Source organism: Oryzihumus sp. JJN4-3R (assembly GCF_057747915.1).
On sequence record NZ_CM173229.1, the window covers coordinates 3940768 to 4052713 of the forward strand.

Genomic DNA, 111946 nt, shown 5'->3' on the forward strand with positions numbered 1-111946 from the left:
CCTGGTCGACGGGGATGGCGGAGAGCGAGCCGTCGATGATCTTCGACAGCGGCGCCTGCGCGCCCGTGACCGTCCCCTCGAGGCGGTCCAGGCCGAGGTCGCCGATGCGCACCGGGCCGGCCGTGTCGACGTCCACGTGGGTGTAGCGGCCCTGGACCACCTGGGTCAGGAACGGGAAGCCCCCGATCGTCACGGTGGGGGCCGTCTGCAGGTGCGCCGACTGCTGCACCTGGGCCGCTACTGCGCGCCCGGCCAGCCAGGCGCCCCCGCGGTCCAGACCCAGCAGGATCGCCACCAGGACGATGACGCCGAACAGCTTCCTCATGCCTGCGCTCCCATGCCCGCAGAGGCTGTCACACGATCCCCGGCGCGGGCGCAGCGGGGGACGGGACGCGCGCAGACGGGGAGGTGCGAGCGAGGCGGGCGCCCGGAAAGGAGCGAGGCGACCGGGTAGGAAGGTCGCCCCGGGAGCCGACGAACCGGGCAGCCCCGCGAGGGACGCCCGGTTCGTGGTCTCCGCCCGCGGGTCGCGGTGCCGGAGCAGGTGGTGCGGGAGGTGCGGTCAGCCGGCCTGGCCCGGCGCGGTCGGCGCCGCCGGGGCGCTGGTGTGTCCCCGCCGGCGCATCCGGCTCTCGAAGTGGCCCGCCAGCACCGTCAGCAGGTAGTTGAGCAGGATGAACATGACGGCGACGACGATCAACGCGGGCACGACGTTGGCCCGGGCCGTGCCGAGCGTCTGCCCCTGGGCCAGCAGCTCCACGTAGGTGATGATCGAGCCCAGCGCCGAGTCCTTGAGGACGACGACGAGCTGGCCCACGATCGCCGGCAGCATCGCGGTGAGCGCCTGCGGCAGCAGGACCGTCCGCAGCGTCTGCGGGGCGCTGAGGCCGATCGACAGGCCGGCCTCGCGCTGGCCGGCGGGCAGCGAGCCGACGCCGGCCCGGACGAGCTCAGCCACCACGGCGCCGTTGTAGAGCGTCAGCCCCGTGACCACCCCGGCCAGGGCCAGGTAGTCGGCCTGGAAGGTGTGGTTCACGGCATACATGTTGAAGGCGAAGATCATCATCAACAGGACCGGCACGGCGCGGAAGAACTCCACGAACACCGAGCAGAACCAGCGCAGCCCGCGGTTCTCCGAGAGCCGGCCCATGCCGAGGGCGAGGCCGAGGGCCATCGCCAGGACGATCGAGATCGCCGCGGCCTCGAGCGTGCCGACCAGTCCCGGCAGGAGGTACTCGGTCCACGTGTCGGCCCGGCCGAACGGCGACCACTTGGCGCCGGTCAGGTTGCCCTTGTCGGCCAGGCGCAGCAGCACCCACGCCAGCACGGCCAGGAGGACCACGCCGCCGCCGGCAGCGATGAGGGCGTGCCTGCGGCGGGCCCGGGGGCCTGGGGCGTCGAACAGGATGGTCTGCGCGCTCATCGCCGCACCGCCAGACGACGCGACATCGCCGTGACCGCCAGGCCCATCGGCAGGGTCAGGACCACGAAGCCGAGGGCGAACACGAGGAACACCATGACGAGCTGGTCAGGGCTGAACTCGATCATCTCCTTCATCAGGCCCGAGGCCTCGCTGACGCCGATGGCCGAGGCGACCGTGGTGTTCTTGGTCAGGGCGATCAGCGTGTTGCCCAACGGGGTGATCGCCCCGCGGAACGCCTGGGGCAGCACGACGTAGCGCAGGTTCTGCCCGAAGCCCAGGCCGATCGAGCGGGCCGCCTCGGCCTGCCCGGCCGGCACCGTGTTGATGCCCGAGCGCAGCGCCTCGCAGACGAACGCCGCGTGGTAGACCGACAGGCCGAGGACGGCCAGCCGGATGTTGTTGTCGACCAGGAAGGTCGAGGAGGACTTGTCCGCCAGGCGCAGGCCGAGGTTGACGAACAGGCCGAGGTTGCAGAAGACGATGATCAGCGTCAGCGGGGTGCTGCGCACGATGTTGACGTAGCCCGCCCCCATCGTCCGCAGGACGGCGACGGGGGAGACCCGCATCACCGCGACGAGGGTCCCGATGACCAGCGCCCCCACCGCGGAGAGCGCCGTCAGGACGATCGTCATCCAGAACGCCCCGAGGACGTCGTACTGCTTGAGCAGGTCAGCCATGTGCCGCCCTTCGTTCAGTGCAGGTCACCGCCGGTATGCCGCCCGCACAGGGGAGCGGGCGGCATACCGGCCGGTGGTGGTGCGTCAGGAGCAGGCGTCGGGCTTGGGCGGGTTCTTGGAGGTGTCGACGCTGAACCCGGCGGGGCCGAGGTTCTTGTCGATCGCCTTCTGCCAGGCACCGGAGTCCTGCATCTTCTTCAGGGCGGCGTCGATCTTCTGGCAGAGGGCCTTGTCGCCCTTCTTGATGCCGATGCCGTAGCGCTCCTCGGAGAACGTCTTGCCGACGACCTTGAGCTTGCCCTTGTACTGCGGCTGGCTGGCGTAGCCGGCGAGGATCGTGTTGTCCGTGGTGAGGGCGTCGACCGCGCCGGCCGAGAGGGCCTCGACGCACTTGGAGTACGTGTCGTACTCCTGCAGCTGCACGCCCGGGTAGTTGTCCTTGACCTTGGCCGCGGACGTGGAGCCCTTGACCGAGCACAGTTTCTTGCCGGTCAGCGAGTCGGGACCGGTGATCGAGCTGTCGTCGGCGCGGACCAGCAGGTCCTGGCCGGCGACGAAGTACGGCCCGGCGAAGGAGACCTTCTGCTTGCGGGCGTCGGTGATCGAGTAGGTGCCGACGATGTAGTCGACCTGCCCGGTGGAGATGAGCGTCTCGCGCTGCGGCGTGGGCGCCTGCACGAAGATGATCTCGTCCTCGGAGTGGCCGAGCTCCTTGGCGACGTACTTGGCGACGTCGATGTCGAAGCCGGTGTACTTGGCCCCGTCCTTCAGGCCCATGCCGGGCTGGTCGTACTTGACGCCGATCTTGAACTCGCCGGCGCTTCCGCCCCCGCAGGCGGCAAGACCCAGCATGGCGACGGCGGCAACCGCGACCACGCCGAAACGACGAACCTTCATGCGTTTTCCTCCCTGTTGGACGCACTCAGTGCGTCAGGATCTTGGCGAGGAAGTCCCTCGCCCGCGCGGACTGCGCGTTGGTGAAGAACTCCTCGGGCGTGCCGGACTCGACGACCTGCCCGTCGGCCATGAACACGACCCGGTCCGCCGCCCGGCGCGCGAACCCCATCTCGTGCGTGACGACGACCATCGTCATGCCGGACTTCGCCAGCCCGGTCATCACGTCGAGGACCTCGTTGATCATCTCCGGGTCAAGGGCCGAGGTGGGCTCGTCGAAGAGGATCACCTTGGGCTCCATCGCCAGCGAACGCGCGATGGCCACGCGCTGCTGCTGCCCACCGGAGAGCTGGGCGGGGTACTTGTCGGCCTGCGCGGCGACGCCGACGCGCTCGAGCAGCTCCATGGCCCGCTTGTCCGCCTCGGCCTTGTCCATGCCACGGACCTTGATCGGGCCGAGCGTGACGTTCTCGAGGATCGTCTTGTGGGCGAAGAGGTTGAACGACTGGAACACCATGCCGACGTCGGCCCGCAGCCGGGCCAGGGCCTTGCCCTCGCTGGGCAGCTCCTGCCCGTCGATGCTGATCGTCCCGGACTCGATGGTCTCGAGGCGGTTGATGGTGCGGCACAGCGTCGACTTGCCCGACCCGGACGGGCCGATCACCACGACGACCTCGCCCTCGCCGATCGTCAGCTCGATGTCCTGGAGGACGTGCAGGTCGCCGTAGTGCTTGTTGACCTTGTCGAGCACGACGAGGGGGCGTCGGCCGGCGTTGGTGGCGTCAGACATGCGGGCAAACCTACCCACAGGCCCCACCCGTGCCACACGTGACCTAGGTGCCGGCCATGTTCTTCCTGTGTGGTCCAGGCCCGGTCAGCACGATCCGGGAGGCCCCGACCCCGCCGCCGGCGGGCTCGCCGGTCAGCCCCACGGTCAGCCCCCGGCGGTCAGCCCGGCGGTCGGTCCGGCCGTCGGTCCGGCCCTCAGCCGACCGTCGCCGCCGCGCCGGACTCCAGGTACCTCTTCAGCCGGAGCAGGACCTGCTCGTTCTGCGGTCCCTCGAAGCGGTCCACCAGCGCGTCGAGCGGGCGCAGCCGCCAGATCGACCGCCGCCGCCGTTGCAGCGTCAGCCGCGTCCCGGGGCCCACGCGCTCGAACAGGTAGGTCTCGGTGCCCTCGAGGGCCATCGACCACCGGTCCACGATGCGCTCGTTCGGGACGACCTCGGTGAACACGCCGAAGTACTCGTAGCGGACGCCGGGCATGGGCTTGAGCGTCCAGACGTGGAACGTGCCCGGGCCCTCCGGGGTCACGTGCACCTCGGTGATCTCCTCCCGCCGCGCTGCGGCAGGGTTGAGCGACATCCAGTTGCGGGGGTTCTTGAACCAGTCGAAGACCTTCTCCACAGGGGCGTCGATGTAGATGCTCTGCGAGGCGGACATGGGGTGGCCCTCCTGTCGGACGCGGTTGACAGCGTGGTGACGCGGTCGGACAGACCGACCCGGCCACGGCGCCGATCCCTCTTCGAGGGTCGAGCGGCAGCCCGTCGGAGGGCAGAGGCGCAGGTCCCGGAGCCTCAGGGTCCGGTGTGTCAGGTGCGTCGGGGACGAGGCATTCAGAGTCGGCCGAGGACCAGCCTGGTCGGGGCCGGCCCGGCGTCGGGGAGGCGAAGCGGCCCGTCGCCGGGGGTGATGCTCCCGAGCAGCCGCGCCCCGCCCGCGCCGGTGGCCGACGGCACCGAGGCCGGGTGCCCGGCCCACGTCATCCAGCCCAGGACCGCGAACGCGACGGCCTCCTTGGCCTGGTCCGGCAGCCCGAGGTCGGAGGCCAGGGTGAGCCTCGTGGGTCCGAGCTCGCGGACGAGGTCGCGCAGCAGGGTCGGGTTGCGCACGCCGCCACCGGCGACGACGACCTCGGTCGCGTCGTGGCCTCCCACCGCGTCGGCCACGGTCCGTGCCGTGAGCGCGGTCAGGGTCGCGAGCACGTCGTCCCCGCCGAGGTGGGCGTGGCCGCGCCACACCCGCTCCAGGTATGCCGTGTTGAAGTGCTCCTTCCCCGTGGACTTGGGTGCCGGGCGGGCGTAGTAGGGGTCGGAGAGCAGCTCGGCCAGCAGCGCCTGGTCGACCCGGCCACGGGCGGCACGGGCCCCGTCGGCGTCGAAGGTCTCCGCCCGCCGGTGAGGTGCACGACGGCGGCGTCGAGCAGGGCGTTGGCCGGGCCGGTGTCGTAGGCGACGGGGGTGGTGCCCCCGATCCCGGCGGTGATGTTCGCGATGCCACCGAGGTTGAGGGCCACCGGCCGGCCGGGCCGTCCCCGCAGCCACAGGGCGTCGAACTGAGCCACCAGTGGGGCGCCCTGGCCGCCCGCGGCCACGTCGCGTGACCGCAGGTCGGAGACGACCGGGAGCCCGGTGGCCTCGGCGACCCAGGCGGGCTGCCCAACCTGCAGGGTGCCGCGCACCAGCCCGTGCTCGACCCAGTGGAACAGGGTCTGGCCGTGGGAGACGACCAGGTCGGCCCGCCCGCCGCCGAGCTCGGCGATGGCACGCCGGGCCACCCCAGCAAAGGCCTGCCCGATCCCGCCGTCCAGACGGCACCAGTCCCCGACCGTGGCCGCGGCCGGAGGCAGGGCCGCGAGGATCGCCGACCGGAGGCCGGTGGGGTAGGGCTCGCTGAGGTGCCCGAGCAGGTCCACGTGAAGGGTCTCGCCGTCTGCGCGCAGGTCGACCACCGCTGCGTCGATGCCGTCGTGGGAGGTGCCCGACATCAGCCCGACGACGCGCTGCCCCCGGGTCATGCCGGCGACCTCCCGCCCGGGTCCCGTGTCGCGCGGGTCAGCGGGGGAGGGCACGCCGGTGGTCGTCGGCCCGCAGGGTGAGCAGCGCGAGCGCGCTCAGCGCGCAGGTGGCGATGACGTAGTAGGCGGGGATGTCCTTGTTGCCACTGCTCTTGATCAGCTCGGTGATGATCAGCCCCGCGCTGCCGGCGAAGACGGCGTTGGACAAGGCGTAGCTGACGCCGAGGCCGGTGTAGCGCACGCTCGTGTGGAACATCTCCGAGAGCATCGCCGGGCCAGGGCCGGCCATGAGGCCGACGATGACGCCGGCGACGAAGACGACGAGGAACTTCACGCCGGTGGAGGTGCCCGGAGCCTGCAGCACGTTGAGCATCGGCAGGGCGAGCACGGCGATGAGCACGGCGCCGGTGACCATCAGCGGCTTGCGGCCGATCCGGTCGCTGAGCGCGCCGGCGGGCAGGATCGAGGCGGCGAATCCGGCGTTGGCCACCACGCCCGCGATGAGCGACTCCCGGAACGAGGTGCCGAGGGAGACCTGCAGGTAGGAGGGCATGACCACGAGGAAGGTGTAGCCGGCGGCGGCCCAGCCCATGAGGCGCACGACGCCCAGGCCGATGGCGGCACCGGTGCCGGTCGCGGCCCGGGGGACGTCGGCGTCGCTGGCCGCGGCGGCGGACTCCTCCGCGGTGACGGCTCGGAAGACCGGGGTCTCCTCGACCTTGAGCCGCACCCACAGGGCCGCCGCACCGAGCGGGACCGCCAGCAGGAACGGCACTCGCCAGCCCCACGACTTCAGGTCGGCCTCGCTGAGCAGGCCGGCCAGGACGGCGGCCGTTCCGGCGCCGCCGAGCAGGCCCAGGGCCACGGTGAACGACTGCCACGACCCGTAGAGGCCGCGCTTGCGGGGCGGCGCGTGCTCGGTCATCAGGGACACCGCGCCGCCGAACTCGCCGCCGGCCGACAGGCCCTGGATCACCCGGACCAGGGTCAGCAGCCATGGGGCCGCCGCGCCGACCGCTGCGCGAGTGGGCAGCAGGCCGATCAGCGCCGTGCCCAGGGCCATGACCACCAACACCACGATCAGCGTGGGGCGACGGCCGATCCGGTCACCGACCCGGCCGAAGAGCCAGGCGCCCACCGGGCGGAAGAAGAACGCGATCGCGAAGGAGGCGTAGGTCTTGACCAGTGCCTCGAGGTCGGAGGCGCCGTCGGCGGCGAAGAAGTTCGCCGCGATGATCGTCGCGAAGTAGCCGTAGACGCCGAAGTCGAACCACTCGATGAAGTTGCCGACGCAGCCGCCGACGAGGGAGCGTCGCGAGGCCCGGACGTCGATGACGGATCCGGTGGGGGGTGCGGTGGTGGTGGTCATGCGGTCCTCGTCTCGCCCGGGGCAGGTCGTGAAGAACTTTCGTGACCTGCATCACGGGTGTCAAGGATTGACGCCCTGATTTCTCCGGTCGTGACCGGACCGTAGCGCCGGCCGGCGCCCCGCAGGGCGCCGGCCGGACACCTCAGTGAGCCCTCGAGGGTGCCGCGCGCTCGAGGCGCCCTCAGTGCTCGAGGAACGTCGCCGCCATGTCCTTGGCGCCGTGGCCGGCGTCGAGGGCCCGGGCGAGGTGGGAGCGCACGGCCTCGAGGACGGCGAGGTCGACACCGGCTGCGCGGGCCGCCGTGACGATGAGGTCGGCGTCCTTGGCGGCCCCGTCGAGGCCGAACGAGGGGGAGAAGTCCCCCTCGATCATGGCCGAGCCCTTGAGCTGGACATAGGGGGCGTCCATCGCCCCACCCGCGATCGCCTCGAGGAAGAGGCGCTCGTCGAGGCCGAGCGCCCGGGTCAGTGCCAGGGACTCGGCGATGCCCTCGACGACGGTGAGCACCCAGGCGTTGGCCGCCAGCTTCAGCCGGGAGCCGGCACCGGCCGGGCCCACCCACATGGTGCGCGACCCGATCGCGGCGAAGACGGGCTCGAGGGTCTCGCGCGCCAACTCCGGCCCGGAGGCGAGCAGCACGAGGGTGCCGTCCTCGGCCGGCTTGCGGGTGCCGAGCACGGGAGCGTCGACGAACACGACGCCGAGGTCCTCGGCCAGGGCCGCGAGCCGGGCGCAGCCGGCGACCCCGACCGTCGTCTGCTGCAGCCACAGGGTGCCGGGGGCCAGCGCGCCGCGGGCCTGCTCCATGGTCGCGGCCACGCTGTCGGCGTCGAACAGCATGGTGATGACCACGTCCGCGCCGGTGGCGGCCTCCGCCACGGTGTCGGCCACGGTCGCCCCGGCCTCGGCCAGCGGCGCCGCCTTGTCGCGGCTGCGGTTCCACACCCGCACCGGCAGGCCGGCGGCTGCAAGGTTGCGGGCCATGCCGGCGCCCATGGTGCCGGTGCCGAGCAGGGCGATGGTGGGGCGTGCGGTCATGGTTCCTCCTGCGTCTGGTGCATGCGGGTCTGTGTGCGGTCTGGGTGTGCTGAGTCTGTGTCTGCCGGGTGTGGTGCGTGTGGAGTCTGGTGTGGGCGGAGCCTGGTGTGGGCGGGTCCGGTGCTGCGGAATCTGGTGTGGGCGGGACTGGTGGGCGGGCGCCGCGTCAGGATCCGTCGCGGCGGGGAGTCGGCGGCTCGACGACGCGGCGACGCGGCGACGTCTACACGTCGCCCGACGACGCCTGTGCGGCGACGGCGGCACGGCGGCGGGTGAGCACGAGGTCGCCGATCCCGATCACCAGGGAGACGGTGGTGAGCACGACGGCGGCGCGCAGGCCGTGGCTGGCGGCGAGCCCGAAGTCGCCCCGGGAGGAGGCCAGGGTGGCGAAGTAGATCGAGCCGACCAGGGCGATGCCGGCGGCCGTCCCGAGCCGCTGCCCGGTCTGGAGCACCCCGCCGGCCGAGCCGGCCCGGCGCACCGGGACCTCGCTGAGGGTGAGGGTGACGTTGGGGGAGATGACCAGTCCGCTGCCGATCCCGGCCAGCAGCAACGGCAGCGCCGTGGCCCACCCGGTGCTCGAGGACTGCCCGCCGCGGGTGACCACTAGATCGGTCAGCGCCAGCCCCAGGACGACGGTGCCGAGGCCGCCGACGACCAGAGGGCGCCCGGCCCGCATGACCAGCCGGCCACCGACCGCGGCCGCGACGGCGGACCCGGCGGCGAACGGCGTCACCGCCAGACCGGCCGCCAGCGGGGTGTAGTGCAGCCCGCCCTGGAAGTAGAGGGTGAGGACGAAGAAGATGCCGGTGAAGCCGGAGAAGTAGGCCAGCGCCAGCGCCGAACCCGTGCTGTAGCTGCCCAGATGGAACAGCGTGAGGTCCACCAGCGGCGTGCGGCCGCGCGACGCATACGCCCTCTCCCACAGGATGAAGGTGACCAGCAGGACCGCCCCGACCACGAGCAGCCACCACTTCGCGCCGCCCTGCCACTGCTGCTCCTGCACCATCGGCAGGAGCAGGGCGAGCACGGCGGTCCCGAGCAGGGTCACGCCGAGCGGGTCCAGGTCGCGCCGGCTGGCGGCGGCCTCGCGGTGACCCGCGGGGATCAGCCGCAGGGCGAGCAGGATCGCGGCCACGCCGATGGGGATGTTGACGAAGAAGATCCACCGCCACCCGGCGTCGACGCCGAGCAGCCGGATGATCAGGCCGCCCAGGATGGGCCCGACGGCGGTGGAGATGCCGATGACGGTGCCGAGCATGCCGAAAGCGCGGCCGCGCTCGCGCCCGGAGAACAGCTCCTGGATCAGGCCCGTGACCTGCGGGTTGAGGATGCCGCCGCCCACGCCCTGCACGAGGCGGGCCACCACGAGCAGCAGGGCCGTCGGCGCGAGCCCGGCGAGCAGGCTGCTCAGCGTGAACACGGCCACCCCGACGATGAACATGGTGCGCCGGCCGCGGGCGTCGCCGAGGCGGCCGGAGGGCACGAGGACCAGGCCGAAGGTCAGCGCGTAGCCGGACACGACCCACTGCAGGTCGCTGGGGGAGGCGCCGATGCCCTCGCGGATGGACGGCAGCGCGACGTTGACGATGCTGATGTCGAGCAACGTCATGAAGCCGGCCACGAGGCAGACGGCCAGGGCCTTCCAGCGCCGGGGGTCCGGGCTCGGCTCAGGGGTGTGCGCGGGGGTCGACTCGAGGGTCGGCTCGGGGGGCGGCGCAGCGGAGTCCGTCACCCCGGGGGCAACCGCGCGCGGTGCGCGGTTCATTCCCCGGTATGCCGGGTGGCCCCCTGGATCGGCGGCACGTGCCTGGCTCCCGGTGACGGGGTGACCGCAGCCGTGACCCCGGCGGGGCCGGCGTCGTTGGGCGGTCGAGGAGGCGACATGAGACTGCCCCACCGGCGCCCGCAGGACTCTGGCGACCCGTCCGCCACGAAGCCGTACCCGCACGACCCCGAGCACCCCGACCGTCCGTACGAGCAGGTGCAGCGCGATATCGGCACCAGCCTGGCGCTGGGGGCCGTGGTGCTGGTGGTGCTGCTGCTGCTCCTGGCCATCGGTCTGTGGTGACCCGCGGGCCCTGTCAGGAGGCAGGGCCCGGGCACGGACAGGGGCGCAGACAGGGGGCATGGTTCGGTGACGCACGGCAGCCGGTGCGATCCCCTTTCCGTTCAGTGCATTTGGCTCACCGGGGACGAAACGGGCATGCTGGGAGACGATGTCCGAGAACCAGCCTGAGACGCCTGACGCGAACCGGTCGAGTGACGAGACGCTCTTCGATGCCTCGTCCCTGCGCCGGCCGGTGAGCACCGACCGAGACGACGCCGCCGCCCGGATCGCCGAGCTGGTGCGTCGCTCCAACGAGCGTCAGTCCGGCGGCGCCGCCCCGGACGACGCGCCGTCGCAGCAGCAGGCCCCGGCGACGCCGCCGGCGGCACCTGCCGCGCCGACCCCCGCTGCGGGTCCGGCCCCCGCCCAGGCGGATCCCCACACGGACCCCCAGGCGACCCAGGCGATGCGGCCGGTGACCGGGGCGGCAGCCGCTTCCGGTCCCGCCGACCCGCAGGCGACCCAGGCGATGACGCCGGTCACCGGTTCATCGGGTGGCCGGCCCGTCGACCCCGACGCCACGCACACCATGGCGCCGGTGAGCGGCGAGGCCACCCAGTTCGTCCCCTCGGTGGCGCCCTCCGCGGCCTGGGCGGCGGCTTCCGCCCGCGCGGCGCAGGCCACCCAGGCGCTGCGGCCGGCCAGCCCCCCGGTGAATCCCGACCTGCCGCAGTCCAGCAGCGGCGCTCCCGAGGTGACCCCGGTCGCCCCGCTCGACTACGACCCCACGGCGCAGATGGCGATGCCGGCTGCTGCTGCCTCGGCATCGTCGGCGGCGCACACGATGCAGTTCCAGCGCCCCGAGATCCCCCCGACCCCCGACGACTACGCCCCGGCCTCCCGGTCGGAGGGCGCCCGCCCGCGCCGGTCGGTGCCGAGCTGGGCGATCGTCGCCGGCGCTCTGGTGGTCATCCTCCTCGCCGTGTGGGCCTTCGCCGGTGGCGGCTCCTCCACCCCCTCGGGCACCGCTGCAGGCAAGGCCGGCAGCAGCGCGGCGGCCGGTGCGGCCGCGCCGTACGGCTTCCAGGTGCGCCTCAGCGACACCATCACCGACTGTGCGCAGCACTCGCGCGGCAAGGTCAAGGCCTCGTTCCGTGGCGAGAACTGCGTGAAGGCCACCCGCTCGGTCGGGACCGGCACGGTCAAGGGCCGCAAGGTGCTCTTCGTCGTCTCCCGCATCGAGATGCCCTCGCCCGACGCCGCGGCGCGGATCAAGGCGGTCCTCGACGGTGACGGCACGGGCAACATCAACGACCTGCTCCGCGAGGGGCGTCGTTTCGCCGGCGGCCCGCGTCACATGCCGTCCTCGGGCTATGCCTCCGTGCAGGCCGACGAGATCGTGGGCGTGGCCGAGGCCGGCTACCTCGACGGCACGTCCGCCGACAGCGACCCGGTCCTGCGCGAGGCGGCCTCCGCCGTGGCCGAGTCCGTCGGCACGCACTGAGCCGCCCGCTGCCGCAGCAGCGCCTGTTCGCGGGCGTTGCGGGTCAGGGCCGCCGCCCGCTCGAGCTCGTCCCTGGCCTCCCGCGGCCGGTCGAGCCGGAGCAGCAGGTCGGCTCGGACGGCCGGGAGAAGGTGGTAGCGCGCCAGGCTGCCCTCGGCGACCAGCGCGTCAACCAGCACGAGCGCGGCCTCGGGTCCGGCGCCGGGGCCTTCGGCCATCGAGACGGCGACGGCCCGGTTGAGCTCGACCACGGGTGAGGGCGAGACGCGGGCCAGCACGGCATACAGGGCGGCGATCCGCGACCAGTCGGTCGCGGCTGACGTGCGGGCGCGCGCGTGGCAGGCGGCGATGGCCGCCTGGAGCGTGTAGGGGCCCGGCACGCCGGGGGAGAGGGCCTCGGCCCGGGCGAGGGCCGCGAGGCCGCGCCGGACCAGCAGCTGGTCCCAGCGGCCGCGGTCCTGGTCGAGCAGGAGCACCGGTGCCCCGTCGGGTCCGGTGCGGGCGCGGGTGCGGGAGGCCTGGATCTCCATGAGGGCGACCAGGCCGTGCACCTCCGGCTCCTGCGGCAGCAGCCCCGTGAGCACCCGCCCCAGCCGCATGGCGTCGGCGCACAGCTCGGGACGCAGCCAGTCCTGGCCCGCCGTCGCCGAGTAGCCCTCGTTGAAGACGAGGTAGACGACCTCCAGGACCGACGCGAGCCGTCCCGGCAGCTCGGCCGGCTGGGGCACCTCGAAGCGGACCGCCTTGGCGGTGAGGGTGCGCTTGGCCCGCACCAGGCGCTGCGCCATCGTCGGCTCCGGGACGAGGAACGCCCGGGCGATCTCGTCGGTGCTCAGGCCGCCCAGCACCCGCAGGGTGAGTGCGACCCGGGCATCGGTGGACAGCACCGGGTGGCAGGCGGTGAAGACCAGCCGCAGCAGGTCGTCCTCGATCTCCTCCTCGGCCCGGGCCAGGGCCGGGTCCTCCGCGTGCTGCTCGAGCTCGTGCGCGAGCTGCTCGTGCCGGCGGTCACGGCGCTCCTCGCGGCGGAAGTGGTCGACCGCCCGGCGCTTGCCAACGGTCATCAGCCAGGCGCCGGGGTTGCGGGGGACGCCCTCATCGGGCCACTGCTCCAGCGCGGCCAGCAGGGCGTCCTGGGCGAGCTCCTCGGCCAGGCCCACGTCCCGGGTGACGTGCGCGAGGCCGGCGATGAGCCTGGCCGACTCGATCCGCCAGACCGCCTCGATGGCCCGGTGGGTGCTCTGGGGGTCGCTCACAACACCCATCCCACAAGCCGGGCACCCCGGGCGCAAGGAGGGCCCCACTGGCTCCGGATAACGGGCCCAGCGGCAGTGCGAGGGACAGCGGGAACGGTTGGCAGCCCGCGCGGGCAACCCGCGCGGGCAACCTGCGCGGGCAACCTGCGTGGACAACCTGCGCGCGCAACCCTGCGCACGCCGGCGAGGGCGGGCCGCGGCGCCGGGGCCGCCGGCACGCACGGCGGGGCGGGCCACCAGGCCCGCCCCGCGCGATACGCCTGCTGTCAGTCCTGCCGGGCCGCCACCTGCTCGCGCAGGCGCTCCTCCTGCTCGCGCAGCTCCGGGGTGAAGGCGTCGCCGAAGTCCTCGGCCTCGAAGACCTGGCGGACCTCGATCTCGTCCCCGGGCTCGAAGGGGGCGCGGCGCACCCACTCGAGGGCCTCCTCGCGGGACCGGACCTGCCAGAGCCAGAACCCGGCGACGAGCTCCTTGGACTCGGTGAACGGTCCGTCCACCACCGTGCTGCTCCCGCCCTCGCCGAAGCGGACCCGGGCGCCTGTGGAGGAGTCGTGCAGGCCCTCGCCGGCCAGCATGATGCCGGCCTTGACCAACTCCTCGTTGAACCGGCCCATCGCGGCCAGCTGCTCCTCGGTGGGCAGGACGCCCGCCTCGGTCTTGTCGTTGCCCTTCACCATCACCATGAACCGCATCGATCTGCCTCTTCCCACTCGCTGTGTCGGTCCGGGCTGTGCTTCCCTGAGCCAGCCTCCACCCATGCGTCGCCCTGGCAGGGCTCAGATCGACATTCCCGAGGCATCGTTCTTCGGCGGCGCCGCCAGCGACGGTCCGCCGCCCCCGGCAGGGCCGGCGGGATCGGGGACGACGAAGCGCTCGAGCCGTCCGGCCCGGCTCATCCGCCGCCACTGGTTGAAGCCGTGCACGTCGCGCCGGACGACCAGGAAGTACCAGACGTATCGCGCGGCGTCCGGTGCCCGGCGCCAGCGCAGCCCGGGCTGGGAGGTGAGGTAGCCCAGGTTGCGGAAGGTGAGGTCCCGGCGCGCGGGGTCCTGCGGCACGAGCACGGAGAGCCGGCCGCCCAGCAGCGGCGCCCAGTCGTCGCGCCCCTGCGGGTGCAGGTAGCCGGCCGCCGAGCAGGTGCCGAAGCGCAGCCCGCTGCGGCGCAGCCGCCGGTGGATCTCCACCTCGTCGCCGCGGACGAACAGCCGCGGGTCCGGCACGCCCACGGCCTCCAGGGCGCGGACGGAGAACAGCGCGCCGTTGAACAGGTTCGCGACGTTCGGCAGCAGCACCTCCATGCCGAGGTCGGCCCGGCGGCGCACCCAGGTCAGGCCCCGGCGCAGCGGGAAGGCCAGCTGCTCCGGGTCGGCCTCGTCGAGCACGAGCGGGGAGACCACGTCGAGGTCGTGGTCGGCCGCGGTGACCAGGAGGCGGCCCAGCACCCACGGGTCGGCGGGGCGGCCGTCGTCGTCGGCGAGCCAGACCCAGTCGGCCCCCAGCGCCCGGGCGTGGAGGATGCCGTAGGCGAAGCCGCCCGCGCCGCCGAGGTTGGCGGCCGAGCTCAGGTAGGTGTGGGGCACGCCGGCCCGGCGCACGATCGACTCGGTCTCGGCGTCGGCTCCGTTGTCCACCACCACGAGGTGGTCCGGCGGGCGGGTCTGGCGGGCCACGGCGTCCAGGCAGCGGCGAAGCAGCGTCGCGCGGTCACGCGTGACGATGACGCAGACGACCTTGGGGTCTCTGATGCTCACGAAGTCACCGTAGGAGCGCATTCTGAGTGAAATCTGACGCACAGGTGAACGCCGTGGGCCGTCCATATGGCCGAGCCCATCTGCGCCTCCGGGGGAGTACGGTCGTGTCATGAGGGACCTCGCGCCAACCTGCGTCGTCAGGGGGACAGGCGGGGGTTAGGAGCCTGTCATGTTTTGTTCAAGTTTCCCTCAGGTGGGGCTTTTACCGTGCCTACGGTGAGCACCCCCTTCTCCTTGCTGCTGCCCGTGTACCGGGGCGATGACCCGGCGCACGTCGAACGGGCGTTCCGCAGCACCGTCCAGGAGCAGCTGCGTCCCCCGGCCGAGGTGGTGATCGTCCAGGACGGGCAGATCACCCCGGGGCTGGCCTCCGCGCTGGAGCGGATCGAGTCCGAGAGCCCCGTGCCGGTGCGCCGGCTGCGCCTGACCCACAACGTCGGCCTGGCGCAGGCCCTGCAGTGCGGCCTGTCCGCCTGCCGCTACGAGGTCATCGCCCGTATGGATGCCGACGACGTGAGCCTGCCGCACCGGTTCGCCGTGCAGCTCCCGGTCATCGAGGCCGGCGCGGACCTCGTCGGCTCGGCCCTGGTGGAGTTCTCCGACACCGACCCGGACGGCGACGGGACCCTGCGCGTGCCGCCGCTGGAGCCCGATGACATCGCCGCCGCAGCCCGCCTGCGCAGCCCGTTCAACCACCCCACCGTGGTGTACCGCCGCTCGGCGGTGCTCGAGGCCGGCGGCTACCGCGAGCTGCCGCTGCTGGAGGACTACTGGCTGTTCACGCGGATGATCGACGGGGGTGCCCGCGTGGCCAACGTCGCCGAGCCGCTGGTGCAGTACCGCGTCGACGCCGGCGCCTACCACCGGCGCGGGGGCCTGCGCCTGCTCCGCTCGGAGATCGCCCTGCAGCGCCACCTGCGCGCCGAGGGCTTCACGACCCCGGGTCAGCTGACCCGAAACCTGCTCGTGCGCGGCGGCTACCGGGTCATCCCCGTGGTCGTGCGCCGGGCGCTGTACCGCCGTACCTTCACGACCCCATCGGAGGGATCACCATCAGTGGATTCACTGCCCGTGACGCATCGACGCCTGCTGTCCCGACGGGCGGCTCGCCGATGAGGGCCGACCTCGTCGTCGTCGGCTCGGGCCTGTTCGGCCTGACCGTCGCCGAGCGCGCAGCCGAGCGAGGCCTCGACGTCGTCGTGGTGGACCGCCGCGACCACGTCGGCGGCAACGCCTGGAGCGACATCGAGCCCACGACCGGGATCGAGGTGCACCGTTACGGCGCGCACCTGTTCCACACCTCCAACGAGCGGGTGTGGGACTACGTCAACCGCTTCACCGCTTTCACGCCGTACCAGCACCGCGTCTGGACCGTGCACGCCGGCGAGGTGTTCCCGCTGCCGATCAACCTCGGCACGATCAACCAGTTCTTCCGCGCCAACCTCGGCCCGGCGGCCGCGGCCGACCTCGTCGCCGAGCAGGCGCGGGAGGTCAGCGGCGAGCCGGCCAACCTCGAGGAGAAGGCCATCTCGCTGATCGGCCGTCCGCTCTACGAGGCGTTCATCAAGGGCTACACCGCCAAGCAGTGGCAGACCGACCCCACCGACCTGCCGGCCGAGGTCATCAGCCGGCTCCCGGTGCGGCTCACCTACGACAACCGCTACTTCAACGACACCTGGGAGGGCCTGCCCGTCGACGGGTATGCCGCGTGGCTGAGCCGGATGGCCGACCACCCGAAGGTGGACGTGCGGCTCGGGGTGGACTTCCTCGAGGAGGGCCACGAGCTGTCCCGGTCGGCCGTCGTCGGGCAGGTGCCGGTGGTCTACACCGGGCCGCTGGACCGCTACTTCGCCGACGCCCACGGGCCGCTGGGCTGGCGCACGCTGGACTTCGAGCAGGAGGTGCTGCCGGTGGGCGACTTCCAGGGGGCGCCGGTGATGAACTACGCCGACCAGGACGTCGACTTCACCCGGATCCTGGAGTTCCGCCACTTCCACCCCGAGCGCACCTACCCCGATGACAAGACCGTCATCGTGCGGGAGCGCTCCCGTTTCGCCGACGCCGGCGACGAGCCCTACTACCCGGTCAACACCGCCGAGGACCGCAACCGGCTGCTGGGCTACCGCGAGCTGGCCCAGGTCGAGCGGGACGAGCGGCAGGTGGTGTTCGGCGGACGGCTCGGGTCCTACCAGTACCTCGACATGCACATGGCCATCGCCTCGGCGCTGCGCCTGGCCGACAATGACCTGGACGACCTGATGCGGGGTCGCCGCGCGATGGTGGAGGCGGCCCGATGAGCGACTCCGACCAGCTGTCCCCGGAGAACCCCGTCGCGCTCGGCGACCTGCGGGTCGTCGCCCGCGTCGTCCTGCCCACCGAGGGCGACCTGGACGTCCTTCCCCTCTACGTCGACGGCGAGCACGTCCCGCTGCCCGTGGAGAGCGAGAGCGGCGCCACGGTGTTCGCCCCGGCACCCTCCACCCAGCAGCCGGACCAGATCCAGGGCCGGTACTCCTACCGGGTCGGCGCCGGGCAACGCACGTCCTTCGCCACCTACTTCAACGCCTTCCCCGCCGCCTACTGGCGGCGGTGGACGGTGGTCGACACGGTGGTCCTGCGCGTGCGCACCCAGGGCGCCGGAACCCTGCTGGTCTACCGCTCCTCCGCCCGTGGTGCCACGGCCCGCGTGGCCTCCCGGCAGCTGGAGGGCTCGGACGAGCAGGTCGTCGAGCTGCCCCTGAAGGCGTTCGGCGACGGCGGCTGGTACTGGTTCGACCTCGTCGCCGGGCAGGAGGACCTGAGACTCGAGGAGGCCCAGTGGCTGGTGCCCGAGACCGGGCGCCATGCCTCGACGGTGACGGTGGGCATCACGACCTTCAACCGCCCGTCCTACTGCACCGCCCTGCTGCGCCAGCTCGGCGAGGCCGAGGAGCTGCGCGACGTCGTCGACCAGGTCCTCGTGGTCGACCAGGGCAACCAGCACGTGCGCGACGACCAGGGGTTCGCGGCCGCCAAGGGGCTGCTCGGCGACCGGCTGCGGATCATCGAGCAGGCCAACCTGGGTGGCTCCGGCGGCTTCTCCCGCGCCATGATGGAGACGCTGGACGGCGGGCGCAGCGACCACGTGCTGCTGCTGGACGATGACGTCGTCTGCGAGCCCGAGGGCATCGCGCGGGCCGTGGCCTTCGCCGACTTCACCCGGCAGCCCACCGTGGTCGGCGGGCACATGTTCAGCATGCACGAGCGCTCGGTGCTGCACGCCTTCGCCGAGGTCGTCCTGCCGTGGCAGTTCCGGTGGGCACCCGCCGCTCCCACCGAGCACGACCACGACCTGTCCCGGTCGAACCTGCGCTCGACGCCGTGGCTGCACCGGCGCGTCGACGTCGACTACAACGGCTGGTGGATGTGCCTCATCCCGACGGCCGTGCTGCGCGAGGTCGGGCTGTCCCTGCCGCTGTTCATCAAGTGGGACGACGCGGAGTACGGGCTGCGCGCCGCCGCCCACGGCTTCCCCACGGTGTCCCTGCCCGGCGCGGCCGTGTGGCACGTGCCGTGGACCGACAAGGACGACAGCGTCGACTGGCAGGCCTACTTCCACGCCCGCAACCGCCTCGTCGCGGCCCTGCTGCACTCGCAGTTCGAGCACGGCGGCCGGATGGTGCGGGAGAGCCTGGCCATCCAGCTCAAGCACCTCATGGCGATGCAGTACTCCGCGGCGCAGCTGCGTCAGCAGGCCCTGATGGACGTGCTGGCCGGACCCGAGCTGCTGCACGCCCAGCTGCCCACCAAGCTCGGCCAGGTCCGGGCCCTGCGGTCCGCCCACACCGACGCCATGGTCAAGCCGGACCCGGACGAGTTCGCCCCCGTGCACTCGCCCCGCCCCCGCAAGCGCGACGTGGTGACCCGCAAGCCCGGCTCCACCCTGGCCACGATGGCCACGGCGGCCGCCGGCCTGGTCCGCCAGGTCAAGCCGGTGCCCGCGTCCGCCAAGGACCACCCCGAGCGGGTGGTGGCCGCGGTCGACGCCGGGTGGTGGACCCTGTCCCGGCTCGACTCCGCGCTGGTCTCCACGACCGACGGCACCGGCGTCTCGTGGCACCGCCGCGACCGCGCCGAGACGGCGCGCGCGGTGCGGGAGGCCGTGGCGACCCACCAGCGACTGCTGCGTGAGTGGCCGGCGTTGGCCCGCCGCTACAAGGCCGCGCTCGCCGAGCTCGCCGGCGAGGACGCCTGGCGCAAGACCCTGGACGGCCCCGGAGGTACGGCTCCGTGACGGTGGTCCAGAACGAGCCGCCGCTCGCCGTCCAGGGGTGGGGCGGCGGCCTGCTGGAGGTCGCCCGGCGCCGGTTCCTGCTGACCCTGCTGGTGCGCAAGGAGCTGCGGGTGCGCTACCGCGCCTCGGTGCTCGGCCTGGGCTGGTCCTACGTCAAGCCCGCGGTGCAGTTCGTGGTCTACCTCGTCGGGATGGGCCTGATCCTCAAGCAGCGGGCCATCGGCAACTACCCGGTCTACCTCTTCGGTGGGCTGGTCGTGGTCACGACGTTCAGCGAGGCGCTGGGCAACGCGGCCCGGTCGGTCGTGGCCAACGCCGACCTGGTCAAGAAGATCTACCTTCCCCGGGAGCTGTTCCCCGTCGCCAGCATCTGCGTGGCCGTGGTGCACCTGGCCCCGCAGGTCGTGGTGCTCCTGGCCGGGTCCCTGCTGACCGGGTGGCGCCCCGACCCGATCGGGCTGCTGGCGCTGGTGGCGGGACTGGCGCTGGTGCTGCTCCTCGCCCTGGGGCTGGGCCTGCTGCTGGGTGCCCTCAACGTGCTCTTCCGCGACGTGGAGAACGTGGTGGACCTCGTGCTGATGGTCCTCATCTGGGCCTCGCCGGTGCTCTACCCGTGGCAGCGCGTGGCGGACGTCTTCGGTGCGGGGTCGGTGTGGCTGACGATCTACCAGCTGAACCCGCTCACGGTGGCGGTGGAGCTCATCCACCGCGGCACGTGGACCTCCGGGACCGCGGCCAACACCACGCCTCCGGGGCTGCTGGGCCAGACGGCGGTAGCGTTCGGGATGACCGCGGTGCTGATCGTCGTCGGCCAGCTGGTCTTCCGCCGCCTGTCCGGTCGCTTCGCGCAGGAGCTGTGATGAGCACGCGACCCATCGCCGTCGAGGTCGACGGCGCCACGAAGCGCTTCCGCCTGCGCCACACCCACTCACTCAAGGAGAGCCTGGTGTGGATGGTGCAGGGGCGGGAACGGCACAACGACTTCGTCGCCCTGGACGACATCAACCTGACGGTGCCGCAGGGGCAGACGCTGGCCCTGCTGGGCCGCAACGGGTCGGGCAAGTCGACCCTGCTCAAGCTGATGGCGGGGGTCATGACTCCCGACGTGGGCCGGGTGCGGCTGCGCGGCCGGGTGGCGGGGCTGCTCGAGGTCGGCGCGGGCCTGCACCCTGACCTGACGGGCCGGGAGAACGTCTTCCTCAACGCCTCCATCCTGGGCATGAGCGAGTCGGAGGTCCGCGCCCGCTTCGACGACATCGTCGAGTTCGCCGACATCGGGCCGTTCCTGGACACCCAGGTCCGCTTCTACTCCTCGGGGATGTTCCTGCGCCTGGCCTTCGCCGTCGCGGTGCACACCGACCCGGACGTCTTCCTCGTCGACGAGATCCTCGCCGTCGGGGACGAGCCGTTCCGCCGCCGCTGCCTGGAGCGCATCGAGCGCCTCTCGGCCGAGGGACGCACGCTGGTGGTGGTCAGCCACGACCTGCCGCTGGTGGAGCGCCTGTGCGACCGAGGCGTCGTGCTCCAGCAGGGGAGGGTGGTCCACGACGGCGCGGTCTCCGAGGCGGTGGGCGCCATGCAGCAGGCGGCCAGGTGAGCGCCTGGCTCGCCGGCCTGCCCGCGGTCCTGGTCGCCGCCGTCCTGCTCACCGTCCCCGGGGCCGTCCTCGCGCGCCTGGCCGGGCTGCGCGGCATACCGGCGTGGGGGGCCGCGGCGCCGCTGTCGGTGACGCTGACCTCGGTCGTCGCCGTCCTCGCCGCCCTGCTCGGTCTGCCGTGGGGCGCGCCGGTGGTGCTGGCCGGGCTGGTGGTCGCGGCCGCTGCGGCCGCGGTCCTGGGCCGGTATGCGCGGCCGGTCCCCTCCCAGGACCCGGGCCGGGTGCGGCTGTGGGCCGTGGCCGGCCTCGCGGGCGGGGGAGTCGCGGCGGCGCTGGCGGTCGCGCGGGGCGTGCGCTCGCCCGAGGCGATCCCGCAGACCTACGACGCAGTGTTCCACCTCAACGCCGTGGGCCGGGTCCTGAGTGGCGGCGACGCCTCCAGCCTCGACCTCGGGGCCATGACCACACCGACCGCCGGCAAGGGGTTCTACCCCGCGGCGTGGCACGGCGTGACGTCCCTGGTGGCGCACCTGTCCGGGGCCTCGATCCCGGCGTCGGCGAACGCCGTTGCGGTGGCCGTCGCCGCGGTGGTCTGGCCGGCGGGATGCGTCCTGCTGGTCCGGCAGGCCCTCGGTCCGGCGGTGCCGGGGCTGGTCGCGGCCGGGCTGCTGTCCGCGGGGTTCACCGCCTTCCCGTTCACGCTGCTCTCCTATGGCACGCTCTGGCCCAACGCCTTGGGCACGGCGCTGCTGCCGGCGACGCTGGCGCTCCTGGCCACCGCCGCAGGCCTGGCGCGGCAGGACCGCATCGGTCGGCTGCGCGCCGGCCTGGTCGCCGGTGCGGCGTTGCCGGGACTGGCGCTGGCGCACCCCAACACGGTCGTGGCCCTGATGGTGCTGACCCCCGTGCTGGCCATCGCGGCCGTGCGCCGGTGGGCCGTGCAGGAACGCCGGCCGTCGCGGACCAGCGTCCTCCTGGTGACCGGCGCGATCGTCGTGGCGGTGCTGGTGGACCTGTGGGTCATCGCGCTGTCCCCGGTGTTCGCCGTGACCCGCGGGACGGACTGGCCGGCGTGGGAGTCGGCGGCGCAGGCCCTGGGCGAGGTGTCCCTGGTGGCTCCCTCGCACGCCCCCGTCGCGCTGGTCCCCGCCGCGCTCGCGGTGGTGGGGCTGGTCGTCGCGCTGCGCTCGCGGTTGTGGTGGCTCGGGGTGTGCCACCTGCTGCTGGCCGGGCTCTACCTCCTGGCGGTCTCCTCCGACGGTCCGATCTCCCAGGCGCTGACCGGTCCCTGGTACAACGACGCCTTCCGGCTGGGTGCGATGCTCCCGGTGACCGGCCTGCCCCTGGCGGTCCTGGGCCTGGGCCCGGTCTGGGCCGCGGTGAGCCGGGCGCCGTGGTGGCGGGCCGCGGTCCGGCGCGGCAGCTGGGTCCAGCCGGTCGCGCTCACGGCCTGCCTGCTGGCGCTGGTGGCCCTGGCGGTCCGCGCGGACGCGCGGCGTATCGGGACCTGGTACTACTCCCGGGACCAGCTCGTGGGCGCCGGTGAGCGTGACCTGCTGCAGCGCCTGGACTCCCTCGTCCCCGCCGGGACGGTCGTCGCCGGCAGCCCCTGGAACGGCTCCGCCCTGGGGCAGGCGCTGAGCCACCGCGTGGCGCTCTTCCCCCATCTGGCGGGCACGTGGGGCCCGGACCGCACGCTGTTGGCCGACTCGATGGCGGACGCGACCAGCAACCCGGACGTCTGCCGCGCGGCCCGACGCCTGCACGTGGGCTACGTCCTGGACGGGCCCAGCACGTTCTGGCTCACCGACGCGCGACAGCACCTGTATGACGGGTTGCAGGTCGCGGGGCGCCCCGGCTTCGTGCCGGTGGCCACGGGCGGGCGGCTCACCCTGTACCGGGTGACCGCCTGCGGGACGGTCTGAGGGGCGCGGTCGATCCCGGCGGTCGGCCGCGAGGTCGGGCACATGCGGGCCGAGGTGCTGCACGCCGCGGCCCACGCCATGCCATGACCTCGCGGGTCAGCCGGGCTCCTCCGGGGTCCTGCCTTGACGCTGCCGGGGCGGGGGCGCAGACTCCGGACCATCGGAGGAGGGGGTGCAGATGGGCTCCTTCTGGCGGACCTGGCCCTGGACCGGCACGCGGGCGGTCGGGCCGTCGCCACGCGTGCAGCTCGAGCTGCTGCTCGACGTCCTCGACGAAGCCGCGTGGATGGAGCGCGGCACCGACTGGGCGCTGGCGGCGTGCGGGGAGCCGACGCCGGCCACCGGGGTGGTCAGCCGGCGGGCGGGAGCGCTGATCGTGGACTACCACCGGCTCGGGCTGCGGCTCGACGGCGTGCCTTTCGACGGTGACCGGGCGGCCCTGGCCGCCGAGGTGGGTACTCACCTCTACCTGCGCCAGGCGCTGCTGCGGGCGGGCCTCCAGCTGGCGTTCGCGATGACGCCACGGGCCGGCTCGGAGCGGGTGCGCGCCGGGTTCAACGGCCTGGCCGGCCAGGCCACGCGCCTGCGTGAGCTGCGCGACCGGGTGGCGGCGGGGCTGGCGGCCACGGTCGAGCCGGTGGGGCCGGCTGCCTGACGACCCGGGCCTGTCGCCGGAACCGGTCGCCGCGTTCGGTCGCCGCGTCCGGTTGCCGGCTGGTCGCCGTGGTCGATCGCCGTGGTCGGTCGCCGTGGTGGGACGCCGTCGTTGGTTGCCGTGGTGGGAGGCAGCCGCACGCCGGCGCCGCCTCCGAGGGCCGGGCCGAGGCAGGATCGCCGTGCCGAGGTTGGAACCACCGCAGAGCGGCCCTAGCCTCGGCACAGCGTGCAAGGGAGCACGCCTCTCGGGGAGGAGCACCAGGTGACGGACGAGCGGAGCCCGCTGATCGGCGTGGCGGAGCTGGAGACGCTGATCCGGTCGGGGAGGCCGGTGACGGTGGTCGACGTCCGCTGGGACCGGCAGGACCCGCCCCCGGCGGAACGCTTCCTGCAGGGCCACCTGCCGGGTGCCGTCCGGGCCGACCTCGACGCCGACCTGGCCGGGCCGCCCGGGGCCGGGGGGCGGCACCCGCTCCCGCCGGTCGAGGCGTTCGAGGCGACCATGCGCCGCCTCGGGGTCAGCGGCGGACGGCCCGTGGTCGCCTACGACCAGCGGGACTCGACGATCGCGGCGCGGCTGTGGTGGATGCTGCGTCACCACGGCCACGACGACGTGCGGGTGCTCGACGGCGGCTACGACGCCTGGGTCCGCGCCGGGTTGCCGGTGGAGTCCGGTCCTGTCGGGGCCGTCGAGCCCGGCGACTTCGTCGCGACGCCCGGGCGGCTGCCGGTCGTGACCGTGGGGGAGGTCCCTGAGCTCGCCGCGCGCGGTCACCTGCTCGACTCCCGCCTCGGTGAGCGGTTCCGCGGTGAGGTGGAGCCGCTGGACCCGGTGGCCGGCCACATCCCGGGGGCGGTGTCGGCGCCGACCTTCGACAACACCACGGCCGACGGGCTCTTCCGGTCGCCGGAGGTGCTGCGTGCGCGCTTCGAGCGGCTCGGCCTGGCCGACGGCCGGCCGGTCACGGCCTACTGCGGCTCCGGGGTCACGGCGGCCCACCAGGTGCTGGCGCTGCAGCTCGCCGGGTTCGACGCCGCCCTGTATGTCGGGTCGTGGAGTGAGTGGGTCGCCGACCCCTCCCGGGAGGTCGCCACCGGTCCCTGAGCGCGGAGGCGACCGGACGTGGAGGTGGGCCGTGCGGCGCAGCCGGCCGCCCGCCATACCTGCCCTGACACGAAGCCTGAACGGGGCGAAGGCGACCGGACCGCGTGCCCGGCTGGGCGCGATACGTGAAGGTCGGGGGAGCGGAGGGGACTAGGCCTGGCGCAGGCCGAGGGTGTTGCCGTCGGGGTCGTGGAACCATGCGCCGCGGGCCGGGCCGATCGGGGCGATGTGCCCGGTGGTGGTCAGCGGTCCCTCGGTGTAGTCGATGAACTGCACGCCCTTGGCCTCCAGGTCCTTGACCAGCGCCTCGATGTCGGAGACCTCGAAGTGGGCCAGGGTGTGCTCGGTGGTGACCGGCGGCCGCTTGAAGAGGGAGATCTCGCTGACGTCGCCGCACCGCAACCGCACCCCGGCGGGGGTCTCCCACAGCACCTCCAGCCCGAGGACGTCGTGGTAGAACGCCTTGGCCCGGTCCAGGTCGGTGACCGGAAGGGTGGCCACCACCATCGTCGCCCCGATCATCGTCTGCCTCCTCCAGGTCCCGGCACTGGCCGCCGGATGCGCGGCCCGCGGCCAGCATGGGCCGGGTGGCAGGGGGCCGCATCGAGCGAAGGGACTAGCGCGGGATGAGCGAGAGAGCGGGCGCTGTCGGTGCCCGGGCCTACGCTGGGCGTGACCTGGTTGCACACCACCTGAGGGGGTTGCCATGACCACGCTCGTCAACCGGCCGAACGTCGCGCTGCTTGTCGTCGACGTGCAGCGCGACGTCGTGGGGGAGGCCCACGACCGCGACGCCGTCGTGGCCAACATCGCGGCTCTGGTCGACAGGGCCCGTGCCGCCGACGTCGACGTGGTGTGGGTCCAGCACAGCAGCGACAACCTGACCCGCGGCAGCGAGGGCTGGCGCTACGTTTCCGAGCTCGTGCCTCGGGAGTCGGAGTCGTTGGTGCACAAGGCTTTCCCCGACTCGTTCGAGGACACCGACCTGGAGTCGGTGCTCGCCGCGCGCGGCATCGGGCACCTGGTCGTCGCCGGCGCCCAGACCGACGAGTGCATCCGCTCGACCCTGCACGGCGCGATCGTCCGGGGCTATGACGCGACGCTGGTGGCCGACGCGCACACGACCGAGGACCTCTCGGCCTGGGGCGCTCCGCCGCCGGAGAAGGTGATCGCCCACACGAACCTGTACTGGCAGAACCACCGGGCTCCCGGCCGGACCGCAGGCACGGTCAGCACCGCCGACGTCGACTTCGACGCGATCTCCCGCGGCTGAGCCGAGGCGCCCTCGGGTCGGGTTGGTCACGGCCGGGTCAGCCAGGTGGTCCGCGCGGGTCGTCAGTGCCGGCGCCAGGTGTCGTGACGGGCGTGGGGCGGCTGCGAGCAGAAGGGAGCCGTGCGTGATCCTGCCGAAGGTCCGCGACCCTCGTTTCGTCACGATCCGCCGCGGCGGGACCCTCACCGACCGGGACCACCAGCTCCTCGCCCTGTGGGCGGCATCGTGCGCCGAGCACGTCCTTCACCGGTTCGAGTCGGAACGGCCGCAGGACCGGCGACCGCGCCAGGCGATCGAGCAGGCCCGGGCCTGGGCGCGTGGCGAGATCAGGATGTCCCAGGCCCGCACGGCGGGCGGCCATGCGATGGGCGCGGCCAGGGACCTGCGTGGCGCCGCACGCCATGCCGCCTACGCCGCCGGTCAGGCGGCGGTCGTCGCCCACGTCGCCGCGCACGAGCTCGGGGCCGCGGCCTACGCGATCAAGGCCGCGCGCGCTGCCGCGCCAGAAGGCGAGGCGGAGTGGGCCGGGCGTCAGGAGTGCCGGTGGCAGCACGAGCAGCTCCCGGAGGCGATCCGCGCGCTCGTCCTCGACGACCAGCGGCTGCGCAACGACATCTGCTGGTCGGTGTTCGACTGCTGAGGGCGTGTCGCGACGTGGACACACCTCTCGCTGGCGTCGCGACCTCGACGGTTGGCCAATACCGGCCCGGAGCTGATGTGTGTTGGCCGGCCACGAACCGGGTACGGACAACGGGCCGGCGGGGTTGAGCAGCCAGCCCCGTCGGCTGAGCACGCGGGAGCTCGCGACGTCGCAACGAGCCGGATCCCTTGTTGTTGCTGAACGGCGCGTGCCCGGCCGGGTGTTCTCAGCCGCTGACGCCGCGGCTTCCGTGGGGGCCATGCGTCGGTGTCGGTGGGAGTCTCTTCGTGCGCCACGCCCTCGGGCAGCCCGTGGGCGTCAGACGTTCGCCAGCTCCCGGTGGAGGGGAGGCTGGAGGGACGCACCGGGTAGGGTTGCGGCGTGCCAGGGGGGCCGCAGGGGGCGGCGCCGGGGGAGAGGGAAACCGTGACTCGTCGGATCGTCAGCACCGTCGTCGCAACATCGATCTGCGGGTTTGTCGCCGCCGTGGGGCTGCTCAGCACCCCTGCGTATGGCGCAGCCGGCGCGGGTGCCACCGGGCTCCGTGCCGCGTCCACCGCGGCAGGAGGCGCAGCAGCACCTGCCACGACCCGGCGCCTCGCGGGGGCGGACCGGTACGGGACGGCCGTCGAGGTCTCCCGTGCGTCGTTCCCGGGCACGGTGCCGGCGGTGTTCATCGCCTCGGGCGCCGACTTCGCCGACGCACTGGCCGCCGGGCCGGCAGGAGGCAGCCTCGGCGGCCCCGTGCTGCTCGTGCCGCCCAACGGCACGCTGCCCGCGGTCGTCGCGCGCGAGCTCGACCGACTCCACCCCTCCGACATCTACCTCGTCGGGGGCACGGGCGCGGTCAGCTCGCCGATGGCCGCCCAGGTCGCCACGCACGGACGCGTCACACGCATCGCCGGTGCCGACCGGTTCGCCACGGCGGTCAAGCTGATCCCGTTCCACGTCTACACCGACGCAGCGGACGGCGGCACCGAGGGGCCGGCCACGGTGGTCCTCGCCAACGGCCTCTCGCTGGCCGACGGGGTCACGGCCGGCGCCCTGGCATCGCACCGCCGCAGCCCCGTCCTCGCGTCCCCGTTGCTGCTCACGACGGCCACGTCCCTGCCCGCGTCCACCCGACAGGCGCTGAAGGGGTTCCAGGAGGTCATCATCGTCGGGGGCACCGGGGCGGTCTCCTCGGCGGTCGAGCGTGAGGTCCGCGCCGTGCTGCCGCAGGCCCGGTTCACCCGGCTGTCCGGAGCCGACCGCTACGCGACCGCGGCGGCCGTCTCGCGGTTCTCGCTCCCGCAGACACCCGCGCAGGACATCTTCCTCACCAGCGGCACCAGCCTGTCGGACTCCCTCACCGTGGCACCGGTCGTCTCGCCCGCAAGCGTGCGCTACGCCCTGCTCCCCACGAGGAAGGACTGCGTGCCCGCGAGCATCCTCGCCGAGGTCAACCGGCTCCAGTCGCCGCGACGTACCGCCGTCGGCGGCACTGGAGTGGTCTCCGACGCCGCCCTCGCGCTCAAGCCCTGCTGACGGGCGAGGCTGTGGGGCGCCGCCCCGCGGAGGACGTGTGGTGAGGCTGGTCGGGCTTGAACCGACGGCCGACGGATGATGAGGCGTCCGGAACGGGCTGGTGGGTCCGCGTCGCGGCCGGATTCGTGCTCAGTTGGGGGTGGTTGGTTGACGCAGTGAGGGGTCGAACCTGGATCTCGTGTGCCACAAACGCGCCACAGCGGTCGCGTGTCACCTCGGTCAGCGCATTCGGCAGATCGGCCCTCCTGCCGCTGGCGACAGGCTCTACTCTCTCGACACCACCGGCATTCGGTCTCGGTGGTCCTTTGAGGGGGATGATCGCAGTGATGAGTGCGGCTTCGTTCGTGACGGACTTTGTGCCGCTGGCGGCCAGCGCCTCGGGAAACGACAGTTCGGGGATGCTCGGCGCCGGCGAGGGGCTCATCCTGCTCCTGGTCCTGCTGGGACCCGTGGTTTCACTGTTCGTGTCGTACTGGGTCATCCGTCTCGCGGTGCGGCACGCGCTCAGGGATTCGAGGCGGGAGGCGGCAGCACCGGCCAAGGTTGGCTACCCCGGCTGACGTTCGAGCGGCCGTGGCGCAGATATGCCGGCCGCACGCGTCTGCGCACCGACCAGAGCTCCAGCCGCTGGCTGGTGACTCGCTGCGATGCGGTGACGAAAGCCAGGTCCACGGGGGTGAAGTGCCGCCCGGGCTGCGTCGGTGCAGGGCGCTGACCAGCCGAGACGTGTGGTGGGGCAGGTCGGGCTTGAACCGACGACCGACGGATTATGAGTCCGCTGCTCTGACCGACTGAGCTACTGCCCCGGGGCCCGCACCCGGCAGCCACGCGGCATACCGGCGGGGGCGAGGCGGAGCCTACCGCGCCCGTTTCACAGGGCTCGCATCAGATCGCGACGGGGCCGGCACAGTCCCCGCGACCACGGTGGTCCATGACAGCACGGCCCCCAGCAAGGAGACCACCATGAAGAAGCCCAGCACCATGATCATCGGCGCCGCCGCCCTCGCCGCGGCGGTCGGCGTGGCCATCACGGGCGCGTCCCTGGCCAACGCCGCCACCCGCTCCGGCAGCAGCAACAGCACCGGGTATGCCGCGCCGCAGCAGGGCGGGTACGGCCAGATGCCGCCGGGGCAGAACGGTCAGATGCCCAATGGCCAGATGCCGAACGGCCAGGCACCGGACCCGCACAAGGCCTTCCACCCCGGGGAGACGCTGCTCACCGGCACCACGAAGGACAAGGTGACCGCCGCGGCCAGGGCCAAGGAGCCCTCGGCCACGATCGAGCGGGTCGAGACCGACGGCGAGGGCGTCTACGAGGCGCACATGGTCCGCACCGACGGCACGCACGTCACGGTGCACGTCGGCAAGGACTTCACGGTCACGTCCGTGGAGGTCCAGGGGTCCGGCGGCCCCGGCCAGGGCGCCCCCCAGCAGCCAGGTGCTCCCTCGGGTGCGCCGTCCGGGTCGGCCACCACATCCGGCTCCGGCATGACCTGAGCGCGCCGGGCTGAGCCGGAACCATCGAGGGACAGGAGAGGCCCGCTCAGCGCACCACGTCGCCCGGGACGTCGTCGGTCATCGACGACCCGGGCGGCGGCACGTCCCGGTCCCGGGGACCGTCCTGGCCCAACCGCTCCAGCAGCCGGCGCCGCGCACCGTCATCCAGCGGCCCGCCGCGCGCATCGAGGGCGTCGGCGATGTCGAGCCGGTGCTCGATGCTCTTGTTGCCGCCGTACTTGAACTTGGCTCGCACCGCGGTGATGGTCAGCCGCAGCCCGCGGATCCCGGGCAGCTGCCGCCGGTCCGGTCCGTCGTGCGGGTCGACCGGGGCGCGCCCGGATCCGGCCGGCTCGAAGTGGCCGAGCTGGCGCTGCAGGATCGCCGCCTTGGCCACCGGGTCGTCGACGACCTCGACGTCCACCTCGGCCTGGACGGCGGCGTAGTAGCTGGTCGGCACCCCGTGCGCAGCGTCCCCGCCCCGCCCCGCGTTCAGCCCGGCCGGGACGTAGACGTAGTCGCCGATCACCGTCAGCAGCGCGCGCGGGCGCTCGGCCAGCGCCTCCCACACCGGGTTCGGCCGGGCCAGGTGCAGCTCGACGGTCCGCTCGCCGTCGTAGACGAAGTGCGTCGGCACGACCACCGGCAGCTCCCGCTCCGGTCCGCCGGGGGCGATGAGCTGGCCGAAGTCGAGGGTGCGCAGCACCTGTCGCCACTCCTGGTCGTCGAGGGGCGCGTCCCACGGATGCACGAGCATGCTCCCGATCCTGTCAGAGCCGGAGCCGGCGACCTCGTCAGCGCGCGCCACAGCCGGAGCCAGCGTTTCGCTGGTGCTCGTGTGATGGGTGGGGCACAATAGCCGTGCGCCCGGCTGGTCCGGGCGCACACGGCATACCGCCGGGTCGCATGGCGTGTCGAGGTCGTTGGGGAAGACGTCCCTCGCACACAGGAGGTCCGGATGTCTGCTGTGACGTCGCGTCCCACGACGCGCGGGGTGGTGTTCATTCACTCCACCCCTACTGCGCTGTGCCCGCACATCACGTGGGCGCTGGAGAGCGTGCTCGGCCAGCGCGTCGGTCTGGACTGGACCCGCCAGCCCGCCGGGCCGTCCCTGCTGCGCACCGAGCTGTCCTGGACCGGCGACGCCGGCACCGGCGCGCGCATCGCCAGCGCGCTGCGTGGCTGGGACAACCTGCGCTACGAGGTGACCGAGGAGCCCAGCCCCGGCTGTGACGGCTCGCGCTGGTCGCACACGCCGAGCCTGGGGCTGCACCACACGTGGACCTCGGCCAGCGGCGACGCCGTGGTCAACGAGGACCGGCTGCGCACCGCGATCGCCATCAGCAAGGGCAATGCCGAGGTCCTCGCCCAGGAGGTCGACCTGCTGCTGGGGGCCGCGTGGGACGACGAGCTCGAGCCCTTCCGGTATGCCGGTGACGGGGCTCCCGTGCGCTGGTTGCACAAGGTGGGGTGAGACAGGGGAGCACTTGTCAGCCGGCGGGATCGGGGAGCTGCGTGCCCTCGCGCTCATCGGCTGACGCCAACCTCGGGCCTCCGCTCGCGGAGTCGTCCCGGACACGCCGAAGGGTTGACCACATCCGGATGTGGTCAACCCTTCGCGCTGTGCGCTGGCCGCTGCTGGGGCGGGATCCTGCCTAGAGCGGGATGTTGCCGTGGTGGCCGCGACGCTGCGGGGCCTCGGCGATCGCGTGGGCCAGCGCCGAGCGGGTCTTCGTCGGCTCGACGACCTCGTCGATGACGCCGATGTCGACCGCGCGGGCCAGGCCGCCGGCGAGCTTCTCGTGCTCCACCGCCAGCTCGTTCTCGACCTGCGTGCGGTCCTCCTCGGGCACCTCCGCCAGGCGGCGCCGGTGCAGGATGCGCACGGCTGCGACCGCGCCCATGACGGCGACCTCGGCGGTCGGCCAGGCGAAGACGCGGGTCGCGCCGAGCGAGCGCGAGTTCATCGCGATGTAGGCGCCGCCGTAGGTCTTGCGGGTCACCAGGGTCACCCGGGGCACCACCGACTCGCCGAACGCGTGCAGCAGCTTGGCGCCACGGCGGACGACGCCGTCCCACTCCTGCCCGACGCCGGGCAGGTAGCCGGGCACGTCGACCAGGACGATGAGCGGCACGCCGAAGGCGTCGCACATCCGCACGAAGCGGGCGGCCTTCTCGGCCGAGGCCGAGTCGAGGCAGCCGCCGAGGCGCATCGGGTTGTTGGCGATGACGCCGACCGTGCGGCCACCGAAGCGGCCGAGCGTGGTGGTGATGTTGGGCGCCCACTTGGGGTGCAGCTCGATCATGTCCTCGGCGTCGTCGAGGACGTTGGCCACGAGCGGGTGCACGTCGTAGGCGCGCTTGGCCGACTCCGGGAACGTCTCGGCCAGGTCGCGGTCCTCGACCGCGGCCACGTCGAGCTTGCCCTGGTTGCCCAGCAGCGCGCACATGAGGCGGCCGCGCTCGAGCGCCTCCTCGGTGGACTGGGTGACGACGTGGACCACGCCGGAGCGGCGGCCGTGCGGCTCCGGGCCGCCGAGGCGCAGCGCGTCGACGTTCTCGCCGGTGACCGAGCGCACGACGTCGGGGCCGGTGACGAACACCCGGCCGTCCGGGCCGAGGATGACGATGTCGGTCAGAGCCGGGCCGTAGGCTGCGCCGCCGGCGGCCGCACCGATGACGATGGAGATCTGCGGGATCTTGCCCGAGGCCCGGGTCATGATCGCGAAGACCTCGCCGACCGCGTGCAGCGAGACGACGCCCTCGGCCAGGCGCGCGCCGCCGGAGTGCCAGAGGCCGACGACGGGCACGCCGTCGACGAGGGCACGCTCGTAGGCCACCAGGATGACCTTGCAGCCGTCCACGCCCATGGCGCCGCCCTGGATCGTGGCGTCGGAGGCGTAGGCCACGACCTTGGTGCCGCGGACCAGCCCGACACCGGCGAGCATGCCGCTGGTGTCCTCGGGGGTGATCAGCTCCAAGGTGCCCGGGTCGAAGAACGCCTCGAGCCGCTTGCGCGGGTTGCGGGGGTCGTTCTCCCGGTCGATCTTGGGCTTGGTGGCGGTGGCCGCCGCCTGGGCGGCCTCGCTGGGCATACGTGAGGTCATCAGATGCTCTTCACCGTCAGGGCGACGTTGTGGCCGCCGAACCCGAAGGAGTTGTTCAGCGCCGCGATGTCACCCTGGGGCAGCTTGCGCGCCTCGCCGTGGATGACGTCGAGCTGGATCTCCGGGTCGAAGTCGTCGAGGTTGATCGTCGCCGGCGCCAGGCGGTGGTGCACCGCCAGGATCGTCAGGACGTTCTCCAGGGCACCGGCGGCGCCGAGGAGGTGACCGGTCATCGACTTGGTCGCGCTGACCGGCATACCGTCCGCGTCGTCGCCGAAGGCGCGACGGATGGCGTTGGACTCCGCGACGTCGCCCACCGGGGTGGAGGTCGCGTGGGCGTTGATGTGGACGATGTCCTTGGGCGACAGGCCCGCCCGCTCCACGGCCTCACGCATGGCGCGGGAGGCGCCGGCGCCGTTCGGCTCGGGCGCGGCGATGTGGTGGGCGTCGGCGGACATGCCGACCGAGCCGAGCTCGGCGTAGATGCGCGCGCCACGGGCGCGGGCGTGCTCCTCGGACTCCAGGACGATGACGCCGGCGCCCTCACCGAGGACGAAGCCGTCGCGGCCGGTGTCGTAGGGGCGGGAGGCCTTCTCCGGGTCGTCGTTGCGGGTGGACAGGGCCTGCATCGCGGCGAACCCGGCGATCGGCAGCGCGTGCACGGCCGCCTCGGTGCCACCGGCGACGACGACGTCGGCGCGGCCGGATCGGATCATCTCCAGGGCGTAGCCCATGGCCTCGGCGCCGGAGGCGCAGGCGCTGACCGGGGTGTGGGCGCCGGCGCGGGCGCCGAGCTCCAGGGACACCGCGGCCGCGGGACCGTTGGGCATGAGCATCGGGACCGCGAGCGGGAACACGCGGCGGGGGCCCTTCTCCTTCAACGTGTCCCACTGGGACAGCAGGGTCCACACGCCGCCGATGCCCGAGCCCATGGCCACGCCGAGACGCTCGGGGTCAACCTCGGGCGACCCGGCGTCGGCCCACGCCTCACGGGAGGCGATCAGGGCGTACTGCGCGGACGGGTCCAGCCGGCGCACCTCGACCTTGGCGAGGACCTCCTCCGGCGGGGTCTTGATGGTGGCCGCGAAGGTCACCGGCAGCTCGTACTGGGCCACCCAGTCATAGGGCATGGTGCGTGCGCCCGAGCGCCCGGCGAGGATCGCGTCCCACGTCTCGGCGACGGTGCCGCCGAGGGGAGTGGTCGCGCCGAGCCCGGTGACAACGACGCTCCGTTCGGGGTTCGGGGTCATCGGAAGTTGTGCTCCTTGGTCTGGGTGAGGCAGCCGGTGGGGATGTATGCCGTGGGGCCGGCTCCGGCCCGCGTCCTCGGCCGGGGGTGTGGCCGGGACGCGGGCCCGAGCATCAGGTGTGGGTCAGCCCTGGGCGCTGGCGATGAAGGACACAGCGTCCTTGACCGTCTTGAGGTTCTTGACCTCGTCGTCCGGGATGCGCACGCCGAACTTCTCCTCGGCGTTGACGACGATCGTCATCATCGACAGCGAGTCGATGTCGAGGTCGTCGGTGAAGGACTTGTCGAGCTCGACGGAGTCGGTCGGCAGACCGGTCTCCTCGTTGACGATCTCGGCCAGGCCGTCGAGGATCTCCTGCTCGCTCTGCGCCATGGGATTCAGCTCCTTGGTGTGTCGGGTGGTGCGTCGGTGGATGTGACGGGGTGGTGCGGGCTGACCCGAGTTACCCGTCGGGCCGCGGGAGTCATCAGGGCAGGACCACGACCTGGGCGGCGTAGACCAGGCCCGCGCCGAAGCCGATCTGCAGGGCCAGGCCGCCGTGCGGGGCCTCGCCCTGCTCGAGCATGCGCTCGGTGGCCAGCGGGATGGAAGCGGCGGAGGTGTTGCCGGTCTCGGCGATGTCGCGCGCCACGGGGATGTGGGCGGGCAGCTTGAGCTGCTTGATCATCGCGTCGATGATCCGCATGTTGGCCTGGTGCGGGATGAATGCGTCCAGGTCGTCGGCGGTGACGCCGGCCTTGTCCAGCGCCGCCTGGGCGACGGGGGCCATGGACCACACCGCCCAGCGGAAGACCGACTGCCCGGCCATGGTGATCGCCGGCCAGTCGACGCTGTGGTCGCGGACGTTGGTCCACGGGTCGCGCTGGGAGATGGTCTCCCACTGCGCGCCGTCCGAACCCCAGACGGTGGGGCCGATGCCGGGGAAGTCGGACGGGCCGACCACCGCGGCGCCGGCGCCGTCGCCGAAGATGAACGCGGTGCCGCGGTCGGAGCGGTCGGTGAAGTCCGACAGCTTCTCGACGCCGACGACCAGGACGTACTCGGCGCTGCCGCCGCGGACCATGTCGTTGGCCAGCGAGATGCCGTGGCAGTAGCCGGCGCAGGCGGCCGAGATGTCGAACGCCGCGGCGGGGGTGGCGCCGAGCCGGTCGGCGAGGATCGGGGCCGCGGCCGGGGTCTGGTAGGGGTGGGTCACCGTGGCGATGATGACCGCACCGAGCTGGCTGGGGTTGATGCCGGCCGCGGCCAGCGCCTTGCGGGCCGCGCGCTCGGCCATGTCGACCACGGACTCCTCCGGAGCCGCGAAGCGACGCGTGACGATGCCGGAGCGCTCCCGGATCCACTCGTCGGAGGAGTCGATCCAGGTGCAGACCTCCTCGTTGGTGACCACGCGCTCGGGGCGGTAGCCGCCGACACCCCAGATGCGGGCGTGCTGGGCACCGGCGGGCGGGTTCAGCGTGCCGCGGTGGGTGGGCTGGGTCATCTCGGTCATCTCCGGGTCGCTCAGACTTCGGTGGGGTGCAGGCGCAGGAGCGGCTGGCCGGGGGAGACGGGGTCGCCGTCCTCCACGAGCCACTCGATGACCCGTCCGCCGTGCGGTGCGGTGACGGAGTAGCTGTCGCGCAGGGTGTTGACCGTCGCGACGACGGACCCGGCCGGGACGGTGGTGCCGGCCTCGGTGACGGTGTAGCTCACGGTGCCCTTGGCGGGGGCGATGACCAGCCGCCAGGTGGGGTTGTCGGCGATCTGGCTGGGCTGGGCGTGCTCGCGGACCATCCGGTGGGCGGCCTCGAGGTCGTCGGGGGTCTTCATCGCGAGGACCTCGACGCCGGGCAGGCCGCGCTTGGCCAGGTTGGCCAGCGTGCCCGCCGGGGGGATCTCGATCAGGCCGGTGACGCCGATGTCCTTGAACGTCTCCATGCACAGGTCCCAGCGCACCGGGTTGCTCACCTGGGTGACCAGGCGCCTGAGCACGTCGCGCCCGTCGTGGACGACGGCGCCGTCGGCGTTGGAGACCAGACGGGTGCGCGGGTCGTGGGTGGAGATGGCGCGGGCGTAGCCGCCGAGCAGGTCCACCGCGGGGGCCATGTGGTGGGTGTGGAACGCACCGGCGACCTGGAGCGGGATGACCCGGGCCTTGGCCGGCGGGTCGGCCTTGAGGGCCTCGAGCTGCTCGAGCGTGCCGGCGGCCACGATCTGCCCGCCGCCGTTGTTGTTGGCCGCGGTCAGGCCGTGGCGCTCCAGCGTCGCGGCGACCTCGTCGGGGTCGCCGCCGAGGACGGCGCTCATGCCGGTCGGCGTGACCGCGCTCGCGGCGGCCATGGCCCGGCCACGCTCGCGGACGAAGACCATGGCCTGCTCGGCGGTGATGACGCCGGCGGCGGCCGCCGCGGTGATCTCGCCGACCGAGTGGCCCGCACCGCCCGCGACGACGCGGTGGCCGTCGGCGGGGTGCTCGAAGAGCGCGAGCAGCGAGATGAGGCCGGCGCCGACGATCAGCGGCTGGGCGACGGCGGTGTCCTTGATGGTCTCGGCGTCGGACTCGGTGCCGTGCGCGACCAGGTCCATGCCGGCCACGGCCGAGAGCCACTGCATGCGGTCGCGGAATCCGGGCAGCTCCAGCCAGGGGGCGAGGAAGCCGGGGGTCTGGGAGCCCTGTCCAGGGCAGACGATGACGAGCACGGCTCCAGCCTTGCCGGTGAGCCGCGGCGGGGCCGTGACCGAACGCCACGAACTCCTCGGGCGTGTTTTGGAGGGGTCCTACAAAGCCTCGAGGGAGGCGTCCTCGGGGTTTCCGTCCGGTGACGGGGTCGTGACCGGCTCCTGACCGGGCACGGTCCGCCGCCACGGCCGCTGCGCGGGCTCGGCCAGGCGACCGACGGCGAGGGCCATGCGCACCACGTGCGCCTCGCGTGGCTGGGTCAGGTCATAGCCGGTCAGGGCGGCGATCCGGCCCAGCCGGTAGCGCACCGTGTTGGGGTGCACGAACAGCACGCGCGCGGTCGCCTCGAGGCCGCCGCCACCGTCGAGGTAGACCGTGGCGGTCTCGAACAGCGCGGCGCCGCTGGCAGCGAGCGGGCGGTAGACCTGGTCGATCAGCATCCGCCGGGCCGGGGCGTCGCCGGTGAGCACGCGCTCGGGCAGCAGGTCGTCGGCCAGGACCGGGCGCGGCGCCTCAGGCCACGCCCGCGCCGCGCCGAGCCCGGACAGGGCCGAGCGGGCCGAGCGGCCGGCGGCGAACAGGTGCGGCACCACGGGGCCGACCACGATCGGCCCCGGTGCGAAGTGCGACGCCAGTGCTCGGGCGAGCCCGAGCGCGTCGTCCACCCCGCCCAGGATGGTCACCAGCCGCTGCCCCTGCACGGCGGCCAGGCACTCCACCCCGTGCCGGCGGGCGGCCCGGCGCAGCGCGTCGACCACGCCGGCGGTGTCCCCGCCGGGCGTGACGCCGGCGACGACGGCGACGCGGCTGACCGACCCCCACCCCAGCGCCGTCGCTCGCGACTGCATCGAGTCGTCGGCCTCGCCGCGCAGGACCGCGTCGACGACGAGGGACTCCAGCCGGGCGTCCCAGGCGCCGCGGGCCTCGGCGGCCTCGGCGTAGACCTGGGCCGCGGCGAAGGCGATCTCGCGGGAGTAGCGCAGCACCGCCTCGCGCAGCGCCTGCTCCTCGCCGGGCGCGGCCAGCTCGCCGACCTCGTCCTCGACGACGTCGACCACGGCGCGGACCAGGTCCAGGGTTTGCCCCAGGCTGATCGAGCGGGTCAGCTCCCGCGGCGCCGTCCCGAACACGTCGGCGGTGATGTGCGGCTGGTCGGAGGGGTCGCGGCACCACGCGATGAAGGCGGCGATACCCGCCTGGGCGACCAGCCCGACCCAGGAGCGGTCCTCGGCGGACAGCGCGCGATACCAGTCGAGGTTGACCTCCATCCGCTTGATCGCGGAGGTCGACAGCGCGCCCGCGCTGCGCTCGACCCGGCGGCGGGTGGCGGCGCTCATGCGGCTGCCCTGGGTGGCCATGCCACCAGCCTATTTGTATGCCGTGCACAAGGGCACCAGGTCCGCGGCGACGGGTGGGGTCGGTCACCCCTAGCCTTGCGCCGGTGGGGACCTCCAGACCGGCACGCGCCCGTGCGGCACTGCTGACCGCGCTCGCCCTGCTGGTGCCGGCCGGGGCCGGCTGCTCGACCGGTGTGCACGCACCTCCAACGGTCGTCACGGGGGCGCGGCCGCCCGCCGCGGCGACCAGGCTGCTGCCGCGGGCGCTGGTCATTGGCCATCGCGGAGCCCCCGGCTACCGGCCCGAGCACACCCTCGCCTCCTACGAGCTGGCCGCGCGGATGGGCGCGGACTACCTCGAGCCGGACCTGGTCTCCACCAAGGACCACGTGCTGGTGGCCCGGCACGAGAACGAGATCGGCGCGACCACCGACGTCGCCGACCACCCCGAGTTCGCCTCCCGGCGGACCACGAAGGTCGTCGACGGGGTGCGCGAGACCGGCTGGTTCACCGAGGACTTCACCCTCGCCGAGCTGCGCACCCTGCGTGCCAGGGAGCGGATCCCGTCGGTCCGGCCGCAGAACGTGCGCTACGACGGGAGGTTCCAGGTGCCGACCTTCGCTGAGGTGCTCGCCCTGCGGGCCCGGCTCTCGCGCGAGCTGCACCGGCCGATCGGCGTCGCCCCGGAGACCAAGCACCCCACCTACTTCCACGCCCTGGGCCTGGACCTCGAGCCGGTCCTCGTGGCCCAGCTGCGCCGGGCCGGGCTCGACCGCGCCGACGCCCCGGTGCTGGTGCAGTCCTTCGAGCTGACCAACCTCGAGCAGCTGCGCTCGCGGTGGAAGCTGAGGGCCCCGACGCTGCTGCTGACCGCGACGCGGGGCGCGCCCTACGACCTGCGCTCCCACGGCGACCCGCGCACCTTTGCGACCCTGACCAGCCCGGCCGGCCTGCGCACGCTCAAGGGCGTGGTGAACGCGATCGGGCCGGACAAGGCCGAGGTCATCCCGCGCACGGCCGGCGGCCGGCTCGGCACCCCGACCAGCCTCGTGGCCGACGCCCACCGCGCCGGGCTGTGGGTGATCCCGTACACGTTCCGCGCGGAGAACCAGTTCCTGCCCACCGACCTGCGCCGGGGCAGCGACCCCGACGCCCGGGGTGACGCGGTGGCGGAGGACGAGCGCTACCTGCGTGCGGGTATCGACGGCTTCTTCACCGACCAGGCCGACCTCGGCGTCACCGCCCGCCGGGACCTGTCCGCGACCGGCTGACGCGGCGGTTGGGGCGCGAGGGGGTGGGCGGACCCCCGGCGTCGGCCTACCGTGGGTGCGGGACGAAGGAGGCCGCCATGCTCGACGAGGCCACGCTCCAGGCCACGCTGCAGCGCCACTGGGACTACGCCGGCACAGACCAGGACATCACCCACGAGATCTACCACGACGACGCCGTGCTCGAGTTCCCCCAGTCCGGGGAGCGCTTCGAGGGCGTGGCCAACTTCAAGGTGTGGCGCGAGCAGCTGCCCTACGGCGTGCGCTTCCACATCCGCCGGGTCGTCCACCGCGACGACCTCGTCGTGGTCGAGAACCTCATCTCCTACAACGGCGAGCCGTGGCAGTTCGTCGTCAACCTCATGGAGTTCCGGGACGAGAAGGTCGCGCGCGAGCGCATCTACATCATGGAGGGCTGGGAGGCCGCGCCGTGGCGCAGCCCCTGGCGGGCGGAGACGCCGGCCGACGCGCCCTTCCCCGCGCCGTAGCCGGGTCCCTGCGCGTTGCCGCGTGGAGCGGCGGCGCGGGAGGTGGTCGGTGCGGGAGGTGGGCGGTGCGGGAGGTGAGCTGCGCGGCACACCCCTGCACGTGCCGGAGGGCGGCAGCGATCCTCACGCTCGCTGCCGCCCTCCGACGTGTCAGGCCGGTATGCCGTCCGGTCAGGCGTCGCCGCCGGCGTTGCCCGAGGTGCCGGCCGTGATGTCGAGCAGGCGGTAGCGCTCGGCTGCCTGCTGTGCCACCGACGGGTCGACCTCGCCGCGCTTCGCCAGCATCTGCAGCGTCCGCACCGCGAGGGACGGGCCGTCGATGTGGAAGTAGCGACGGGCCGCCGGGCGGGTGTCGGAGAAGCCGAAGCCGTCGGCACCCAGGGAGACGAAGTCACCCGGGACCCACTGCGCGATCTGGTCCTGCACCGCACGCATGTAGTCCGACACGGCGATGACCGGGCCGGGTGCGTCCTGGAGGCGCTGGGTCACGTAGGGCACGCGCTGCTCGGCCTCGGGGTGCAGGAACGCCTGCTCGTCGGCGGCCAGGCCGTCGCGGCGCAGCTCGCCCCACGAGGTCACCGACCACACGTCGGCCACCACGCCCCAGTCCTCGCGCAGCAGCTCCTGGGCCTCCAGGGCCCACGGCACGCCGACGCCGGAGGCGAGCAGCTGCGCCCGCGGGGCGCCGTCCTTGCCCTCGGCGTTGCCGGGCTTGAGCAGGTACATGCCCTTGAGGATGCCCTCGGTGTCGACGTCCTCCGGCTGGGCCGGCTGCACGTAGGGCTCGTTGTAGACCGTGACGTAGTAGATGACGTCCTCGGGGTTGTCGCCGTACATGCGACGCAGGCCGTCCTCGACGATCGTGGCGATCTCGTAGGCGTAGGCCGGGTCGTAGGAGACGACCGCCGGGTTGGTCGAGGCGATCAGCGGGCTGTGGCCGTCGGCGTGCTGCAGGCCCTCACCGGTGAGGGTGGTGCGGCCGGCGGTCGCGCCGATGAGGAAGCCGCGGGCCATCTGGTCGGCCGCCGCCCAGATCGAGTCGGCGGTCCGCTGGAAGCCGAACATCGAGTAGAAGACGTAGACCGGCACCATCGGCTCGCCGTGGGTGGCGTAGGCCGAGCCCGCGGCGGTGAACGCCGCAACGGAGCCGCCCTCGTTGATGCCCACGTGCAGGATCTGGCCCTGCGGGGACTCCTTGTAGGCCAGCATCAGGTCGGCGTCGACCGAGGTGTAGTTCTGCCCGTGCGGGTTGTAGATCTTGGCCGTCGGGAAGAACGAGTCCATGCCGAAGGTGCGCGCCTCGTCGGGGATGATCGGCACCACGCGGCGGCCGAACTCCTTGTCGCGCATGAGCTCCTTGAGCAGGCGGACGAACGCCATCGTGGTGGCGATCTGCTGCTTGCCCGAGCCCTTCTTCACCGCCTCGTAGGCGGTGTGCTCGGGCAGCTTCAGGGCCTTGGGCTGCACGCGACGGTTCGGGATCCCGCCGCCGAGCTTCTGCCGGCGCTCCCGCAGGTACTGGATCGTCGGGTCGTCCTCGCCGGGGTGGTAGTACGGCGGCAGGTAGGGGTTGGCCTCGAGCTGCTCGTCGCTGATCGGGATGCGCAGGCTGTCGCGCAGGCCCTTGAGGTCGTCGAGGGTCAGCTTCTTCATCTGGTGCGTGGCGTTGCGGCCCGCGAAGTGCGTGCCCAGGCCGTAGCCCTTGATGGTCTTGGCCAGGATGACCGTCGGCTGCCCGGTGTGCTCCATCGCCGCCTTGTAGGCCGCGTAGACCTTGCGGTAGTCGTGGCCGCCGCGCTTGAGGTTCCAGATGTCCTGGTCGGTCATCCCGTCGACCATCGCGCGGGTGCGCGGGTCGCGGCCGAAGAAGTGCTCGCGGATGAACGCCCCGTCGTTGGCCCGGTAGGTCTGGTAGTCACCGTCGGGCGTGGTGTTCATCAGGTGCACCAGCGCGCCGTCGCGGTCGGCCGCCAGCAGCGGGTCCCACTCACGGCCCCAGACGACCTTGATGACGTTCCAGCCCGCGCCGCGGAAGAACGCCTCGAGCTCCTGGATGATCTTGCCGTTGCCGCGGACCGGGCCGTCGAGGCGCTGCAGGTTGCAGTTGACGACGAAGGTGAGGTTGTCCAGCTCCTCGCCGGCCGCGACCTGGAGCAGGCCGCGCGACTCGGGCTCGTCCATCTCGCCGTCGCCGAGGAACGCCCAGACGTGCTGCTGGCTGGTGTCCTTGATGCCGCGGTTGTGGAGGTACTTGTTGAACTGCGCCTGGTAGATGGCGTTCATCGGGCCCAGGCCCATGGACACCGTCGGGAACTCCCAGAAGTCCGGCATGAGGCGCGGGTGCGGGTAGGACGGCAGCGCCACCGGCTTGCCGTCGACCACGTGGGAGTGCTCCTGGCGGAAGCCGTCGAGCTGCTCCTCGGTCAGCCGGCCCTCGAGGAAGGCGCGGGCGTAGATGCCGGGGGAGCCGTGGCCCTGGATGAAGACCTGGTCGCCGCCGCCCTCGTGGTCCTTGCCACGGAAGAAGTGGTTGAAGCCCACCTCGTAGAGCGTCGCGGCCGAGGCGTAGGTCGAGATGTGGCCGCCGACGCCGATCTCCGGGCGCTGCGCGCGGTGCACCATGACCGCGGCGTTCCAGCGCAGGAAGGCGCGGTAGCGGCGCTCGACCTCCTCGTCACCGGGGAACCACGGCTCGCCCTCGGGGGCGATCGTGTTGATGTAGTCGGTCGCCGTCAGGGACGGCACGCCGATCTGGCGCTCCCGCGCCCGCTCGAGGAGCTTGAGCATGACGTAGCGCGCACGGGTGCGTCCGCTCTCGTCGATCACCCCGTCCAGCGACTCGAGCCACTCCTGCGTCTCCTCGGGGTCGATGTCCGGGAGCTGACTGGGGATGCCGTTCAGGATGGGTCCGGCTTCCTCGCGTGCCACCACGCCTTGTCCTTTCTCGCACTGTCAGTCACTGGCGCCGGAGACCCGTGGGGGTCGCGCGCGGAGGTCAGTGACACCCCATCCTCCACCCGAACGCGGGCTTGGTCACATTCGGGTCCGGGTCCTTGACTTCCGGCCCGGTTGCCTACCCGGTGGTAACCGCGTCCTGACCGGCGGTGATCCCCAGTCGGGCGCCCCCGGCGTAGACCGTCAGGCGCGGGTCGCGGACGAAGCCGACCAGCGTCATCCCGGCCTCGGTGGCCAGGTCCACGGCAAGGCTCGAGGGCGCCGACACCGCCGCGAGGACCGGCACGCCGGCCATGAGCGCCTTCTGGGTCAGCTCGAAGCTGGCCCGGCCGCTGACGGCGAGGACGTGCCCGGTCAGCGGCACCCGCCCCTCGCGGGCCGCCCAGCCCAGCACCTTGTCGACGGCGTTGTGCCGGCCCACGTCCTCGCGGACGACGACCGGCTCCCCGTCGGCGGTGAACAGCCCGGCGGCGTGCAGCCCGCCGGTGCGGTCGAAGACCTTCTGCTGCCGGCGCAGCGCCGCCGGCAGGGCGGCCACGACGGTGGGGGAGATCCGCACCGGGTCCTGCGCCACGGCATACCGGCTCTTGGTGGTGATCGCCTCGATGCTGGCCTTGCCGCAGATGCCGCACGAGCTGGTCGTGAAGAAGTCGCGCGCCGCGCTGGCCGGCGGGGGCTCGACGCCCTCGGCCAGGGTCACGTCGACGACGTTGTAGGTGGGCCGGCCGTCCTCGCCCTCGTCGAGGCAGTGCATCAGCTGCCGCACGTCGGACGCGGCGCCGATCAGCCCCTCGGTGAGCAGGAACCCGATGGCCAGGTCGAAGTCGTCGCCGGGGGTGCGCATGGTGACCGCGAGGGAGGTGCCCCCGACCCGGATCTCCAGCGGCTCCTCGACGGTCACCGTGTCGGGCCGGGCGACGACGCGGGGTCCTGCGGGGTCGCTGACGTCGATGCGGTGCGCCGGGGTGCGGCGGGTGACACGTCCCATGCAGCGACTGTATGCCGGGCACGTTCGACGGGCGTCACGCCCCGGCCGGGGGTACCGTCCGGGCCAAGGGGCAGGGGAGGTCTGACATGTCGGTTCTCGACAGGGAGCGCAGCGTCGCGCGCCCGGGGTTCAGCAGGTGGCTCATCCCGCCGGCGGCGCTGGCGGTGCACCTGGCGATCGGGCAGGTCTACGCGTTCAGCGTGTTCAAGACCTCGCTGGTGGCCCACTTCGGCACGTCGCAGACGCCGGTGGCGGCGATCTTCTCGATCGCGATCGTCATGCTCGGGCTCTCGGCCGCCTTCGGTGGCACGTGGGTGGAGCGGCACGGCCCGCGGGCCTCGATGGTGGTGGCCGCGCTCTGCTGGAGCGTGGGGTTCCTCATCGGGTCCCTCGGCATCGCCACCTCGCAGCTGTGGCTGCTCTACCTCGGCTACGGCGTCATCGGCGGCATCGGGCTGGGCATCGGCTACATCTCGCCGGTCTCGACGCTGATCAAGTGGTTCCCCGATCGGCCCGGGCTGGCGACGGGCATGGCGATCATGGGCTTCGGGGGCGGGGCGCTCATCGCCTCGCCGCTGTCCAACGCGCTGCTCGGGCACTTCGACCCCGGCTTCGACCCCACTGCCAAGAACGCCGTCGCCGACGGGCACGCGCTCGCGATGACGTTCCTCGTCCTGGGCGTCGGCTACCTCGTGCTGATGCTCTTCGGGGCCGCCCTGGTGCGGGTGCCGCCGGGCACCGGCGTCGACGACGGCCACGCGGCGCACATCGCCGGCCGGGGCGGAGCCCAGGTGCGGGCCGCGGAGGCGATCCGCACGCGCCAGTTCTGGCTGCTGTGGGTGGTGCTCTTCTGCAACGTCACCGCCGGCATCGGGATCCTGGAGCAGGCCGCGCCGATGATCCAGGACTTCTTCCGCTCCGGCGGGAGCTCGTCGGTCACCGCGGCGGCGGCGGGCGGCTTCGTCGGCCTGCTGAGCCTGGCCAACATGGCCGGCCGCTTCCTCTGGTCCACCACCTCCGACGTCACCGGGCGGCAACGGATCTACGTGCTCTACCTCGGCGTGGGCATCGTGATGTACGTCCTGCTCGCCACCGTCGCGACCGCCTCGACGGTCCTGTTCGTCGGGGTGGCCGCGGTGATCATCTCCTTCTACGGCGGCGGTTTCGCGACCGTCCCGGCCTACCTCAAGGACCTCTTCGGCACCCTCGAGGTGGGCGCCATCCACGGTCGGCTGCTCACGGCGTGGTCGGCCGCTGGTGTCGCCGGGCCGTTGATCGTCAACGGGATCCTCGACACCTCGGGCAAGCCCGGCACGCTGACCGCCTCGGCCTACCGGCCGGCGCTGCTGCTCATGGTGGCGGTGCTGGCCGTGGGCTTCGTGGCCAACCTGCTGGTCCGTGACGTGGACCGGCGGCACTTCGACACGGCGGCGGCCGGTGCCGCCGGCGAGCTGCAGGAGGTCGGGGCATGAGCAGCCGGGGCACGAACATCGAGTCGCACGCGCACCGCTCCACCTACGACGGATCCGGGGCCGGGCCGGAGGCGGCGTCGCCGGTCGTGGCCGTCCTGGGTGCCTGGCTGGTGGTGGCCACGCCGCTGGCCTACGGCCTGTGGCAGACCCTGGCCAAGGCCGCCAAGCTGTTCACCGGCTGACCTTCGCCGAGGTCGACGAAACCCACCCCTCAGGGCTCCTGAGGGGTGCGTCTCGTCGACCTCGGTGGGGAGGGCGGTGGCTCGCTGTGGCCGGTCAGGCCTTCTCGAGGCGGACGACCAGGCTCTTGGCCACGGGGGTGTTGCTCTTCTCCGCCACGTGGTCGGTCGCCATCAGCACGTTGGTCTCCGGGTAGTAGGCCGCGGCGCAGCCCTGCGCCGTCGGGTAGGACACCACCCGGAACTGCTCCGCCCGCCGCTCGACGCCCTCGAACTCGCTGACGAGGTCGACGAGGTCGCCCTGGTGCAGGCCCATCCGGTGCAGGTCGGTCGGGTTGACCATCACGACCCGGCGCCCGCCGTGGATGCCGCGGTAGCGGTCGTCGTGGCCGTAGACGGTGGTGTTGAACTGGTCGTGGCTGCGGATCGTCTGCAGCAGCAGCCGGCCCTCGGGCACCTCGAGCAGCTGCACCGGCGCGACGACGAACTGCGCCTTGCCGTCGTCGGTGTCGAACTCGCGGGAGTCGCGCGGCTTGTGCGGCAGGAGGAAGCCGCCCGGCTCGCGCACCCGGGTGTTGAAGTCCTCGAAGCCCTTGACCACGTCGGCCACCCGGTCGCGGATCGCGTCGTAGTCCTCCGCGAAGGTGGCCCAGGGGATCTGGCCGACGTCGGGCACGAGGTGGCGGGCCAGGTCGGCGACGATGCGGACCTCGCTGTGGCACTGCTCCGAGGGCGGGTTCAGCGAGCCCGAGGACAGGTGCACCTGGCTCTGGGAGTCCTCGACGCTGACGGCCTGGACCCCGCGCGGGGTCTCGTCGCGGTCGGTGCGGCCGAGTGCCGGGAGGATCAGGGCCTCGCGGCCGGTCACCGTGTGCGAGCGGTTCAGCTTGGTCGACACGTGCACCGTCAGGTCGCAGCCGCGCAGCCCCTCGTGGACCACCGGGGTGTCCGGCGTGGCCATGGCGAAGTTGCCGCCCATGCCGAAGAAGACCCGCAGCGACTTCTCGCGCAGCCGCCGCACCACCCCGACCGCGTCGAGCCCGTGCTCACGCGGCGGCACGAAGGAGAACTCCTTGGCCAGCTTGTCCAGGAACTCGGCGGGCATCTGCTCCCAGATCCCCATGGTGCGGTCGCCCTGGACGTTGGAGTGGCCGCGCACCGGGCACGGGCCAGCGCCGGGCTTGCCGATGTTGCCCTGGAGCAGCAGCACGTTGACGACCTCCTGGATCGTCGCCACGGCGTGCCGGTGCTGGGTCAGCCCCATCGCCCAGCAGACCACGGTCGCCCGCGACGCCAGGAAGCGCTGGGCGAGGGCCTCGATGTCCTCGCGGGCCAGGCCCGTCGCCTTCTCGGTCTGCTCCCAGTCGAGCGTGCCCACGGCCGCCTCGTAGGCGGCATACCCGTTGGTGCGCTCCTCGATGAAGGCGCGGTCGAGGACCGTGCCGGGGTTGGCCTTCTCGGCCTCGAGCAGGAGGTGGGCCACGGCGCGGAACAGGGCGTGGTCGCCGCCGAGGCGGATCTGGAGGAAGTCGTCGGCCATGGCGGTGCCGGTGCCGACGATGCCCTTGACGTTCTGCGGGTTGCGGAACCGGATCAGCGCCGCCTCGGGCAGCGGGTTGATGGCGACGATGACGGCGCCGTTCTTCTTGGCGTTCTCCAGGTGGGTCAGCATCCGCGGGGCGTTGGTGCCCGGGTTCTGGCCGGTGATGACGATGAGCTCGGCCTGCTCGAGGGAGTTCAGCGTCACCGCGCCCTTGCCGATGCCGATCTGCTCGGACATGGCGTGGCCGGAGGACTCGTGGCACATGTTGGAGCAGTCGGGCAGGTTGTTGGTGCCGTAGGCGCGGACCAGCAGCTGGTAGGCGAACGCGGCCTCGTTGCTGGTGCGGCCACTGGTGTAGAACGCCGCGTCGTCGGGGTTGGGCAGCGCGCGCAGGTGCCGGGTGATGATCGCGTTGGCCTCGTCCCACGACACGGGCTCGTAGTGGGTCCCACCCTCGGGCTTGTACATCGGCTCGGTCAGGCGGCCCTGCTGGCCCAGCCACCACTCGCTCTGCTCGTGCAGTGCGGCGATCGAGTGCTTCGCGAAGAAGGCCCGGTCGACGCGGCGCGTGGTCGCCTCCCAGGCGACCGCCTTGGCCCCGCTCTCGCAGAACTCCGCCGTGTGCCGGGCCTCCGGGTCCGGGTCGGGCCACGCGCACGAGGGGCAGTCGAACCCCTTGTCCTGGTTCAGCCGCAGGAAGGTGCGGGCGGTGCGTGCCGCCCCCATCTGCTCCAGGCCGTGCTTGAACGAGCTGGCGATCGCGGGGACCCCCGTCGCCCAGGTCTTCGGGGGGTCGATGTGTGCCTGCGCCTCAGGGTCAACCATGGGGCGACTGTATGCCGGGACCGGGTGCCGCGCAGGCGCTGGTGGGTGTCCGCGGCATGGTCACTCCTGACCAGATCGGGACGAACTGCTTGCACTATCCCTCTTGACCTAGTGGACTACGCAGCGGAAGCAACAACACGGTTCGCCGCTCGGCGGGGGATCTCAACAAGGAGGACACGACGGTGGGTGCGACCGCGGAAGCGGCAGCAACGAACGGCTCGGTCGCGAAGCTGGGGTTCGTATCGGGGCAGGCAGTGCAGGAGTTCGGCTGGGACGACGACGTCGACGACGCCCTCCGCGCTGCCATCGAGACCGTGACGGGGGCGGAGCTCGAGGACGAGGACTCCACCGACGTCGCGGACGCGGTGGTCCTGTGGTGGCGCGAGGAGGACGGCGACCTGGTCGACGCCCTCGTGGACGCGCTGACCAACCTGGCCGACCGGGGCTTCATCGTGCTGCTGACGCCCAAGGCCGGGCGAGACGGCCACGTCGACGCCAGCGACGTCGAGGAGGCCGCGCTGACCGCCGGCCTGCACACGTCCGGCACGGTCAACGCCTGCGCCGACTGGGCGGGCACGCGGCTGGTCGCCCCGAAGACGGCGCGTCGCTGACGGCTGGCACACTGGGCGCCATGAGCGCTTCCGACGTGCACGCCTTCCCGGTCGTCTCCGTTCCCCCCGTGGTCGGGGAGCACGCTCCAGACTTCCGGCTGAAGGACCAGCACGGCCAGAAGATCTCGCTCTCGGACTTCCACGGCGACAAGAACGTCGTGCTCGTCTTCTACCCGTTCGCCTTCTCCGGCCTGTGCACCGGCGAGCTGTGCGAGATCCGCGACAACCTCGCCGCGTTCGAGAACGACGACGTGCAGGTGCTCGCGATCTCGGTCGACCACATGTTCACCCAGCGGGCCTGGTCGGAGTCCCAGGGCTATGAGTTCCCGGTGCTGTCGGACTACTGGCCGCACGGCGAGGTCGCCCGGGCCTACGGCGTCTTCGACGAGCAAGGAGGCTTCGCCCTGCGCGGGACCTTCCTCATCGACACCGAGGGCACCGTGCGCTGGAGCCTGGTCAACAAGGTCGGCGAGGCACGTGACTTCGGCGGCTACCACGCCGCCCTCAAGACCCTGGTCCAGCGCTGACGCCGGACCGGGTGGGGCCTGTAGCTCAGTTGGTAGAGCACCGCGTTTACACCGCGGGTGTCGTCGGTTCGAGACCGGCCGGGCCCACATGCAGGAGCTGACCCTCGCCGAGGTGGTGGCCGCTCTCGACGGGCTGTACCCGCCGGAGACCGCGCAGTCGTGGGACCAGGTGGGGCTGGTGACCGGTGACCCGGACCAGCCGGTGCGCCGGGTCCACCTCGCCGTCGACGCGACCCTGGCCGTCATCGAGGAGGCCCGCGACGCCGGGGCCGACCTGCTCGTGACGCACCACCCGCTGCTGCTGCGCGGCGTGCACAGCGTGGCCACCACCACCGCCAAGGGTGCGGCGGTCACCGCCCTGGTCGTCGGCGACATCGCCCTGTATGTCGCGCACACCAATGCCGACGTCGCCTCACCGGGCGTCTGCGACGCCCTGGCGACGGCACTCGGCCTGTCCGCGCTGAGGCCGCTCGCGGTCGTGGAGGGGCAACAGCTCGGGCGGGTCGGGGAGCTGCCGGAGGGTGAGTCGCTGCGCGCGTTCGCCGACCGGGTCGCGGCCGCGCTGCCCGCTGCGGCCGGCGGCATCCGGGTGGCCGGACCCGCCGACGGGCAGGTGCGCACGGTCGCCGTCGTCGGGGGCGCCGGGGACGACATGTTCGACCACGTGCGGGCCAGCGGCGCCGACGTCTACGTCACCGCCGACCTGCGCCACCACCCCGTCCTCGAGGCCCGCGAGGAGGCCCGGGGCGGCACCCCCTACCTGGTGGACGCCGGCCACTGGGCCACCGAGTCGCTCTGGCTGGCCAGCGCCCGCGAGAGGCTGTTGACCGCCCTCGGCGAGCGGGGCACTACGGTGGACCTTCACATCTCAACACTGCGCACCGACCCCTGGGACTTCGTGGTCGGTGCCGAGCTGCCCGGAGGTACGTCCTGAAAGCCGACACCAGCCGTCAGTGGCGACTGCTCGACCTGCAGGCGCTGGACACGCGCCTGGACCAGATCGCGCACCGCAAGGGCACGCTCCCGGAGCTGAAGGAGCTGGCCCAGCTCGCGGCGCAGACCGCGGCCCTTGACACCGAGCTGGTCCGCGCCCGGACCGCCCACAGCGACGTCCAGCGCGAGGTGGCCAAGGCCGAGGCCGACGTGCAGCTCGTGCGGGACCGCTCGGCCCGCGACCAGGCCCGGCTCAACTCCGGCCAGGGCACGGCCAAGGACCTCCAGGCGCTCCAGCACGAGGTGGCCTCGCTGGCCCGGCGGCAGTCCGAGCTCGAGGACATCGAGCTCGAGGTCATGGAGCGGGCCGAGACCCTGGAGGCGCGGGTCGCCGAGCTGGAGTCCGCGCGCGCCGAGCTGACCGCCAAGGTCGAGGTGCTCGAGGCCTCGCGCGACAAGGCGCTGGCCGAGCTCGACGCCGAGGCCGCGCAGCTCGCGGCCAACCGCTCCAACGTCGTCCCCGGCGTCGGTGAGGACCTCGTCGCCCTCTACGAGAAGATCCGTGCCAGCAGTGGCGGGGTCGGTGCCGCGGCCCTGCGCCAGCGTCGGTGCGAGGGCTGCCGGCTGGAGCTGAACCAGGTCGACATGAACCGCATCGCCGCGGCTGCCGACGACGAGGTGCTGCGCTGCGAGGAGTGCCGCCGCATCCTCGTGCGCACCTCCGAGTCCGGCCTCTAAGCCCGGTGGCCGGGCGCAGGCTCGTCGTCGAGGCCGACGGCGGCTCCCGGGGCAACCCGGGCAACGCCGGCTACGGTGCGCTGGTCCGCGACCCCGCCACCGGCGCCGTGCTCGCGGAGCGCGCCGAGTCGGTCGGCATCGCCAGCAACAACGTCGCCGAGTACTCCGGTCTCGTCGCCGGTCTCGAGGCGGTGCTCGACCTCGAGCCCGGGGCCGACGTCGAGGTCCGCATGGACTCCAAGCTGGTCATCGAGCAGATGTCCGGCCGCTGGAAGATCAAGCACGAGGACATGCGCCGCCTGGCGCTCCAGGCCCGGGACGTCGCCGCGCAGATCAGCGACGCCGGCGGCTCGGTGCGCTTCACCTGGATCCCGCGCGCGGAGAACTCCGCCGCCGACAAGCTGGCCAACGCCGCCATGGACGGTGAGTCGATCAACCGCACCGTCGGGGTCACGGCGACCGAGACGGCGCAGGCGACGTCGGCGGAGTCCACCAGCACCGCCCCCGACCTGGGCGTGCCGACCCGGCTGGTCCTCGTGCGCCACGGCGTCACCGACTTCACCGTGTCCGGCCGGCTCGACGGGCGTGGCGGGACGGACCCGGTGCTCAACCCTGCCGGCCAGGCCCAGGCCCTGGCGGCGGCACGCGCCGTGGAGTCCCTGGTCGGGCACAGCACGGCACGGCTCGTGACCTCCTCGCTCGCGCGGGCCAGGCAGACCGGCGACGCGATCGCCCGGGTCCTCGGCGTCGAGCCGGAGGTCGACGCCGACTGGGACGAGCAGAACTTCGGCGACTGGGACGGCAAGAGCGTCGGCCAGATCTCCGCCCGCTGGCCCGAGGAGCTGCGCCGGCTGCGCGGTGACCTGGACTACGCCCGCCCCGGCGGCGAGAGCCACGCGGCGCTGGCGCAACGGGTCCTCGGCGCCTACGCGCGTGCCGTCGACGGCGGTGGCGTCGTCGTGGTCGCGACCCACCGCAAGCCGATCCTCGTCGTCCTCACCGAGCTCCTCGGCATCCCGCACGACCGGATCTGGCGTCTGCTGACCGCGCCGGCGTCGCTGTCGGCGGTCGAGGTGTGGCAGGACGGCGGGGCCTCGGTGGCCTTCGTCAACCACACCGCCCACCTGCGCCAGGGCTGAACCGGGCAGTCCCGAGGCGGGCCACCCCGGCCGTCCCGGGGCGGGCCCACCCGGGCCGTCCCACGACGTGAGCCCAGCCATCCGGCATACGGACGCGTGTGGCAGGGTGCGGCCATGGACGACCGACTTGCCTACCGCGTCCTCACCGGACCGGACGACCGCGCCTTCTGCGAACGGGTCAGTGCCGCCCTGGCCGAGGGCTACGAGCTGTACGGCTCCCCGTCGCTGACGTTCAACGGCGAGCGGGTCATCGTCGCCCAGGCCCTGGTGCTGCGGCGTGAGGGGGAGTGGCGATGAGCTACGCCGGCGACGTCGCGCCGCAGGAGGCGTATGCCGCGTTGCAGCAGGAGCCCTCGGCGGTCCTCGTCGACGTGCGCACCGCCGCGGAGTGGAGCTATGTGGGTCTCCCGGACCTGACGGGCATCGGCAAGCGCGTGGTTCCCCTTGAATGGCAACGCTTTCCGGACGGGTCGGTCAACGAGCACTTCCTCGACCAGCTGCGCGGCGCCGGCGTCGAGGCGGGGATGCCGCTGTACTTCCTGTGCCGGTCCGGGGTGCGCTCGGCGGCCGCGGCCGAGGCGGCGACCCGGGCCGGACTGGGCCCGGCGTACAACGTCAGCGACGGCTTCGAGGGCCCGCTGGACCGTGAGGGACACCGCTCGGTGTCCGGGTGGAAGGTCGCCGGCCTGCCCTGGAGGCAGGGATGAGCGAGCTGCGGCCCGACACCCTTGCCGTCCGGGGAGGCTTGCAGCGCAGCGGTTTCGACGAGACCGCGGAGGCGCTCTACCTCACCTCGGGCTTCGTCTACTCCAGCGCGGAGGAGGCCGAGGCCGCGTTCAAGGAGGAGACCGACCACTTCGTCTACTCCCGTTACGGCAACCCAACGGTGCACATGTTCGAGGAGCGGATGCGGCTGCTCGAGGGCACCGAGGCCTGCTTCGCCACCGGGTCGGGGATGGCGGCCGTCTTCGTCGCGCTGGCCGCCCTGCTCGGCCGGGGCGACCGGGTCGTGGCGGCGCGCGGGCTGTTCGGCTCCTGCTTCGTCATCCTCGACGAGATCCTGCCGCGCTGGGGCGTCGAGACCGTCTTCGTCGACGGGGCCGACCTGGACCAGTGGCGTGAGGCGCTGTCGCAGCCGACGACCGCGGTGTTCTTCGAGTCGCCGAGCAACCCGATGCAGGAGCTGGTCGACATCCGCGCGGTGTGCGACCTGGCCCACGCTGCCGGGGCGCAGGTCGTCGTGGACAACGTCTTCGGCACCCCGGTGTTCTCCCGCCCGCTGGAGCAGGGCGCCGACGTGATCGTCTACTCCGCCACCAAGCACATCGACGGCCAGGGCCGCACGCTCGGCGGGGCGGTGCTCGGGACCGCGGAGTTCGTCAACGGTCCCGTGCGCAACCTGATGCGGCACACCGGCCCGTCGATGTCGCCGTTCAACGCCTGGGTGCTGCTCAAGGGGCTGGAGACGCTGCGGCTGCGGGTCGAGCGGATGGCCGCCTCCGCGCTGGAGCTGGCCCGCGCCCTGGAGGCCCACCCGAAGGTGACCCGGGTCGTCTACCCGTGGCTGGAGTCGCACCCCCAGCACGAGCTGGCCCGCGCCCAGATGCTCGGTGGCGGCACGGTGGTGACGTTCGAGGTCGAGGGCGGCAAGGACGCGGCGTTCACCCTGATGAACGCCCTGCGGGTGATCGACATCTCCAACAACCTCGGCGACTCCAAGTCGCTCATCACCCACCCGGCGACCACGACCCACCGGCGCCTCGGCGAGGAGGCGCGCCTGCGGGTGGGCATCACCGACGGGGTGCTGCGGGTCTCGGTCGGCCTGGAGGACGTGCGCGACCTCGTCGAGGACCTGCAGCGGGCGCTGGACGCCTGACCCTCGGCACCGGGCGCGGGGGTCCTGCCCTCCGGGCCCGGCCGCGAGTCGCATGACCCCTGCGGTGCCGGCTCCAGGGACGGCTCGGCGGCGACCGACCTGCCGGCGCCGGCCGGCGCACGGCCTTGGCACGCGGGCGAAAACCACGCGACGGCTGTCGGTGCCGGGCCGTAGCGTCGGGGGCGATGTCCGTCACCCAGCTCGAGTCCGCCCGCGCCGTCGCCGATCCCATACGCCCGCCGGAGCGGGGCCGTCCCGTCGACTGGCGGCGGTTGCGCGGCCCGGTGGCCGTGATGGCGCTGCTGGCCTGTGCCGTCGCGGCGCTGGGCACCTCCCTGGGGTCTCTGGTCGCAGGGCGGCTGGCCGCGCACGCCACACCGGCGCTGGTCGGGCTGCTCGCCATCTGTGTCGTGGGCGCCGCGGTGCTCGACACCGCAGCCCGCACCCTGTGGGCCGGGCACGTCGACCGGGCCGAGGGACGGCTGCGTGCCGACCTGCTCGACGCCGCGCTGCACCAGCCGTTGGCCACCCTGACCGAGCAGGCCGTCGGCGAGGTCCTCGACCGCGTCGACGACGACACCCACGAGGTGGGGACGTTGCTGCGGCAGGGCGCCTGGATGGCGATCCGCACGCTGCTGGCCGCCGGCCCGCTGTGGGTCGTGGGCGGCATCACCTGGTGGCCCGCGTTCTTCCTCTTCCCCCTGACGGGAGTGGCGGCGCTGTTCGCCGTGCGCCCGCTGCTGCCGCGGGTCTCGGCCCTGAAGGTGGTGGAGGAGGCGGCCTGGACCGACCACGCCGCGGCGATGGAGGAGGGTGTCGCCGGACGCGACGACCTGCGGGCCAGCCTGGGCCAGGCCCATGTGCTGCGGCGGTGCACCGAGCTGGCCGCCAAGGTCCACGACCACTTCGCCGCGGTGCTCGAGGTCGAGGCCCGCATCGGTCGCCGCACCGGCACGCTGCTGCACGCCGTCCTGGCCGCCACCGCACTGCTCGGCGTGACGCTGGTCGTGCACGCGCGCCTGGACACCGCCGCCCTGGTCACCCTGTTCCTCGTCACCACGATGTTCGTCGGCCAGGTCGACATGCTCGCCCGGCACCTGCCCGACCTGCAGGCCGGGTTCGGGGCGGTGCTGCGGCTGCGCGGGCTGCTCGGCGCCGAGCGCGAGCCCGTCGGTGGCCAGGACCTGCCCGACGGCGCGCTGGACGTGCAGTTCCGCGACCTGCACTTCGCCTACGTCGAAGGGCGCTTCGCTCTCCAGCACGTCGATCTGCACGTGCCGGCGGGCACCACGTGCGCCCTCGTGGGCCGCACCGGCTCCGGCAAGTCGACCCTGGCCTCGCTGCTGTCCCGGGCCGTCGAGCCCGAGCCCCGCTCGGTGCTGCTCGGCGGGATCGACGTGCTCGACGTCGACCTGCAGCGGCTGCGCTCGGCCGTGGGTGTGGTGACCCAGCGCACCGAGATCCTTGCCGGCACCCTGGCCGACAACATCACGCTCTTCGAGCCGGTGTCGCGCACCGCGGTCGAGGCGGCGGTCGTGGAGCTGGGCCTGCAGGACTGGGTGGCCGGCCTCCCCGACGGCCTGGACACGCTCCTGGGTCCCGGCGGCACCACGCTGTCCTCCGGCGAGGAGCAGCTCGTGGCCTTCGCCCGGCTGCTGGTGCGGGATGTGCGCGTCGTGGTGCTCGACGAGGCCACCGCCCGCATGGACCCGGTCACCGAGGCCCACGTGGTCCGCGCGGCCGAGCGCCTCCTGTCCGGGCGCACCGGCCTGCTGGTCGCCCACCGGCTCTCGACCACCCGCCGGGCCGAGCAGGTGGCGGTGCTCGAGGGCGGGCGCGTGGTGCAGCAGGGCCTCCGGGCCCACGTCGCCGCGGAGCCGGGCCCCTTCCGCGCCCTGCTGGAGGCGGCGGCCGAGGAGGACGACAGCATGCTGCTGGAGGCCCTGGCCGCCGAGCACGTCGGGCCGCCCCGCACCTCCACGGTTCCCGGGTCGGGCGACCCCTCCTCGCCCGGCACCTCCACCGTGCCCGGGCCGAGCGCTGCGGTGGCCGACGGCGCCGCGCAGGTCGGCACGGCCCGTCGGGCCGGCGAGCCGCCGGCCGCTCCACGCCTGGCTCCGGTCCCCGGGCTGACGAGGGCGACGCTGTCAGCGCTGCGCGTCGCGCCCCGCTGGGGTCTGGTCAGCATCGCGCTGTTCCTGGCCTCGGCCCTGTCGGGCGCGTTCGGTGCGGTCACCGGGTGGATCTGGGGCCACCTCGTGGTCGCCCTCCAGAGGGGCCAGAGCCCGGTGCCGCTCACGGTCGCCCTGGTGGTCTCCCTGCTGGTCTCGCCGCTCCTGCTCGCCGAGGCGTTCCGCCGCTACCCGCGCTGGTGGATCTCGGTGATGCTGCGGGTCCGCTCCGCGGTGCTCGTCGGGCAGACCGCGCAGCACCGACTGGAGCGCACGCCACCGGGTGAGGTGGTCGCCCGGGCCATGGACGCCGACCGGCTGGCGCGCTACGCCGACCGGTGGGTCGACTTCGTCAACGGCCTGGCGATCGCCGCCGTCACCGCCGCCGTCGCCCGCAGCCTGCTGGCCGGAGGCGTGCTCCTCGCGGTGATGGTGGCCTCCGCGCTGGCCTCCTCGCTGGGCCGGCGGGTCGCCGGGCGGTCCGCCGCCGCGTCCGCTGCGGCCCGGGCCCGGTTCGGCCGCTCTCTGGTCTCGACCCTGGACTCGGTGCGCACCGTCAAGCTCGCCGCCTCGACGCCCAGCGTGCACGCCCACCTGCGCGAGGTCGACGGCGGCCGGGTGGACGCGGCCGTCCGCGAGCACCGGGTGCAGGCGCTGCTCGACGGCGTCCCGATCGTCATGGTCCAGTGCGGCGTCGTCGCCGCCTGGGCGGTCCACGTCCGGGGCGGCTGGGGCCTCGCGACGGCGCTGCTCGTCGCCGGTGCGGTCAACGGCTTCGACTGGTTCGGCCGGGTGGCCGGCTCGGTGATCACCGAGGCGCCGGGCACCCGCGCTTGGATGCACACCACCAGCCGGCTGGCCGGTGGAGGCGACCTGATGCGCGTGCCCTCAGGGCTCGACCTGGTCACCGGTGCCGCGCCGGCGCCGGAGCCGGCGCCCCGGGAGCCGCTGCACCGCCTGGAGCTGGTCGGCCTGACCGCGGTGCACGACGACGGCACCCGCGGCGCCGCCGACGTCCACCTGACCGTCGGCGCCCGCGAGCTGGTCCTGCTGCTGGGGCAGGTGGGCTCGGGCAAGTCGAGCCTGCTGTCGGCGCTGGCCGGCCTCGTGTCGAGCACCGGGCAGCTGCGCTGGAACGGCGAGCCGGTTGCCGACCCGCAGACCTTCCTGCGGCCGGGGCGGGTGGCCCATGTCGCCCAGGTCCCGCGCGTGCTGTCCGGCACCTTCAACGACAACGTCCGGCTCGACCACGCCGACCGTGTGGTGCTGCCCGCCCTCGACACCGCGCGGCTGGTCCCCGACGTGGAGTCGGCAGGTGGCCCCGACGCGTTGGTCGGGCACCGGGGCGTGCGGCTCTCCGGAGGCCAGGTGCAGCGCCTCGCGCTGGCGCGCGCCCTGGCGTGCGAGGCCGAGCTGCTGCTGGCCGACGACGTCTCCTCCGCCCTCGACTCGGCCACCGAGATCGAGCTGTGGTCGGCACTGCGCCGGCGGGGCGCCACGGTGATCGGGGCCACCTCCAAGCGGGCGGCGCTGGCCCAGGCCGACCGTGTCGTGGTCATGGTGGAGGGGCAGGTGGCCGACGTCGGTCCCTGGTCGGAGCTGGCTGGTCGCTGGGGCCACCTCGCCGGCTGAGTGACCCGGCCGGCGTCTGGCGTGGGCGGGTGCCAACCCCCGCGACGCCATGGCGCACGGGTTGCGGTGGGGGCTCAGGCGAGGGCGAGGGCGGCGACGGCGGCAGCCGTCGCCGCCAGCGCGCAGATCGCGCCCTGCCAGGCGAAGCGTGCGGTGGTGATCGTGACGCCGGCGCTGCGGCACCGCTCCCGCCACAGGATCGTGGCCAGGCTGGCCCAGACGGTGACCAGCGGGCCGCAGTTGACGCCGATCAGCAGGGCCATGAGCCGGTGCGGCTCGGTGTCGGTGACCGACTCCAGCGCGAGGTAGGCCGGCAGGTTGTCCACCCCGTTGGCCGAGGCGGCGGCCACGCCGCTGACGCGCGCCAGCGCGGCCGGATCCGTGCCCTGGCCGACCGCCGAGGCGAGCAGGTCCTGCAGGCCGTGGCGCAGGGCGATGTCGACCACGACGAACAGCACGCACACCCCGGCGACGACGAGCCAGGGCACCTTCACCTCGCGCAGGACCTTGGGCCGGCGCACCAGGGTGGTGCCGGCGAGGACGAGCGCGGCGAGCGTGGCGGGGATGGCCGGGGTGATGCCGCTGATGAACGCCGGACCGAGCGCCACGCAGACACCGCCCGCCACCAGCAACAGCGGTCGGTCGTGCGGCTCGGGTGGCGCCTCGAGGGTGTAGCGGCCACGCAGCGCCCTGCGGTGCAGCAGGCCCAGCACGGCCACGGTGGCCAGGATCGCGGCCAGGGCCGGCAGGGCGGCCAGCCGGACGTATCCCGCATGCCCCAGTCCCAGCGCCTCGAACCGGTGCAGGGCCAGCAGGTTGGTCAGGTTGGACACCGGCAGCAGCAGGGACGCCGTGTTGGCCAGCCACACGGTGGTCATCGCGAACGGGACCGGGCTGATGTCGAGCTGGCGGGCCACCGCGATGACGACGGGCGTGAGCAGCACGGCGGTGGTGTCGAGGCTGAGCACGATCGTCGAGGCGACCGACAGGGCGACGACCAGCAGCCAGAGCAACCACGTGCGGTGCCGGCCGGTGCGGGCTGCCCAGTGCCCGGCGACGTCGAACACCCCTGCGGCATCGGCGATCTCGGCGACGACGGTGATCGCAACCAGGAAGACGAGGACGGGCCCGACCCGGGCCGCGAGGTCGAGCAGCTCGGCGCCGCTCACCGGGCCGTGGTCTCCAGCACCCAGGGCTGGCCGGCGCGCGCTGGCTGCTGCAGCGAGGTCTTGAAGTCCGCGGCGAGGACCTGCTCGAGCCGCGCCGGGGTGCGGGCGTCCACGCCGGCGACGCACAGGGCGCGGGCCACCAGCCCGCGGGTGTGCTTGGCCATGTGGGTGGCGCCGGGGACCTTGACCTGCACCCAGCGCTTGGTGAGGTCACCGCTGGGAGTCCACGCCGCGGCATACGTGCTGGAGCGGCAGTCGACGATGACGCCGCGACCGGCGGCTGCGGGCAGGACCTGCGACAACGGTTCGCGCCACAGGGAGGCGAGCGGGCCGACGCCCTCGAGGTTGACCCCCATCGACAGGCGGTAGGGGGCGACCTTGTCGCCCGGGCGCAGGGCGCCGTAGAGGGCGGAGACCACCAGCAGCCAGCGGCGCGCGCGGCGCAGGGCGGCCGCGTCGAGGCCGGCGAGGTCGAGCGCGTCGTACAGGACGCCGGTGTAGAGGTCCTGGGCCGGCAGGGCCGGGGCCGTGGCGAGCCGGGTGTTGCGCGCGATGTCCTCGGCGAGGTTGGGGCTGACCCCCAGCAGCTCGGCGGCGTCAGGACGGGCGCTGACCTCGGCCACGGCCCGGGCGACCTGCTCGCGGGTGCCGGTCAGCTCGGGGAAGGAGAGCCGGTCCAGCCGCGTCGGCGCACCCCGCGGGCGGCCGCGCTTGGACTCGGACGGGGGGAGCAGGATCAGCACGGGGACAGCGTAGGTGGCGGCGGGCAGGTGGCCTTCTTCGGGCGCGCGGGTGGGGCTTCGTGCGTAGGGTGAGGCCCATGTCGATGCGCAGGATCAAGCTCGTCCAGCCGGGTCGCGCCGAAGCGGGGGAGGCGGTCGACGCGAGCGAGCTGCATGCCGCCTTTGATGCCGTCCGCGCCGAGCTCGACGTCCCGGCGGAGTTCCCCGCCGAGGTGCTCGCCGAGGCCGACGCGGCGGTCGCCTCGCTGCGGCTGCCCGAGCGCGACGAGACCGACCTGCCGTTCGTGACCATCGACCCCGCCGGGTCCAAGGACCTCGACCAGGCGATGTTCCTCGAGCGCTCCGGGCGGGGCTACCGCGTGCGCTACGCCATCGCGGACGTCCCGGCGTTCGTGGCCGCCGGAGGGGCGATCGACGGCGAGGCGCGCCGCCGCGGCCAGACGATCTATGCCCCCGACCGGCGCACCCCGCTGCACCCGGAGCGCCTCTCCGAGGACGCCGCGAGCCTGCTGCCCGACCAGGTGCGCCCGGCGTTCGTATGGGACCTGCGCCTGGACGAGGACGGCGAGGAGGTCTCTGTCGAGGTCTACCGGGCGATGGTGCGCAGCCGCGAGCGGCTCGACTACGTCTCGGTCCAGGAGGCGCTCGACGCCGGGTCGGACGACGAGCGCGCGGTGCTGCTGCGCGAGATCGGCGAGCGCCGCGTCGCCCTGGAGCAGCAGCGCGGCGGGGCGAGCCTTCCCCTGCCCGAGCAGGAGGTCACCGTCGATGCCCAGGGTCGCTACGCGTTGCGCTTCCGGCCGCCGCTGGCGGTGGAGGACTGGAACGCCCAGATCTCGCTGATGACCGGCATGGCCGCCGCCGAGATGATGCTGCACGGCGACATCGGCATCCTGCGCACCATGCCCGAGCCGGACCACCAGGCCGTCGCCCGGTTCCACCGCCAGGCGCGGGCGCTGGGCGTGGTGTGGCCCGCGGAGTGGCTCTACGGCGAGTTCCTCCGGTCGCTCGACCGGTCCGACCCGCGCCAGCTCGCGCTGATCCACGAGGCGACCAGCCTGTTCCGCGGTGCCGGCTACACGCCGTTCGTCGGGGACCTGCCCGAGGTCGGGATGCACGCAGCCGTCGGCGCGCCCTACGCGCACGTCACCGCGCCGTTGCGGCGGCTGGTGGACCGGTTCGGCCTGATGGTGTGCGAGTCGCTGTGCGCCGGGCAGGAGGTCGCCGGCTGGGTCCGCGAGGCGCTGCCGGCGCTGCCTCGCGCCATGGCCGCCTCCGACCACAAGGCGGCCGCGGTCGAACGCGCCTGCACCGACGCGGTCGAGGCGGCCTCGCTGCGGCACCGGGTGGGGGAGACCTTCGCCGCCGTGGTGGTCGACCTGACCGACAAGGGGTCGATGGTGCAGGTGGCCGACCCGGCGATCCTCGCGCCCTGCACCGGCGAGGTCGGGCTCGGCGACGCCCTGCGTGTCCGGCTGGTCGAGGCGGACATCGCCCGTCGCGCGGTGCGCTTCGAGGTCGCCTGACGGGAAGTTCCCGCTCGCGGTGGGCGCAGGATGCGTCATTGGGGGGAGGACGTCTCCGGCCCGGCGCGGCAGCGTGGCGTCGTCGGGTTGAACGCGACGAGGGAGGACGCCATGGTGCGCAGGAGGCTGGCGACCCTGGTGGCAGCGGCGGGGGTGGCGACGGCGATGGTGCTCGCTGCCGCCCCGGCGCAGGCATCACCGGGGGACCCCACGGTCGTGACCTACGGTGACGACGGGTGTGACGGCGACCAGCTCGCGACCGTCTACGCCCTCGCGCCCAACGGGGAGTGGCTGTCCGGGGACTTCGGACCGTGGGGCGGCTACGCCCTCACCTTCAGGCAGGTGCCTGCGGGTGGGGAGTCCGTCCGGTTCGACATCTTCTGCAGCGTGACCGGCTACCACACCTCCACCCGGTGGGTGTACCGGCCGAGCATGGGGACCAGCCTGGGAGTGGACCTCTAGCCGATCCGCCCGGCGCGCATCGGTCTCGCCCGATGCGCTTCCCCCACAAGGAAACTCGCTGCTCTCGCGCGCGGATCGTGAGAGAGTCGGGCCACCATGGGGCGACGAGGGGGAGCGGGCGTGGCACAGCTGGTGATGGTCGAGGGCCTGCCGGGGTCGGGCAAGACCACGACGGCCGCGCGCCTCCATCACCGGCTGGCGGGTCGTGGGGTCGAGGTGCACCACTTCGCGGAGGGCCGCACCGACCACCCGGTGGACCTCGAGCAGGCCGCGGTGCTGTCGCCGGGGGAGCTCGACCGGTTGCGCTGCGACTTCCCCGACGAGGCCGGGCGGCTGGCGCGGGCGGCCAGCCGGTGCGGCGACTCGTGGCTGGTCCTGGACCGGGAGCACGCCGGCTGGTCGGCCGCGCTGAGGGACCGGCTGCGCGAGCACGACGGCTACGACGGTGCGGTCACCCCTGACCGGCATGCGGAGGTCCTGCTCGAACGATGGGAGCGGTTCGGCCGGCGGCACGCCGCGGGATCTGACCCAGGGGTGTACCTGTTCGAGTGCGTGCTCCTCCAGAACCCGGTGTGCGCGCTGATGGCCCGCTTCGACCGGACCCCGGCGCAGGTCGAGGCGCACATCCGGGCCCTGGCCGAGGCGGTGACGGCGATGGACCCGGTGCTGGTCCACCTCGATGCCGGCGACCCGGCGGTGGTGCTTGCCGCGGCGGCCGCCGAACGGCCCGCGGAGTGGCTCGATCTCGTCGTGCGCTACCACACCGGGCAGGGCTATGGCCTGGCTCGCGGGCTGCAGGGCTTCGACGGCCTGGTCGCCTTCATGCGCGAGCGGCGCGAGCTCGAGCTGGACCTGCTGGACCGCCTCCCGCTGACCACGCTGCGGCTGGACGTCTCCGACGGTGACTGGGACCGGCACCATGACGCGGTGGCCGTGTTCGTCGAGGTTCACCTCGACACCGGGGCCCGCTCCGTAGCACCCTTCACGGTCTGAGGTCAGGAGGCTTTCGTGGCAGGTTCCCCATCCGTCGTGGCGGCGCGCCCGCGGGGCACGAAGCGCCACGTCACGAGGGCGGTGCTCCTGGCCGTCGCGCTGGCCCTCGTGGCGGTGCCGTTCGCGCTGCTGCTCCTGCTCGTCGAGGACAAGTGGGCGCCGCTGTCGGAGGCCGACCTCGGGGCCCGGGACGGCCTGCACCGCTTCGCCCTGGGGCAGCCCGCCTTCGTGTGGGTGATGCGCACCCTCAGCGACGCCGGCTCGGCGCTCGCCTGGCAGGTGGTGGTGCTCGTCGTCGTGGTGTGGCTGTTGAGCCGCCGGCTGTGGCGACTGGCGCTGTTCGCCGTGGTCACCACCGCCGGGTCGTCGCTGGTCAACAGCGCTGTCAAGGCGATGGTCCACCGCCAGCGCCCGGTGGTGCCGCAGCCGTTCGTGCACGAGCCCGGCGCCAGCTTCCCCAGCGGCCACGCCCAGGCGGCGATCGTCGGCTACGGCGTGCTGCTCCTGGTCTTCCTCCCGGTGCTCACGGGGGTGTGGCGCCGCGTGGCCGTCGGTGCGGCCGTCGTCCTGGTCCTGGGCATCGGCTTCTCGCGGGTCGCCCTGGCCGCCCACTACGTGTCCGACGTGCTGGCCGGCTTCGTGCTCGGCGCGGCGTGGCTGGCCGCCATGACAGCGCTGTTCAGCGCCTGGCGGGTGCAGCGCGGCCGGCCCCGGGTCAGTCCCGAGGAGGGGCTCGCTCCGGAGGACAGTGAGCGGCTCAACCCCGTCGGGACGCCCACGCCGGAGGGCCCGCACCGGTCGTCGTAGCGGCTGGGGAGCAGCCGCTACAGGTGACCCGGCTGGGCCGGTGCCGCCCGGGTGCGCGCGTCGCCGCGCCGCCCGTATGCCGTGTGCCCGGGCCGGGAGGCGGGCACACGGCATACCAGGGTCCTGGTTGCCGTTAGGATCATCGGCGGATGAGTCGGTCAGACGGCCGCGTCGGCGCCCCTCGGGGCGTCGCCGAGGAACGTCCGGGCTCCACAGGGCAAGGTGGTGGCTAACGGCCACCCGGGGCGACCCGCGGGACAGTGCCACAGAGAACAGACCGCCTCGGTGAACCACCCGGCTCCGGCCGGGCAGGCGCCGCGGTAAGGGTGAAACGGTGGTGTAAGAGACCACCAGCACGCCAGGTGACTGGCGTGGCTCGGTAAACCCCACCTGGAGCAAGGTCAGACAGGAAGCGTTCGAGGGCGGCCCGCCCGAGCTTCCGGGTAGACCGCTGGAGGTGTCCGGCAACGGGCACCCGAGATGGATGGCCGTCGCCCGCAGTGCCGGTAACGGCCGCGGCGCACAGAACCCGGCGTACCGACCGACTCATCCACCCATCCTCCGCTGACCCGCGAACCGTCGCGTCCGCGGCAAGGCATTGCTACGGTTCGCACCGTGGCTGCCTGAGCGGCTGACGAAGGGGACGCGATGCGGCAGGACGGCGAGTCCAACCTGGTCGACCCAGCCGACCGGTTCGTGGCAGCGAGCCGGTGGCGGCCCCCCGGGCCGGGCGCCCGGACCCGGTTGGTGCTGGCCAGTGCCCTCATGCTGTTCGTCGAGCTGGCCCTGATCCGATGGACGTCGTCGAACAACCTCTACCTCGTCCACCTGACCAACTTCGTCCTGCTCGCCAGCTTCCTCGGGATCGGCCTGGGCTTCCTGCGTGGCCGCGCCGGTCGGGACCTCTTCCCGCTGGCGCCGGTCCTGCTCGCCGCGCTGGTCGGCTTCGTGCTGGCCTTCCCGGTGCGCACGGGGACGGGGCGCGGCGGTCAGTGGGAGCTCGTCGGGCTGTTCGACATGCCGCCGCTGCCGCAGGTGATCAGCCTGGCCGCCGTCTTCCTCCTCACCGTGGCGACGCTGATGGCGCTGGCGCAGGAGGTCGCCAGGACGTTCGCGACGTTCGCGCCGCTGGAGGCCTACCGGCTCGACGTCATCGGCAGCCTGACCGGCATCGTCACGTTCGCGGCGCTGTCGTTCCTGCGGCTGCCGCCGCTGGGCTGGGCCGTGGCCGCCGCGGTGGTGCTCGCAGTGCTGCTGGGCCGTCGAGCGAGGAGATGGCAGGTCGTTGCCCTCGCCGCCCTCGTGCTGATGCTCGGCGCCGAGTCCGTGCTGGGGACCTTCCAGTGGTCGCCCTACTACAAGATCCACACCCAGGACCGCGGCGGGATGGTCCGGGTCGAGGTGAACAACACACCGCTGCAGACGGCCCTTCCGGTCCGGGAGATCCGTCGCAGCTCGCCCTTCTACTTCTACCCCTACACCTATGCGGGGTCCCGCGACGACGTGCTCGTCATCGGGGCCGGGACGGGCAACGATGTGGCCGTCGCGCTGGCGCAGGGCGCGCGGCGGGTCGACGCCGTCGAGATCGACCCCGCCCTCATGCAGATCGGCCGCGACCGGCACCCCGACCGGCCCTACTCCGACCCGCGGGTGACCACGCACGTCGACGACGGGCGGGCGTTCATGGAGCGGACCGACCGCCGCTACGACCTGGTCCTCCTGGCGCTGCCGGACTCGGCGACCATCGTCACGGGCCAGTCGGCGCTGCGGCTGGAGAACTACCTGTTCACCACGCAGGCGCTGGAGCGAGCGCGCTCGCTGCTCAAGCCGGGCGGCACGTTCGCGATGTACAACTACTACGAGCCATGGCTGCTCGACCGCTACGCCAACACGATTCGCACGGTCTACGGCACCGCGCCCTGCGTCCAGCTCGGCCCGAGCTACGGACCACGACAGCAGGCGGTGCTGACGCTGCGCAAGGACGGCACCACCGGTGGGTGCGCCTCGACCTGGACGCCGCGGGGTGCCGCCCTGGAGCCTTCCGTGGACGATCGGCCGTTCCCCTACCTCGCGTCGCGCTCGATCCCGTCCTTCTACCTGTGGATGCTGGGCCTGGTCCTGCTGGCCTCCACGGTGCTGGTGCGCGCCGTCGCCGGACCGCTGCGCACCATGCGGCCCTATGTCGACCTGTTCTTCATGGGCTCCGCGTTCCTGTTGCTGGAGACCAAGAACGTCGTCCAGTTCGCGCTGTTGTTCGGCACGACGTGGGCGGTGAACGCTGCCGTCTTCGCCGGCGTGCTGCTGAGCGTGCTCGCCGCGATCGAGGTCGCCCGGCGGGTGACCATCCATCGGCCGATCCTGCTGTATGCCGGCCTGCTCGCCGCGCTCGCGGCCGCCTGGCTGATCCCCCAGGCGGCCCTGCTCAACCTGGGGCTGGTGCCCCGGTTCGTGGCCGGGGTGACGATCGCCTTCCTGCCGATCTTCGTGGCCAACCTGCTTTTCGCGGTGCGGTTCAAGGGGGTCGGGTCCTCGACCGTGGCCTTCGGGGCGAACCTGCTCGGCGCCATGGTGGGCGGGGCGCTGGAGTACCTCGCGCTGATCCTCGGCTTCAACGCGCTGCTCGTCGTGGTGGCCGTGCTGTACGGGCTGGCCCTGCTGACGGGGCGGCGACACCTCGTCGTGTCCCGGGCGTGAGCGGTCGGACGATCCCGACAGGCCCTGGCGTGCGTCGCCAAGGGGGACGCGGCGCCGGAGTCAGTACGGGCGCTGGAGTCAGTACGGATGGATCGCGCTCACGACGGCGTCGTAGGTCGGCCGCCGGACCTGGTCGTAGGTGAAGATCCCGAAGTTGTCCTCGGGGTTGCGTGGGTCCCGCCCCTGGTTGCGCAGCTCGTAGACCAGCACCGCCAACGGGTCGGCCTGGGCAGCACTGCCGATCATCTGGGGGAGCACCCGTCGCGCGCTCGCGACCGGGATCGGGCCGCCGGTCTCCGTGGGCACGCCGATCTCGGTGACCAGCGCCTGCTTGGCGTACCGCTGGCGCAGTCGCTCCAGACGGAACGGGATCACGTGGATCGCCTGCTCGTCGTTCCCCGGGTAGCAGTTCACCCCGATGACGTCGGTGGCCGCGGCAACGGTGTCGTAGAACGTCTCCCAGTGCGCGTCGCCGCCATCCACCACGTTGGTCGTGACGAGTGCGTGCGGCAGCACGGCATGCGCCTCCTGCCCCGCCGCGTGGATCGCGGAGGCGAGGTCCGAGAGGTATGACGGGGTCATCGTGCCGCCCAGGTCCGCCAGGGTGCGGAAATGGTTGTGGTCGGCCTCGTTGTAGACCTGCACCACGTCGACACCGCCGCCCGCCGCGACCGTCCTCATGCACCTCGCCCAGTACTCGCGGTTCACCGCCAGGTACTCCGCCTGGCTCCACTGCGGGCCGTTGAGCATCTGCGCCAGGGTCAGGCTGATCCGCAGGCCGGCTCGTCGCGCCTGCCGGACGCAGTCCGTGAAGAACGCGCTGCGCGCCTGGTCCCAGGTCCAGCGGCCCTGGTTCCAGGTGCCCATGTCCCAGAACTGGATGCCGAAACGCATCCACGTGGCCCCCGTCGCGACCAGGTGGGTCAGGTCCGTCCGGAAGTCCCTGGCTGACCTGGGGCTGGCTTCCATCGTGAGCCCGACGATGGTCCCTGCCCGACGGGACGATACCTTGACCGGGGTGGACGAGGCGGAGACGAACGTCGCCATGGCCGTGCCTGCGACACCAGAGAGCAGGAGGCGTCGTGAGATCGGCAGGGGGGCGCTACCCGACGTAGAGCCCATGGTCGCTCCGATCGGTGGACTCCCGGGTCCCGGGGACGGTCACGCGCGCTGGTGAGGAGGAGGCGCCCAGGACCAGGGCAACCAGCACACCAATGGTGAGCCCCAGGATGGAACCCCCCAGCACGGCGATCGGGAGGGACAGGCTCGAGGGCTCCAGTGGGGGCTCGGCCTCCTGGACGATGTCGACGTGCAGGACCTGCCGGTTGACGTTGTCCAGGCGTGGCGCGATGACGACGTAGGAGCGGGAGACGGCGTTGGCCAGGTCAGCGGCGCTCGTGGGGTCCGGAGCCTGCGCGCTGAGGGTGATCAGCGCGGTCGAGGCCTCCACGCTGGCACTCACCGTCTCAAGGCTCCGGCTGGCTGCCGCGTCGGACCCTAGTGAGCGCCAGGCACCCTCGAGCACCGGCCGGGACGTGATCAGGGCGGCGTAGGTCGGCATCCGGTTCTGGATGTAGGTGTTGCCGTCACTGACGTTCGCGATGGTCGGCGCGGACATCAGCAGCAGGGAGGAGGCCTCGTACTTCTTCGGCAGCATGCCGTGGACCACCAGGCCGCAGAAGCCGCCCAGCAGGAGGCCCACGAGCGCGACGTACCAGTAGAGGCGCAGGGACCGGAAGAAGCCTGTCGTGGTCATGTGATGCTGCCTCTCTCCGGAAGCCACTGTGATGCCTCACCCACCCGGGCCGGCCGGGCCTCCTCGACCTGCCTGCGCAACGGCACGAGCGTGAGGAAGAGGGGCATCAGTGGCGTGAGGTGCTTGAGGTAGGAACCGAAGTCGGGTTCGAAGATCGCCTGGACCGAGACCACCGCGAGGAGCAGCGCGGCGGCCCGCGCCGCCCTGAGGGCGCGGCCGTCCATCCGGGTGCGTGCCCCGTCCGGCTCGGCGAGCCGCGGCTGTGTGCCGTAGCCGAAGATGCGCGGCAGGGTGCCGCACCAGAGAAACCCGATCACCACTGCCGAGACCGCGTGGAAGGCCGGGGGCTTGAGCAACAACGGGACCGGGAACCACAGCGACACCAGCGCCAGCAGGGCGTTGGGTGTCATGAAGACCGGTCCGGAAGGCAGCGGGTCGGTGATCAGCGTGCCCACGTCGACGCCCGCCCGAGAGGCGTTCACGGCGGTCCTGTTGTCGGTCAGGCCCACGCCGAAGGCGTACAGGAACAGCAGCTGAAGGCCCAGGTAGAGGAGCACGAACGCGACGACGATGGTGACCGGTCGCCGCCGTCGTCGCAGGATGCCGCGCCACACGACGTAGAGGACGGCGACGATCGCCCAGTAGGGGCGGAACGCGACGGCGTACACCAGGGCCAGGGCGAAGAAGGCCAGCTCACTCAGGCGGCTCTGCGGCAGCACCATCAACAGCAGCACCAGGAGGAGCGTGATCATCTCCTTGCTGAACTGCGACAGGTACGTGGCGGCGCAGACGAAGTTGACGAGGAGGACGCCCACGCCCACGAGCCCGAGCCGTCCGACCTCGGTCCATCGAATGGCAGCGAAGACGGTGGTCGTGAACAGGAGCACGGTGAGGAGCGCAACCGTGACGGGCTCGTGGGACAGGCCAAGGAGCTGGTAGAAGGCGCCGATGTCCCTGAAGTCCCGTGAGGGGTCGGAGGAGCCGACCGGGCTGTTCATCACCCAGCTGATCTGCTGACCGTCCCAGAGATAGCGATCCGGGAGCACGCTCTGGGCCACGAGCGAGAACGCGCAGGCGAGTCCCGCCAGGGTGACCGCGAGCAGCTGGACCCGCAGCCCGCGGTCCCCCAGAGCTCGCAGGGGCGACGACGTCATCGGCACCACTCCCGCCGCCGATGCCTGGTGGGGCTGCCGTGCGCGGCCACCGCGTCATACAGCCGCACCAGCTGCTCGGCGACCCGGTCGGGATGGTGGTGCTGCTCGACGTAGGCGCGGCCGGCGCGCCCTTCGGTCGGGGCCGGTGTCGCGCCGCGCGCGGGAAGCCGCTGCGCCAGCGCTCGGGCGAGCACGACCGGGTCATCGGCGTCGACCAGGCAGCCGGCCCCTGCTGGCAGGATCTCGGCGTTGGCCGGGATGTCGCTGGCGACCACAGCCGTGCCGGAAGCCATGGCCTCCAGCACGACGAGGGCCTGACCCTCCCACCGGCTCGGGACCACCACGACGTCGGCCACCTGGAGCCACCGCAAGGGGTCCTCCACCCAGCCGACGGACAGGACGCCCGCTGGAGCGTGGGCCAGGAGCCTCTCCCGGTCAGCGCCGTCGCCGACCAACGCCAGCGCAGCCTCCGGCCGGAGTCTGCTCACCCACCTCCAGGCCGTGAGCAGCCGGTCCTGTCCCTTCTGCGGGCAGACGCGCCCCAGGCAGACTGCGAGCGGCCGGTCGGGATCGACCCCCAGGTGCGAGCGCAGCGCCCTGCGGTCGTGCTCGCGGCTCTGCAGCGGGCGGAAGTGCCTGAGGTCCACGGCGTTCGGCAGCACCTCGCTGCGGCCGGAGAGTCCTGCCCGGCGGCCCCGGTCGCGCTCGGCCATGCTCACGCAGACGGTGGTGTCGGTCCACCGCTGGGCGGACCGCTCCCACGCCGCGGCGAGGGGTCGCTGCACACCGTCGACGGCCTCGAACGACCACGCGTGGGGCTGGAACAACGTCGGGCGGCGACCCCGGATCGCGAGCCTCCCGACCAGGCCAGCCTTGCTGCTGTGCAGGTGCACCAGGTCTGGGTCGGTCTGCGCCACGATCTGCCGCAGCGTCGCGACCTCCCGGACGAGTCCGGAGGCGGGGGAGCGCCGCGCGGGCCAGGGCGCCACCCGGCCACCAAGGCGCTGCGTCAGGTCGGCCACCCGGGTCTCCGGGTCGCACGCCACCACGCAGCTCCACCCCGCGGCGGCCGCCCAGCCGACCTGGTTGGCCACGACGTGCGCGACTCCCGCGTCACCGGGCTGGCAGACCGCCAGCATCTCGCCGATCACCGCAACCACCGTCCGCCGCGCAGGCCGGCAGAGCCACGTGCTGACAGGGTGAAGGACATACGGCCCCCTCGCGTGTTCCTGGCAGAGCTCCCTCGGCAGCGGCCGGAAGACCCTCTCTCGCAGCGTTGTACGGCGGCGAGGTTCCAGCGTCCCCAAGAAGGACGAGATGCCCTCGTGCATCGCCCGACGGCGACGCGCCAGCGGGTCAGCCCTCCCGCCCGCCGAGTGCCGCCCGGTAGGTGGCCAGCAGGCGGGTCGTCATGAGGTCCACCGTGAACTGCGCCGAGCGCTCGACCGCCGACACCCCCAACCGTGCGCGCAGCCCTGGATCGGACCCGACGCGGCGCAGCGCGCAGGCCAGCGCAGCAGCATCTCCCGGGGGCACGAGCAGCCCCTCCTGTCCATGCCTGACCAGCCCGGGGACGCCGCCGACGTGAGTCGCGACGACTGCACAGCCGTTGGACATGGCCTCGAGGAGCGAGAGGGAGAAGGCCTCGGCATCACTGCACAGGACCGCCACCCGCTCGGGAGACAGCCACGGACGTGGGTCGTCCTGGTAGCCCACCCACTCGAGGCGATCGGACACGCCGAGCAGGTCGGCCCGGCTGAGCACGGCGCCGCGCAGCGGCCCGTCACCCACCAGGGTCACGGCCATGTCCGGGTTGAGGGCCATGGCCTCGACGAGGACGTCCAGCCGCTTGACCGGGACCATGAGGCCGACCCACACCACGGAGAACGGGTGGGTGACCTCGCGCTTGGCGGTCGGCTCCGCCGGCTTCGTGCCATTCGGCACGAGGTCGAGCAGGTCCTCGGGCAGCCGGATCGACTCTCGTGCGTAGGTTCGCATTGCCTCTGACGCCACGACGACCCGGGATCCGCTTGCAACGGCGAGCGCGCGCTCGACGTGGAGGTACATGAGCCGGTCCCGGGCGCGCGGCGGGCAGACGTGAGCATTGTTCGGCACGAGGTGTGCCAGCCCGTCGGGCGCCCCGTGCAGCGTGTAGACCGTGGGGACTGCGCGAGCCCGGCCGACCAGTCGTCCGACGAGACCGGCCCGGCGGTCCTGGCAATGGATGAGGTCCGGGCGCCAGGACCGCACGAGCCGGTCCAGCGCGAGCACGCCCGAGAGGGTCTTGATGGGCAGGAACGTGTACTCAGGCCCCGGGTGCGGGCCTCGCAGGTGGCGACGCGGGATGTCTGCGGGTGCCACGACGTGCACGCTGTGGCCTCGGCTGGACAGCTCGTTCGAGAGGTCGACCACGTGGTCGGCGGGGCCGCCCTCGCTCTGGCTCAGGAGCTGCAGGACGCGCATCGTGGACCGCCTCCGATGCCCTTAGTGGGGACTCGCGGACATGACGCGACGGGCGCGGTCCACGAGTCGGAGATGGTCGTAGCCGCCGTTCAGCAGGATCTCGAGGTCCTGGGCGTCGTCGGGGACGAACGACCGACGCAGGCTCAGCAGGTCCGCCCGGCCGGGGCGGTTGATGCCGCGGTCCACGGTGACGGCGTAGTCGTGACCCGTGGCCCGGGCCGCTTGACGCACGCGCTGGTCCCAGCCACCCGTCGGGTACGCCAAACCCCGCACCGGGCGTCCCAGGAGCTCCTCGAGGAAGGCCCTGGAGTCCAGCAGGTCCTGCACCAGCTCGGGGTCGGATGCGTCCGGGAGCCAGCGGTGACCCATCGTGTGCGACCCGATGTCGAGTCCCGCGCGGCAGAGCCCGACGACCTCGGCCGCAGTCAGGAGCTCTGCGTCAGCGGAGGTCGCGTTCAGGTCCCACGGGAAGCGGCGCCGGCCGTCGAGGAACCCCGGTACGACGTACAGGGTGGCCGGCATCCCTCGCCGCTCGAGGAGAGGCCAGGCTAGCTCGCCCACGCTGCGGTACCCGTCGTCGAAGGTGAGCACGACCGCTCGCTTGGGGAGGCGGTCGGCGGACAGCAGCCTGAGCGCGTCCTGCATCGGCATGACGTTGGCCCTGGCTGCCTGGAGGCACTCCAGTTGGCTGCAGAAGTCCTGCACCCTGGTGGTCAGGCCGTCGGGCGTCTCACCGAGTCTGTGCCAGCCGAGGATCGTGAGCCCCCTCGTCTCGGCGAACCCTCCGGACCGGCTCCTGAGCCTGGCGACCATCCGCCCCACAGCGCGGTTCGTCCTGCGCATCGTCCCTCCCCGGGTGTGGCCACAGCCCGCGGCCCGGCCTCCGTCAGTCGACCCTACCCACGCCGCCACGAGGCGCATGCCTCGGTTGTCCGACCGGCCCCTCGTCCCTTTGGACGCCGTCCGCCGCCCTCCACTACTGCATAAGGACGGCGTGCGTGCACAAGGACGGTGCGGGTCGACCCGCAGGCGTTGTCCGGCCCCCAGTCCGCACGGCATCGACGCCGGTGCCGGGCGCCGTGTCGCGCTGCGCACTAGCGGCTCATGGCGAGCAAGAGGCGCTCGGTGCGGCGCGCGACGGCGCTGCTGGCGTGGGCCAGCAGCCATGCGGCGTCGTCCTTCACGAGCGGCCTCGTCACCAACCCGACCCCGAGGTAGGCCACCAGGAAGGCCGCCGCTGCCGCCGGGATCCCGAACCAGGGTGAGGGGACCACCGTCAGCGTGAGTCGCGCCGCCGCCGCAGCGACGCACGCGGTCACCGTGATCCAGGCCGTCAGCCGCCAGGTCCCCGCCGGACGAGGTGAGAGCCTCATCGCCAGCAGGGTCAAGGGAACTGCCGCCATCAGTCGCGCGACGGAGTTCGCCGTGGCGGCCCCCACGGCTCCGTGGCTGGGGATCAGCCAGAGCGCCACGAGCAGGTCACCCACCGCCGCCACCGAGTTCCACAGGAGCGGGGCACGGAGCCGGCCGAGGGCGCTCAGGGCCGCAGCAGACAGGTATGACGCCGCCACGATCGGCAGGACCACGATCACGGTGGTGAAGACCGGGACGGCTCCTTCGTAGGCGGGCCCGTAGACGAGACGTATCAGCTGCGGCGCGACGACGATGCTCAATGCTGTCACCGGGATCCCGGCATACAGCAGGAAGCGCAACCCGCGGGCGAACACCCTTCCCACCCGCTGTTGGGCCCCCAGCGCGGACAGGCCGGCGATGGTCGGCGTGACGGCGTTGGAGCCTGCCTCCACCATCAGGAACAGCACCTGCGCAGCCGCCACCCCGATGCTGTAGTACGCCAGGGTCGGTGCCGAGGCGTAGTGCACCAGCACGAAGAACTCGCTGCGGCTGGTGACGACGAACGCCACCGAGACGGTCGCCCACTGCGCCGCGGCGAAACGCAGCATCCCGGGCTGTCGGTGGGTCACCCTCGCCGGGCCGGTCGACACGCGCGGCCGGTGGCGCCGCAGCAGGAGGGCCACGACGGCGAGGTTGACCGTTGCCGCGACGGCCTCGACGGCGAACATCGCCGTGACACCGAAGCCCGCGGCAAGGAGCGAGACGACGGCAACGACTGCCAGGGCGCCTGTGATGAGGCCGGGACTCGTCGAGGCGCGCCATCGGTGGAGTCCGCGCAGTGCGTTGGCGGGCACGGTGTGGAGCACCAGCATCCCGACGGCAACCGAGGCCAGGACCCAGCTGGCCCTGAGCTCCTGACCACGCGTCGCGATGATGAGGACGAGGGAAGCCCCGACCGCGAGGACGACGGCTGACAGGAACGTCTTGCGGACGACCTCACGCACGGCCGCCGCGTCATCACGGGCATCCGCGGCGCCGACGAACCTCATGAGCGTCACCGGCAGCCCACCGGCGACGAAGATGACCGCGGCAGCCTCCACGAACGCGATGTAGCTCTGCTTCCCCATCAGGGCAGGGCCGAGCTGCCGGGCCGCGACGATGGAGATGGCGAGCGTGTAGATCTGGGGGAGGAATCGACTGAAGGCGCTCCACAGACCACCCCGGAGCGCCGACGCCCCCGACAGCCTCGGGGATGCCTGCCGCGCCATCACAGCACCCCGGGGCGCGGTGCGCCGGCGGCGCAGGTGACACCGCGGACCGCCTGGCCCACAACGTCGCCCGCCGGGCCATGAGCCGGCGGGGGAGCGGTGCTCAACGCCGTTCCCGGTCGTTCACGAGGACGGGGTAGCGGTAGCGCAGCAGCAGCGGCCAGGTGTGCAGGGTGGTCACGGCGAACGCCCGGGGTGCGCCGGCTCGCGTCCACTCGTCATCGAGCAGGATGCGGATCGGCCCCCGGCTGAACCGCATCGGGTTGCCGGCGATGAGGTGCTCCTGCTCGGGGGCGGCGAACTCGAACGCCTTCCTGGTCAGGGCAGGTCGTGGGAGGTCGAAGACGTCCGACAGGCGGTCGTGCACAGCAGTGGGGTTGCTGGCGTAGTCCTCGTACCTCACGACCGTGGACGCCGCGACGCGCCGGCGCAGATGCCCGATGAGCAGGTTGGCGACGAGCCAGTTGCGCGACGCACGGGACGCGCTCCACCGTGGCGTGAACTCCTCCCGCGCCTGGATCTCCGGGCGCCGCTGGCGTCGCTGCCACGAGTGCGCCACCGCACGGCTGTCCCGGACCAGGTGGATCAGTCCGAGGTCGATCGAGGGGGTGGCCGCCAGCAGGTAGGCGTAGGAGGCGTCGAGGGAGGAGTCCAGGACGATCGAGCTGCCCGACACCAGCCTGATGGCGTCGTAGAGGCGGCCCAGGACATCGCCATAGTGATCGAGGCGTCCCCGAAATTCCCGGGACCGAACCAGCGGGTAGGCCAGCATCGGGACGAAGCGCAACCGGTCGACGTCGTCCTTCAACCGCAGCATCGCGGCCGCGTCGATCCAGTCGAACCCGCCGAAGGCCTTGAGGAAGACCTCCGTCCAGAAGGGGCACGACCGGAAGGGGGCACCGCAGCTGCACAGCTGGTTGTCGCGAAGACCGCGGTCCCAGATGTATCGCAGCTCGCCACCGGTGAACACGCCCTCCCCGGAGGCGATGACCCGACCCAGGAGGGTGCTGCCGCTGCGCCCGGCGCCGCCGACGTACAGGACGCGCGTCCGGCTGTCGCCGGCACTGCCCTCCAGAGGAGAGCGCTGCTCGCCCAACCCTCCCTGTATGACGCGTGGTTGCCACGGCGCCCGTGCGCCGGGACCGTGGGCGCATTGACGGCCCATCACCGGCTCCTGCCCAAGAGGGTGTGCCCGAAGGCGACATGGTGGCGGGGTCCGGCCAGCTCCTCCGACACCAGGGCGGCGTAGGACTGCATCATGGCTCGGGGATCGTGGCGCTCGTTCACCCGTTGCCGTGCTGCGGCGCCCGCCGCTCGACGCCGGGGACCGTCGGAGAGCAGCTCGGTGAGCGCAGCTCCCAGGGCCCCCGGGTCACCGGCCGGCACGAGGAGGCCCTCGTGGTCGCCCACCAGCTCCTTCAGCCCGTCCACGGAGGTCGCCACCATCGGGAGCCCGGCTGACATGGACTCCAGGGCGGCGATGGGCAGGCCCTCCCAGTCACTGCTCAGGACACCCAGGTCGGCGGCGGCCAGGAGAGTGGCCACGTCCTGTCGAGGACCGAGGAAACGCGTGGTTCCCGCGATCCCGAGATCCCGGGCGAGGGCCTCGTGCTCCTGCCGCAGGGGGCCGTCACCTGCGACCAGGAGCAGGGCTGCCGGGGAGACCTGGGCCCACGCCCGCAGCAGCACGTCGAGGCGCTTCTGCGGCGTCAGCCTGGCCAGGCAGAGCGCCACCGGCAGGTCGTCCGGGATGCCCAGCCGACGCCGGGCACGGTCCCTGCCCGGCAGCGCGGGCGGGCTCACCGCGTTGTGGATCACCACCACGTCGCGCCGGCGCAAACCTTGTGCCCGCAACCGGTCCCGGGCCGAGGAGGACACGGCGACGACCCGTCCGGGGAAGCGGTCCAGGACCTGGGCGGCCAGCCGGAAGTCCTCCCGGGTGACGCCGTGGAACACCGACACGAGGCAGTGCGAGGAGCCGCCCATCATCGACGCAGCCGAGGCGACCACGGTGCTGGAGACGTTGTGCGCCATCACGACGTCGGGTCCGAACCGGTGGATCGCTCGCCGGAGGTGCGCTGCCGCCGGCAGGACCCGCAGCGGAGCACGTCCCACGAGGGGCACGTGGAAATGCTCACAGCCGGCCTCGCCCAGCGACGCCACCCGGGACCCCCCGGAGCTGGCTACCGCAGATGTCCACCCGACGGAGGGACCGAGCCGTGCCAGGTCCAGCACCAGGGTCTCTGCGCCGCCGAGACCCATCTCGGCGATGACGTGCAGGACGCGTGTCGCCATGGGTCACATCACCTCGCGCCTGTCGGTGCCGGACGCACCGGCGGTCGCGCCAGTCACGCGGCGCCCCGGGTCAGAGCCTGCAGCGTGTGAGCCAGGATCTTGACGTCGTTCCACATGGACCAGTTCTCGATGTACTGGTTGTCGAAGGCGGCCCGCTCCTCGATGGAGGTGTCTCCCCGGAGTCCGTGGACCTGTGCCAGACCCGTGATGCCCGGGGGGACTCGCAGGCGAGCGCTGTAGCCGGGAACCGACTGGGTGAACTGCTCCACGAAGAACGCGCGCTCGGGCCGCGGCCCGACCAGGCTCATCTGCCCGGCCAGGACGTTGAACAGCTGCGGCAGCTCGTCGAGGGACGTGTGACGCAGGAACCGTCCCGTGCGGGTGATCCGGTCGTCGTCCGCCACGTTCCAGTGCACGTCCGACTCCGTGTGGTCAACCGGGGTGAGGGTGCGGAACTTCAACAGCGTGAAGGTCCGTCCTCCGAGGCCGACTCGTTCCTGACGGAAGAGGACCGGGCGCCCGGAGTCGCGCCAGGTGGCGACCGCACACGCGAGCAGCAAGGGACTGAGCAGGAGGATGGCTGCGGCAGCCGCGACGACGTCGAAGAGCCGCTTCAGCCGCCAGCTGGGTGAGCGGAACGCCAGCCGCGGCAGCCTCAGCAGTGGCAGCTCCCAGACCCGGTCCGTGTGCTGGTCGATCCGTTGCACCTCGAACAGGCGCGGCACGACGTAGATCTCGCACGACGAGCGCCCGCATCCGTGCAGGGCCTCGACGAGCTCATCGTGCGACGTCGAGGTGAACGCCACCACGACCACCCGTGCGCCGGTGCGACGCACCACCTCGGCCAGCTCCCGGCAACCGCCGAGTCGCGGCGCGACATGGCGGCTGCTGCCCCGGGGATCCGTGTCGGCGACACTACCCACCACCTCCAGCCCGCACTCAGGGTGCTCGTGCAGGCAGCGAACGATCCGACCCGCAATCCGTCCGGATCCCAGCACCAGAGTGGGTTTGCGACTCGTCACGACGTGGCGTCTCACGACGCGCACGACCGCACAGGTGAGCGCCCGGGTGACCACGGTGAAGCCGATGGCGGCCCCGGTGAGGACAGGCCACCACAGGCGTGTCCGGCCGGGCACCACCGCCGGCGGAAGCAGCAGGAGGCACGCGCCTGCGACGAGGATGTGTGCCGTCAGGGAAGGGATCTCGTCAAGGACGTTCAGGGAGAGGCGGAAGCGGTAGCTGCCACTCAGCATGTTGAACCCGCTGACCAGGGCCGCCAGGGCCACCCACGCGAGACGGCCGATGCCGACCACCGAGCAGGCCACGACGACGGCAACGAGGTCCGTCACGACGAACGCCCAGTCCAGAGCACGACGCTGGAGCGACCTGGCCGCCAGTGCTCCCAACCAATGGCGACCACGCCGTGCCACCGTCCTCGGGTGGTCCGTCCAGCTTCCCAGTGGCTTCTGCACCAGGGGTTGCCCCTCGGTCAGGCCGACCACCCCTGTGCCTTCAGTCGTCAAGGGCAGGGCGCCACCCAACGACTGATTCCCGTTCACTGACAACGTATTTGCCCCCTCTGTCCATCCCCGTCTCATGTGGGTCCCCCGGCCCGGGACCCCGACTCAGGCTTTCCTGATGGCCCGGGCCGCGCGTCCCCAAGATGAACGAACCTGGTTGGCCGGATGCGACGTCATGAGGACGAAGCCGCGATGAGCCCGGTCCCTCTTTATGCGCACAGGGGTGGCACATGCGCCCGAGGCGAGCCCGGGCAGGGTGGATGAGGTTGGTATTGCTGGCAATTCGGGCCCGACACGACCGCGCGCACTGACCGACCAACGCGCGCACCATCAGCGGTGACGCCCCGAACGAGGGCCTCGACGGGCCTCCGGCCCACTGCAACCGGAAACGTCGGACCCGCAGCATGACGGGTACGGCGATGCATACGTCCCGAGGCAAACAGGCGGCGCTGCGGGATGGGCGGACGTCCCACTGCTGCGCCCTTCGGGAGGAGGCCGGCAACGGCAGCCCACCGAAGGGCGCCCCGCTTTTGACCGAGGGACGGCGATGCGACACGGTGAAGGCAATGCCTACCTCGACTCAGCACGTCTGGTACGTGAGTTACGGCTCGAACATGGCCAGTGACCGGCTGCGCCACTACCTCAGCGGCGGCCTTCCCCGGGGCGCCCGCCGCCGGCACCCCGGCGCCCGCGACCCGCGACCACCGCGGGTCTCGCGACCCGTGACCGTGGCCGGCGAGGTCTACTTCGCCCGGACGTCCCAGCTCTGGGGTGGCGGGGTCGCGTTCTACGACGCCACCCAGCCCGGCGTCGCCGCCATGCGCGCCCACCTCGTCACGGTGGGTCAGTTCAGCGACATCGCCGCCCAGGAGATGGCCCGGGAACCCGCCTCGGACCTCGACCTCGCCCCGGTCCTCGCCGACGGCCGCGCTGAGCTCGGCCACGGCTGCTACGAGACCCTCCTGCACCTCGGTGACCTCGACGGACACCCGATGCTGACGTTCACCGCGCCATGGTCCGCAGGTGACGTGCTCCCGCAGGCTCCCACCGCCGCATACCTGCACCTCCTGGCCCGGGGCCTGGGGGAGGGGCACGGCTGGGACGCGACGGAGACCAGCGCCTGGCTGAGCCAGCTGCGGGGCGCGCGGGGCGTCTGGTCCCACGAGGCCATCAGCTCCATGCTCGGCGAGGCTGCCTGACCCTCCCGCCTGACCGGGCCCGTCTGACCCCGCCCGCCTGACCCCGCCCGAGCGGCGTGTCTGCCCCGAGGGCTCGAGGCGGCCGGTGGGCCCCCGGTGCGACGGGCACCGGCCGGCCCCGCAGGGGGGACGGGCCGGTCGGTGCCCTTCACCGTGCGTCCGCCGGCCCCGCAGGGGGACGGGCCGGTCGGCGCAATACCACTGTGTGGCCACACCCGGCGGCGGCGCCCGTTGCGGCGGCAGCAGGGGGCCTAGTGCATCGGCACCATCACCGTGGGCCGGCCGGTCACACCTGTGCCGTCGCCCTGCACGCCGCGTCGATGGTCGGGAAGATCTCGAAGACCTCGTCCAGGCCGGTGATGGACAGGACCCTGAGGACGCGCTCACCGGGGCCGACCAGGGACAGTGAGCCCTCCCGCGAGCGTGCCGCCGCCAGCCGCCCGACCAGCACGTTGAGGCCGCTGGAGTCCATGAAGGTCACGTCCTCCAGGACCACCACCAGGCGCGTGTGACCGGCGTCGATCTGCTCGTCGAGCCACTCACCCATCCTCGGTGCGGTGTAGGCGTCGATCTCGCCGCCGACGTGGAGGACGGTGCTGTCACCCCTGGTCTCGCCGGCGATCGTCAGGTCGTCCACATGTGCTCCTCGCTCGCGGTGGGCGGCGCCGGTCCGGACCCGCCGACGCCGTGCCCGACGCCTCGCGCCCGCCCCGGACGTCCCGGCGTGGGCTCATCCGACTCTGGTCCCCGGCGAGGGGTGGCACCCGTTGCAGCGGCGGCAGGCCGTCTAGTGCACAGGGATCATTGCGGGCCGGGACCCGGCAGCCACACGGTCACGCACGTGCCCCCGTCCGGGCTGTCGCCGATGGTGCACCGGCCTCCGGCCAGCGTCGCGCGGTCCTGCATGCCGGAGACCCCGCGGTGCCCGGGGATGGACCCGTTCACCGCCGCCCCGGGCCCGATGCCGTCGTCCCGCACCGAGACCTCGAGCCCACCCTCGCTCCCGGTGACGGTGATGGCGACACGGCCGGCCTCGGCGTGCTTGCGGACGTTCACCAGGGCCTCCTTGGCGATCCGGTAGGCCATGGCCCGGGTGGCTTCGGGCATCTCCGGCTCCTGGGCCCCCTCGACCGTGCAGTGCACGCCGGCGCCGTCGAACACCTCGTCCGCCGCCCGCGACAGCGCCGGGGCCAGCCCGCCGCCGAGGTCCGGGGGCTCCAGGTCGAACAGCAGGGCCCGCAGCCGGTCGGTGGCGCCGGTGACGCTCGCCTGCATGCCCTCCAGCTCCTCGAGAAGGTCCGGGGCCCGCTCCCGGAGGCGTCGTCGCAGCAGCCCCAGGCGCAGGTCCACCGCGGCACAGGCCTGCACCGTGTCGTCATGCACGTCCGCGGCGATCCTGACCCGCTCGACGTCCTGGGCGTGCACCAGCCGCGTCAACAGCGCCTCGCGCTGCTCCGCCAGCTCGCGCAACGCCCTCGCGGCCTGCCGGGCTTCGCTGATGTCCCGTTGCACGGTGGCCAGGGCGAACGGTTCCCCGGTGCGGGTGTCCCGCATCAGGAAGCTGGCGATGGCCACGGGGATGGGGGGACCCCCGGCGTGGCTGCGCAGGGTGGACTCGCCCTCCCAGTGGCCCTCCCGGACGACGGCGGGCTGCTCGACCTCGACGGACGCGGCCAGCCCTTCCGGCGTGAGGTAGTCCGCGATCGTCGTGGTCGTGACGTCGACGTCGGCGCCCATCCCGATCATGGCGCGCCCACCCGGGTTCAGGTACTCCACGACGCCATCCAGGCCTGCGATGGCGATGAAGTCCGGGGAGGCCTCGACGAGCGCCTTGAACCGGCCGAGGTCGGCGTTGGCGAGAAGCAGGGCTGCCTCGGTCGCGCGCAGCTCCGTGATGTCCACCGCGATCCAGGCCGTTCCGAGGGCCGCGGAGGTGTCGGGGTGGCGCAGCCGGAAGACCGCCAGGTGGGCGATCCGCACGTCGCCGATGCCCTCCAGCTCGCCGAGGTGCAGCGGCAGCTGGCCCGACCAGCGGCCCTCGGTCTCCAGATGTGCCCGGATCGTCCGGCTGTGCTCCTCGCCCACGAAGTCGGCCAGCGTCGTCCACACGTCCCGGTCGTCGGCCTCGATGCCCAGGTCGACGACGCGCGGGTTGAGGTACACGATGCGGTCAGCGGTGTCGGAGATGCCGACGAGGTTGTCCGAGGCGTCAGCCAGGGCCTGGAACTTCACGAGCTCCTCGCGGGCCAGGCGGTGGGCGTTGAACAGGAGGGCGTTGTCGACGGCCAGGGCGCAACGGCCGGCGATGTCGGCAACGAGGTCCACGTCCTCCTCACGGAACGGGCCGGCAGCCTCAGGCCGGGCGATGTCGACCAGGCCGATGAGCTGGCCGCGGGAGTGCAGGGGCACGCGCAGGACGGGCCCACCGTTCGCCGACGGGGCCAACCGGGCGATCAGCCCGCTGGCGCCTGTGGCCTCTGCCCGGGCACCCTCGTCGAGCAGCGTGGGGGCCTCGAGCGCAGCGGCGGCCGACACCTCGGGCGCCACAGGACCCGCCTCCGACCCCTCCCGCATGAGGACGCCGTCGAGGTCGTGCCCGGCGGTGTCGCGATCCCACGCGGCGGCAGGCGTGAGCCGCTCGCCGGACCCGGACCGCAGCCAGAGCACCCCCGTCGAGCCCGCGACCTCGCCGATGGCGCGGACCACCACCCTCAGCAACGCCGGCAGGTCCAGCTCCTCGCGGGTCAGGGCGTTGGACAGGTCGGCCAGGTGGTGTGCGCGCCGCCGCGCAGCGCGGGCCACTCGTTCCAGCCGACGTTGCTCGGTCACGTCGGTGGCGACACCGAGGGCGCCGGTGAGCTCGCCGTCCTCGCCGAAGACGGGCTCGAAGTACAGCGACAGGCGCCGCCCGATGTACTCCCTCTCGGCGCGGAAGGCCTCACCGGCCAGAGCCCGGGTGAGCGCCTCGGTGCCCAGCGGGTCGTCGCGGTAGAACTCGAGCAGGTCCGTGCCGACCATCTCGCCGGGCCGGAACCCCAGGGCCGCGAGCCCGGAGCCGACCGAGAGCGTGCACCGGCCGGTGAGATCCATCCCGAAGATGATCTGGGGGCCGACGTCGGGGCCCTCCTCGGTCGAGAGCCACGTGCGCTGTTCCATCGCGGTTCGCCCCCACAGGGTCGGTCCCGGTGACCGTCGCGGCCATCGTAAGCCGGGCATCGTCGGCACTGCGCTCTCTCCGGGTGGCCCCCTTCGGTCGGCGAAGCCGCGCATCATCAGGCCAGGTCGCACCCCGTCATGGCGCAGCAGTCGGGGCGCAGCAGCCAAGGCGCAACAGGCACGGCACGACAGCAAGGGCCCGCGTGTCAGTGCCCGTGGGTCAGACGGCCGCGCCGGTCACCCCAGCGGGCACGTCGGTATGCCGTGGGCCAAGCAGCGCGCGCAGGGCAGCGGCCCCGGTGGGGGTGGCCAGCACCACCTCGCCGTGGGCGCAGCGGGCCAGCAGCTCCGGCAGGGCCTCCCCGATCCGGCCCTTGGCCACGTAGCCGACCGCCCCGGCGGCCACCATGTCGACGACGGTGGTGACAGCGGTCTCGGCCGAGATGGCCACCACGACCGGCGGCCGGGGAAGCCCGGAGAGCGCGAGGGCCACAGCCGGCCCGCCGCCCGGCATCCGCACGTCGACCAGAGCCAGGTCGACGGGCACCTCGGCGGCGATGCGCGTGGCCTGCTCCCCGCAGGTCGCGGTGGCGGCCACCACGAAGCGGACGTCGGCCTCCACCGCGATGACCAGTGCGGACAGCATCTCCGGGTGGTCATCAGCGACGAGGACACGGACGCGGGACATGGACCTGCCTGACGGGACGAGGCTCGGACACCGCCATCGTGCGACTGCCCCAGGCCGGATCGGCGATGCCGGGGCCCCAGGGCGTCTAGTGCGTGGATACTAAGGGCGGAGTGGGGAGGTGAGCCGCGTGGACGGTGACCACGACAACGAGCGCAACGGTGACCGCGACGGCGCCCGCCCGATCCGCGTGCTCATCGTCGACGACCACGAGGTCGTCGCCGCCAGCCTGGCGCGGGTCCTGGACGAGGAGCCCGACCTGACCACGGTCGGGATGGCGCAGACGCTCGCCCTGGCACGCTCCCGGGTCCAGTCGTCATCGCCAGACGTGCTGATCCTGGACCGCCGGCTGCCCGACGGCGACGGCGTCGCCGCGATCCCCGAGCTGCGGGCGCTGCGTCCGAGCATGAACGTGCTTGTCCTGACCGGGGCGAGCTCCGATGACGTGCTGGTGCGCGCGCTGGAGGCGGGCGCCGCGGGCTTCCTGTCCAAGACGCGCAGCCTGACCGAGGTCACCACCGCCGTCCGGGCTGCCGCTCAGGGCGAGGCCAGCATCTCCCCGGAGATGCTGGCCCGGCTGCTGCCCAAGCTCACCCGGACGTCAGGGCCGCAGCCGACCCTGACCCGGCGGGAGGAGGAGGTGCTGAGCCGGCTGGCCCAGGGCCTGTCCAACGCCGCGATCGCCGCCGAGCTCGACGTGAGCGTGAACACCGTGCGCAACCACGTCGCGAACCTGTCGGCCAAGCTGGGCGCCCACAGCAAGCTGGAAGCCATGTCCATCGCCATCCAGCGCGGCCTGCTCTCAGGACCCTGACAGCGCCGACCCTGACAGCGCGGACCCTGAAGGGCGCCGGCGCTGCGCCGCCCGTCACTGCGGCCGTGCGGCCGCGTGCGGGGGCCGCGGCTGCGGAGGCAGCGGGTGCGGCTGGCCCGGGCCGGCGTCCTGACGCCCGAGCGTCGCTGACGCCAGGAGCAGGCCCGCGAAGATGGCCAGGGGCACCACCACGACGCCGGTCGAGCCGCCCAGCAGGCCGCTCATCGCCGCTCCCTCCACGCCCGACTCGCGGACGAGGCGGACGAGGACCAGCCCGAACGGCACGGCCGCGAGGGTGAGCATGAGCCAGCCGGCGCGCATCGCGTACCGTCGCGCGACCACCGCGATCGGCACCGACAGGACCAGCGCGATGACCGGGATGTCGGGTGCCTCGACGAGGTCGACGAAGACGCTGAGCGCGGCCCAGGCCGCGAAGAGGGCCACGCCGACCGTGAGGACGTGCACGGCCAGCGCCGGCGCGCGGACGGCGAGGAACGCCAGCCCGGCCAGCGGCACGAGCACTGCGGCCGCGACCAGCACCGCGGGCCAGCTGCCCGGGTCCTCGAAGGCGTAGCCGAGGGCGAAGAGTAGGCCGCCGACGGCGAAGAGCGACGTGAGGATGAGGGCAGTCCGGCGAAGAGCTGTTGCGAAGGTCTTCACGACCACCACCTGCCTTTCCACCCCCAGCCTCCCTCGCGGCGGCCGGCGCGGGCAGGGTCGAACGACCCACGCCGGTGGGGGACCGGTGGCAGCGGGCACACGGCGGGGGCGGCCGCCTCATGCAGGTGCTGTAGTCCGTTCCGTCGGGCAAGGCTGCCCTGTCTGCCGATCCGCCGGCCCGGCTCCGACGGCGAAGGTGTGTCGCACGGCCCGGACGGGCCGGAGCGGGGGGCATGGCGCGGCAGGGGGGACCACCTCGGGCCGGGCTGGTCCCGCTCTCCCGACGTCGCCCCTCGAGGGGGAACAGGAGCACTGCACCATGCGCGTTTTCACGTCACGCAAGAAGGCCGGCACGGTCATCCTCGCCGGCACCCTGCTGCTCGGCACGGCCGGTGGCGCCTACGCCTACTGGACCACGACCGGTTCCGGCACCGGCTCGGCGACCACCGGCACCAGCTCGCTGTTCGCGGTGACCACCGGTGACGCGACCGGCGGCCCGCTGACCCCGGGCGGCCCCACCCAGACGGTGGCGTTCCACATCACCAACAACAACAGCGGCGCCCAGAACCTCAGCGCGGTGGCCGTCACCGTGGCCAACGCCGACGGCACCGCGTGGACCGCCGTCAAGGGCTGCTCGGCGGCCGACTACTCGGTCGGCACCCCGAGCTTCACCCCCGGGGAGATCGCACCGGGGGGCACGGTCAGCGGCACGGTCACGATCACGATGAACGACCTGTCCTCCAGCCAGGACGGCTGCAAGGGCGCCACGGTGCCGCTGTACGTCTCGGCGAGCTAGTCGCCGTGGCGTGAGGCGGGGCGGCCGAACCGGCCGCCCCGCCCGCGCAGGCCGACCGAACAGGGGACCGTCCCGGTCGCTTGGACGGGGACCACGGCAGGACCACGGCAGGACCACAGCGAGGGGATGGGGCGGGGCATGCACGCACGCAGGAGATGGACACGGGTGGGGCTGATGCTCCTCGCCCTGGCCACGGGGGTCACGCTGCTGACCACCGCCGGCTGGGCGACGCCCACCAAGCCGGGCATCACCGTGCAGGTCGGCCCGGCCAGCCAGACCGTCACGCGCGGCGCCACGGCCACCTGGGCCGTCACCCTGACCAGCACCAACGGCCTGGCCGGCACGGTCGCGCTCGCCGCGAGCAGCCTCCCGGCCGGGACCACGGCGACGTTCACCCCCGCCACGACCACCCTGACCGCCGACGGGGCGGGCAGCACCGCCACCTCGACGCTGGTCGTCACCACCTCGGCCACCACCCCGCTGGGCCCGGACACGTTCACCGTGACGGCGACCAGCGGCAAGGTCAGCGGCTCCATGACCGCCGGCCTCACCGTGAACCCACCGCTCTCGGGCTCGCTCTCGCTCGCGGCGACCCCCGCGTCGGTGACGGTCGCACCCGGCGGCACCGCGGCATACGGGCTGTCCCTGACCCGGACGAACCTGCCCGGTGACGTGACCTTCTCGGTCACCGGCGCGCCTGCGGGCGCCACCGCGACGGTGGCCCCGAGCCCGACCGGCGGCAGCACGGCGACCGTGCAGGTGGCCACGACCGACCAGGCGGTCGAGGGCATGTTCACCCTCACCGTCACGGCCGCGGGGCAGGACGCCACGGGTGCCACACGGTCGGCCATGGCCACCGTGCGGCTGGTCGTCACCACCACGCACCGCCAGCTGAGCCTGACCGGCAGCGTCGACGGCCTCGCCCCCGGGGTGCTGCGCCCGCTCGACCTGACGGTCACCAACGAGGACAAGAAGCCGGTGTCGGTCACCAACCTCACCGTCAGCCTGCAGTCGGTCACCCGCACGCCGTATGCCGTGTCGCACGGCCTGCCGTGCAGCCTCACCGACTACGCGGTGCGGCAGTACTCCGGGCCCTACCCGCTCGCGGTGCCCGGACTGAGCAGCCGGAGCCTGAGCCAGCTCGGCCTCCCGGCCGGCCAGTGGCCGCAGGTGGTGCTGGTCGACCGCCCGGTCAACCAGGACGGGTGCAAGGGGGCGACGCTCACGCTGGGCTACGCCGGATCCGGTCAGGGGAGCTGAGATGGGACTTCACACCACGATGGGACACCTGGTCGCCACGCCGCGGCCGGTGCGGCTGCGCAGCAGCCGCCGCGCGGTCCTGGTGCCGCTGCTGGCCCTGGCCTCGCTGCTGGCCGCGACGCCGGCGTGGGCCTACTGGGCGACCCTGGGGTCCGGGACCGGCACCGCCGCGACCGCCACCCTGGGCGCCCCGAGCCCGGTCACCGCGACGGCCGCCGGCGGCGGGACGGTCCACCTCAGGTGGGGGACCGCGACGCTGTCCACCGGCGCCCCGGTCACCGGCTACTACGTCAGCCGCAGCGGCAGCGCGTCCAGCTCGACGCCGGTGTGCGGGAGTGAAAGCGCCCCGCTCACCTCGACCACCTGTGACGACACCGGGCTGGCCCCGGGCACCTACAGCTGGACGGTCACGGCGGTCTACCGCAGCTGGACGTCGACGGCCGGCAGCAACCAGGTCACCGTCGTGGCCGGCTCGCCGGCCGGTCTCTCGGTCGTCAGCGGGAACGGGCAGTCAGCCCAGGTGGGCACGGCGTTCGCCGCGCCCTTGGTCGTCAAGGTGGTGGACAGCGGCAACAACCCGGTCCCCGGTGCGAGCGTCACCTTCACGGCCGGGATCGGCGGCGCCTCCGGGACCTTCCCCGGTGCGACTAACGCCACGGTCACCACCAACAGCAACGGGATCGCGACGTCGCCGACCTTCACGGCGAACGCCACCAGCGGCGCCTACACGGTGGCGGCCACTGTCTCCGGGACCGCCCTGTCCGTCGCCTTCCAGCTGAGCAACACCGCAGGTCCCGCGGCCGGCCTGTCCGTGGCGAGCGGGAGCCCGCAGACCGTCACCGTCGGCGCCGTCGCAAGCCCTCTGGTCGCGAAGGTCGTCGACTCCTCCGGCAACGCCGTCTCCGGCGCGTCGGTCACCTTCACCGCACCGGGCACCGGAGCCTCCGGCTCCTTCACCGGGGGCACCCGGACCGCGTCCGTCACAAGCGACTCCAGCGGACGGGCTACGGCGCCGGCGTTCACCGCGAACTCGACGGTGGGCAGCTACAGCGTCACCGCGGCGATCACCGGGGCCGGCGTGGCCTTCAGCCTGACCAACCAGGCCGGGGCGCCCAGCACCATCGCGGTGTCCGGCGGCTCGGGCCAGTCGGTCGTCGTCGGCACCACCTTCGGCTCGGCCCTCGTGGCCAGGGTCGCGGACGCCGGCGGCAACCCGGTCAGCGGCGCGAGCGTGACGTTCACCGCGCCGGCCACCGGGGCCTCGGGCACCTTCGCCGGTGGCGGACGGACCGCGACCGTCAGCACCGACGCCAACGGCCTGGCGACGGCGCCGGCGTTCACCGCGAACACCACGGTGGGCAGCTACAGCGTCACCGCGAGCGTGCCGGGCGTGGCCTCCTCGGTGGCCTTCTCCCTCACGAACCTCGCACCGCCGCCCCCCACGTTCACCTCGGTGACCCCGTCGGCCCTCACCCGCGGGGACACCAACGTCAAGCTGACCGTGGTGGGCACCAACATCGGCTCTGGCGCCACGGTGACCTTCTCCAGCTCCGCGATCGCCGTCCAGAGCATCGCCTGGGTCAGCTCCACCGAGATCGACGTCTTCGTGACGGTGCCGAGCAATGCAGACCTGACCAAGGGCAACGGCAAGTCCACCATCACCATCGACAACCGTGATGGCAGCACCCCGGCGACCAAGGGCAACGCCATCCAGATCAACTGATCGGCCGGGTCGGGCGCGGCGAGCAGCCGCGCCCGACTCCGTCGTCGGACGGTTGACCGGCCCGGGACCACGAGTCTTCAATCGCTCAACGACGCGGTTGCGACCGGTGCGGAGGTGGGCTGATGGCATCGACACCACTGTCCATCCTGTTCATGCCCGAGTCCGCCTACGGGCCGACGAACAACTGCATCGGCATCGGCACGGTCCTGCGCTCCCGGGGGCACCACGTGGTCTTCGCCGCCGAGGAGTCGTGGAAGGGCCGCCTCGCCCCGCTGGGTTTCGAGGAGGCCCTGGTCGAGCTCACCCCGCCGGAGGAGGGCGCCGAGGACGACGCGGGGCACTTCTGGAAGGAGTTCATCCGCGAGACCGCGCCGGAGTTCCGCCGGCCGACGATCGAGCAGCTCGACAGCTTCATCCGGCCCACGTTCCAGGCGCTCGTCGACGGCGCCGTCCACTGCGAGCCACAGCTGCGCGAGATCGTGAGCGCGGCGCGGCCGGACGTGGTCGTCGAGGACAACGTCGTCGCGTTCCCGGCCCTGCTCACGGCGGGGGCGCCCTACGTGCGGATCATGTCCTGCAACCCGCTCGAGGCGAGGGACCCGCGGATACCGCCGGTCTTCTCGGGACTGGGCTCGGACGACCCCGCCGGGTGGGCGGACTTCCGGCGCGAGTACGACCGGACGCACCGGCCGATGTGGCAGGAGTTCAACAACTGGGTCTGCAGCCAGGGGGCGCCGCCGCTGCCGGACCTGGACTTCGTCCACACCTCGGAGCGGCTCAACCTCTACGTTTACCCGGAGGCGATGGACTACGACCGGCGCCTGGGCGAGACCTGGCACCGGCTGGACTCCAGCGTGCGGCACACCGACGCCGGGTTCGCCCTGCCGGAGGCGCTCGCGGACCGCCCGTCCGGCTCGCGCCTGGTCTACCTCTCGCTGGGGTCGCTGGGCAGCGCTGACGTGGAGCTGATGAAGCGGCTGGTGGACGTCCTGTCCCGCACGCCGCACCGCTACATCGTCTCCAGGGGCCCGTGCCACCGCGACTACGACCTCGCCGACAACATGTGGGGCGAGGAGTTCCTGCCGCAGACGAGCATCCTGCCGATGGTCGACCTCGTGATCACGCACGGCGGCAACAACACCGTCACCGAGGCCCTGCACTTCGGCAGGCCGATGGTCGTGCTCCCGCTGTTCTGGGACCAGTACGACAACGCCCAGCGGGTGCAGGAGAAGGGCTTCGGGGTGCGCCTGGACACCTACCGGTTCACCGAGGAGGAGCTGCACTCTGCGGTGGAGCGCCTGCTCCACGACGAGTCGCTGCACGCCCGCCTGCGCGAGGTCTCGCGCCAGGTCCGGGCGCGGGACGGGCTCACCCTCGCGGCGGACCTCATCGAGCAGGTCGCCGCCGGCTCGCGCGCCGGCCGCTGACCGCGCCTGTGCGGCACCCCTCGGTATGCCCGTGTGGTGCCCTTCCGTGGGGCGCCCCGCGACCCGGGTCACCGCGGGTTGCGGGACCTTCTTCCTTGATCGCCCCGTGACCGCCTTTCTGCGGGCCGGCCTACGTCATCTGGTGGAGATGCCGCACGGGCGGGGTGCGCAGGATGCGTCCATGTCGACCTCGACCCGGACCCAGACCCTGCGCCTCCGCCGAGCCGTCGCCCGCTACTGCGTGGCGTGCAAGAGCCCCTTCTCCCTGACCACGGTCAGGTCCGACGCGGGGTGGCACACCCGGTGCACCTCCTGTGGGCGGATCGCGCCGCTGGCGCGCGCCTGGGGCTGAGCCCGCCGTCAGCCGGCGAGCACCGGTGCCGCGGCGCGCGATACGCGGCGGTGTGCGGTCCAGGGTGGCAGGCGCGCGGGCGCACCGTCCGGGGACAGGACATCAGCTGGTCCCGGTGTCGCTGTCGGGGTGGACGGCCTCGAGCTGCTCCTGCTGGGCCTCGGTGAGCACGCGGCCGGTCCGCCCGACGACGAGGACGTCGAAGTCGCTGCCGTCCGGGCGGACCAGGTCCACCTTGTAGTCGACGCCTGACGTGCCGACCTTCATCTCGACCTTCTCGACCTGGGCGTGCATCTGGCGTGAGGCCAGGGCGACAGCCTGGGCCACGGAGAGCTGCCGGGTCGCGGTCGCCGACGGCGAGGACGAGGTGGGGGAGGAGGTGGCGGTCGGCGAGGGAGTCGTCCGGCCGGCCGTCGACGTCGGCGTGGAGGTGCCTCCCATGGACGTGGCGTCCATGGAGCCGGCAGGCATGTGCGTCGGCGTGGCGGTGTGGGCGGTCGAGGCCAGGGCGGCAGCGGCGCCGAGGGAGAGGGCGCCCCCGACGCCGAGGGCGATGACGGCCGAGCGACGGCCGAGGTCGAGCTTCATGGTGTGCTTCCTTTCGTGGTCGGCCACCTGTTGGCCGGTGCCGACCACGCTCGCCGCCGGGGGCCGGGCCGGGTAGCAACCCTTGGGGGGTGAATCGCCACACCTTCCTGCGCCACCCGCTGTGACCTGCCCGACAGCGTGGTCACGGGAACAACCCGATCAGCGGTACTGTTGACACAGTTTCCGGGCTCCGTCCTCACGTGAGCCCGCGCGTTCGTCCGCCCACGCCGTGCTGATGCCGGTGAGGGTGGGCGCCGCACCGAGAGTCGTCACCGCCCGTCCGGGCGCTGCCGCGCCTCCAGGCGCAGGCGGCGGGCTGCCTTTCGGTAACTGCCCGGGTGCAGAGCCTTGCCAATCGAAAGGATCGTGGATGTCGAAGACGAAGACTGATGCTGTCGAGGTCGAGGGCACCGTCACCGAGTGCCTGCCCAACACGATGTTCCGTGTCGAGCTGACCAACGGCCACAACGTGCTGGCCCACCTCTCCGGCCGGATGCGCCGCCACCGCATCCGCGTCATGCCCGAGGACCGCGTGGTCGTCGAGCTCAGCACGTATGACCTGACCCGCGGTCGGCTGGTGTTCCGCCACCGCTAGGTCCTGGTAGCACCAGCACTGCGGCTTCAGCAGCCCGCCACGTCCGACGTGGCGGGCTGCCGTCGTCTCAGGCCAGGTCCTGCAGGCCCCGCACGTACTGCGCCTGCCCGAGGTGGGCCAGGTCGTCGCCGACCACGCTGACCAGCCGGACCCCCAGGGTCACCGGCGGGTCCCACCGCTTGTCGACGACGCGGTCGAGGTCACCGTCTTCCAGGCCCTCCAGGTAGGCGACCGTCCGGTCGTGGACGTCGTCGTGGTAGCCCGCCAGCAGCTCGGCGGTGGTCCCCTGCAGCGCGGCGACGTGGGCCGAGGTGTGCCCGTAGCCGGTGTCGGCCACGTCGAAGGGCAGGCCGAAGCGGGAGGCCCAGCCGCGGCTCGCCCAGGCCTGCGGCTGGTCGGCCACCCCTGCGACGTGGTCGTCCTGGATCCGGGTCAGGTGCCAGACCAGCCAGGCGATCGAGTTGGCTGCGGTCCCGGGCCGGAAGCCGAGCTGGTCGAGGTTGAGGCCGTCGACCACGTCGTCCACGCCGGCGCGGATCCTGCCGAACGCGTCCAGCAACAGGTCGGTCGCCCGCATGATGTCCTCCGTCCTCGCGGCTCGCGCCGCCTCTGCTGGACCCCCTGCCGCGCGAACGGCCCCGCCTGCCGCTCAGCTGCTCCAGATCCCCGTGACGGGGGAGGTGCCCGCGCTGCGTCCCATGGGCCGCACCCCGAGCAGGTCACACAGCATCCGCAGCACCCGGTAGTGGTCCACCCGCTGGGTGAACGGCCCGGGCCTTACGTGGTCGCCCACGACGACCGTCGCGATCCGGTTGTCATGGTGGTTGTCGTCCTCGTCGAAAGTGAGCACCAGGAGACTGTGGTGCGTCATCGCCCATCGGACGTAGGCACCAACGTGCTGTGACAGCCAGGCGTCACCCGACGCCACCGTGCCGTCGTGCATGTCGTGGTTGAGGTCGGGCACCACGAAGGCGAGCGAGGGCAGCCTGGCGAAGTCGGTCGGGAAGGCGGTGAGCGGCTGGTTGGCCGCTGCGGGGACGGCGGCGAAGTCCACCCACGGGTTGTGCTTGCGCGCGTACGCGCCGGCGCCACACCCCTGGAAGCCCGGGGCGGGCAGCCCCTCGGAGTAGCCGACGAAGGAGCGCCCGGCCGCCCGCAGGGCCGTGGCCAGGTTGGGTCCGCTGAGGACCTGCGGGCACTGGTCGCCCGTCACCCCGTGGGTGGACCCCGAGAAGAGCGCGAGGTAGTTGGGCTGGCTGGGGTGCGTCACGGCATACGACTGGGTGAAGTTCGCGCCCGAGCGGGCGAGGCTGCTGATGAAGGGGGCGTCCGGACTGCCGACGATGCTCTCGGCGGCGTGGTTCTCCATCACCACCACGACGACGTGCTCCGGACGCGGCGTCACCGTCGGTGTCAGGCGGGCCGCTGCCCCGGGGGCGGCGCTGCCCGAGGGACGGGCGGTCACCGCGCTGGAGGCGGCCGGCGTCCGGGGCGTGACGCCGGCGGTGCCGGCGCCACGGCTGCCGGGGTGCCCGGGGCCGGCCGTGCAGCCGGCGAGGGCCAGCCCAGCCACGGCGAGGACGACCACGGCCCGCCTCAACGCGGGTCGTCGCGAGGCTGTGCGCCGCACCGCCCCCCGGCCCATCGACGTCCCCACCAATGTCCGCCGCATCCCCGAGACCCTCATCACCCGACTGTAGCCGCGGCGCCCATGACGCCCGAGGCCCGATTCCCGCGTTCTCCGGCGCCACGCCGACCCCTCGGGACATACTGCGACCCGGGGCGGGAGTCGGTGTGACGTGACGTGGGAGGCGTTGACGTGCAAGAAGACCTGACTCTGATGGACAACGCCGGGCTCCTCCAGGAGCTCGGGCGGGAGCGTGCGCTGGCCGAGAAGCGGGGCTGTCCGGCGCTGGTGGTCGACGGCCGGCGCAAGGGCGTGCCGCTGCCGTCGTGCACCTGCTACCGGCTCAACGCGATCGAGGCCGAGATCGAGCGCCGGCTCGAGCACCCCCCTCACGCATCGGACGTACCCGTGTCGCAGCCGTCCTAGGACAAAGGCCCGAGGTCGGTCTGCACCAGACGCCCTACGGTCGACCGACGGGCATGCCGAGGTGGTCCCTGGGGAGGTCCCATGCACATGGCTGACGAGCACGGGCTGCTCAGCAACAGCCTGCTGAGCGACGCGGAGCTGCTCGTGGAGCTCGCCCGCGCGCGCAAGGAGGCCGAGCAGCACGCCTGCCCGGGCCTGGCGGGCCGCCCCCACTCGGACGCCGGGGAGGATGCGGGAGAGTGCGCCTGCGCGCGCATGCACGACCTCGAGCGTGAGGTCGTGCAGCGCCTGGCCAGCCGGGCCCGGACGCCGGCGCCGGTGCGCCGGGCAGGCTGAGCCGGCCGGCCGCTCCCGGCCGGGGGGCCACGGCACGCGACCCTGGTGGGCTGACCCGCGCGCGGGCCGGGTCGAGCGGGGATACGTTGCTGACATGCGCCTGACCCACCTCGGACACGCCTGCCTGCTCGTCGAGGCAGCCGACCAGCGGATCCTCATCGACCCCGGCGTGTTCAGCCCGGGCGTCGAGCAGGTCGGGGACCTCGACGCCATCCTCGTCACCCACCAGCACGAGGACCACGTCGACGCGGGCCGGCTGCCCGCGCTGCTGGACCTCAACCCGGGGGCGCGCCTGCTCGCCGAGGCCCAGACGGCGGCGATGCTCCTGAAGGACGCCGACATCGCAGCCCAGGCGCTCACGCCGGGGGAGGCGACCCACATCGGCCCGGTCGAGGTCAGCCCCGTGGGCGAGCTGCACGCGGTCAACCACGACCGGGTGCCGCGGGTGGGCAACACTGGGCTCGTGCTCCGCGCCGACGGCGAGCCCAGCCTGTTCCACCCCGGCGACGCCTACGACGCCGAGCCCGGTGACGTCGACGTGCTCGCCCTGCCGCTGTCCGCGCCGTGGTGCGCAGTCCGCGACACCCTCGCCTTCGTGCGCCGCATCAACCCCCGGTATGCCGTGCCGGTGCACGACGCGCTCCTGAGCGACGTCGGCCGGGCGCTGTACCTGCACCACGTGGGCAGCTTCGGGCCGGAGGGTTTGCAGGTGCGCGACCTCGCCGGCGGGGCACCCGGCGAGTTCGCCTGAGCCGGCAGCGGGTTCCTTGTTAGCGTCTCGCACATGGACGCCAGGGGACCCGATGACGCTGCCCTGAGCCTGCGCGGGCTGAGCAAGCGGTTCGGGGCCACCGTCGCGGTGGACGGGCTCGACCTGGACGTCCCGCGCGGCTCGTTCTACGGCTTGGTCGGCCCCAACGGCGCCGGCAAGACGACCACCCTGTCGATGGCGACCGGCCTGCTGCGTCCCGATGCCGGGACCGTTCACCTCCTCGGGGGCGACGTGTGGGCCGACCCGGTGCGGGCCAAGCGGCTCGTGGGGATCCTGCCCGACGGCCTGCGCCTGTTCGACCGCCTCACCGGCGAGCAGCTGGTCACCTACGCCGGGCTGCTGCGCGGCATGGACCGGGCGGTGGTGGCCTCCCGGACGGGGGAGCTGCTGGAGGCGCTCGGCCTGGCCGAGGCGGCCCGCGTGCTCGTCGTCGACTACTCGGCCGGCATGACCAAGAAGGTGGCGCTGGCCAGCGCGCTGGTCCACGCCCCGCGGGTGCTGGTCCTCGACGAGCCGTTCGAGGCGGTGGACCCCGTCTCGGCGTCCACCATCCGCCAGATCCTCACCGGATACGTCGGCTCCGGTGGCACCGTCATCCTGTCCAGCCACGGGATGGACCTCGTGCAGCGCCTGTGCGACCACGTCGCGATCGTCGCCGCCGGGTGGGTCCGGGCGGCCGGCACGCTCGAGCAGGTCCGGGAGGGCAGCTCCCTGGAGGACCGGTTCGTCGAGCTGGTCGGCGGTCGCACCGACATGGGGGAGGCCCTCGCGTGGTTGCGCACCTCCTCCGACTGAAGCTGCTGCTGCTGCGCAACAGCCTGCGCCGCAGCACCGCCCAGCTGGTCGGCATGGTGCTCGGCGGTCTCTACGCGCTGTTCCTCGTCGCGACCGGCATGGCCGGCCTGGTGGCCCTGCGGTTCGCCGCCGACCCGCAGACCGCCCGCGCGGTGGTGGTGCTCGCCGGCGGTGCCGTGACGCTGGGCTGGGTGATCGTGCCGCTGGTCGTCTCCGGCGTCGACCAGACCCTGGACCCGGTCCGCTTCTCCACCTACGCCGTCCCGCGGCGCGACCTGGTCCTGGGCAACCTGCTCGCCGGGGTGGTGGGGGTGCCTGGTGCTGCGGCTGCGGTGCTGGCCCTGGCCACCGTGGTCACCTTCTCCCGCTCGCCGGGCGCCGTCGTCCTGGCCCTCGTCGGCGCCGTGGTGGCGCTGCTGACCTGCGTGGCGCTCAGCCGGGCCGTCGCCACGGCGGCCGCGGCGCTGCTGCGCAGCCGTCGCGGCAAGGAGGTCGCCACGGTCGTCGGCATGCTCGTCGTGGTCTCCCTTGGCCCGGCGGTGTCGGTCACCTCAGAGCACGCCGAGTCGTTCTCTGCGCTGGTCCGCGTGCTGGTGCCCGTCGTGTCGTGGACGCCGTTGGGGCTGCCATGGGCCGTCGGCGGTGACGCGTCCGTCGGCGACTGGGGCACCGCCACGGTGCGCCTCGTGCTCGCCCTCGGGGTGCTCGCCGCCGTGCTGGCGGCGTGGTCGCGAGCACTGCAGCGCGCGGCGGAGAACCCCCGCGAGGGCGGCGGGCCCGGCGCCGTCGGCTCCGGCCTGGGCTGGTTCGCCCGGGTGCCCGCCACTCCGACCGGGGCGGTCGCCGCGCGGGCGCTGACCTACTGGCGCCGTGACCCGCGCTACCTGGCGGCCGTGGGCCTGATGCCGCTGCTGCCGCTCGGCCTGCTGGTGCCCAACCTCGTGGGCCAGGGCCGGCACCCCACGCTCGGCCTGCTCATGGCGCCCACGATCGGCTACCTGCTCGGCTATGGCCTGCACAACGACCTCGCGTATGACGGGACGGCCTTCTGGGGGCACCTCGCCACCGGGGTGGCCGGCGTGGCCGACCGGGTCGGCCGGATGGTCCCCACCGCGGTCCTCGGGCTGGTCCTCGTGCCGCTCTACGCCGTCATCGGCTGCGCCGTGGCCGGGCGCGCGCAGGCCCTGCCGGCGGTCCTGGGCTGCGGGCTGGCCCTGCTGCTGGGCGGCTTCGGGCTCTCCAGCGTCGTGAGCGCGCTCAAGCCCTATCCCGTGCCGGGGCCGGGCGAGAACCCGTTCTCCTCACCGACCGGGGCCTCGGGCCTGACCCTGCTGGTGCAGGTGGTCACCAGCGTTGTGCTCACCCTGCTGGTCTCGCCGGTCCTGGTCCTGGCCGGGCTGGCGGTCTGGGGCGGCCGGCCCGGGCTGGCGTGGGTGGCCCTGGGGCTGGGAGCCGGCCTCGGCACGGCATACCTGCTGGTCGGGGTGCGCGTCGGGGCGCGCGTGTTCGACCGGCGCGGGCCGCAGCTGCTGGCCGACCTGTCCCGAGCCCGCTGACCTGGCGAGCCGGGCGGGTCAGTGGCCGGGGTTGGCCGCGTGCCAGGCGGCGCCGACGATGCCGGCGCTGTTCTCCAGCTGGGCGGCCACGACCGGGGCGCGCAGGTGCAGCAGCGGCAGGAACTTCTCGGCCTTCTTGGACACGCCGCCGCCGATGACGATGAGGTCTGGCCAGAGCAGGTTCTCCAGGTGGGCGTAGTAGCGCTGCAGCCGCTCGGCCCACTCCTCCCACGACAGGTCCTCGTTCTCGCGGGCGGCCGAGGAGGCGCGGGTCTCGGCGTCGTGGCCGTCGAGCTCGAGGTGGCCCAGCTCGGAGTTGGGGATGAGCACGCCGTGGTTGAGCAGCGCGCTGCCGATGCCGGTGCCCAGGGTCGTCATGAGGACCAGCCCGGCCACGTCGCGCGCGGCCCCGTAGTGCAGCTCGCCGACCCCGGCGGCGTCGGCGTCGTTGACCACCGTGACGGGCCGGCCGAGCCGCTCGCTGAGCAGGTGGGCCGCGTCCGCGCCGATCCAGGACGGGTCGATGTTGGCGGCGGTGCGCACGACGCCGCCGACGACCACCGCGGGCACGGTGACGCCGATGGGGGAGTCACCGGTGGCGTCCTCGAAGTGCTCGGCGATCTCGGCGACGACCTCGGCCACGGCCTGGGGCGTGGACTTCTCCGGGGTCTCGATGCGCTTGCGCTCGAGGGCGAACTCCCCGGTCGCCAGGTCCACCGGGGCGCCCTTGATGCCGCTGCCGCCGATGTCGATGCCGAGGGGGTGGTGCGTGCGGGACATGACGCCTCCAGGTCAGCTCAGGGCAGGGTGAGGATCTCGTTGCCCGACTCGGTGATCAGGATCGTGTGCTCGAACTGCGCCGACCGCTTGCGGTCCTTGGTGACCACGGTCCACTGGTCGTCCCACATCTCCCACTCGTGGGTGCCGAGGTTGAGCATCGGCTCGATGGTGAACGTCATGCCGGGCTCGATGACCGTGCTGTAGGCCGGGGCGGCGTCGTAGTGGGGCACGACCAGGCCGGAGTGGAAGGCCGTGCCGATGCCGTGGCCGGTGAAGTCGCGCACCACGCCGTAGCCGAACCGCTTGGCGTAGCTCTGGATCACGCGGCCGATGATGTTGATCTCACGCCCGGGGACGGCCGCCTTGATGCCGCGCATCATGGCCTCGCGGGTGCGCTCCACCAGCAGGCGGGACTCCTCGTCGACGTCACCGCACAGGTAGGTCGCGTCGGTGTCGCCGTGCACGCCGCCGATGAACGCGGTGATGTCGATGTTGACGATGTCGCCGTCCTCGAGGCGGCGGTCGTCGGGGATGCCGTGGCAGATGACCTCGTTGACGCTGGTGCACAACGACTTCGGGAAGCCGCGGTAGCCCAGCGTGGACGGGTAGGCGCCGTGGTCGAGGAGGTACTCGTGGCCGATGCGGTCGATCTCGTCGGTGGTCACGCCCGGCGCGATGGCCTTGGCGGCCTCCTCCATCGCCTGCGCGGCGATGCGCCCGGCGACCCGCATCTTCTCGATGGTCTCGGCGTCCTTGACCTCGGGGCCGTCGTACTTCGCCGGCGCCGGGCGGTCGACGTACTCCGGCCGGGCGATCGAGGAGGGGACGGGGCGACGCGGGCTGATCGTGCCGGGTGCAACGGTTGCGTAGGTCAGCGGCATACGGTGGAGTCTGGCACGAGCACGAGTGACGAGCGCACACAGGAGGGTCGAATGGCTTACTGGTACAACGTCGACAAGGGCCAGGTCGAGGACGACAGCAACAAGAGCAGCGGTGACCAGCTGCTCGGTCCCTACACCTCGCAGGACGAGGCGTCCAAGGCCCTCGAGCACGCGCGGCAGAACACCGAGAAGTGGGACGCCGAGGACAAGGCCTGGGACGACGCGGGCCTGGAGGACTGACCTCGCCTCACCGAGCGCCCGAGACGGCCCGTCCACCCCGCGGACCCGCGGTGGGACGGGCCGTTTCGTGTGTCCGGCGGGGTGCGGCCACCGTGCCGGTATGCCGGCCGGGCCGGTCTGGCAGTCGGCGCCTCAGGGCGCCAGGTGCACGCTGACGGCGTAGCCGGCCGAGGGGCTCCACGGCTCGCGGTCCCACGTGGCGAAGCGGTCCACGAGGTCGAGGCCGGCGTCGGCGCACGCCCGGTCGTAGTCGGCCAGCGGCGTGACCGGGCAGCCCGGCGGCAGGTGGGCCGGGTCGAGGCCGAAGCCGCTCACCAGCAGCCCGTCCGTGCGCAGGTGGGCGGTCAGGCGCGCGAGCGTCCCGCGCAGCGTCCCCGGCGCCAGCAGGGGCATGACGTTGCCGGCGGCGACGATGACGTCGAAGCGCTCGGGCTCCCCGGCGGCCGCGAGGTCGAGCGTGGCCAGGTCGGCCAGCACCCACGGCAGGTCCGGTCCGCTGCTGCGGGCCACCGACAGCATCGAGGCGTCGACGTCGGTGCCGACGCAGTCGTAGCCGAGCTCGGCGAGGCGGATGGCCACGCGGCCGGTGCCGCACCCGGCGTCGAGGATGCGGGCGGGCGCTGGCAGCAGGGCGGTGCAGAACGTCGCCTCCCCGTGCACGTCCTGACCGGACGCGGCGAGCGCCGCGAACCGCGCGGCATACCGCTCGCCGCCGGCGTCGCCGGCGATCTCGGACCAGCGGGTGCGGGGTGTCTCGTTCACGGGCCCCACTCTAGGAGGCGGTCTCGCGCTCCTCACGCTCCTGCCGGACCCGGCGCTCGTGCACGGCGTGCTCGTCGGTGCGCGAGTCATAGCGCCAGAAGTCGCGCAGCCACGCGGCGGTCAGCCCGACTCCGGCCACGCACAGCAGTCCGCCGCTGGTGATCGAGGCGCGGACCCCGAAGCGGTCGGCCACCAGGCCGGCGCGGGCCTGGCCGCCGAGCGGGCCGAGGGAGTAGGAGAGCATCTCGATGCCGGCGAGGCGGCCGCGCATCGAGTCGGGAATCGTCTGGTGCCAGATCGTGCCCCGAAAGATCCCGCTGACCATGTCGGCGGCGCCGGCGACGGCGAAGCAGACGAGCACCAGCGCCAGGTTGGTCGTGAGGCCGGCCAGCGCGACGGCGGCGCCCCAGCAGGCGGCGGCGATGACGACAGCCCGGCCGTGGTGGTGGACCCGGGCCGTCCAGCCCGAGGTCGTCGTGGCGATGAGGCTGCCGACGGTGCCGACCGAGACCAGCAGGCCGTAGGCGCCCGGCGCGTGCAGGACGGTGGCGGCGAGGGCGGGGTAGAGGACGGTCGGCATCGCGAGGAACATCGCCACGATGTCGATGAGGTAGGTGCCCATGAGGTCCTTGCGGCGCACGGCGTAGCGCAGCCCCTCGGCGATGCCGGACAGGCTCGGCGGGTTGCTGCGGTCGGTGGCCGGGTAGCGCCCGAGCCGGGCGAACAGCAGGCTGGCGATGGTCATGCCGCTGACGTCGATGGCGAAGCACCACGTCACGCCGACCGCCTGGATGAGCAGGCCGCCGATCGCGGGGCCGGCGAGCAGGCCCACCTGCATGCTTAGCGACGACAGCGCGACCGCCGCCGGCAGCTGCTGGTGGCGGACCGTGCGCGGGATCAGGGCCTCGCGCGAGGGCCGCTGCAGCGACTGGGCGGCCGAGAGCACGGCGCCGATGACGTAGATCGGCCAGACCTGCGGGTGCGGCAGGAACGCGTTGAGCACCAGCCCCAGGGTCAGCACCGCCTGGGCGATGCCGGAGCCGAGGACCATGGTGCGCCGGTCCACGTGGTCGGCCAGCGCCCCGCCCCACAGGCCGAACACGACCAGCGGCACGAGCTCGACGATGCCGAGCAGGCCGACGGCGAAGTTGGAGTGCGTGAGGTGGAACAGCTGGTAGGGGACGGCGACGTAGCTGACCATCCCGCCGAGGTAGAAGACCGTGCCGGCCCAGAACAGGAGCCGGAAGTCGCGGGACTCCCGCAGCGGCGTGGTGTCGACACGCAGCCGTGCCAGGCGTTCCCCAAGACTCACGGCCGTGATGATCCCAGAGACCCGGTGTGCCGGTCGCCGGCTTTTCGGGGACCGCTCGCCAGGAGCCAGGTGAGGGCGGTCGTCCCGGCGAAGCCGAGCGTGCCACCGGCCAGGGCGATGGGCGCCGCTGCCCTCAACGCGGCCCCGCCGGCAGCGCCACCGGCGAGGGTGGCGGCTGTTGCTGCTGCGGCGATGCCGACGAGGACGGTGCCGATGGCGCGCCACCAGGAGGTCGTCAGCCGGCGGCGGGGCGGTCCGAGCGCGCCGTCCAGTCGGATGATCACCGGGAGCGTGGTGGCCAGGCACAGGGCAGCGGCGGCGACGGCCCCCCAGGCGGTCTCGGCGAGGAACAGGCCTATCAGGCCCACGGCGGACCAGCCGAGGCACACGACCACACCGAGGACGGCGGACAGCGCGATGTGCGCGACCGGGCGGCCCGGGGTGGACGCCGGGACCTTCCGCCGGGCGCGCCGCCACAGCAGGACCACGCCGACGTCCAGGCAGGCGAGCGCGCCCACCAGCACCGCGCCGATCAGCCACGACCGTGCCTCGCTCTGGTAGGCGTGGACGCTGCCCCCGAGTGAGCAGGTGACCCGTGGCGGGAAGAACCGGGTCTCCTTCGCGAAGGGGCCCGAGGCCGCGCTGCTGATGCCGCCGGAGGAGTCCAGGGCGCACTGCTCGCCCGGGTCGAACCAGCCCGGCCCGTCGAGGCTGGCCGAGGCCACCAGCAGGGCGACCACGCCGAGGCCGACGAGCCAGGCCCCCGGGGCCACCCGGTCCCGGGCGGGCGTGAAGGGACGCGCGGAGGTGCGTGGCGGCATTCCGGTCGGGGTCACCCCTGCATCCTGACCTGGGCGCCGGGGCGACGGGCGGCCGGACACGCTGCGACGATGACCCGGACCGACGGGGACGAGGCGGGGAGGACGTGATGGCGTTCGAGGCGGGGCAGACCGGGGTGGTCGTGCCGGTGCCGGACGCGGAGCCGCTGGTGTCCGCGTGGCGCGAGCGGTTCGACCGGTCGGCGCCGCTGGGCGTGCCGGCCCACGTGACGGTGCTCTACCCGTTCCTGCCGCGGGAGCAGGTCGGCGAGGCGGTCCTGGCCGACCTCGCGGCGATCTGCCGCCGCGTGGGGCCGGTCGAGGTGACCTTCCGGCGCACCGGCTGGTTCGAGGAGGCCGACGTGCTCTGGCTCGCCCCCGAGCCGGCGGCGCCGTTCGTCGCTCTCACCGAGGCGATCGCCGCGCGCTGGCCGGAGGCGCAGCCCTACGGCGGGGTCCACCGCGAGGTCATCCCGCACCTGACCGTGGCCGAGGCGGCCCCGCCGCTGGAGGTCGAGCGCATGCAGGACGACCTCGCCGCCGCCCTTCCGCTGCGGACGGTGGTCGACCACGCCTGGCTCTACGGGTTCGACGGCCAGGCGTGGTCGCCGGTGCGGGGGCTGCCGCTCAGCGGGTGAGCTTGGGCAGCACGTCCCGGCCGAAGACCTCGATCCACTCGGCCTGGTTGCGCCCGACGTTGTGCAGGTAGACCCGGTCGAAGCCGAGGTCGACGAAGCGCTGGATGTAGGCGCGGTGCTCGTCCGGGTCGGAGGAGATGACCATGCGGCCCTCGAAGTCTTCCGGCCGCACCAGCTTGGCCATCTGGGCGAAGTCGTGCGGGCTGCGGATGTCGGCCTTGGGGAACTTCATCCCGCCGTTGGGCCACTCCGTCATCGCGTTGGCCAGGGCCTCCTCGTCGGTGGAGGCCCACGACATGTGCAGCTGGAGCACCTTGGGCATCGTGTCGGGGTCCTTGCCGGCCTCGCGGGCGCCCTCGGCGAACTTGGCGAACAGGCCCTCGATCTTCTCCAGCGGGGCGCCGACGGTGATGATGCCGTCGGCGAACTTGCCGGTCTTCTTGGCGTTGATCGGGCCGGCGGTCGCGACGAGCACCGGGGGAGCGACCTCCGGCATGGTCCACAGCCGGCTCGTCTCCATGGTGAAGAACTCGCCCTTGTGCTTGATGTCCTTGCCCGCGATCGAGGCGTCGAACAGCTTCTTGATCAGCTCGATCGCCTCGAACATGCGGCGGCTGCGCTCGCCGGCCTCGGGCCAGTAGCCGCCGATCACGTGCTCGTTGAGCGCCTCGCCGGAGCCGACGCCGAGCCACGAGCGACCGGGGTACATCGCCTCCAGCGTCGCGGCGGCCTGGGCGACCATCGCGGGGTGGAAGCGGAAGCTCGGGCAGGTCACGCCGGGGCCCATGTCGCCGCGGGTGCGCTCGCCGACGGCGGTGAGGACGTTCCAGACGAAGGCGGCCTGGCCCTGCTGGGGCACCCACGGCTGGAAGTGGTCGGCGGCCATGCAGCCGGAGAAGCCGTGCTCCTCGGCCAGGGCGGTGAGGTCGACGACCTCGCTCGGGTGGAACTGCTCCAGCATCGCGGCGTAGCCGAACGTCAGGTCGCTCATGGGCACACGCTAACCGCCGACGACCGCCGCCCCCAGTGGAGGGCGGCGGTCGCGGACGTGATCCTCGCGGTATTGCGCCCGGTCGCCTTCGCGTCGTAGGCGAGCGGGCTGTCCGGCCTCAGAAGGTGATGCCGCGGGCGGCGAAGCGGGCGCGGACCAGGTCGGCCGCCTTCTTGCCGTCGCGGGTGAGGGCCTTGTCGTAGGTCGCCTTGGCGGCGGCACCGAACGAGGTGTCGGGGGCGTAGTCGAACTGGCTGTCCACCAGGGTGGTGTCCCAGGCGCGGGTGCCGAGACCGAGCTGCTGGTAGCCCAGGCGGATCTCCCACAGGGCCTGGCTCCAGATCTGGCCGTCGTAGTGGACCTCTCCCTTGCGGTCGGCCACGGTAAGGTTGCGGTCGAAGCGGCGGATGCAGTGCGGCGCGGACGTGTAGGACGTGGAGTCCCAGTCCATCGGGCAGGCCTGCTCGGCCTTGACCGGCCAGCCGTACTGCTGGTCGGCGGCGAGCCCGACGCTCACGCCGAAGTAGTCGCCCCACGCCTCGCCGATCGAGCCGGCGTCCAGGCTGGTGCCGAAGCCGGGGACCTGCGCGGCGTGCACCGCGTGGCCGTACTCGTGGATGATCACCTCCGCGTCCTCGGCGTCGTCGACCCCGCCCTTGCCGAAGCGCAGGAAGTCCTGCTTGTCGGTCTGGTAGCTGTTGTCGATGCCGTACTGGTCGATGCGCACGTCCTGGGCGTGCATGTTCACCGGGCGCAGGGTCGAGCCGAAGCCCAGGGACTGGAGGTACTCCTGGGCCTGGTTGACCCAGAAGTAGGCCATGACCTGCTCGAACCGGTCGTCGTGCCGCGTGTAGCTGAACGTGTTGGTCGTGCTGTAGGCCGCCGGGCCGGTGTTGGTGCGCACGTTGGCCCACTTGCCGGACAGGTAGCCCGAGCCGTCGAGGTTGCGCAGCTGCACGGTCGCGTAGGCGCTGGCGGGCACGGCCGCGTCGGAGTCGCTCTGGTCGGTCAGCGACTCGTCGCCGCTGGACTGCACCGGGTTGACCATGAACACGCTGCCGGTGCCGGTCGTGCTGTCGCTGCCGGGCTTGGTCGCCTGGGCGCTCGGCGCGAGGGTCAGCATCGCCGCCAGGGCGGTGACCGAGGCGGCGGCGAGGGAGGTGGTGCGGGAGGGGCGGGTGACTCTCACGGCGGACTCCTTGACGGTCGGTGGGCCGTCCGGAACGTAACCCGGCTCCGGCACCCCCGCCACCGGTGAGCGCGGGAGGCGGGCCTCCACCAGGCGGAGCATCCCGACCCGCCTCTGAGGCGGAGCCGGACCGCCCCGGAGGCGGGCACGGGGTCTAGTTCGGGGAGGGTATTGCAAGGAGTCTTTCGAAAGAGTACTTTCGACACATGGCGTACGAGCCCCGCACCCTGACCGACGCGCGCGAGCTGCGCGCGATCGCCCACCCGGTCCGCCTCAACATCCTCGAGGCGCTGATGCTCGAGGGGCCGATGACGGCCAGCGAGCTCGGCAAGCGGCTGGGCGAGAGCCCGGCCAACTGCTCGTGGCACCTGCGCAAGCTCGCCGAGCACGGGTTCGTGGCCGAGGCCGAGGGGGGCACCGGGCGGCGGCGCCCCTGGCAGGCCACCCACCGCGGCATGCGCTGGGACGAGGACGAGGGCAGCTCCGAGGCCGTGGTCGCCGGCCGGACCCTGACCCGCGTGGTGCTCGACCGCGAGGTCGAGCGCTTCATCAGGGCCACCGAGTCCCGCTCGGCCGAGGCGAAGGAGTGGCGCGACGCATCCTCCTCGACCCAGTCGATGCTCTGGCTCACCGCCGAGGAGCTCACCGAGATCAACGACCAGCTCGGGGAGCTGCTGCTGTCGAAGATGGACCGGCTCGAGGACCCGAGCCTGCGACCGGAGGGCGCGCGGGTCTGCGCGTTCATGGCCTGGGGGATCCCGGCATACCCGCCGGCGGACGCCCCCGAGAAGGGGGACTGACATGCGAAAAGCATTGACCCACAAGGGGTTCCGGCCGTTGTTCGCCGCCCTGGCGACGAGCATGCTCGGCGACTCGCTCATGCTCATCGTGCTGAGCATGTGGGTGAAGTCGCTGACCGGCTCCAACGCGATGGCCGGCCTCACCTTCCTCTGGGTGGTCGCGCCGTCCCTGGTCGCCCCGGTGTTCGGGATGTATGTCGACCGGGTCCGGCGGCGCACGCTGCTCATCTGGGGCAACGCGGCCTCGGCGCTGGTGGTGCTGCCGTTGCTGCTCGTCCGGGACGCGGGCCAGGTGTGGCTGGTCTGGGCCGTGGCCTTCCTCTACGGCGTCTCCTTCGTGGTGCTCCCGGCGGGCGTCAACGGGATGCTCAAGGAGCTGCTGCCCGAGGAGCAGCTCGTCGAGGCCAACTCCGCGCTGGCCACGACAAAGGAGGGCTTCCGGCTCGTCGGGCCGCTCGTGGGCGCGGCGCTCTTCGCCGCGGTCGGCGGGGGAGCGGTCGCCGCCCTGGACGCCCTCTCGTTCGTGGTCGCGGCCGTCGTCATCGCCCGCGTCCGGGTCGGGGAGGACGCCCCCGAGCGCACCGACCAGCACTGGTGGCGGGAGATGACCGAGGGCGTGCGCCACCTCTGGCACGAGCCGGTGCTGCGGCACCTCCTCGTCGCGCTGGCCCTGACCGTCACCGTGCTCGGGTTCAGCGAGTCGACCGTCTTCGCCGTCATCGACGCCTTCGGCAAGCCGGTGGAGTTCGTCGGCGTGGTCCTCACGGTGCAGGGCGTCGGTGCCGTCGTCGGGGGCCTGACCGCGCCGAGGGTGGTCCGCTGGACCGGCGAGGCGGGCGCCCTGGCCCTGGCCCTCGTCGCCCTGGCGGCCGGCCAGGCCGGGGTTGCGCTGGCGCCGGCGCTGTGGGTGGTGATGCTCTCGACGGTGGCGCTCGGCTGGTCCATCCCCGTGGTCCTGATCGGCTTCACCACCCTGATGCAGCGACGCACGCCCGGCCGGCTCATGGGGCGGGTCTCCACGGCCACCGAGGCCGTGCTCGGCACCCCGCAGACCCTCGGCATCGCCCTCGGTGCCGCGCTGGTCAGCCTGGTCAGCTACCGGGCCATCTTCACGACGATGGCGGTCGTGACGCTCGCGTCGGTGGCCTACCTGGCGATCACGTTGCGTCGCAAGCTGTTCCGGCCCGAGTCGACGACGGTGCGGGCGCGGCAGACGACGACGCCCACCCCCACCGTCGTGCATGCGGGCGTGGGCGTCGAGGTCACGACCTCAGCTCTCGAATGAGTGCTCCGCATCGGGGAACGTGCCCTTGGCGACGTCGTCCGCGTAGGCGCGGGCGGCGTCGGACAGCACCGTGCGCAGGTCGGCGTAGCGCTTGACGAAGCGCGGCGCCTTGCCGCCGCGCAGGCCGGCCATGTCCTGCCAGACCAGCACCTGGGCGTCGCACTCCGGGCCGGCGCCGATGCCGATGGTCGGGATGTGCAGCACCTCGGTCACGCGGGCGGCGACATCGGCGGGCACCATCTCCATGACGATCGAGAACGCGCCGGCCTTCTCCAGCTCGCACGCGTCCTGGACGAGGGCGTCGGCGGTTTCGCCCCGGCCCTGCACGCGGTAGCCGCCCAGGGCGTGCTCGCTCTGCGGGGTGAAGCCGACGTGGGCCATCACGGGGATGCCGGCCTGGGTCAGCAGCTCGACCGCGGGCACGACGTGCTTGCCGCCCTCGAGCTTGACCGCGTGGGCCAGCCCCTCCTTCATGAAGCGGGTCGCGGTCTCCAGCGCCTGCTGCGGGCTGCCCTGGTAGGAGCCGAACGGCAGGTCGGCCACGACCAGGGAGTGGCGGGCGGCGCGGCTGACGGCGCGCACCAGCGGGATCAGCTCGTCGACCGTGACCGGCAGCGTCGTCTCGTAGCCGTAGACGTTGTTGCCCGCCGAGTCGCCGACCAGCAGGACGGGGATGCCCGCCGCGTCGAAGATCTCCGCGGCGTACTGGTCGTATGCCGTGAGCATCGCCCAGCGCTCACCGCGCTCCTTCATCGCCTGCAGGTGCGGGATGCGGATCCGCTTCAGGGGGGTCGCGCCCGCCGCCGGTTCGCCGGGGGCGGCCGGACCGGTGCCGTAGGGGGCTTGCTCGCTCATCGACCAGACTCCTTGGTGGGGTGGGGCTCGGGGGACGTCAGGCTAGGGGTCAGGAGTCCTGCTCCCGCCACCGGCTCGTGATCGGCAACCGCCGGTCGCGGCCGAAGGCCAGCGCGGTGATCTTCGGGCCGGGGGCGAACTGGCGGCGCTTCCACTCGGCACGGTCGACCAGCGAGACGACCTTGTCGACCACCTCGGGGGCGAAGCCGTCCTCGATCAGCTGCGCCCGGCCCTGGGCGCCCTCGACGTAGCGGTCGAGGATCGCGTCGAGCAGGGCGTAGTCCGGCAGCGAGTCCTGGTCGACCTGCCCGGGGCGCAGCTCGGCCGAGGGTGGCTTGGTGATCGAGCTCTCCGGGATGGGGGGCGTCTCCCCGCGGCGGACGGCCTCGGCGTTGCGCCAGCGGGCCAGCTCCCAGACCTGGGTCTTGGGCACGTCCTTGAGCGGGGCGAAGCCGCCGACGCTGTCGCCGTAGAGCGTGGAGTAGCCGACGGCCAGCTCGCTCTTGTTGGAGGTGGCCAGGGTCAGCGGGCCCTCGGAGTTGGAGATGCCCATGAGGATGAAGCCGCGGCAGCGGGCCTGGAGGTTCTCCTCGGCGATGCCGGTCAGGCCCAGCTCGGCGATGAACGCCTTGACCATGGGGGCGATCGGCTGCACGCGGTAGCGCAGGCCGGTCCGACGGGCGAGCTCGGCGGCGTCGTCGCGGGAGTGCTCGCTGGAGTAGTCGCTGGGCATCGAGACGCCCACGACGTTGTCCGGGCCGAGCGCGTCGCACGCGAGGGCGGCCACCACCGCCGAGTCGATGCCGCCGGAGAGGCCGAGCACCACCGAGGTCATGCCGTTCTTGCGGACGTAGTCCCGCAGGCCGAGCGTCACCGCGTGCCAGACCTCGCCGACCGGGTCCAGCCGCGGCGCGAGCGGGGCCGGCAGCGCGGCATACGGGGCGACCGGGGTCTGCGAGAGCACCACGTGCTGCACCCCGGGCGGCAGGCCGGCAGCCGGGTCGACCGTGCTCTCGGCCAGCTCGAGGTCGACGACGAGCAGCTCCTCCTCGAACTGGCGGCCCCGGGCCAGGACCTCGCCGGTGCTGCTCACCACGACCGAGTCGCCGTCGAAGACCAGCTCGTCCTGGCCGCCGACGAGGTTGAGGTAGGCCAGCATGCAGCCGGCCTGCGCGGCGCGGCGTGCGGCCAGCTCCAGCCGGGTGTCGTCCTTGTCCTCCTCGTAGGGGGAGCCGTTGATGACCAGCAGCAGCTCGGCGCCGGCGTCGCGGGTGAGGGCGACCGGCCCGCCCTCCTGCCAGAGGTCCTCGCAGATCGCGATGGCCACGTCGATGTCGCCGACGCGCACCACGGTCAGGTCCGTGCCGGGGGCGAAGATGCGGAACTCGTCGAAGACGCCGTAGTTGGGCAGGTGGTGCTTGGCATACCGCGCCTTGACCTGTCCCTGGTGCAACACCGCGGCGCAGTTCTGGGGCAGCTCGCGGCCGGGGTCACCGTCGAGCGTCGACTCGGGCGCGCGGTCGAGGTAGCCCACGACGACCGGCAGCTCGCCCAGGCCGTCGGCGGCCAGGTCCGCCGCGAGCCGCTCGACGGCTGCCCGGGAGGCGTCCACGAAGCTGCGGCGCAGGGCCAGGTCCTCGACGGGGTATCCGGTGAGGGCCATCTCGGGGAAGGCGGCCAGGTGGGCGCCCGCCCCGGCGGCGCGGGCGGCCTGCTCGCGGATGGCCCGGGCGTTGCCCTCGAGGTCGCCGACGGTGGCGTTCAGCTGGGCCAGGGCCAGTCGCATCTGAGCCATGGCCCGAGCCTAGTGCGGTGGCCGGCGAAGGCGGGTGGTGGCGGGTGCGGCCAGGGGCCGGGACCGGCCGTGACCCGATCGTTGCGCGAAGGCCGGCAAGGCCCGCCATGCCGGTGTTAGAGGGACACATCGACTTTGCCAACGGCATGCCGGGGGCTGACTCAACCTTGTCGAAGTCTTTGCCTGTCGCCTGTCCGGTTCCTGTGCGTTGCATGTGAGCATCCCCACTTGTGCGTCCAGAAAACGTGCGCACGTGTTGTGGGGACTCCCAGGAGGATTTGTGAGACGACGCAGTTGGAGTGTCCTGTCGGGGGTGGCTGTCGCCGCCGTCGCCATGGCCACCGTCCAGGCACCCGCGCAGGCGATCCCGGCGCAGGCCGACCCCGAGCCGCAGAGCTCGACCCACCAGCAGGACAACCTGACCAGCCCGATGGGGCAGCAGCAGGACACCCTGCGCGAGGAGGCGGTCACAAAGCTCGTCAAGGGCGAGGCGACCCTCGAGACCCGGAACGGCCACCGCGTCATCCGGGTGCCCAAGGGCAAGTACGGCAAGAAGGACAAGTTCGTCCAGTACGACGTCAACCGTGAGGAGTCGATCTTCACGGTCCTCACCAACTTCGGGACGCAGACCGACCCGCGCTTCGACTCCACGCCCGGCCCGGTGCGCAACAGCATCCCGTCGCCGGACCGCAACTGGGACGGCAGCACGGCCGACGACAACTCGACGTACTGGACCCAGGACTTCAACCGCCAGCACTACCTGGACATGATGTTCGGGGCCACGGACTCGTTCAAGGACTTCTACACCAAGCAGTCCAACGGCCGGTTCCTCGCCAAGGGCGACGTCAGCGACTGGGTCACGGTGCCCTTCAACGAGGCCCGCTACGGCGCCAAGAACAACGCCGACGGCTACTGGAACTACATCAAGGACACCGCCGCGGCGTGGTACGCCGACCAGGTCAAGCAGGGCAAGTCCCTGGCCGACATCAAGGCCTACCTGGCGCAGTTCGACAAGGTCGACCGCTACGACTACGACCACGACGGCAACTTCAACGAGCCCGACGGCTACATCGACCACTTCCAGGCGATCCACGCCGGTGCGGGCGAGGAGGCCGGCGGTGGTGCCCAGGGCGCCAACGCCATCTGGTCGCACCGCTGGTACGCCTACTCCACCAACGCCGGCAAGACCGGCCCTGCCGGCAACCTGCTCGGCGGCGTGCCGCTGGGTGACTCCGGCCTGTGGATCGGTGACTACACGACCGAGCCCGAGAACGGTGGCCTCGGCGTGTTCGCCCACGAGTTCGGCCACGACCTCGGTCTGCCGGACCTCTACGACACCAACGGTGGCGACAACGGCACCGGCTTCTGGACCATCATGAGCGGCGGCTCGTGGCTCAACGACGGCACCGACTCGATCGGCACCAAGCCGGGCTACGAGGCGGCCTGGGAGAAGCTGCAGCTCGGCTGGCTGGACTACCAGAAGGTCGACTACGGCACGAACACCAAGGTCAAGCTCGGCCCGGCCGACCGCGACGGCAAGAACACGCCGCAGGCGATCCTGGTCAACCTGCCCGACAAGGACGTGCACACCGACTACAACACGCCCCACTCGGGTGCCACCGAGTGGTGGGGTGGTTCGGCGGACGGCCTCAACACCACGCTGACCCGCGCCATCGACCTGACCTCGGCGAGCACCGCCTCGCTGACGACGGCCGCCTGGTACGACATCGAGGACGGCTACGACTTCCTCTCCGGTGAGGTCTCCACCGACGGTGGCACGACGTGGGCCGACGCGGCCCCGCCGGTCACCGGCACCAGCACGGACTGGACCACGCTGACCTACGACCTGTCCAAATGGGCCGGCCAGAAGGTCCTGTTCCGCTTCCGTTACGCCACCGACGGCGGTGTCCACCTCAAGGGTCCGTTCCTGGACGACATCACCGTCACGGTCAACGGCGCCCCGGTCCTGACCGACGACGTCGAGAACGGCGACAACGGCTGGACGGCCGACGGGTTCACCCGCATGGGTGGCTCGACCGACGTCACGGTGCCGCAGTTCTACCTGGCGGAGAACCGCAACTACGCGGGCTACGACGCCACGCTGAAGACCGGTCCGTACAACTTCGGTGACGCGGCTGCCCACCCCAACTGGGTCGAGCGCTTCCCCTACCAGAACGGCCTGCTCGTCAGCTACGTCGACGGTGAGTTCACCGACAACAACACCTCGGTGCACCCCGGCCACGGCCAGGTGCTCCAGGTCGACGCCCGCCCGACCCCGGTGACCTTCGCCGACGGTCGCATGCTCGGCAACCGGCGCCAGCCGTTCGACGCGACCTTCGGCCAGGAGGCGACCGACGCGGTCACCTTCCACCGCCTGGGCGTGCCGACCACGGTCGCCTCGCAGCCGGCGATCCCGACGTTCGACGACTCGGACCCGATGCGCTACTGGTCGGCCAAGAACCCGTGGAACTCGGTGCAGGTCGCCGGCACCGGCACCCGCATGACCGTCGCCGACACCAGCAGCAACGGTGACGACATGTCGGTCTGGGTGACCTTCGCCAAGTAGTCGCCCACCGGCACGACGCAAGGCCCCCGGGGTTCAACCCCGGGGGCCTTGCGCATGCCCCGGTGGCGACCACGCGGCATACCTCGTCCTGCAGGGCAGAGGGGTATGCCGGGTGGTCACCGCCGCGGTCGGGTCCGGCCGCAGCCGTCCGTCACAGCCCCAGGGGGCGCGACGTCGGGTGCGGCTCTAGGGGAAAAGCGGGATCAGCGGGGGACGCGACGTCGGGCTGGTGCTCGGCGAAGGGGACGGGTGCGTCGAGGGCCGGGGCGCGGAGGGTGCCTCGGCCGTGGTGGGCGCGCTCGAAGCGTGGGTGGAGACCGGGGCGGGCTGGGCCTGCTCGCGGTGGTGCGTGGTGGTGGCGGGGGCCGAGGTCACCGCCGCCGTGTGCTTCTTGTGCGCCGGCTTCTTCACCGGGGCCGACGTGGTCGAGGCGACCGGGTCCGGCACGGGTGACAGGTGCGCGGTCTCGGCGGTGTGCGGCCGGGTCACCGCCACGACGGCGGCGCCGCCGATGACACCGCCGAGCAGGCTCACCAGGATGATGACGCCGAGCTTGCCCTGGGGGGTCAGCATCCAGCCGGGCACGGCCATCACGGGCCGGTCGGGGACCCGGATGCGCGAGAGGTCAGGCATCCGGAGGGGGGAGCCGGCCGGGACCCGGATGCGCGAGAGCGCAGGCAGGCGAAGGCGCGACCAGTTGGGAAGCGGCACGTGAGGAAACCCCTGTCATCCATCGTGAATGGCGCATCGTGAATGGCGTCGGGTGAGTATGTCGCGTTTGTGGTGATAAGGCCCACTCGGGGTGGGCTCAGCCGCGGGGTCCCACCACGAGGTTCTGGCCCACGTGGCCGAACACCCCGGACCGGTCGTGCAGCGTGGTCAGCGTCAGGCCGGTGCCCGTGCCGGCGAGCCGGGTCCGGGCGTCCAGCAGCAGCCAGTCGTCGGCCGGCGCGCGCAGCAGCTGGACGTCCAGGCTGACGTTGACGAAGGACCAGTCCGCCCAGTCCAGCTCGGCCGAGACGCCGCTGCCGGAGTCGCCGATGAGGACGGCCCGCTGCAGGCCGGAGGGCTCCTCGCCGGGCACGAGGGGCACCAGGGGCCGGGCCCAG

105 protein-coding genes, 2 tRNA genes, 1 other RNA gene and 2 pseudogenes (2 of these 110 running past the window's edge) are annotated in these 111946 nt (G+C 72.8%); 54 read left to right on the forward strand and 56 right to left on the reverse strand.

Features of this window, described 5'->3' with window-relative positions; all coding sequences use genetic code 11:
- From AC3ANM_RS18805 to AC3ANM_RS18855, 11 genes and pseudogenes are all read right to left on the reverse strand, one after another.
- Positions 1–325: the 5' end (the start) of an LmeA family phospholipid-binding protein gene (locus AC3ANM_RS18805; protein ID WP_488285938.1), read on the reverse strand. The gene continues 386 nt to the left of window position 1, outside the view; 325 of the gene's 711 nt are visible here — the first part of the coding sequence; the start codon lies at positions 323–325; its stop codon lies off the left edge, out of view.
- 237 nt (positions 326–562) lie between these two features.
- Positions 563–1423, reverse strand: coding sequence for an amino acid ABC transporter permease (locus tag AC3ANM_RS18810; protein ID WP_488285939.1), 861 nt, complete (start codon positions 1421–1423; stop codon positions 563–565).
- On the reverse strand, positions 1420–2100 hold the full coding sequence (locus AC3ANM_RS18815) for an amino acid ABC transporter permease (protein WP_488285940.1): 681 nt from the start codon (positions 2098–2100) through the stop codon (positions 1420–1422). The genes AC3ANM_RS18810 and AC3ANM_RS18815 overlap by 4 nt, the downstream gene beginning before the upstream one ends.
- 84 nt (positions 2101–2184) lie before the next feature.
- On the reverse strand, positions 2185–2997 hold the full coding sequence (locus AC3ANM_RS18820) for a glutamate ABC transporter substrate-binding protein (RefSeq protein WP_488285941.1): 813 nt from the start codon (positions 2995–2997) through the stop codon (positions 2185–2187).
- Positions 2998–3022: 25 nt separating this feature from the next.
- Positions 3023–3784 carry an amino acid ABC transporter ATP-binding protein gene (locus AC3ANM_RS18825; protein ID WP_488285942.1) on the reverse strand — a complete coding sequence of 254 codons (762 nt, stop codon included), beginning with the start codon at positions 3782–3784 and terminating at the stop codon, positions 3023–3025.
- Positions 3785–3978: 194 nt separating this feature from the next.
- Positions 3979–4437: an SRPBCC family protein gene (locus AC3ANM_RS18830; RefSeq protein WP_488285943.1), complete on the reverse strand. Its 459-nt coding sequence runs from the start codon at positions 4435–4437 to the stop codon at positions 3979–3981.
- Between the two features lie 173 nt (positions 4438–4610).
- Positions 4611–5318 carry an anhydro-N-acetylmuramic acid kinase gene (locus AC3ANM_RS18835; protein ID WP_488285944.1) on the reverse strand — a complete coding sequence of 236 codons (708 nt, stop codon included), beginning with the start codon at positions 5316–5318 and terminating at the stop codon, positions 4611–4613.
- Positions 5228–5791: pseudogene (locus AC3ANM_RS18840) on the reverse strand (anhydro-N-acetylmuramic acid kinase); the annotation flags it as partial. The pseudogene AC3ANM_RS18840 and the gene AC3ANM_RS18835, both read right to left, overlap by 91 nt.
- 37 nt (positions 5792–5828) lie before the next feature.
- The gene (locus AC3ANM_RS18845; RefSeq protein ID WP_488285945.1) at positions 5829–7160 is read right to left on the reverse strand and encodes an MFS transporter; all 1332 of its coding nucleotides are present in this window, start codon (positions 7158–7160) and stop codon (positions 5829–5831) included.
- Between the two features lie 181 nt (positions 7161–7341).
- Positions 7342–8199, reverse strand: a complete 858-nt coding sequence (locus AC3ANM_RS18850; RefSeq protein ID WP_488285946.1) for an NAD(P)-dependent oxidoreductase — start codon at positions 8197–8199, stop codon at positions 7342–7344.
- Between the two features lie 223 nt (positions 8200–8422).
- A complete protein-coding gene (locus AC3ANM_RS18855) occupies positions 8423–9934 on the reverse strand; it encodes an MFS transporter (protein WP_488285947.1) in 1512 nt (503 codons plus the stop codon).
- 150 nt (positions 9935–10084) lie between these two features.
- On the opposite strand from AC3ANM_RS18855, the gene AC3ANM_RS18860 reads away from it, so the two are divergent.
- Both AC3ANM_RS18860 and AC3ANM_RS18865 read left to right on the forward strand, forming a co-directional pair.
- Positions 10085–10270 carry a hypothetical protein gene (locus AC3ANM_RS18860; RefSeq protein WP_488285948.1) on the forward strand — a complete coding sequence of 62 codons (186 nt, stop codon included), beginning with the start codon at positions 10085–10087 and terminating at the stop codon, positions 10268–10270.
- Positions 10271–10502: 232 nt separating this feature from the next.
- Positions 10503–11753, forward strand: a complete 1251-nt coding sequence (locus tag AC3ANM_RS18865) for a hypothetical protein (protein ID WP_488285949.1) — start codon at positions 10503–10505, stop codon at positions 11751–11753.
- Here the strand turns inward: AC3ANM_RS18865 and AC3ANM_RS18870 are convergent.
- The 3 genes from AC3ANM_RS18870 to glfT1 all read right to left on the reverse strand — a co-directional run bounded on the left by AC3ANM_RS18870 (position 11669) and on the right by glfT1 (position 14760).
- The gene (locus AC3ANM_RS18870) at positions 11669–13018 is read right to left on the reverse strand and encodes an RNA polymerase sigma factor (RefSeq protein ID WP_488285950.1); all 1350 of its coding nucleotides are present in this window, start codon (positions 13016–13018) and stop codon (positions 11669–11671) included. The two genes, AC3ANM_RS18865 and AC3ANM_RS18870, sit on opposite strands and share 85 nt — an antisense overlap.
- 257 nt (positions 13019–13275) lie before the next feature.
- Positions 13276–13701: a YciI family protein gene (locus AC3ANM_RS18875; RefSeq protein WP_488285951.1), complete on the reverse strand. Its 426-nt coding sequence runs from the start codon at positions 13699–13701 to the stop codon at positions 13276–13278.
- Positions 13702–13785: 84 nt separating this feature from the next.
- Positions 13786–14760, reverse strand: coding sequence for a galactofuranosyltransferase GlfT1 (gene glfT1 / locus AC3ANM_RS18880; protein WP_488285952.1), 975 nt, complete (start codon positions 14758–14760; stop codon positions 13786–13788).
- 216 nt (positions 14761–14976) lie between these two features.
- Between glfT1 and AC3ANM_RS18885 the strand changes: the two genes are divergently transcribed.
- The 8 genes from AC3ANM_RS18885 (at position 14977) to AC3ANM_RS18920 (ending at position 24317) form a co-directional block, all read left to right on the forward strand.
- A complete protein-coding gene (locus AC3ANM_RS18885; protein WP_488285953.1) occupies positions 14977–15876 on the forward strand; it encodes a glycosyltransferase in 900 nt (299 codons plus the stop codon).
- Positions 15873–17057, forward strand: a complete 1185-nt coding sequence (gene glf / locus AC3ANM_RS18890; RefSeq protein WP_488285954.1) for a UDP-galactopyranose mutase — start codon at positions 15873–15875, stop codon at positions 17055–17057. The genes AC3ANM_RS18885 and glf overlap by 4 nt, the downstream gene beginning before the upstream one ends.
- Positions 17054–19033 (forward strand): glycosyltransferase, encoded by a 1980-nt coding sequence (locus AC3ANM_RS18895; protein WP_488285955.1) that lies wholly within the window; start codon positions 17054–17056, stop codon positions 19031–19033. Before glf ends, AC3ANM_RS18895 begins: the two co-directional genes overlap by 4 nt.
- A 2-nt stretch (positions 19034–19035) precedes the next feature.
- Positions 19036–19893, forward strand: coding sequence for an ABC transporter permease (locus AC3ANM_RS18900; protein WP_488287982.1), 858 nt, complete (start codon positions 19036–19038; stop codon positions 19891–19893).
- Positions 19893–20630 carry an ABC transporter ATP-binding protein gene (locus tag AC3ANM_RS18905; protein WP_488285956.1) on the forward strand — a complete coding sequence of 246 codons (738 nt, stop codon included), beginning with the start codon at positions 19893–19895 and terminating at the stop codon, positions 20628–20630. The genes AC3ANM_RS18900 and AC3ANM_RS18905 overlap by 1 nt, the downstream gene beginning before the upstream one ends.
- Complete coding sequence (locus AC3ANM_RS18910; protein WP_488285957.1) at positions 20627–22555, forward strand: DUF6541 family protein; 1929 nt, start codon at positions 20627–20629, stop codon at positions 22553–22555. Before AC3ANM_RS18905 ends, AC3ANM_RS18910 begins: the two co-directional genes overlap by 4 nt.
- 178 nt (positions 22556–22733) lie before the next feature.
- Complete coding sequence (locus tag AC3ANM_RS18915; protein WP_488285958.1) at positions 22734–23210, forward strand: hypothetical protein; 477 nt, start codon at positions 22734–22736, stop codon at positions 23208–23210.
- A gap of 264 nt (positions 23211–23474) precedes the next feature.
- On the forward strand, positions 23475–24317 hold the full coding sequence (locus AC3ANM_RS18920; RefSeq protein WP_488285959.1) for a sulfurtransferase: 843 nt from the start codon (positions 23475–23477) through the stop codon (positions 24315–24317).
- 150 nt (positions 24318–24467) lie between these two features.
- Here the strand turns inward: AC3ANM_RS18920 and AC3ANM_RS18925 are convergent, their stop codons facing one another.
- Complete coding sequence (locus AC3ANM_RS18925) at positions 24468–24839, reverse strand: VOC family protein (protein WP_488285960.1); 372 nt, start codon at positions 24837–24839, stop codon at positions 24468–24470.
- 184 nt (positions 24840–25023) lie between these two features.
- Here AC3ANM_RS18925 and AC3ANM_RS18930 point away from each other — a divergent pair, with 184 nt between their 5' ends.
- From AC3ANM_RS18930 to AC3ANM_RS18945, 4 genes are all read left to right on the forward strand, one after another.
- Positions 25024–25590, forward strand: a complete 567-nt coding sequence (locus tag AC3ANM_RS18930; protein WP_488285961.1) for a cysteine hydrolase family protein — start codon at positions 25024–25026, stop codon at positions 25588–25590.
- A gap of 124 nt (positions 25591–25714) precedes the next feature.
- Complete coding sequence (locus tag AC3ANM_RS18935; RefSeq protein WP_488285962.1) at positions 25715–26230, forward strand: putative immunity protein; 516 nt, start codon at positions 25715–25717, stop codon at positions 26228–26230.
- 426 nt (positions 26231–26656) lie between these two features.
- Complete coding sequence (locus AC3ANM_RS18940; protein ID WP_488285963.1) at positions 26657–27757, forward strand: cell wall-binding repeat-containing protein; 1101 nt, start codon at positions 26657–26659, stop codon at positions 27755–27757.
- A gap of 314 nt (positions 27758–28071) precedes the next feature.
- Positions 28072–28317 (forward strand): hypothetical protein, encoded by a 246-nt coding sequence (locus AC3ANM_RS18945; protein WP_488285964.1) that lies wholly within the window; start codon positions 28072–28074, stop codon positions 28315–28317.
- A gap of 169 nt (positions 28318–28486) precedes the next feature.
- On the opposite strand, the gene AC3ANM_RS18950 is transcribed toward AC3ANM_RS18945, so the two are convergent.
- Positions 28487–28563 (reverse strand) — tRNA-Ile (locus AC3ANM_RS18950).
- A gap of 157 nt (positions 28564–28720) precedes the next feature.
- Between AC3ANM_RS18950 and AC3ANM_RS18955 the strand changes: the two genes are divergently transcribed.
- Positions 28721–29254, forward strand: coding sequence for a hypothetical protein (locus AC3ANM_RS18955; RefSeq protein WP_488285965.1), 534 nt, complete (start codon positions 28721–28723; stop codon positions 29252–29254).
- 46 nt (positions 29255–29300) lie between these two features.
- Here AC3ANM_RS18955 and AC3ANM_RS18960 read toward each other — a convergent pair whose 3' ends face one another.
- Positions 29301–30011 carry an FMN-binding negative transcriptional regulator gene (locus AC3ANM_RS18960; RefSeq protein ID WP_488285966.1) on the reverse strand — a complete coding sequence of 237 codons (711 nt, stop codon included), beginning with the start codon at positions 30009–30011 and terminating at the stop codon, positions 29301–29303.
- Positions 30012–30212: 201 nt separating this feature from the next.
- Here AC3ANM_RS18960 and AC3ANM_RS18965 point away from each other — a divergent pair, with 201 nt between their 5' ends.
- Entirely contained in the window at positions 30213–30728 is a 516-nt protein-coding gene (locus AC3ANM_RS18965) for a DUF3145 domain-containing protein (protein ID WP_488285967.1), read from the forward strand.
- 181 nt (positions 30729–30909) lie between these two features.
- Here the strand turns inward: AC3ANM_RS18965 and AC3ANM_RS18970 are convergent, their stop codons facing one another.
- The 6 genes from AC3ANM_RS18970 to AC3ANM_RS18995 all read right to left on the reverse strand — a co-directional run bounded on the left by AC3ANM_RS18970 (position 30910) and on the right by AC3ANM_RS18995 (position 37631).
- The gene (locus AC3ANM_RS18970; RefSeq protein WP_488285968.1) at positions 30910–32361 is read right to left on the reverse strand and encodes an acyl-CoA carboxylase subunit beta; all 1452 of its coding nucleotides are present in this window, start codon (positions 32359–32361) and stop codon (positions 30910–30912) included.
- Positions 32361–33611, reverse strand: a complete 1251-nt coding sequence (gene fabF / locus AC3ANM_RS18975) for a beta-ketoacyl-ACP synthase II (RefSeq protein ID WP_488285969.1) — start codon at positions 33609–33611, stop codon at positions 32361–32363. Before fabF ends, AC3ANM_RS18970 begins: the two co-directional genes overlap by 1 nt.
- Positions 33612–33734: 123 nt before the next feature.
- The gene (locus AC3ANM_RS18980) at positions 33735–33983 is read right to left on the reverse strand and encodes an acyl carrier protein (protein ID WP_488285970.1); all 249 of its coding nucleotides are present in this window, start codon (positions 33981–33983) and stop codon (positions 33735–33737) included.
- Between the two features lie 94 nt (positions 33984–34077).
- Positions 34078–35103, reverse strand: coding sequence for a beta-ketoacyl-ACP synthase III (locus AC3ANM_RS18985; RefSeq protein WP_488285971.1), 1026 nt, complete (start codon positions 35101–35103; stop codon positions 34078–34080).
- An 11-nt stretch (positions 35104–35114) separates the two neighbouring features.
- Positions 35115–36293 carry an acyltransferase domain-containing protein gene (locus tag AC3ANM_RS18990; RefSeq protein WP_488285972.1) on the reverse strand — a complete coding sequence of 393 codons (1179 nt, stop codon included), beginning with the start codon at positions 36291–36293 and terminating at the stop codon, positions 35115–35117.
- Positions 36294–36371: 78 nt separating this feature from the next.
- Positions 36372–37631, reverse strand: coding sequence for a PucR family transcriptional regulator (locus AC3ANM_RS18995; protein ID WP_488285973.1), 1260 nt, complete (start codon positions 37629–37631; stop codon positions 36372–36374).
- An 83-nt stretch (positions 37632–37714) separates the two neighbouring features.
- On the opposite strand from AC3ANM_RS18995, the gene AC3ANM_RS19000 reads away from it, so the two are divergent.
- Both AC3ANM_RS19000 and AC3ANM_RS19005 read left to right on the forward strand, forming a co-directional pair.
- The gene (locus AC3ANM_RS19000) at positions 37715–38881 is read left to right on the forward strand and encodes a glycerophosphodiester phosphodiesterase (protein ID WP_488285974.1); all 1167 of its coding nucleotides are present in this window, start codon (positions 37715–37717) and stop codon (positions 38879–38881) included.
- Positions 38882–38958: 77 nt separating this feature from the next.
- The gene (locus AC3ANM_RS19005; protein WP_488285975.1) at positions 38959–39366 is read left to right on the forward strand and encodes a nuclear transport factor 2 family protein; all 408 of its coding nucleotides are present in this window, start codon (positions 38959–38961) and stop codon (positions 39364–39366) included.
- Positions 39367–39537: 171 nt separating this feature from the next.
- Here the strand turns inward: AC3ANM_RS19005 and aceE are convergent, their stop codons facing one another.
- Together aceE and fdhD are read right to left on the reverse strand one after the other, a co-directional pair.
- Positions 39538–42297 carry a pyruvate dehydrogenase (acetyl-transferring), homodimeric type gene (gene aceE, locus AC3ANM_RS19010; protein WP_488285976.1) on the reverse strand — a complete coding sequence of 920 codons (2760 nt, stop codon included), beginning with the start codon at positions 42295–42297 and terminating at the stop codon, positions 39538–39540.
- 142 nt (positions 42298–42439) lie between these two features.
- A complete protein-coding gene (gene fdhD, locus AC3ANM_RS19015; RefSeq protein ID WP_488285977.1) occupies positions 42440–43309 on the reverse strand; it encodes a formate dehydrogenase accessory sulfurtransferase FdhD in 870 nt (289 codons plus the stop codon).
- A gap of 86 nt (positions 43310–43395) precedes the next feature.
- Between fdhD and AC3ANM_RS19020 the strand changes: the two genes are divergently transcribed.
- Complete coding sequence (locus AC3ANM_RS19020) at positions 43396–44781, forward strand: OFA family MFS transporter (protein ID WP_488285978.1); 1386 nt, start codon at positions 43396–43398, stop codon at positions 44779–44781.
- Positions 44778–44963 (forward strand): MFS transporter small subunit, encoded by a 186-nt coding sequence (locus tag AC3ANM_RS19025; protein WP_488285979.1) that lies wholly within the window; start codon positions 44778–44780, stop codon positions 44961–44963. The genes AC3ANM_RS19020 and AC3ANM_RS19025 overlap by 4 nt, the downstream gene beginning before the upstream one ends.
- Before the next feature lie 94 nt (positions 44964–45057).
- Here the strand turns inward: AC3ANM_RS19025 and AC3ANM_RS19030 are convergent, their stop codons facing one another.
- Positions 45058–47328, reverse strand: a complete 2271-nt coding sequence (locus tag AC3ANM_RS19030; protein WP_488285980.1) for an FdhF/YdeP family oxidoreductase — start codon at positions 47326–47328, stop codon at positions 45058–45060.
- 182 nt (positions 47329–47510) lie between these two features.
- Here AC3ANM_RS19030 and AC3ANM_RS19035 point away from each other — a divergent pair, with 182 nt between their 5' ends.
- The 10 genes and pseudogenes from AC3ANM_RS19035 (at position 47511) to AC3ANM_RS19080 (ending at position 56955) form a co-directional block, all read left to right on the forward strand.
- Entirely contained in the window at positions 47511–47939 is a 429-nt protein-coding gene (locus tag AC3ANM_RS19035; RefSeq protein ID WP_488285981.1) for a DUF3052 domain-containing protein, read from the forward strand.
- Positions 47940–47959: 20 nt separating this feature from the next.
- Positions 47960–48466: a peroxiredoxin gene (locus AC3ANM_RS19040; RefSeq protein ID WP_488285982.1), complete on the forward strand. Its 507-nt coding sequence runs from the start codon at positions 47960–47962 to the stop codon at positions 48464–48466.
- 14 nt (positions 48467–48480) lie between these two features.
- A tRNA-Val gene (locus AC3ANM_RS19045) sits at positions 48481–48553 on the forward strand.
- A 1-nt stretch (position 48554) separates the two neighbouring features.
- On the forward strand, positions 48555–49400 hold the full coding sequence (locus tag AC3ANM_RS19050; RefSeq protein WP_488285983.1) for a Nif3-like dinuclear metal center hexameric protein: 846 nt from the start codon (positions 48555–48557) through the stop codon (positions 49398–49400).
- Between the two features lie 44 nt (positions 49401–49444).
- On the forward strand, positions 49445–50137 hold the full coding sequence (locus AC3ANM_RS19055) for a zinc ribbon domain-containing protein (RefSeq protein WP_488287983.1): 693 nt from the start codon (positions 49445–49447) through the stop codon (positions 50135–50137).
- Between the two features lie 5 nt (positions 50138–50142).
- A complete protein-coding gene (locus tag AC3ANM_RS19060; RefSeq protein WP_488285984.1) occupies positions 50143–51276 on the forward strand; it encodes a bifunctional RNase H/acid phosphatase in 1134 nt (377 codons plus the stop codon).
- A 114-nt stretch (positions 51277–51390) separates the two neighbouring features.
- Positions 51391–51549 (forward strand): annotated as a pseudogene (locus AC3ANM_RS19065) (DUF1737 domain-containing protein); the annotation flags it as partial.
- Between the two features lie 20 nt (positions 51550–51569).
- Positions 51570–51983 (forward strand): rhodanese-like domain-containing protein, encoded by a 414-nt coding sequence (locus AC3ANM_RS19070; protein WP_488285985.1) that lies wholly within the window; start codon positions 51570–51572, stop codon positions 51981–51983.
- The gene (locus tag AC3ANM_RS19075) at positions 51980–53152 is read left to right on the forward strand and encodes an O-succinylhomoserine sulfhydrylase (protein ID WP_488285986.1); all 1173 of its coding nucleotides are present in this window, start codon (positions 51980–51982) and stop codon (positions 53150–53152) included. The genes AC3ANM_RS19070 and AC3ANM_RS19075 overlap by 4 nt, the downstream gene beginning before the upstream one ends.
- Before the next feature lie 185 nt (positions 53153–53337).
- Complete coding sequence (locus AC3ANM_RS19080; protein ID WP_488285987.1) at positions 53338–56955, forward strand: ATP-binding cassette domain-containing protein; 3618 nt, start codon at positions 53338–53340, stop codon at positions 56953–56955.
- Positions 56956–57029: 74 nt separating this feature from the next.
- Here AC3ANM_RS19080 and AC3ANM_RS19085 read toward each other — a convergent pair whose 3' ends face one another.
- Together AC3ANM_RS19085 and AC3ANM_RS19090 are read right to left on the reverse strand one after the other, a co-directional pair.
- The gene (locus AC3ANM_RS19085; RefSeq protein WP_488285988.1) at positions 57030–58124 is read right to left on the reverse strand and encodes an ArsB/NhaD family transporter; all 1095 of its coding nucleotides are present in this window, start codon (positions 58122–58124) and stop codon (positions 57030–57032) included.
- On the reverse strand, positions 58121–58867 hold the full coding sequence (locus tag AC3ANM_RS19090) for a YaaA family protein (protein WP_488285989.1): 747 nt from the start codon (positions 58865–58867) through the stop codon (positions 58121–58123). The genes AC3ANM_RS19085 and AC3ANM_RS19090 overlap by 4 nt, the downstream gene beginning before the upstream one ends.
- A gap of 77 nt (positions 58868–58944) precedes the next feature.
- Here AC3ANM_RS19090 and AC3ANM_RS19095 point away from each other — a divergent pair, with 77 nt between their 5' ends.
- The 6 genes from AC3ANM_RS19095 (at position 58945) to AC3ANM_RS19120 (ending at position 65349) form a co-directional block, all read left to right on the forward strand.
- Entirely contained in the window at positions 58945–60393 is a 1449-nt protein-coding gene (locus AC3ANM_RS19095; RefSeq protein ID WP_488285990.1) for an RNB domain-containing ribonuclease, read from the forward strand.
- A gap of 111 nt (positions 60394–60504) precedes the next feature.
- A complete protein-coding gene (locus AC3ANM_RS19100) occupies positions 60505–60855 on the forward strand; it encodes a hypothetical protein (RefSeq protein WP_488285991.1) in 351 nt (116 codons plus the stop codon).
- 120 nt (positions 60856–60975) lie between these two features.
- Positions 60976–61848, forward strand: a complete 873-nt coding sequence (locus AC3ANM_RS19105) for a P-loop NTPase family protein (RefSeq protein ID WP_488285992.1) — start codon at positions 60976–60978, stop codon at positions 61846–61848.
- A gap of 15 nt (positions 61849–61863) precedes the next feature.
- Positions 61864–62655, forward strand: coding sequence for a phosphatase PAP2 family protein (locus tag AC3ANM_RS19110; protein ID WP_488285993.1), 792 nt, complete (start codon positions 61864–61866; stop codon positions 62653–62655).
- Between the two features lie 150 nt (positions 62656–62805).
- Positions 62806–63208, forward strand: an RNA gene (gene rnpB / locus AC3ANM_RS19115) — RNase P RNA component class A.
- A 95-nt stretch (positions 63209–63303) separates the two neighbouring features.
- On the forward strand, positions 63304–65349 hold the full coding sequence (locus AC3ANM_RS19120; RefSeq protein WP_488285994.1) for a spermine/spermidine synthase domain-containing protein: 2046 nt from the start codon (positions 63304–63306) through the stop codon (positions 65347–65349).
- Positions 65350–65427: 78 nt separating this feature from the next.
- Here AC3ANM_RS19120 and AC3ANM_RS19125 read toward each other — a convergent pair whose 3' ends face one another.
- The 10 genes from AC3ANM_RS19125 to AC3ANM_RS19170 all read right to left on the reverse strand — a co-directional run bounded on the left by AC3ANM_RS19125 (position 65428) and on the right by AC3ANM_RS19170 (position 77179).
- Complete coding sequence (locus AC3ANM_RS19125; RefSeq protein WP_488285995.1) at positions 65428–66396, reverse strand: hypothetical protein; 969 nt, start codon at positions 66394–66396, stop codon at positions 65428–65430.
- Positions 66397–66451: 55 nt separating this feature from the next.
- A complete protein-coding gene (locus AC3ANM_RS19130; RefSeq protein WP_488285996.1) occupies positions 66452–67105 on the reverse strand; it encodes a YveK family protein in 654 nt (217 codons plus the stop codon).
- Complete coding sequence (locus tag AC3ANM_RS19135) at positions 67102–68259, reverse strand: hypothetical protein (protein WP_488285997.1); 1158 nt, start codon at positions 68257–68259, stop codon at positions 67102–67104. Before AC3ANM_RS19135 ends, AC3ANM_RS19130 begins: the two co-directional genes overlap by 4 nt.
- The gene (locus AC3ANM_RS19140; RefSeq protein ID WP_488285998.1) at positions 68256–69410 is read right to left on the reverse strand and encodes a glycosyltransferase; all 1155 of its coding nucleotides are present in this window, start codon (positions 69408–69410) and stop codon (positions 68256–68258) included. The genes AC3ANM_RS19135 and AC3ANM_RS19140 overlap by 4 nt, the downstream gene beginning before the upstream one ends.
- A gap of 205 nt (positions 69411–69615) precedes the next feature.
- Positions 69616–70722, reverse strand: coding sequence for a glycosyltransferase family 4 protein (locus AC3ANM_RS19145; protein ID WP_488285999.1), 1107 nt, complete (start codon positions 70720–70722; stop codon positions 69616–69618).
- A 21-nt stretch (positions 70723–70743) separates the two neighbouring features.
- A complete protein-coding gene (locus AC3ANM_RS19150; RefSeq protein WP_488286000.1) occupies positions 70744–71565 on the reverse strand; it encodes a polysaccharide deacetylase family protein in 822 nt (273 codons plus the stop codon).
- Positions 71566–71816: 251 nt separating this feature from the next.
- Positions 71817–73343 carry a lipopolysaccharide biosynthesis protein gene (locus tag AC3ANM_RS19155; protein ID WP_488286001.1) on the reverse strand — a complete coding sequence of 509 codons (1527 nt, stop codon included), beginning with the start codon at positions 73341–73343 and terminating at the stop codon, positions 71817–71819.
- A 103-nt stretch (positions 73344–73446) separates the two neighbouring features.
- On the reverse strand, positions 73447–74439 hold the full coding sequence (locus AC3ANM_RS19160; protein ID WP_488286002.1) for a hypothetical protein: 993 nt from the start codon (positions 74437–74439) through the stop codon (positions 73447–73449).
- A 68-nt stretch (positions 74440–74507) separates the two neighbouring features.
- Positions 74508–75638 carry a glycosyltransferase gene (locus AC3ANM_RS19165; RefSeq protein ID WP_488286003.1) on the reverse strand — a complete coding sequence of 377 codons (1131 nt, stop codon included), beginning with the start codon at positions 75636–75638 and terminating at the stop codon, positions 74508–74510.
- Positions 75639–75691: 53 nt separating this feature from the next.
- The gene (locus AC3ANM_RS19170) at positions 75692–77179 is read right to left on the reverse strand and encodes a sugar transferase (RefSeq protein ID WP_488286004.1); all 1488 of its coding nucleotides are present in this window, start codon (positions 77177–77179) and stop codon (positions 75692–75694) included.
- Between the two features lie 575 nt (positions 77180–77754).
- On the opposite strand from AC3ANM_RS19170, the gene AC3ANM_RS19175 reads away from it, so the two are divergent.
- Entirely contained in the window at positions 77755–78357 is a 603-nt protein-coding gene (locus tag AC3ANM_RS19175; protein WP_488286005.1) for a histone deacetylase, read from the forward strand.
- A 286-nt stretch (positions 78358–78643) separates the two neighbouring features.
- Here AC3ANM_RS19175 and AC3ANM_RS19180 read toward each other — a convergent pair whose 3' ends face one another.
- The 3 genes from AC3ANM_RS19180 to AC3ANM_RS19190 all read right to left on the reverse strand — a co-directional run bounded on the left by AC3ANM_RS19180 (position 78644) and on the right by AC3ANM_RS19190 (position 82201).
- Positions 78644–78994 (reverse strand): STAS domain-containing protein, encoded by a 351-nt coding sequence (locus AC3ANM_RS19180; RefSeq protein ID WP_488286006.1) that lies wholly within the window; start codon positions 78992–78994, stop codon positions 78644–78646.
- Positions 78995–79158: 164 nt separating this feature from the next.
- A complete protein-coding gene (locus tag AC3ANM_RS19185; RefSeq protein ID WP_488286007.1) occupies positions 79159–81513 on the reverse strand; it encodes a PAS domain-containing protein in 2355 nt (784 codons plus the stop codon).
- A 220-nt stretch (positions 81514–81733) separates the two neighbouring features.
- Entirely contained in the window at positions 81734–82201 is a 468-nt protein-coding gene (locus tag AC3ANM_RS19190) for a response regulator (RefSeq protein ID WP_488286008.1), read from the reverse strand.
- A gap of 127 nt (positions 82202–82328) precedes the next feature.
- Here AC3ANM_RS19190 and AC3ANM_RS19195 point away from each other — a divergent pair, with 127 nt between their 5' ends.
- Positions 82329–83012: a response regulator gene (locus AC3ANM_RS19195; protein WP_488286009.1), complete on the forward strand. Its 684-nt coding sequence runs from the start codon at positions 82329–82331 to the stop codon at positions 83010–83012.
- A 54-nt stretch (positions 83013–83066) separates the two neighbouring features.
- On the opposite strand, the gene AC3ANM_RS19200 is transcribed toward AC3ANM_RS19195, so the two are convergent.
- A complete protein-coding gene (locus AC3ANM_RS19200; protein ID WP_488286010.1) occupies positions 83067–83672 on the reverse strand; it encodes a hypothetical protein in 606 nt (201 codons plus the stop codon).
- Positions 83673–83991: 319 nt separating this feature from the next.
- Between AC3ANM_RS19200 and AC3ANM_RS19205 the strand changes: the two genes are divergently transcribed.
- The 5 genes from AC3ANM_RS19205 to AC3ANM_RS19225 all read left to right on the forward strand — a co-directional run bounded on the left by AC3ANM_RS19205 (position 83992) and on the right by AC3ANM_RS19225 (position 89230).
- Positions 83992–84468, forward strand: a complete 477-nt coding sequence (locus AC3ANM_RS19205) for a hypothetical protein (RefSeq protein WP_488286011.1) — start codon at positions 83992–83994, stop codon at positions 84466–84468.
- 174 nt (positions 84469–84642) lie between these two features.
- A complete protein-coding gene (locus AC3ANM_RS19210) occupies positions 84643–85728 on the forward strand; it encodes a hypothetical protein (protein WP_488287984.1) in 1086 nt (361 codons plus the stop codon).
- Between the two features lies 1 nt (position 85729).
- Positions 85730–87451 carry a beta strand repeat-containing protein gene (locus AC3ANM_RS19215; RefSeq protein WP_488286012.1) on the forward strand — a complete coding sequence of 574 codons (1722 nt, stop codon included), beginning with the start codon at positions 85730–85732 and terminating at the stop codon, positions 87449–87451.
- A 122-nt stretch (positions 87452–87573) separates the two neighbouring features.
- A complete protein-coding gene (locus tag AC3ANM_RS19220) occupies positions 87574–88878 on the forward strand; it encodes a glycosyltransferase (protein ID WP_488286013.1) in 1305 nt (434 codons plus the stop codon).
- Positions 88879–89059: 181 nt separating this feature from the next.
- Positions 89060–89230: a hypothetical protein gene (locus AC3ANM_RS19225; protein ID WP_488286014.1), complete on the forward strand. Its 171-nt coding sequence runs from the start codon at positions 89060–89062 to the stop codon at positions 89228–89230.
- A gap of 102 nt (positions 89231–89332) precedes the next feature.
- Here AC3ANM_RS19225 and AC3ANM_RS19230 read toward each other — a convergent pair whose 3' ends face one another.
- Positions 89333–89818, reverse strand: a complete 486-nt coding sequence (locus AC3ANM_RS19230) for a PepSY domain-containing protein (RefSeq protein WP_488286015.1) — start codon at positions 89816–89818, stop codon at positions 89333–89335.
- A gap of 370 nt (positions 89819–90188) precedes the next feature.
- Here AC3ANM_RS19230 and infA point away from each other — a divergent pair, with 370 nt between their 5' ends.
- Positions 90189–90413, forward strand: a complete 225-nt coding sequence (infA, locus tag AC3ANM_RS19235; RefSeq protein WP_488286016.1) for a translation initiation factor IF-1 — start codon at positions 90189–90191, stop codon at positions 90411–90413.
- Positions 90414–90480: 67 nt separating this feature from the next.
- Here the strand turns inward: infA and AC3ANM_RS19240 are convergent, their stop codons facing one another.
- The gene (locus tag AC3ANM_RS19240) at positions 90481–90990 is read right to left on the reverse strand and encodes a mycothiol transferase (protein WP_488286017.1); all 510 of its coding nucleotides are present in this window, start codon (positions 90988–90990) and stop codon (positions 90481–90483) included.
- Positions 90991–91062: 72 nt separating this feature from the next.
- Entirely contained in the window at positions 91063–92013 is a 951-nt protein-coding gene (locus AC3ANM_RS19245; RefSeq protein WP_488286018.1) for an alkaline phosphatase family protein, read from the reverse strand.
- Between the two features lie 240 nt (positions 92014–92253).
- On the opposite strand from AC3ANM_RS19245, the gene AC3ANM_RS19250 reads away from it, so the two are divergent.
- The 5 genes from AC3ANM_RS19250 (at position 92254) to AC3ANM_RS19270 (ending at position 95925) form a co-directional block, all read left to right on the forward strand.
- Entirely contained in the window at positions 92254–92466 is a 213-nt protein-coding gene (locus AC3ANM_RS19250; protein ID WP_488286019.1) for a hypothetical protein, read from the forward strand.
- 81 nt (positions 92467–92547) lie between these two features.
- A complete protein-coding gene (locus tag AC3ANM_RS19255; protein ID WP_488286020.1) occupies positions 92548–92802 on the forward strand; it encodes a hypothetical protein in 255 nt (84 codons plus the stop codon).
- 94 nt (positions 92803–92896) lie between these two features.
- Positions 92897–93553 carry an MBL fold metallo-hydrolase gene (locus tag AC3ANM_RS19260; RefSeq protein ID WP_488286021.1) on the forward strand — a complete coding sequence of 219 codons (657 nt, stop codon included), beginning with the start codon at positions 92897–92899 and terminating at the stop codon, positions 93551–93553.
- 33 nt (positions 93554–93586) lie between these two features.
- Positions 93587–94369: an ABC transporter ATP-binding protein gene (locus AC3ANM_RS19265; RefSeq protein WP_488286022.1), complete on the forward strand. Its 783-nt coding sequence runs from the start codon at positions 93587–93589 to the stop codon at positions 94367–94369.
- Positions 94345–95925 carry a hypothetical protein gene (locus tag AC3ANM_RS19270; protein ID WP_488286023.1) on the forward strand — a complete coding sequence of 527 codons (1581 nt, stop codon included), beginning with the start codon at positions 94345–94347 and terminating at the stop codon, positions 95923–95925. The genes AC3ANM_RS19265 and AC3ANM_RS19270 overlap by 25 nt, the downstream gene beginning before the upstream one ends.
- 18 nt (positions 95926–95943) lie before the next feature.
- On the opposite strand, the gene ppgK is transcribed toward AC3ANM_RS19270, so the two are convergent.
- Positions 95944–96705 (reverse strand): polyphosphate--glucose phosphotransferase, encoded by a 762-nt coding sequence (gene ppgK / locus AC3ANM_RS19275; RefSeq protein ID WP_488286024.1) that lies wholly within the window; start codon positions 96703–96705, stop codon positions 95944–95946.
- Between the two features lie 17 nt (positions 96706–96722).
- Entirely contained in the window at positions 96723–97586 is an 864-nt protein-coding gene (gene map, locus AC3ANM_RS19280; RefSeq protein WP_488286025.1) for a type I methionyl aminopeptidase, read from the reverse strand.
- A 51-nt stretch (positions 97587–97637) separates the two neighbouring features.
- Between map and AC3ANM_RS19285 the strand changes: the two genes are divergently transcribed.
- Entirely contained in the window at positions 97638–97826 is a 189-nt protein-coding gene (locus AC3ANM_RS19285) for a methionine aminopeptidase (protein WP_488286026.1), read from the forward strand.
- Between the two features lie 132 nt (positions 97827–97958).
- On the opposite strand, the gene AC3ANM_RS19290 is transcribed toward AC3ANM_RS19285, so the two are convergent.
- Genes AC3ANM_RS19290 through AC3ANM_RS19300 form a run of 3 tightly spaced genes read right to left on the reverse strand, consistent with a single transcriptional unit; the run spans position 97959 to position 100736 of the window.
- Entirely contained in the window at positions 97959–98588 is a 630-nt protein-coding gene (locus AC3ANM_RS19290; protein ID WP_488286027.1) for a class I SAM-dependent methyltransferase, read from the reverse strand.
- A 10-nt stretch (positions 98589–98598) separates the two neighbouring features.
- A complete protein-coding gene (locus AC3ANM_RS19295) occupies positions 98599–99900 on the reverse strand; it encodes an MFS transporter (protein ID WP_488286028.1) in 1302 nt (433 codons plus the stop codon).
- Positions 99897–100736, reverse strand: coding sequence for a hypothetical protein (locus tag AC3ANM_RS19300; RefSeq protein ID WP_488286029.1), 840 nt, complete (start codon positions 100734–100736; stop codon positions 99897–99899). The genes AC3ANM_RS19295 and AC3ANM_RS19300 overlap by 4 nt, the downstream gene beginning before the upstream one ends.
- A 92-nt stretch (positions 100737–100828) precedes the next feature.
- Here AC3ANM_RS19300 and AC3ANM_RS19305 point away from each other — a divergent pair, with 92 nt between their 5' ends.
- A complete protein-coding gene (locus AC3ANM_RS19305) occupies positions 100829–101356 on the forward strand; it encodes a 2'-5' RNA ligase family protein (protein ID WP_488286030.1) in 528 nt (175 codons plus the stop codon).
- Here the strand turns inward: AC3ANM_RS19305 and AC3ANM_RS19310 are convergent.
- Both AC3ANM_RS19310 and AC3ANM_RS19315 read right to left on the reverse strand, forming a co-directional pair.
- On the reverse strand, positions 101346–102347 hold the full coding sequence (locus AC3ANM_RS19310; protein ID WP_488286031.1) for a TIGR03557 family F420-dependent LLM class oxidoreductase: 1002 nt from the start codon (positions 102345–102347) through the stop codon (positions 101346–101348). The genes AC3ANM_RS19305 and AC3ANM_RS19310 overlap by 11 nt on opposite strands.
- Before the next feature lie 118 nt (positions 102348–102465).
- Positions 102466–103536, reverse strand: a complete 1071-nt coding sequence (locus AC3ANM_RS19315) for a M36 family metallopeptidase (RefSeq protein ID WP_488286032.1) — start codon at positions 103534–103536, stop codon at positions 102466–102468.
- Positions 103537–103742: 206 nt separating this feature from the next.
- On the opposite strand from AC3ANM_RS19315, the gene AC3ANM_RS19320 reads away from it, so the two are divergent.
- Together AC3ANM_RS19320 and AC3ANM_RS19325 are read left to right on the forward strand one after the other, a co-directional pair.
- Positions 103743–104336: a helix-turn-helix domain-containing protein gene (locus tag AC3ANM_RS19320; RefSeq protein ID WP_488286033.1), complete on the forward strand. Its 594-nt coding sequence runs from the start codon at positions 103743–103745 to the stop codon at positions 104334–104336.
- Position 104337: 1 nt separating this feature from the next.
- On the forward strand, positions 104338–105621 hold the full coding sequence (locus tag AC3ANM_RS19325; RefSeq protein ID WP_488286034.1) for an MFS transporter: 1284 nt from the start codon (positions 104338–104340) through the stop codon (positions 105619–105621).
- On the opposite strand, the gene panB is transcribed toward AC3ANM_RS19325, so the two are convergent.
- Positions 105607–106476 carry a 3-methyl-2-oxobutanoate hydroxymethyltransferase gene (gene panB / locus AC3ANM_RS19330; RefSeq protein WP_488286035.1) on the reverse strand — a complete coding sequence of 290 codons (870 nt, stop codon included), beginning with the start codon at positions 106474–106476 and terminating at the stop codon, positions 105607–105609. The genes AC3ANM_RS19325 and panB overlap by 15 nt on opposite strands.
- Before the next feature lie 49 nt (positions 106477–106525).
- Positions 106526–108271: an NAD+ synthase gene (locus AC3ANM_RS19335; protein ID WP_488286036.1), complete on the reverse strand. Its 1746-nt coding sequence runs from the start codon at positions 108269–108271 to the stop codon at positions 106526–106528.
- A gap of 280 nt (positions 108272–108551) precedes the next feature.
- Between AC3ANM_RS19335 and AC3ANM_RS19340 the strand changes: the two genes are divergently transcribed.
- Positions 108552–110837 carry an immune inhibitor A domain-containing protein gene (locus AC3ANM_RS19340; RefSeq protein WP_488286037.1) on the forward strand — a complete coding sequence of 762 codons (2286 nt, stop codon included), beginning with the start codon at positions 108552–108554 and terminating at the stop codon, positions 110835–110837.
- A 186-nt stretch (positions 110838–111023) separates the two neighbouring features.
- Here the strand turns inward: AC3ANM_RS19340 and AC3ANM_RS19345 are convergent, their stop codons facing one another.
- Both AC3ANM_RS19345 and AC3ANM_RS19350 read right to left on the reverse strand, forming a co-directional pair.
- Positions 111024–111470, reverse strand: coding sequence for a hypothetical protein (locus AC3ANM_RS19345; RefSeq protein ID WP_488286038.1), 447 nt, complete (start codon positions 111468–111470; stop codon positions 111024–111026).
- A gap of 175 nt (positions 111471–111645) precedes the next feature.
- Positions 111646–111946, reverse strand: partial view of a thioesterase family protein gene (locus tag AC3ANM_RS19350; protein WP_488286039.1) — the 3' end only. 488 nt of this gene lie beyond the right edge of the window; the window shows 301 of its 789 coding nt (coding positions 489–789); the start codon falls outside the window, past its right edge; the stop codon is at positions 111646–111648.

Coding starts and splice junctions, on each gene's coding strand:
- AC3ANM_RS18810 (WP_488285939.1), bottom strand. CDS start 1,423: ATGAGCGCGCAGACCATCCTGTTCGACGCCCCAGGCCCCCGGGCCCGC.
- AC3ANM_RS18815 (WP_488285940.1), bottom strand. CDS start 2,100: ATGGCTGACCTGCTCAAGCAGTACGACGTCCTCGGGGCGTTCTGGATG.
- AC3ANM_RS18820 (WP_488285941.1), bottom strand. CDS start 2,997: ATGAAGGTTCGTCGTTTCGGCGTGGTCGCGGTTGCCGCCGTCGCCATG.
- AC3ANM_RS18825 (WP_488285942.1), bottom strand. CDS start 3,784: ATGTCTGACGCCACCAACGCCGGCCGACGCCCCCTCGTCGTGCTCGAC.
- AC3ANM_RS18830 (WP_488285943.1), bottom strand. CDS start 4,437: ATGTCCGCCTCGCAGAGCATCTACATCGACGCCCCTGTGGAGAAGGTC.
- AC3ANM_RS18845 (WP_488285945.1), bottom strand. CDS start 7,160: ATGACCACCACCACCGCACCCCCCACCGGATCCGTCATCGACGTCCGG.
- AC3ANM_RS18850 (WP_488285946.1), bottom strand. CDS start 8,199: ATGACCGCACGCCCCACCATCGCCCTGCTCGGCACCGGCACCATGGGC.
- AC3ANM_RS18860 (WP_488285948.1), top strand. CDS start 10,085: ATGAGACTGCCCCACCGGCGCCCGCAGGACTCTGGCGACCCGTCCGCC.
- AC3ANM_RS18870 (WP_488285950.1), bottom strand. CDS start 13,018: ATGGGTGTTGTGAGCGACCCCCAGAGCACCCACCGGGCCATCGAGGCG.
- AC3ANM_RS18875 (WP_488285951.1), bottom strand. CDS start 13,701: ATGCGGTTCATGGTGATGGTGAAGGGCAACGACAAGACCGAGGCGGGC.
- glf (WP_488285954.1), top strand. CDS start 15,873: ATGAGGGCCGACCTCGTCGTCGTCGGCTCGGGCCTGTTCGGCCTGACC.
- AC3ANM_RS18895 (WP_488285955.1), top strand. CDS start 17,054: ATGAGCGACTCCGACCAGCTGTCCCCGGAGAACCCCGTCGCGCTCGGC.
- AC3ANM_RS18905 (WP_488285956.1), top strand. CDS start 19,893: ATGAGCACGCGACCCATCGCCGTCGAGGTCGACGGCGCCACGAAGCGC.
- AC3ANM_RS18915 (WP_488285958.1), top strand. CDS start 22,734: ATGGGCTCCTTCTGGCGGACCTGGCCCTGGACCGGCACGCGGGCGGTC.
- AC3ANM_RS18925 (WP_488285960.1), bottom strand. CDS start 24,839: ATGATCGGGGCGACGATGGTGGTGGCCACCCTTCCGGTCACCGACCTG.
- AC3ANM_RS18930 (WP_488285961.1), top strand. CDS start 25,024: ATGACCACGCTCGTCAACCGGCCGAACGTCGCGCTGCTTGTCGTCGAC.
- AC3ANM_RS18945 (WP_488285964.1), top strand. CDS start 28,072: ATGATCGCAGTGATGAGTGCGGCTTCGTTCGTGACGGACTTTGTGCCG.
- AC3ANM_RS18955 (WP_488285965.1), top strand. CDS start 28,721: ATGAAGAAGCCCAGCACCATGATCATCGGCGCCGCCGCCCTCGCCGCG.
- AC3ANM_RS18960 (WP_488285966.1), bottom strand. CDS start 30,011: ATGCTCGTGCATCCGTGGGACGCGCCCCTCGACGACCAGGAGTGGCGA.
- AC3ANM_RS18965 (WP_488285967.1), top strand. CDS start 30,213: ATGTCTGCTGTGACGTCGCGTCCCACGACGCGCGGGGTGGTGTTCATT.
- AC3ANM_RS18970 (WP_488285968.1), bottom strand. CDS start 32,361: ATGACCTCACGTATGCCCAGCGAGGCCGCCCAGGCGGCGGCCACCGCC.
- fabF (WP_488285969.1), bottom strand. CDS start 33,611: ATGACCCCGAACCCCGAACGGAGCGTCGTTGTCACCGGGCTCGGCGCG.
- AC3ANM_RS18980 (WP_488285970.1), bottom strand. CDS start 33,983: ATGGCGCAGAGCGAGCAGGAGATCCTCGACGGCCTGGCCGAGATCGTC.
- AC3ANM_RS18985 (WP_488285971.1), bottom strand. CDS start 35,103: ATGACCGAGATGACCCAGCCCACCCACCGCGGCACGCTGAACCCGCCC.
- AC3ANM_RS18995 (WP_488285973.1), bottom strand. CDS start 37,631: ATGGCCACCCAGGGCAGCCGCATGAGCGCCGCCACCCGCCGCCGGGTC.
- AC3ANM_RS19005 (WP_488285975.1), top strand. CDS start 38,959: ATGCTCGACGAGGCCACGCTCCAGGCCACGCTGCAGCGCCACTGGGAC.
- fdhD (WP_488285977.1), bottom strand. CDS start 43,309: ATGGGACGTGTCACCCGCCGCACCCCGGCGCACCGCATCGACGTCAGC.
- AC3ANM_RS19020 (WP_488285978.1), top strand. CDS start 43,396: ATGTCGGTTCTCGACAGGGAGCGCAGCGTCGCGCGCCCGGGGTTCAGC.
- AC3ANM_RS19025 (WP_488285979.1), top strand. CDS start 44,778: ATGAGCAGCCGGGGCACGAACATCGAGTCGCACGCGCACCGCTCCACC.
- AC3ANM_RS19030 (WP_488285980.1), bottom strand. CDS start 47,328: ATGGTTGACCCTGAGGCGCAGGCACACATCGACCCCCCGAAGACCTGG.
- AC3ANM_RS19040 (WP_488285982.1), top strand. CDS start 47,960: ATGAGCGCTTCCGACGTGCACGCCTTCCCGGTCGTCTCCGTTCCCCCC.
- AC3ANM_RS19050 (WP_488285983.1), top strand. CDS start 48,555: ATGCAGGAGCTGACCCTCGCCGAGGTGGTGGCCGCTCTCGACGGGCTG.
- AC3ANM_RS19070 (WP_488285985.1), top strand. CDS start 51,570: ATGAGCTACGCCGGCGACGTCGCGCCGCAGGAGGCGTATGCCGCGTTG.
- AC3ANM_RS19075 (WP_488285986.1), top strand. CDS start 51,980: ATGAGCGAGCTGCGGCCCGACACCCTTGCCGTCCGGGGAGGCTTGCAG.
- AC3ANM_RS19080 (WP_488285987.1), top strand. CDS start 53,338: ATGTCCGTCACCCAGCTCGAGTCCGCCCGCGCCGTCGCCGATCCCATA.
- AC3ANM_RS19095 (WP_488285990.1), top strand. CDS start 58,945: ATGTCGATGCGCAGGATCAAGCTCGTCCAGCCGGGTCGCGCCGAAGCG.
- AC3ANM_RS19100 (WP_488285991.1), top strand. CDS start 60,505: ATGGTGCGCAGGAGGCTGGCGACCCTGGTGGCAGCGGCGGGGGTGGCG.
- AC3ANM_RS19120 (WP_488285994.1), top strand. CDS start 63,304: ATGCGGCAGGACGGCGAGTCCAACCTGGTCGACCCAGCCGACCGGTTC.
- AC3ANM_RS19125 (WP_488285995.1), bottom strand. CDS start 66,396: ATGGCGACGTTCGTCTCCGCCTCGTCCACCCCGGTCAAGGTATCGTCC.
- AC3ANM_RS19130 (WP_488285996.1), bottom strand. CDS start 67,105: ATGACCACGACAGGCTTCTTCCGGTCCCTGCGCCTCTACTGGTACGTC.
- AC3ANM_RS19135 (WP_488285997.1), bottom strand. CDS start 68,259: ATGACGTCGTCGCCCCTGCGAGCTCTGGGGGACCGCGGGCTGCGGGTC.
- AC3ANM_RS19145 (WP_488285999.1), bottom strand. CDS start 70,722: ATGCGCGTCCTGCAGCTCCTGAGCCAGAGCGAGGGCGGCCCCGCCGAC.
- AC3ANM_RS19150 (WP_488286000.1), bottom strand. CDS start 71,565: ATGCGCAGGACGAACCGCGCTGTGGGGCGGATGGTCGCCAGGCTCAGG.
- AC3ANM_RS19155 (WP_488286001.1), bottom strand. CDS start 73,343: ATGGCGCGGCAGGCATCCCCGAGGCTGTCGGGGGCGTCGGCGCTCCGG.
- AC3ANM_RS19165 (WP_488286003.1), bottom strand. CDS start 75,638: ATGGCGACACGCGTCCTGCACGTCATCGCCGAGATGGGTCTCGGCGGC.
- AC3ANM_RS19185 (WP_488286007.1), bottom strand. CDS start 81,513: ATGGAACAGCGCACGTGGCTCTCGACCGAGGAGGGCCCCGACGTCGGC.
- AC3ANM_RS19190 (WP_488286008.1), bottom strand. CDS start 82,201: ATGTCCCGCGTCCGTGTCCTCGTCGCTGATGACCACCCGGAGATGCTG.
- AC3ANM_RS19205 (WP_488286011.1), top strand. CDS start 83,992: ATGCGCGTTTTCACGTCACGCAAGAAGGCCGGCACGGTCATCCTCGCC.
- AC3ANM_RS19210 (WP_488287984.1), top strand. CDS start 84,643: ATGCTCCTCGCCCTGGCCACGGGGGTCACGCTGCTGACCACCGCCGGC.
- AC3ANM_RS19215 (WP_488286012.1), top strand. CDS start 85,730: ATGGGACTTCACACCACGATGGGACACCTGGTCGCCACGCCGCGGCCG.
- AC3ANM_RS19220 (WP_488286013.1), top strand. CDS start 87,574: ATGGCATCGACACCACTGTCCATCCTGTTCATGCCCGAGTCCGCCTAC.
- AC3ANM_RS19225 (WP_488286014.1), top strand. CDS start 89,060: ATGTCGACCTCGACCCGGACCCAGACCCTGCGCCTCCGCCGAGCCGTC.
- AC3ANM_RS19230 (WP_488286015.1), bottom strand. CDS start 89,818: ATGAAGCTCGACCTCGGCCGTCGCTCGGCCGTCATCGCCCTCGGCGTC.
- infA (WP_488286016.1), top strand. CDS start 90,189: ATGTCGAAGACGAAGACTGATGCTGTCGAGGTCGAGGGCACCGTCACC.
- AC3ANM_RS19240 (WP_488286017.1), bottom strand. CDS start 90,990: ATGCGGGCGACCGACCTGTTGCTGGACGCGTTCGGCAGGATCCGCGCC.
- AC3ANM_RS19250 (WP_488286019.1), top strand. CDS start 92,254: ATGGACAACGCCGGGCTCCTCCAGGAGCTCGGGCGGGAGCGTGCGCTG.
- AC3ANM_RS19255 (WP_488286020.1), top strand. CDS start 92,548: ATGCACATGGCTGACGAGCACGGGCTGCTCAGCAACAGCCTGCTGAGC.
- AC3ANM_RS19260 (WP_488286021.1), top strand. CDS start 92,897: ATGCGCCTGACCCACCTCGGACACGCCTGCCTGCTCGTCGAGGCAGCC.
- AC3ANM_RS19265 (WP_488286022.1), top strand. CDS start 93,587: ATGGACGCCAGGGGACCCGATGACGCTGCCCTGAGCCTGCGCGGGCTG.
- ppgK (WP_488286024.1), bottom strand. CDS start 96,705: ATGTCCCGCACGCACCACCCCCTCGGCATCGACATCGGCGGCAGCGGC.
- map (WP_488286025.1), bottom strand. CDS start 97,586: ATGCCGCTGACCTACGCAACCGTTGCACCCGGCACGATCAGCCCGCGT.
- AC3ANM_RS19285 (WP_488286026.1), top strand. CDS start 97,638: ATGGCTTACTGGTACAACGTCGACAAGGGCCAGGTCGAGGACGACAGC.
- AC3ANM_RS19305 (WP_488286030.1), top strand. CDS start 100,829: ATGGCGTTCGAGGCGGGGCAGACCGGGGTGGTCGTGCCGGTGCCGGAC.
- AC3ANM_RS19310 (WP_488286031.1), bottom strand. CDS start 102,347: ATGAGCGACCTGACGTTCGGCTACGCCGCGATGCTGGAGCAGTTCCAC.
- AC3ANM_RS19320 (WP_488286033.1), top strand. CDS start 103,743: ATGGCGTACGAGCCCCGCACCCTGACCGACGCGCGCGAGCTGCGCGCG.
- AC3ANM_RS19325 (WP_488286034.1), top strand. CDS start 104,338: ATGCGAAAAGCATTGACCCACAAGGGGTTCCGGCCGTTGTTCGCCGCC.
- panB (WP_488286035.1), bottom strand. CDS start 106,476: ATGAGCGAGCAAGCCCCCTACGGCACCGGTCCGGCCGCCCCCGGCGAA.
- AC3ANM_RS19335 (WP_488286036.1), bottom strand. CDS start 108,271: ATGGCTCAGATGCGACTGGCCCTGGCCCAGCTGAACGCCACCGTCGGC.
- AC3ANM_RS19345 (WP_488286038.1), bottom strand. CDS start 111,470: ATGCCTGACCTCTCGCGCATCCGGGTCCCCGACCGGCCCGTGATGGCC.